The following is a 109,099-nucleotide window of genomic DNA, read 5'->3' as shown; positions in this document are numbered from 1 at the left end:
GGCGATGGAGACCAGCAGCCGCGACCCCGTGAGGACAGCCGAGATGACCGCTTGGAGATCCTCGGTGTCCATCCGGCCGGGGGAACGGTCTTTCATTCGACCAGTTCTACACGGTTCGGGTGTCGGGCAAAGGTTTGCAGTGTGCGTGGTGGTGCGGGCGGAAGGGCCGGCGATCCGCATCACAGCTTCATTGCAGTGTGCATGCGTTTCTTGGCTCGTCGGTCCGATCTGGGTGGAATGGACGCCTGCCGAGCTGCGACGACCGTGGGGACGGGCGAGCCGGGGGCCGCAGCGGGTGGCCGCGCCGGGGTGGGTGAGCAGCGGGCGGAAAGGGGGCTGGGACATGGGGCTTTCGCGGGCGGAACGCCGGGCGCTGGCGGAGCTGGAACGCCGCCTGATCCAGGAGGAGCCCGAGCTCGACGCCATGCTCTCCGGCTCGCCGCACGATGAGGACGCCATGCTCTCCGGCCCGCCGTACGACGAGGACACCATGCTCTCCGGCCCGCCGCACGATGAGGACTTCGTGCCGTCCGGCGAGACGGAGCCGCTTCCCGTCACGGCCGGGGGCCGGTCGCTGCTGCACGTCTGGTGCATGCTCGTGATGCTGACCTGCGCCGTGCTCATGATCGGCATCGTGCTGCTGATCGCGGGGGAGCGGAGCTGCACAGGTCTGCGGTCCACTTCCTGCCAGAGCCCCGCCGGCACGCAGGCGGGGTGAACTCCGGGCCGATGACCCACGAGGGCCGCGTCAGGATTCGCCGGTGGGCGTGCGCGGCTCGCGGTGGCGGCGGAACGCGCGGCGCGTACCGGCCGCCAGGAGCAGGATCGCGGCGAGCGCGACGGCGATCCCGGCCGGGCCGAGCAGCTCCAGCCAGCCGGTGAGGGCGCCCTGCATCCTGGTCACCGCGCCGATGACCGGGTCGTCGGCGGCGGCGCCGGCGAAGACGCGCAGCTCGTACCAGCCGTAATAGGCGACGTAGAGGCCGGCGAGGACGAGCAGCACGCCGCTGACGCGCGGCACGTACGGCAGGACGCGGCGCATCCGCAGCACGGCGGCGCCCCGCGCGAGCGCGACCGCCAGGGAGAGCAGGGTGATCACCATGCCCATGCCCAGCGCGTACGCGACGAAGACCGCCAGGCCGCCCAGGAGGCCGCCGCTGGTCAGGGAGGCGGAGGTGATGGCGAGGAACGGGCCGACGGTGCACGACAGCGACGCGATCGCGTACGACAGGCCGTACCCGTACCCGGACAGGGTGCCCGTGCGCAGGGCGGGCACGCGCAGCAGCACCTCGCGGCCGGCCAGCAGCCGGCCGCCCAGCACCAGCAACGCCCCGCCGATGACGATCGTCACCCACGGCAGGTAACGCCCCAGGGACAGCGCCAGCGGCGTGACGACCAGGCCGAACAGGCCGAAGACGGTGACGAAGCCCGCGGTCATCGCGGCCGAGAAGGCCAGCGAGCGCGGCACGCCGCCGCGGTCGCCGGCCAGGAGCATGCTCAGGTAGGCGGGCAGCAGGGCGAACCCGCACGGGTTGAACGCGGCCACGCTCCCCGCCGTCACGGCCAGCGCGAGCGGCAGGTCGTCCAGCGGGAGGGCATTCACGAGCAGGGCGTGCACCGGCAGAGCACTTACTGGCAGGGCGCTTACTGGCAGGGCGTTCATCGCCAGGCCGGTCATCCCGTGCGCAGCTTCTCGACTTGTGCGGTCAGTTCCTCGCCGCCCAGGGGGCCGGTGGCCTTGGTGGTGCTGCCGTCCGGTCTCATGAACAGGAACGTGGACTGCGAGGCGACACCGAACGCGGCCCACACCGCGCCCTTCTCGTCGGACAGGTGGGTGATGCCCCCGGTGCCGGTCTGCTGGACGAACTCCTTCATCGCCGCCTCGTCGTCCAGGCTCGCCACCCCGACGAAGGTCACGTCGCGGTAGGCCGCGGCGGCCGCCTTGACGTGCGGGGCCTCGGACCGGCACTTGGGGCACCACGGCGCCCAGAACCACAACACCACCGGCTTGCCCTTCAGGGTGTCGCTGGTGAACTCCTGGCCGTCCAGGGTCTTGGCGGTGAACCGCGACGCCGACGGAACGGCCGACGCCGGCGCTTGGCCGCCCGCCGTGGTGGCGGACGGTTGCGCCGGCGCGGTGCCGCAGGCGGTCAGGAGCACGGCCGAAGCGGCGATGGCGGCTGTCACTCGGGCTGTGAGAAGCATGGAGTGAGCCTAAAGATCGGAGGCGGGGACAATTCTTACGCGATGATGACGGCTTCGCCGCGCTGCGGGCGCCCCGCACTCACCGGGCCGGGTCGTGCGGGGCGATCGGCCGGCCGCCGTACAGGTCGGAGCAGGGCGGGTCGTGGCCGTTGAGGGGGACGTACAGGTTCCTGTCCGGGCCGAGCCGCCAGCCCATCAGGTGCAGCAGCCTGCTCGCCAGCGGCGTGAGCGGGTCGGCGATCAGCCTGCGCGGCGTGGGCAGCTCGGTGGCGGTACGGGCGATCAGCCGCACCGCGGCGACGTCGATGAAGGTCACCCCGCCGAGGTCGAGATGGATGTCCCCGCTGCCGCTCCGCACCGCCCACGCCAGCGCGCCGGCGAGCATGGGTGCGACCTCGCGGTCCAGCTCACCGCTGATGCTCAGGCCGTGCGGGTCCGCGACGGGGCGGATGGAGGCATGGCTGGCGCCGGTCTCGGCCGTCATCGGTCCTCCCACGTGCTCGGGAAACAATCGGTCAGCGCGCACGACCCGTGCCGGGCGCGGGCCGCGAGAGGTCGGTGCGGCGCCGCACGGCACTGCGGTGCGGGGACGCGCCGGGGCGGGGGACGCCCGGGTCGGTGAGACGGCGTCGATGTGCGCCGAGGTATGTCGATGTGCCTCGATGGAGGTCGAGGCACAGAGCCGACGAACAGTATGGCCGCCGCTTCCGCCTTCCTGCCCGGCGCCGACGACCCACCCATCCCAGGTCGGTCCGATGCGCCCGGCGCAACTCGCTGACGAGGGTCAGCCACTCTTGCTGCCCGCTGCGGCGGGATTTATGCCGCCGTCCCGCTTCCGCGCGCGGCCGATGCCTGCCCGCCTGCGGTTTCTCGGAGGCGGAGCCGCCCCGGACCCCGGCCGTCGAACGGGGCCCCGTTTAACGATCGCCCAGCCGGATAGCCGGTCGGAGGAAGCCCGCGCCCGCAACCTTCTGTCCCCGACCCGCGCGGGCCCGGTCATCATGAGTGCGGAGTTCGAGCTGCGCTGCCCCATCAGCCCCGATCTGGGCTACATCCGCGACCTGGTAGAGCTGCACGGCCGCCATCACGGGCTGTCGGGCGAGCGGCTCGAGGACCTGGTCGTGGCGGTCAACGAAGCGGTCACCAACGTACTCGACCACGGCGGACGCGCGGGCGTGGTCACCGCCCGCGTCCACGAGCACGGCATCACGGTGGAGATCTCCGACGTCGGCGGCCGGCTGACGCCCGAGCACCTGAAGGCGGCGCACGTCGATCCGACCGGCAGCCGCGGGTTCGGGCTGTGGATCATCCAGCACCTGTGCGACCAGGTCACCCTGGAGCAGACCGACCTGGGATCGGTGCTGGGCCTGCACTTCCACAGCACCCCCGCCCCGACCGACCGGCAGCGCCGCCGCGCCGCCCGCGAACCGGAGTCGCGGCACGCCACGCCCTGACCGCCGCCGCCGTCGAGGCCGGTGACGTCATCCCATGAACTCCTCGCGCGGCAGCCGGTGAAGGGCCCGCGCCGCGTTGAGGAAACCTTCGCGGTCGGCCGGCGGCAGGCGTTCGAGCAGCCGGTTCTCGTTGGCCTGGATCCGGTCTCTGATGGCCCTGCGCACCGTGCGGCCCTTGCCGGTGATCGCGAGGATCCGCGCGCGGCGGTCCCGCGGGTCCGGCTCGCGGGTGATCAGCCCGGCCGCCTGCAGCTTGTCGAGTGTGTCGATGATGCGGGTCTTGTCGGCGCCGACGGCCTCGGCGAGGGACGCCTGCGTGCGTACGGTGCCGTTGTCGAGCGCGCCGAGCACGACATATCCCCACATCGAGACGTCGTGCGCGGCCAGCACGGGCAGCTCGGCGGCGATCAGGGACTGCACGACGGGACGCAGCATCTCGGCGAGGTCGGGGCGCTCGGTCACCCGCCCCAAAATACCCGCTTGCCAAATGATAAGCGTGTGTAGATTATGTGCAGATGCTTATTAACTCGAACCTGGTCGCGCTGGACGCCGAGGCCGTCCGTACCAGCCTCGACGTGGCCGCCACGCTCAAGCCGGCCGACCTGTCCCTGCCGACGCCCTGCGCGGGATGGACCGTGCGCGACCTACTGGCGCACATGACGGCCCAGCATCACGGCTTCGCCGCGGCCTTCGAGGGCGACGGCGACCTCGCCCACTGGGAGGTGCGGCCGCTCGGCGACGACCCGGCCGCCGCCTACCGGGCCGCGGCCGAGCGGGTCCTGTCGGCCTTCGCCGCCGGCGGAGCGCTCGACCGGCTGGTCCCGCTGCCCGAGCTCGGCGGGTCGTTCCCGGCCGCGCGGGCGATCGGCTTCCACCTCGTCGACTACGTGGTGCATTCCTGGGACCTGGCCAAGCCCCTGGGCATCGAGGTGCGCTTCTCGCCCGAGGTGCAGGAGGCCGCTCTGGAGGTGGCGCGGGCCGTACCGGACGGGGAGGCGCGGCTGCGGCCGGGCGCGGCGTTCAAGCCCGCGCTGCCCAGCACGGGCGGCTCGCCTTTCGAGGACGTCCTCACCCTCCTCGGCCGCTCGCCCGATTGGGCGGTATGACCGCTTTAAGCCGGCGGCCTTCCTGGCCGGCGCCGCCCTGGTCACCACCACCACGCTGGCGGCCGCCGCCACCCCGGCCAGCGCGGCCGGGCCCTGCGGCAGCAGCTACAGCCGGGTCGGCGTCTACAGCATCGGCGTCGAGAAGTACGGCTACCGCACGGGCATCCTGGAGGTGTACTACAGCTCCAGCACCGGCAAGAACTGCGCCATCACCTACGGCGACGGCCCCTACGCCAACACCACGAGCTGGAAGGGCGTGGTGATCTCGCGCGGCGACGGCAGCGGCGAGGACAGCGACGCCGGCAACTACAAGTACTACGCCGGCCCCGTCTACGTCTCGGCGCCCGGCCAGTGCATCGACGTCGAGGGCATCTCGCCGTCGTGGACGAGCGTCAAGCTCAACAACGTCCACTGCGGCTGAGCTACTCACTGCCGGATTGAGTCGTTTCGCGCTCGTCCCGGCATGGTCGGCCACGACAATGTAGGGACATGCGCGATTTATCGACGAAGGTCATCCCGATGTGGCGCGCCGCCCTCATCGGGCTGATCACGGCCTTTCCCGCGGCCGTCATCAGCGCGGACCTCCAGGGGGAAGAGCGCGGCGGGCCCGCTCTGCCGGCGGTCACGCTCCTCGCGGCGATGAGCCTGGGCGCGTTGGGTGCGCGGCTGGCCCGGCTGCCCCGCTGGGGCGTGACCGGTCTCGTCGGCGGCGCGGTGGCCTGGCTGCTCATCGGCGCCCTCGCGGTGCTGGCGCCGGTGCCGGAGTCGGAGCTGATCGGCCGCCTGCCGGTCCTGGTCGTCCCCGTCTACGTGGCCGGGGGCGTGGCCGGCTTCGCGCTGGCGGTGTGGTCGCTCACCTCGCCCGTACGCTGGTGGGCGGTCGCCCTGGTCACCGTCGTGCCCCTCGTGTCCTGGGGCGCGGCGCAGCGCGAGCCGCAGATCCGGGCCTGGCTCGAAGTCCACGGCTTCGAGACGTCCGGGGTGCCGCTGATCGCTCCCCGCATCGAGGGCTACCGGCTGGTCCACGTGGATCTCAACGCCGCCGGCCCGCGGCCGTCCACGTGGCTGGAGTACTGGCGGGACGCCACGCCGGACCGGGGATTCTCCGAGATCCAGGTCACGGTCTGGCCCGCCACGGCCAGCAGCCCGCGCGACTCCTGCCTGGCCGTCACCGAGAACCTGGGCGCGACCCTGCACTGCACCCCTCTCCCGGGGGACCGCTGGGTTCGCACCGGCGCCGGCTCCGGCTGGGTCACCCTGTTCGCCCGGACGGGCGGCGCGCTGGTCATGCTCAACGGCTCCGGCGTCACCCAGGCCGACCTGGTGGCGGCGCTGCCCACCTTCCGCCCCGTTACGGCCCGGGACCTGGCGGCGATCTCATGACCGGCAAGGAGCACGGCGGCGTCAAGCCGCCGGCCGGATACCGGGATCCCAAGTCGGCGGGCCTGGCGTCGCGGTCCCGTGCCACGCTCGCCGCCGCGGCCCTGGTCGTGGCCGGTTGCGGCAGCGGCGCGGCGCTCAGCCAGGAGGCCATCGACCGGGCGCGGACGCAGGGGGTGGCGCCCGAGCTGATGTACGTCGTCGACCTGCCCGGCTTCGAGCTGGCCGAGCAGTCCGTGGGCGGGGTCGGCGAGGACGGCTTCGGCGCCGTCTACACCGGGCCCGGAGGCGAGCAGGTGGAGCTGCGGGTGGACCGCACGCCGTACGAGTGCGTGGGCACCTGCGAGCGGGACGACGGCGGAGGCTGGTACACCGTGCACGAGGGCCGGCAGGCGTACGTCGCCGTCCGTAAGGACCACTACGTCAAGCTCGTCTGCCCCGTCGGCCAGGTGGACCGGGCGGTGCTGAAGCGGGCGGCGGAAGCCGCCCGTCCGGTGGTCGGCGACGGCACCACTCCGGCGCCCCCGCCGAGCCCCGTGCGGCGCGGCGACCTGCCCCAGAACGGCGACGGCGCCCCCATCCAGCGAACCGGCCCCGGCGGCTGACCCTCGCAGGGGGACGAGCCTGACCTGGGTCATCTCGCGGCTCGTCACGCGCGGCGCGTCACCGCGATCTCCCGCTCCACCCGCGACAGCTTCTCGGGGTTGCGCACGTGGTAGGCGCCGGTGACGTAGCCGTTCTCCACGCGTACCGCCACCACGCCGTCGATCTCGCCGTCGACGCGCACGAGCAGGCCCGGGCCGCCGTTGATCTGCACCAGCTCGACCGACCTGTCCGCGTCGCGCTTCCACCAGCCGACGGCCAGCAGGCGCGCCACGTTCTCGATGCCCACGACGGGCCGCAGCAGGGCGTGCCGGACGCCGCCGCCGTCGCTCAGGGCGACGACGTCCGGCGCGAGGACGTCGAGCAGGCTCTGCAACTCGCCCGTCTCGACCGCCCGCTGGAACGCCTCCAGCGCGGCCCGGGTCTCGGCGGGGGAGGCGGTGCCGCGCGGCCGGCGCGCCGCCACGTGCGCCCGCGCCCGGTAGGCGAGCTGCCGGACGGCGCCCGGGCTCTTGCCGACGGCTTCGGCGATCTCGTCGTAGTCGAGGTCGAACACCTCGCGCAGCACGAACACCGCCCGCTCGGTCGGCTGCAACGTCTCCAGCACCAGCAGCATCGCCATCGACACGCTCTCGGCCAGCTCGACGTCCTCGGCCACGTCGGGCGCGGTCAGCAGCGGCTCCGGCAACCAGGGGCCCACGTAGGACTCCTTGCGCCGGCCGAGCGCGCGCAGCCGGTCGAGCGCCTGCCGGGTGACGATCCGCACCAGGTAGGCGCGCTCCTCCCGCACCGTGCCCGGATCGACGCCCACCCAGCGCAGCCACGTCTCCTGGAGGATGTCCTCGGCGTCGGCGGCCGAACCGAGCATCTCGTAGGCGACGGTGAACAGCAGGTTGCGGTGGGCGACGAACGCCTCGGTGGCGGAGTCGGGGTGACCGGCGCGCTCCGCACGTCGTCCGCTGTCCTGGTTCATGCCCGGCTCCTGCCTGTTCGTCCTCAGCTTTACCACACGCACAAGACGCCGGCCCGCGCCGCCGCGTAACACGCGCGGCCGGTGGCTTATGTCACATGCGGCCCGCTGTTACGCCGCCGCGGGCGCCGACGTCTCGTGGTCGTCAGAACGCCGCGCGAACGAGCCGCCGCGGCGCCACCACCACGAGACAGTGAGGCAGCACCATGTCCACACCCACCACGACCGGGACGCAGAGCCGGCGGTCGCGGATGCCCAACCCGCTTCCCTTCCTGCCCGAGATGGCGCAGGTCGGCGAAGGGCTGCACCGGGCCCTGCGCAACAGCGCGATCCCGCAGGCCACCATCCACCTGCTGCAACTGCGCGCCGGCCAGCTCCTCGGCAGCACGTACTTCACCGTCCGCGAGACCGGCAACCTGCGCCGGATCGAGGAGTCCGAGGAGCGCATCACCGCCGTGGCCACCTGGCGCGACGCCACCTGCTTCACCCCCGCCGAGCGCGCCGCGCTGGAACTGGTGGAGGCGGTCCTCACCCCGAACCCCTCCGGGGAGCGCGTGCCCGACGAGATGTACGCCAGAGCGTCGGCGCACTACGACCACCAGGCCATGTGGTCGCTCATCATGGCGATCGCCCACATCGGCTTCTTCACCCCCGCCGCGCTCATCGCCAAGCCCATCCCCGGCATGCCGCCCGGCCAGAACTACACCGACTGAGAAAGGAACCACCACCATGAGCACCACCACGTACACGGTCGCGGTCGCGGGCGCGACCGGGCGGCTGGGCCGCCACGTCGTCGACGTCCTGACCGAGCAGGGGCACCGCGCCGTGCCGATGTCGCGCGCCACCGGCGTGGACGTCATCACCGGCGAGGGCCTGGCCGAAGCGCTCGCCGGCGCCGACGTCATCATCGACGTCGCCTCCTGGCACGACTCCGACCAGGACGCGGCCACCGAGTTCTTCCGCACCTCCGCCCGCAACCTGCACGAATACGGGCAGCAAGCCCACGTCGCCCGGATCGCGATGGCGTCCATCATCGGCGCCGACAAGGCCACCGCCGGCTTCCTCGCCGCCAAGAAGGTGCACGAGGAGGTCCTGCTGCCCGGCCCGCTCCCGGTCCGCGTCCTGCGGGCGGCGCAGTTCCACGAGTTCGTCGGCCAGCTCCTCGACTGGCAGCAGGGGGACGTCGCCTACGTCCCGGCCCTGCCCACCCAGCTCGTGGCCTGCCGCGCCGTCGCCGAGGAGCTCGTCGCCCTGGCCCTGGCCCCTGAGGAGCCCGCTCCCGGCACGCCGATCCCCGAGATCGCCGGGCCCCGCCAGGAGATCATGGCCGAGGCGGCCAGGCTGCTCGGCGCCCGGCGCGGCGTCAAGGTGGTCGGCGTCGACGGCTCCGGCATGCCGGACGCCGAGCTCGCCGCCGCCGGCGCCTTCCTGCCCGGCCCGCACGCCAAGCTGGCCGGGCCCACCTTCCAGGACTGGCTCGACGCCCAGCCCTGACCCGCGCCCCGGCGGTCAGCTCCGGACCAGAGACCGCCCTGAGGCGCCGGGCGGTGGCCGGATCGAGCGCCCACGCCTTGACGCCGTGCGGGTGCCGCGCGAGGCCGGCGGTGACCCCCGGAGTGCGCGAACTCCGGGGGTCACCGCGTCGGCGACGATGCTGAAGGTGGCCGTCGATCTCCTGCTGCGGTGAAAGCCGCCCGCCGGTCAGGCGGCCGACCGGGGCACCTCGACGACGAAGCACATGAAGCTGATGCCGTTGAACGGTTCGGGGGCATCCGGGGCGGTCTTCGGCTCGCTGATGACGGAGAGGCGGAAGCCCGCGTCGGTGAAGGCGCCGGTCATCGCGTGCAGCGGCCGCCGCCAGAAGGTCAGCGGGTACTGCTTCCCGCCGAACGTCCACAGATCGGTGTAGCTGGTGGTGTCGCGATAGACGGGCCGGGGGTCCTCCGACAGCCACTCCACGAACGGGTGGTTCACCGACGCGATCAGCCGCCCGCCGGGCTTGATCAAGCGCCGCAGCTCGGCCAGCGTAGGCCCCCAGTCCTCCAGGTAGTGCAGCACGAGGGAGGCTATGACGTCGTCGAACTCGTCGTCGCCGAACGGCAGCGGCTCGCGCAGGTCGGCCACCCGCAGGTCCGCGTCGTCACCGAGCCGCCGCCGGGCCACCGCCAGCATCCCGGCGCTGGCGTCGATGCCGGTGACGATGGCGCCGCGCTCGCGCAGCCGCGCCGTGAGGGCGCCCGAGCCGCAGCCGGCGTCGAGGATCCGGCGGCCGGACACGTCTCCGGCGAGGTCCAGCATCGCCGGCCGCTCGATGTAGGCGTTGAGAAGGCTGTTCTCGTTCTCCGCCGCGTACTCCTCGGCGAAGCTGTCGTAGTCGTTCACCGCGACCGCCGGGTCGAGAGGCTCGGTGACGGGCGTGATCCAGTCAGGGCGCTGTACGTTGACGGGGCGCTCGGGCACACCGGTTCCGGGTTCCATTGCCGCAGCCTAGCGATCACCGGTCGCGATTCGCGGAAGTTTCGTGCCTTCTGCGCCGGAACGAGCGCGCTACTCTGTGATACTGTGTAGTGGTACTTGGTGCTACCGAGTACTGGAGAGATCGAAAAGGACCACGATGGACGACCTGACGGAGATGCTGAAAGGCACGCTCGAGGGCTGCGTGCTGCAGATCATCGGCCGCGAGGAAACCTACGGGTACGCCATCACCCGCCGGCTGAACGAACTCGGCTTCCACGGCGTCGTCGAAGGAACGGTTTACACCATTCTGCTGCGGCTGGAGAAGAACAAGCTCGTCCAGGTGACGAAACGACCGTCCGAGCAGGGCCCGCCCCGGAAGTTCTACGCGCTCAACGACGCGGGGCGCAAAGAGCTGGCGACCTTCTGGGCGAAATGGGAGTACGTCTCATCGCGGATCGACAAGCTCAAGGAGGGCGGAAGATGAGCTTCTGGGAAACCATCACCGGCAGCGATCTCACCCGCGAATGGAAGGCTTTCGAGGTGCGGGCCGCGGCCCTGCCGCCCGATCACCGGGCGGCCTGGGAACAGATCAAGAGCCACCTTTTCCTGTACGGCGACTTCACCGGCCGCAACCTGATGCCCATTTTCGACGGCGCTCTCGGGCTGCTCGAAGAAACGGCGGCCGACGGGCAGAGCATTCACGACGTGCTCGGCGACGACATCGAGGGCTTCTGCGCGGCACTGGCCGGCGGAGAAGGCGCCCGCACCTTTCGCGACCGGTGGCGCGCGCAACTGAACAGGAATGTCGCCAGGAAACTGGGCCGGCTGGGAGGCTGACGTGGGCATCCAGGACATCATCGAAGGCAAGAGGCAGTGGCGGGCGCACCTGGCCCGGGTCAAGGCACTGCCGCCGGACTACCAGATCGTCTACAAGGAGATCCAGCGGTACTACTTCAAGGTCGGGCCGCTCGAACTGACCGAAGGAGACCTGCTGTCGGGGCTCGTCGACTTCTTCGAGGAGGGCGCGGCGGCCGGCAAGGGCGTGCTGGAGCTCATCGGCGACGACGTCGCCGCCTTCGCCGACGGGCTCATCAAGGACTCGCGCACGTACGCGGACGTCTATCAGGAGTCCGTCAAGCAGAAGCCGCGAAAGTGACGCTCAAGGCTTGACGGCCAGACCCCCGTAGGCCCAGGCGTGGCCGCCGGGGATCTCCTCCTGGTACTCGTCGAGGTCCGGCCGCCACGTCACCACCTCGACGAGGCCCGGCTCCACCAGGTCCCAGCCCTCGAAGAAACGCAGCGTCTCGTCGTAGGTGCGCGGCACCATGGGGGCGGTGCTGTTGTCGTAGGGCTTGGTGAAGTCCTCGCGGCGCACCTGGTCGGCGAAGTCGAGCGTGATGTGCGACAGCAGCAGGTGGCTGCCGCTCGGCACCGCGACCTTCAGCTGCTCGACCAGCCCGTACGGGTCCTCCTCGTCGGTGATGAAGTGCATGACCCCGGCCAGGATGACGGCCACCGGCCGGGTGAAGTCGATCACCCGCCGGACCGCGGGATCGGCCAGGATCTTCTCCGGCTGCCGCAGATCGGCCTCGATCATGTCGGTCAGGCCCGCGGGGTCGCCGGTCAGCAGCGCACGGCCGTGCACCAGCACGATCGGATCGTTGTCCACGTAGGCCACCCGGGCCTCGGGCACGACCTTCTGGGCGATCGTGTGCGTGTTGTCCTGGGTCGGGATCCCGGTGCCGATGTCGAGGAACTGGGTGATCCCGGCCTCGGCCGCCAGATACCCCACCGCCCGGCCCAGGAACGCGCGATGCGCGCGCACGCCTTCACGCGTGCCCGGCGACACCTCGATGAGCGCTTCCGCGGCCTTGCGGTCGGAGGCGAAGTGGTCCTTGCCGCCCAAAAGGTAGTCGTAGATCCGAGCCGGATGGGGGATGTGCGGGTTGATCCTCGGGCTCGGAACCTCTTCGGGGGCCGGCGCGTCCGCCCCTCCGTCGCTGTGAGTCATGTTCTCTTCCGTGGCGAGATCACTTAGGGCCATCAGTGTGGGGATCGCGCCGAAAACTGTCAATATCGCGACCGCAACTTTCGGTCGTCATATGACGCCGTGGTCGGGAACTCCCTGCGCGGGATCATGAAACTTTCATGGGCGCGCAGGCACGGGCCGAAGACATCTCACCTCGGTAAGCCAAGGTGAGTGCGGGCCGCAGTACGCTCTCCGGGCCTCGCAAGCTACGCCACCCTTGACAGTACCTTTCGGACTCGGATTTGCTCCGTCCGCCACCACTTCCCTCAACCCGAAGTCGGGAGCTCGACCGCTCAGCGGTTTGTTAGCGCTAACAACGGAGGCGGACCCATGCGACCAAGCGAACCGCGGACCTGGAGACGATGGTGGGCCCTCGTGCTCACGGTGGTGGCGTTAGCCGCGACCGGCACGATGCTGGGGACCGGGGTCGCCGGCGCCGAGTCGAACGGGGGAGTGCGGGTCATGCCCCTCGGCGACTCGATCACCGAGGGCACCCAGGTGCCGGGCGGCTACCGCATCGGCCTGTGGCAGCGCCTCGCCGCCGGCCGCTACACCATCGACTTCGTCGGCTCCCAGTTCAACGGGCCGGGCAACCTCGGCGACCACGATCACGAAGGCCACCCCGGCTGGCGCATCGACCAGATCGACGCCAACATCGCCGGCTGGCTGCGCACGTACACGCCGCGCACCGTGCTGCTCCACATCGGCACCAACGACATCCTGCAGAACTACAACGTCTCCGGCGCCCCCCAACGGCTCTCCGCCCTGATCGACCACATCACCACCGCCGTGCCGAACGCGGACGTCTTCGTCGCCACCATCATCCCGCTGTCCAACTCCGGCCAGGAGGCCGCCGCCCGCACGTTCAACGCGGCCATCCCCGGCATCGTGCAGAGCAAGGTGAGCAGCGGCAAGCACGTCCACCTGGTCGACATGCACAGCAAGCTCACCACCTCCGACCTGATCGACGGCATCCACCCGACCGCCGGCGGCTACGACAAGATGGCCGCCGCCTGGTACGCGGCGCTCCAGTCCGTCTCCGGCAGCATCGGCCAGCCCGGGGACAACCCCTCCGGCGCGATGGCCATCAGAGGCGTCGGCTCGGGCCGCTGCCTCGACGTCACCGGCGCGTCCCAGACGAACGGCGCCCAAGCCCAGATCTGGGACTGCAACAGCCAGCCCAACCAGCAGTGGACCCCCACCGCGAGCGGCGAACTGCGCGTCTACGGCGGCAAATGCCTGGACGTGTCCAACCGCAGCACCGCCGACGGCGCCGGCGTCGCCATCTGGGACTGCAACGGCCAGAGCAACCAGCAGTGGCGCTTCAACACCGACGGCAGCATCACCGCCGTGGGCGCGAACAAGTGCCTGGACGTGCCCAACTACTCCACGGCGAACGGCGTCAAGCTCCAGATCTGGTCCTGCAGCGGCGCCACCAACCAACGCTGGACCCGCATCAGCCCGTGACCGCACTCCGGCCCGTCTAGAGGGACGGCGCGGGCGGATGGCCCGCGCTCCCGGGTCGGTCACCACCGCAGGCCGGCCCGATGGCGGCGCTCCGGTCTGGATGCCCGTCGCCCGGCCTGATGCCCGCGCTCATCCTCGCGGCCGGGCCCCATCCTCGCGGCCTCGCGCCGGCCTTTCGGGGCGCGACGGTGCGACGCGGGAGGCGGCCCGAGGATGCGACGCGGGGGTGTGACGCCGGAGGGTGACGCTGTGGGCTGTGCCGCTGTGCCGCTGTGAGCTGTGCCGCTGTGAGGTGTGGTGCTTTGGGGCGTGGTGCTCCGGGGCGTGAGGCTTTGGGGCGTGAGGCTTAAGGTCCTCACGCGAGCACGCGCCAGAGCGCCAGGACGGCCAGCAGGGACGCCGCGCCCGCCGCACCCACGACCAGGCCGGGCGCCGCCACCTCACCCAGCGCCCCGCCGCCCGCCGCGAACACCCCCTGCGCCGTCATGGTCCCGGTCAGCGCCAGCCCGAACGCCTGCCCGCGGTTCCCCTCCGGCACCGCCTCCAGGAACCGCCGGGCCAGCCCCAGCTGGTACGCGACCCCGAACCCGGACCCGGCGAGCAGCAACCCCGCGACAACCGGCCCGGGCGAGAGCACGAACCCGAGCAACGGCGCACCGAGCAACAACGCCAGCGGCCCGGCCAGCCGCTCCCTACGTCGTGGAGCGACCAGCCGCCCGATCACGAGATCACCGGCGAGCATGCCGAGCGCCACTGCGGTGAACAACATCCCGGCCGCGCCCGGCACGCCGATCCGGTCGGCGTACGGAACGAGCACCCCCTCGGCGCCGACCACGAGCGCGGCCGGCAGCCACTGAGCCAGCAACAACGAACGCACCGCGGGCCGGCGCAGCAGCGCACGATTGACCCGCCAGGTCTCACGCACCCCGCCCCCAGTTTTCGCAGCGCGGTGCGGTCTCTCGGACAGCCGCAGGCGCAGCAGCGCGGCCGACAGCAGGCAGCTCACCACGGTGATCCAGAGCGCGCCGTACGGGCCGAGCGCCACGATCAGCATCCCGCCCGTCGCGAACCCGAGCACCTGCGTACCGCCCGCGGCCATGGAGAACACGGCCCGGCCGAGCACGTACCGATCGCCGTCGAGCAACTCGGGCAGCAGCGCGCCGCGCGCTGCGGAGGCGACCGCGCCTGGCACGCCGGCGACGAACACCAGCACCAGCATCGCGACGGGAGAGAGCAGCCCGGCGGCGAGCACGGCAGCGACCACGGCCCGAACCAGGTCATAACCCACCATCACGGCCCGCGGCGGCCACCGATCGGCGTAGGCCAGCAGCAGCGTCCCACCGAGAGCGTGAGGCAGGAAACCGGCGACGTAGGCCAGCGCGCCCAGCAGCGTCGAGCCGGTGCCGGCGTAGACGGTCACCGAGAGCGCGAGCATCTTCACGGTCTCGCCGCCGAGGAAGAGCGCGTACCCGGCGAACAGCACCCGGAACTGCCTCACCGCGAACACCTCACGGTAGCGCGCGCCCTCCCGTACGACCTCGTGCGCGGGCTCCCGTGCGGACGCGTGAGCAGCGGCCGGCACGGGTCCCTGGGCGGGCTCGGGCGCGTTCTGGAGCGTCGTCATGCGGGCCAGTCTCGGGCAGGCCCGACGCGGGCGTTAGGGTTTCGTGTGGAGGCGAAAGATGCTCGTCATCGAAGTCGGGCCGGTCGACGTGGCCCACACCCGTTACGCGATCTCGCCGCTCGGTGAGGCGATGAACGCATTGCGGGTGGCGGCGGGCAAGCAGTCGGCCGGGCCGTTGCGGCCGTGGGCGGAGCGGGTCGCACCCCGGTACGCGCGGTTGCTGCGCGAGACGCCCGCGGTCGCGGCGTTGACGGCGCTGTTCCGCCGCGGCGCCTACAACGCCGACTTCATTCATCCGCCGCCGTCGGGCCACGGCGGCGACTTCGCGGCCGAGCTCGCCGTGGTGCGGGCGACCCCGCCGCACCAGGCCCGCGCGGAGATCGCCCGTAACCTGGCGGGCCTGCCCGCGCCGCCACGCCGCGTCCTGGAGATCCTGTCCGCCCCGGACGTGCTCACCCGGCTGGCGGACGCGATCGAGGCGACCTGGTACGCGCTGGTCGAGCCGGACTGGCCGCGGCTGCGTACGGTGCTGGAACGCGACCTGGTGCACCGCGCCGGGCACCTGGCGATGTACGGCTGGGCCGCGGCGCTGTCCGACCTGGATCCGCGGGTACGCTGGCGTTCCGAGGGCGCCGACGGCGTGATCGAGGTGCGCACCGGCCCCCGGAACGAGTGTCAGCGGCACCGGCTGGGCGGCAAGGGCCTGCTGCTGATGCCGACCGTCTTTGGCACCCTCATCAGCTACGTCGAGCCGCCCTGGCCGTACGCCCTGGTGTATCCGGCGCGCGGCGTCGCGAACCTGCTGGGACCGCCACTACCCCCTCAGGGCGGCGCGGCGGCGCTGGCACGGCTGGTCGGCCCGCACCGCGCGCAGGTGCTGCGGGCGCTGGAGGTGCCGGCGACGACCACGCAGCTGGTCCGGCAGCTGGGGCTCAGCCTGGGCGCCGTCGGCGGCCACCTGGCGGCGCTGCGCGAATCCGGCCTGGTCACGCGGACGCGCACGGGCCGCTCCGTCCGTTACGAACGCACCCCGCTGGGCGCGGCCCTGGCCGGCGACTGAGCGGGCGGTCGCCGCGGCAGGTCGATGACGAACGAGCCTGGAGCGCGTGTCGTGCGGGCTGGGTCGCCCATGGTCGCCCGCCTGACAAGGAGCGAAAACTGCCTGCTCCGCGCCAGTCTGGAAGGACATCCCGTTCGCCGGCGACGGCGACGAGGCGAGCGCCACGCCCGGCTCGCTCCCCGCCCCGCCGTGCCCAGCCGAAGCACCGCGGGCGGCCCGGCGACGCACCCGCCCCGAGAACGGCCTGCCGGCCGGCCCGTGGCTGCGCACCCACGTCCGCGCGGGTGGGACGATCACCGGCCTCGCGCCCGCGTCCATGACGGTCACCGGTTCTCTCGCCCACGGTCATGCCGTCTACGCCGAGCTTGACGTCTGGGTCCACCACTCCACCAGAATAACCAACTAAACAAGTAGGACTTGACGGTTATTGCGCATTGTGCTGAGCTGGGGCCGCTGACGGACGTGAGAAAGGCCCCGCCTCATGCATGTGGAATTCCGTCCCTTACCGGCCGCACCCATAGACGTGCTGGACGATCCCGTCCGGGCCGCGCTGCTCGGAGCGCACGCCCACCTCGCCGAACGGCGCGGCCGGGTGCTGCGTTACCCCGTGGACGTCGCCCCGTTCCTGTCGATGCCGGCCGACGCGGGCCCCGCCGACTGGCGGGACGTGGCGGCGCTGGCGGGCGAGGGCGGCGAGGTGCCGCTGACCGGCCCGGTGCTGCTGCCGCCGCCCGGCTGGCAGGAGGCGAGGAACGTTCCCGGCGTCCAGCTCACCGGCGAGCACATCGGGGGCAGGCACGATCCGGGCGTGGTGCGGCTGGGGCCGGCGGACGTGCCCGAGATGCTGGACCTCGTCGAGCGGACCAAGCCGGGCCCGTTCCGGCCGCGTACCGTCGAGCTGGGCGTCTATCTGGGGATCCGGCACGGCGGCGCGCTGGTGGCGATGGCGGGGGAGCGGCTGCGCCCGCCGGGCTGGACGGAGATCAGCGCCGTCTGCACCGATCCCGCGCACCGGGGGAGGGGCCTGGCGACCCGGCTGGTGCTGGCGGTCGCCGCGGGCATCAGGGAGCGCGGCGAGACGCCGTTCCTGCACGCCTCCGCCGCCAACACCCCCGCCATCCGCCTGTACGAACGGCTCGGCTTCCGCCTGCGCCGCACCACCGAGTTCCGCACGGTACGGGTTCCGGCGCCCGCCCGGATCGAGGGCCGGTCATGACGTTGCCCGAGGTGGAGGCCCCCGCCCGGCAGGAGGCGCGGCGGCCCCTGGAGGTGGTGACCGCCCGTCACCCGCTGCGCTGGCTGGCCGCGGCCGGCGTGCTCGTGGTGCTGGCGATGGCCGCCAGCGCCCTGATCACGAACCCGGCCTGGGAGTGGGAGGTGGTCGGGCAGTACCTGTTCGCGCCGTCGGTGGTGCGCTCGGTGCTGCTGACGCTGGAGCTGACCGCGCTCGGCATCGGTCTCGGCTTCGCCCTGGGCACGGTGCTGGCGCTCATGCGCCTGTCGCCGAACCGGCTGCTGTCGTCGGTGGCCTTCGGGTACGTGTGGCTGTTCCGGTCGGTGCCGCTCATCCTGCAACTGCTGTTCTGGTACAACCTGGCGCTGCTCTATCCGAGGCTGTCGGTCGGGGTGCCGTTCGGCCCCGAGTTCTTCGACTTCGGCACGATGGACCTGGTGGGGCCGCTCACGGCGGCGGTGCTCGGGCTGGCGTTGCACCAGGCCGCGTACGCCGCCGAGATCGTCCGCGGCGGCCTGCTGTCGGTGGACGCGGGGCAGCGGGAGGCCGCCGCCGCGCTGGGGCTGCCGCCGGGCCGGCGGCTGTTGCGGATCATCCTGCCGCAGGCCATGCGGACGATCGTGCCCAACGCCGGGAACGAGATCATCGGCCTGGTCAAGGGCACCTCGGTCGTCTACATCATGGCGCTGCCCGAGCTGTTCTACCAGGTGCAGGTGATCTACAACCGCAACGGCCGCGTCATGGCCCTGCTGCTGGTCGCGGCGCTCTGGTACCTCGCGCTGACCACCGTCCTGTCGATCGCGCAGCACTACGTCGAGCGCCACTACGGCAAGGGGCGGGCATGAGCGCGATGGTCGAGCTGCGCGGTGTCCACAAGAGCTTCGGCCCCCTGCACGTGCTGCGCGGCGTGGACCTCGACGTGCCCAGGGGCCAGGTGCTGGTGGTGCTCGGCCCGTCCGGGTCCGGCAAGTCGACGCTGCTGCGCACGATCAACCACCTGGAGAAGGTGGATCGCGGCTCGGTGCGGGTGGACGGGCGCCTGCTCGGCTACCGGCAGGTGGGCGAGCGCCTGCACGAGCTGCCCGAACGCGAGGTGCTGCGGCAGCGCACCCAGATCGGCTTCGTCTTCCAGTCCTTCAACCTCTTCCCGCACCTCACCGTCAGGCAGAACCTGATGGAGGCACCCCTGTCGGCGCAGCGCCGGCCGCGCGCCGAGGTCGAGCCGCTGGCCGAGCGGCTGCTGGCCCGCGTCGGCCTGGCCGACAAGGCCGACGCCTACCCCCGTACGCTCTCCGGCGGCCAGCAGCAGCGCGTCGCCATCGCCCGCGCGCTGGCCCTGGAGCCCAAGCTGCTGCTGTTCGACGAGCCCACCTCCGCGCTCGACCCCGAGCTGGTGGGCGAGGTGCTCGACGTCATCAAGGGCCTCGCCCGCGCCGGCACCACCATGATCGTCGTCACCCATGAGATCGGGTTCGCCCGCGAGGTGGCCGACGCGGTGGCGTTCATGGACGCCGGCCGCGTCGTCGAGCTCGGCCCGCCCGCCCAGATCCTCGACGCCCCCGCCCACGAGCGCACCCGCGCCTTCCTCGCCAAGGTCCTCTGACACCCCAAGGACGCCACCCATGCGTGTTTCGCCCCTCCTGCTCGCCGTCCTCACCGCCGCCGCCCTCACCGCCTGCGCAGCCGAACCGGTCACCACCGCCCCGCCCCCGGTCGTCGCCGGCAAGAAGATCAACCTGAGCCCGGAGCAGAACCGGATACGCACCCAGAAGGTCGCTGACATCGCGGCCAAGGTGCCCAAGGAGATCGCCGCCGACGGCAAGCTGACCGTCGGGTTCAGCGCCAGCGGCTCGCCGCCGCTGGTGTCCCCGGCCACCGACGACACCACCCTCATCGGCGTCGAGACCGACCTCGCTCAGCTCGTCTCCGACGTGCTCGGCCTGGAGTTCACCCCGCAGTCCAGCTCCTGGGAGAACCTGTTCCTGGCCGCCAAGTCCGGCAAGTACGAGGCCGTCTTCAGCAACGTCACCGTCACCGAGGAGCGCAAGGACACCTACGACTTCGCCACGTACCGCATCGACCAGCTCGCCTGGCAGGTGCCCGACAACAGCCCCATCAAGGCGATCAAGGGGCCCGCCGACATCGCCGGGCTGCGCGTGTCGGTCGGCTCCGGCACCAACCAGGAGAAGATCCTGCTCGACTGGGACCGGCAGAACCGCGCCGCCGGCCGCAAGCCGGCCGAGATCCTCTACTACGAGAAGTACGGCGACGTGCTGCTCGCCCTCAAGTCAGGCCGCGTCCAGGCGTACTTCGGCCCCAACCCGAACATCGCCTACAACATCGCCGTCAGCGGCGGCTCCCGCATCGCCGGCACGTTCTCCGGGGCCGGGCCGGACCTCCAGGGCCTCATCGCCGCCATGACGAAGAAGGGCAACGGCCTGGTCGAGCCGCTGCACGAGGCACTGAACACCATCATCAGGAACGGCACGTACCAGCAGGTGCTGGAGCGGTGGGGGCTGGCCAACGAGGCCATCCCCGAGTCGCGGGTCAACCCGCCCGGCCTGCCCCGCCAGCCGGCCTCGTGACCGGGCCGGCCGCGCGGGAGCCGGGGGTGGCGGCCGGCAGGCGGTGCCGGCGCCGGGGCAGGCCGTAGGTGGGGTGCGAGGTGGCCCACAGCGCCGTGGCGAGGATGCCCGCCTTGACCAGGGCGACCTTCCGGCCGCTCTGGTGGGCCGGCTTCGCCCGCCCCTCGCGGTCGATCGGCTGCAGGATGGCGTCCCGCCGTCCGAGACTGATGTGGTTGTACGTGTAGACCAGCCTGGTGCGCGGGACCGGGCGCCCGGTCAGCCGTGCCACGATCGCCTCGATGGCCTGCCGGCCGGTGTACCCGGCCGACGCGCAGGACATCGGCAGCGGCCGGCCGTGGTCGCCGATGGCGTACGCGCTGTCGCCGGCGGCGTACACGTCCGGGTGCGAGAGCGAGCGCATCGTGCGATCGACGACGATCCGGCCGTCCCCGGCGACCTCCAGGCCGGCGCCGGCGGCGACGGAGCCGACCGCGAACCCGGCTGTCCACACCGTCGCGTCGGACGCCAGCACGGTGCCGCCGGCGCACAGCACCCGCGTCGCCTCGACGGCTCCGACACCGGCGTGCTCCACGACGGTGACGCCCAGGCGGTCGCAGGCCCGCCGCAGGTGGTCGCGGGCTCCGGCGGAGAGCCGGACGCCCAGCTCGCCGCGCGCGACCAGCGTCACCGACAGGCCGGGCCTGGACTCGGCGATCTCGGTGGCGGTCTCGATGCCGGTCAGCCCGTCCCCGACGACCACGACGCTGCCGCCCCGCCCGGCGAGCCGGTCCAGGCGCTCGCGCAGGCGCAGCGCCGAGGGCCTGGCGGCCACGTCGAAGGCGTGCTCGGCCACGCCGGGGACCCGTTCGACGTCGCCGCGGCTGCCGAGCGCGTACACGAGCGTGTCGTAGCCGAGCTCGCCGTCACCCGTGGCGATGATCCGGCGCTCCGGGTCGAGGGCGGTGACCGGGGCCAGGCGCAGCCGGATCCCCGTGCCCGCGAAGACGTCGGCGAGCATCGGCGCCTCCAGGTCCCGTCCGGCCGCGAGCTGGTGCAGCCGCATGCGCTGGACGAAGTGCGGCGCGGCGTTGACCACGGTGATCGCGGTGTCCTTTGGGGACAGCCGGCGGGCCAGGTTCCCGGCCACGTAGGCCCCGGCGTAGCCGGCGCCCAGGACGACGATGCGGTGCTTCATCCCGTTCACTCCTGTCGTTGCGTGCGCGTCGTTGTGACGACCATGCGGCGTCGGCGCCCCCGGCTTTGTGACACGGCGTTCATGTGACGTGGGTCATCCGGCACGGCTGTCACACGGCGGCGGGCGCCGGCGCCTTGTGCATGAACCGGCAGTCACGGGCGAACAGGCGGGAGCCACGCATGAACGAGCGCAGCGCAGCGACGACGGACCCGGCGACCGAGGCGTTCCTCCGCCACCGCAACCTGCTGTTCACCGTCGCCTACGAGATGCTCGGCTCGGCCGCCGACGCCGAGGACGCCCTCCAGGAGACGTGGCTGCGGTGGACGAAGGTGGACCTCGACCAGGTGCAGGACCAGCGCGCTTACCTCGTCCGGATCACCACCCGGCGGGCCCTCGACCGGCTGCGCACGATGAAGCGCCGCAAGGAGGACTACGTCGGCCCGTGGCTGCCGGAGCCGCTGCTCACCGCGCCCGACGTGGCTGAGGACGCCGAGCTCGCCGAGAGCGTGTCGATGGCGCTGATGCTGGTGCTGGAGACGCTGGCGCCGACCGAGCGGGCCGTGTTCGTGCTGCGCGAGGTGTTCGGCGTCGGCTACGACGAGATCGCCGCCGCCGTCGGCAAGACCCCGGCGACCGTGCGGCAGATCGCGCACCGGGCCCGCCGGCACGTCGACGCCCGCCGGCCGCGCGAGGCGGTCTCCCCGGGCCAGGTGCGGGCGGTCGTGGAGTCGTTCCGGCGGGCGCTCGAAACCCGGGACCTCCAGGGCCTGCTGGACGTGCTCGCGCCCGAGGTCGTCCTGATGAGCGACGGCGGCGGCGTCAAGCAGGCCGCCACGCACCCGGTCGTCGGCGCAGGCAAGGTCGCCCACCTGATCGTCGGCGGCCTCGGCAGGGCCAGGATCGCGCTCACCAGCGAGCCCACCACGGTCAACGGCAACCCGGCGCTCCTCCTGCGGGTGGACGGCGAGCTCGACGGGGTCATCGCGGTCCGCGTCGAGGACGCCCGCATCACCGGCCTCTACTACGTCCGCAACCCGCGCAAGCTCACCCGCATCACCTCCGAGACCCCGCTCACCCTGCGGTGACCCGCCAACCAGTTTCCTTCCCGACAGAAAGGTCATCCATGACGAACCACACCACTGAAGAGCTCGCCGACCTGCGGCTGCCGGTCGAGCGGGACTGCCCGTTCGCCCCGCCCGCCGCGTACGAGCCCCTGCGCGAGCGGGCGCCGGTCAGCAAGGTCCGACTGGCCAGCGGCGGCGAGGCCTGGTGGGTGGCGCGGCACGAGGAGGCCCGGGCCGTGCTCGCCGACCCCCGCTTCTCCTCCGACCGGCGCCACGACGGCTTCCCGCTCTACAGCGTGGACGAGGCGACGCTGCGGCAGTTCCGCAGCCAGCCGCCGCTGATGCTCGGCATGGACGGCGCCGAACACGCCGGGGCCCGCCGGCCGGTGATCGGCGAGTTCACCGTGAAGCGGCTGGCCGCGCTGCGCCCGCGCGTGCAGGCCATCGTCGACCACTTCATCGACGCCCTGCTCGCCGCCGACGAGCGGCCGGTCGACCTGGTGCGGGCGCTGTCCCTGCCGGTGCCGTCCCTGGTGATCTGCGAGCTGCTCGGCGTCCCCTACGCCGACCACGACTTCTTCCAGAGCCGCACCGCCATGATGGTGAGCCGCACCTCGCTCGAGGAGCGCCGGCGAGGCATGACCGAGCTGCGCGCCTACCTCGACGACCTGGTCACCCGCAAGGAGTCGGAGCCCGGGGACGACCTGCTCAGCCGGCAGATCGCCCGGCAGCGCCAGGAGGGCGCCCTCGACCACGGCGCCCTGCTGAGCCTGGCGTTCCTGCTGCTGACCGCCGGGCACGAGACCACCGCGAACATGATCTCCCTCGGCGTGGCCGGGCTGCTCACCCACCCGGACCAGCTGGCCCTGATCACAGCCGACCCGACCAGGACGCCCATGGCCGTGGAGGAGCTGCTGCGCTACTTCACCATCGCCGATGGGGTCACCAACCGGGTGGCCGTCGAGGACGTGGAGTGCGGCGGGGCGAGCATCAAGGCCGGCGACGGCGTCATCGTCTCCACCCTGTCGGCCGACTGGGACCCGGCGGTGTTCGAGGACCCGGCCGAGCTGGACGTCGAGCGCGGCGCCCGCCACCATCTCGCCTTCGGCTTCGGCCCGCACCAGTGCCTCGGCCAGAACCTGGCCAGGATGGAGCTGCAGATCGTCTTCGACACGTTGTTCCGCCGGATCCCCACGCTGCGGCTCGCCGGGCCGGCCGAGGACCTGCCGTTCAAGACCGACGCCGTCATCTACGGGCTGCACGAGCTGCCGGTCACCTGGTGAGGCGAGGGTAGCGCGCGCCCTTTCGATGGACAGAGGCATCCCGGGCGGGTATCTTCTCCGAGTCCCGCCCGTCCCTGCCTGAATCGAGCGTGCCCCCGGCACGCGAGGAAGACGTTCCGTGACCGACCACGTCCCGCTGCGCAGGAACGCGCGCTTCCAGCTGCTGTGGGCCGGCAGCGCGATCTCCCAGCTCGGGTCGGAGCTGACCAGGCTCGCCATGCCGCTGCTGGTGCTGGCGCTCACCGGCTCACCCGGGGCGGCGGGCATCGTGGCCGGCGCCCGCACGGTCGCCTTCGTCGCCGTCCAGATGCCGGCCGGCGTGTGGGTGGACCGGTGGGACCGCCGCCGCACGCTCCTGGCGGCTCAAGGTCTCCAGGCGCTCGCCTCCGCGCTGCTGACGGCGCTGATCGTCACCGGTCAGGTGCGGCTCTGGCACTTCGTCACGCTGGCCGTCCTGGACGGGCTGTGCGCCGCGTTCATCGGCCCCGTCCAGGAAACGGCGATCCGCGGCATCGTCCCTCCAGGTCAGCTGCACGCCGCCTACGCGCAGGAGGAGGCCCGCACCCACGCGGCCGGGCTGATCGGCCCGCCGCTCGGCGGCCTGCTCTACGGCCTCGGGCGGGCGGTGCCCTTCGTCGTCGACACCCTCACCTTCCTCGCCGCCACCCTCCTCTACGCCTTCGCGAAGGTGCCGCGCCGCCCGGCGGCCTCCCCCCGGGAAGCGGAACGGCGGAGCATGCGCAAGGAGGCGGCCGAAGCCGTCGCCTGGTTGTGGCGCCGGCGCGGCCTGCGCGAGGTCACCGCGGCCGTGATGGTGCTCAACCTGCTGGGCGGAGCGTTCCTCATCCCGCTCATCGTGCTCGTCGGCGAGCGCGGCGGCGACGCGCGCGTCACCGGCGCGGTCCTGGCCGGCCTCGGCATCGGCGGGCTGGCCGGCGCGCTGCTGTCGGGCCGCGTCAGCCGGCTCCTGCCGCCCGGCAAGCTGCTGCCGGCTGTCGTGGCCGTCTTCGGCGCCGCGCTGGCGGCCACCGCGCTGCCCTGGGGCGCGTGGTGGCCGATGATCCCGCTGGTGTTCATCACGTTGTCGACGCCCTCCCTGAACGTCGTGATGAACGTGGTGATCGCCCGCATGGTGCCGGAGGCCATGCTCGGCCGGATGGGCGCCGTTCTGAGCATGGGCGGGATGGCGCTCAAGCCCCTCGGGCCCGTCATCGGCGGCGCGCTGGCCGCGGCGCTGGGCGGCGCCGGGGCACTCGTCGTGCTGGGCGCGCTGCTCGGCCTGACCGCCGCCGCGGCCGTCCTCAGCCGGGAGCTGCGCCACTTCACCGGCGAACCCCCTGAAGCCGCGGACGACGCGCCCGCCGGCGACGAGGCCCCGCACACGCCCGCCTAGGGCCCGCTCGTCCTCAGGAGGAGATCCGCTGCAGGGTCTCCCCGTTCGCGCCGGTGAAGACGAGTCGGCGCACGTCGGCTCCGCGCGGATACTCCACGGCCCACAAGCCGAGCCCCGCTGCGACCCGCCGGGTGAGGGTCCCGGGCAGCTTCCTGCCGTCCCTGGTCACCGCGGTCACCCCGTGCACGGCGTCCTTGGCCACGCCGAACCAGACGTCCCTGCCGCGCAGCTTGCCCTGCGTGCGGCCGTACTCGCGGGCGGCCAGCGGCGGGAAGCCGGAGCAGGAGCTGCCGTTCGGCCCGCTCTCGCACAGGAAGAGCTCACCCTTGCGGGGCGCGTCGCTCACCCACATGACCAGCGGCGGGACGGAGGCGATCCTTCCCTTGGGGGGATACCGCCTCTTCAGCTCCGCGAACCCCTTGTAGACCGGCCGCGGCGTCGGGGCCGGGGACGCGGAGGCCGTGGCGGGCACGGCGGCGGCGAGATCGCCCCGTTGCCACGGCTGAGCCGCCCAGGCCGAGAGGACGGCCGCGGCCGTCACCGCCGCCGCGACCCCCGCGACCGCCGCACGGCGGCGTCCCCGGACGGCGCGCCCCGCCGCGACGGCCCGCCCCACGTCCACCGTGGAAGGCGGCTGTTCCTCGCTCGTCAGCGTGTCGAACACCTGCTTGACGTCCATCAGCATTCCTCCGCACGTGCCAGACGGGATTCCGGCTCGCCGAGCATCGCGCGCAACGTGGCGAGGCCGCGGGCGGTCTGGCTCTTGACGGTCCCGGTGGAGCAGCCCAGCGCGTGGGCGGTCTGCTCCACGCTCAGATCGCAGTGGAAGCGCAGCACGAGGGTGGCGCGCTGGCGTGGAGGGACGGCGGCCAGGGCGCGGCGCAGGTCCATGGCCGTGTCCCGGTCGCCGCCCTCGAACGGCTCGTGCGCCATCGCGGGAGTGAGCCGTACCCGCGAGAACCAGCCTCTGCGCTGCTCGGCGAGGAAGACCCGGACCAGCATCACCCGCACGTAGGCGTCGAGGTCGTCGGCCGCCCGCGCCTTGCGCCACTTGACGTAGAGCCGGGTGATCGCCGTCTGGACCAGGTCGTCCGCGCGGTGCCAGTCCTGGCACAACGAGTAGGCGATCTTCCGCAACCACGACAACCGGCCACGCACATAGGCGGTGTACTCCTCATCCACGCTCATGGGACTCCCCGATCGATGACTTCACACAGAGGAGATGCCGCCGGCCCCGGCGCGGGTTGCATGGAGGCGTGGCGCTAGCGCGCGAAGGGGTTCCGGTCCGAGGCGACGGCCGGGAGCATCACCGACCCGAACGTGTCGTACAGGTGCCGCTGCAGCGCCGGTCCGAAGCTCACCCGCGCCACGCCGAGCTCCGCGAGCCGGGCCAGCGACAACCCGCCGTTCCCGTACGCGACGTTGACCGGCCCCGGCAGGCCCTCGGCCAGGGCACGGATCACCTCCGGGTCCGCGGCCCCGATCGGGTAGACGCAGTCGGCGCCGGCCTCCAGGTAGCGGGCGCCGCGGGCGAGCGTGCCCGCGACCTGCTCCCGCGCGGGCCCGGGCCGGCGCAGGAACAGGTCGGTACGGGCGTTGATCACCAGGTCCGCGCCCTGCGCGACCGCCGCCTCGCGGACCGCGGACAGGAAGTCCGCCTGCTCGGTGATGTCGATCATGTCGCCGCTCGCCGGGTGGGAATCCTCCAGATTCAACCCGGCGGCCCCGGTAGCGGCGAACCGCTCGACCAGCTCGGCCGGCGCGAGCCCGTACCCGCGCTCGAAGTCGACCGTCACCGGCACGCGCACCGCCCGCACGATCCGCGCGGCGGCGGCCAGCACCTCACCGACCGGCGCCCGCTCCCCGTCGTCATGACCGAGCACGGCGGCCATGGCCGCGCTGCTCGTCGCCACGGCGGGAAAGCCGGCCGCCTCGATCATCCGGGCCGAGGCGGCGTCCCACGCGTTCGGCACCACCAGCGGCGCGCCCGCCACGTGCAACCGGCGCAGGGCGGCACCCCCGCCGCGCCCGTCCGGATCGAGGCCTGTGGCTGCTGGTGTCGCACGCATGTCGGCTCCTGGTGCTCGCTTGTCGCTGTCTCATGGAGATGGACACCATCAGCGCCGCAAAAGGGTCGGCACGGTCAGTGGCTTGCGAGCCGACGGCGGACGTCCGCCTCGGCGGCCGGCGGGCGCAGCGCGTAGGTGTCGGTCGGCGACGGCGCCGCACCTTCGGGGGCCCGCCCCCGCTCCGGGAAGATGGCCGACCACGCGTAGGGGGTGCTCATGGTGAGTGAAGATATCCAGGACGACCGACGTTTTACGGCGCCGCACACCGTAGCGTGGTCGGTTGTGGCAGATGACCCGAAGACGCGCCCCGCCCAACGTGACCTCGGCCGGGTGTTCAACGAGGTGCCCGACCTTTATGACCGGGCCCGCCCCGGATACCCCGACGCGCTGTTCGCCGACCTCGCCGCCATCACCGGGGTGGGGGAGAGGTCGCCAGTGCTGGAGGTGGGCTGCGGCACCGGCCAGGCGACCCGCTCACTGGCGGCGCTCGGCTGCTCGGTGACCGCGATCGAGCCGGGCGAGAAGCTGGCCGCTCTCGCGTCCCGGCGGCTCTCCGGCGACGTCACCATCGAAAGGTCCACGTTCGAGGAGTGGGACGACCACGGCCGGCGCTTCGACCTTCTCCTGGCGGCGTCCTCATGGCACTGGGTCGACCCGGAGATCGGCTGGCGGCGGGCGCACGCCGTCCTCCGCCCCGGCGGCTGGATGGCGCTGCTCAGCCACGTCGTCGTCCGCCGGCCCGGCGAGCCCGAGATGTACGCCGAGACCGCCGACCTCCACGAGCGCTTCAGCCCCGGCAACCCCGGCTGGGGCCACCCGCCGCTGGAGGACGACGTCCGCACCACCGCCCAGGGCTGGGACGCGCCCGGCGACCTGTTCGGCCCGCCGCTCGTGCGCCGCTACCCGACCGTCCAGCGGCTCGACGGGGCCGGCTTGGCCGACCTCCTCGGCACGACGTCGCTGTACCGCGCCCTCGACCCCGGCGTGCGCGAGGCCCTGCTCGACGCCGTCGCCGAACGCGTCCGCACGCGCATGGGCGACCGGGTGGTCCGCCGCTACCTGAGCGTCCTGTGCGTCGCCCAGCGGGCCGGTTGATCGCGGACGGCGGCGCACCGCCGGGCACGGGGATCGTCTCGATAAGGTGTTCGGCCATGGGGGTCTTGGTCGACTATTTCACGGCGGAGTCGGATGAGGCGGCCGGGCGGGTCATGTCCGGCGGGCCCGCGGGCGCGAAGGTGCCCTACGTCGACTGCAAGGGATGGATCGACGAGCCCGGCGGCCTGGTGGCCGGGCTCACCGGGCGCGACGTCGGCGAGTTCCCCGACAGCGTGGAGGTCGCGGACGACGGTGAGGTGTCGGGCGTGGACCGGGTGATGCCGGAGACGGTCGCCGCGCTCGCCGCCGTGCCGGACGAGCGGGTGCGCGAGTACGCCGAGGACGAGCTGCTGCACCCGTACGAGGTGGAGCGCATCACCGCCTTGCGGGACCTGGCCCGCGAGGCGGTGCGGCTCGGCCGCGGGATGTATCGCTGGACGTGCGTCTGAACGCGGCGAACAGCTCCTCGCGCAGGGCGGGCGGCAGGTCGCGGCCCGGCGGCGGCGGGTCAGTCCTCGGTGAGCACGGCCGTTCCTTCCGAGCCCGTCCCGTGATCCGTGGCCGGCGGCCTGATCCGGTCGCGGGCCTCCTCGACCTGTCGCATGATGCGGCGGGCACCGCACGCCTCTGCGGTGGCGTACGCCTCTTCGGCCAGGGCCAGCGCGTCGTCCAGGCGGCCTTGGGCGGTGGCGATGTAGATCAGGCCCACCTGGTCGGCGGCGGCCCCGGCCAGGAGCCCGATCTCGCGGCGCAGGCGGGCCGAGGTCTCCAGGCGCTCGCGGGCGGCGTCCAGGCGGCCCGCCGCGTGGTCGGCGATTCCCAGGTGCCGCAGGGCCTCCGACCGGGTATGGGGGTCGCCGGCCGCCGTCGCCAGGTCGTACGACTGCCGCAGCAGGGGGACGGCGCGGCCGGGGTCGTCGCGTACGACCTGGTGGTAGCAGCCCTGCCAGAACAGCGACTCCGCCTCGCCCGCCGCGTCGCCGAGCGTCCGGTACAGATCGGTCGCCCGCTCGAACAGGGGCAGCTCGCGCGGGTCCTCGCGCCGGTCGTGGAGGAAGCGCGCGTGCAGGATGCGTCCGCGGGCCAGGGCGAGGCCGGCTTCGACCTGGTCGAGGTCCTGCTCCGCCGCCGCCAGCCCGCCGATGTCGCCGGCGAAGACGGCCCGCTCGTAGGACAGCCTGGCTTTTTCGAGGCGTCCGTCCATGTCCGGCCCGCTCATGTCGATGCTCCCTCGTCCGCGTCAGTCGCCGGTGACCCAGTCCATGTGCTCGATCCAGTGGACGAACAGGGCCCGATCTCCCTGCACGTCAAGGGTGGGCGTCGCGTCCAGCGGGCGGCGTCTGCTGATCACGAGCAGGAGGTCGGTGGCCGGGCCGCGTACCGCGACGTCCGCCTTGGTGTGCCCGTGCTCCAGCACGACCATGTCCGGCTCCCGGCGCGCCACCCACTCGCCCGGTGCGTCGGTGGCGTGGAAGTGCAGGGTCTGGCCGTTGCCGCGCATCGCGTCGGCGAAGCCGGGCCGGTTCTCCCAGTAGCCGCGGGACGTCAGGGTGCCCAGCCAGTCCTCGAGCGCCGCGACGGCGAGCTCGGGCGCCAGCTCGTACGGCAGGCCGAGCGCCGCCGCCGCGTCGGCGCGGTGCACGCAAACCTCGCCGAACAGGCGACGCGACCAGAACGGCACGCCCGCCGCGGCGCCCGACGGATCCCACACCGGGGTGTCGTCCGTGACCGAGGCGAACGCCTGTCTCGCCTCGGCCGCGCCGTCGGTCAGCCAGGCGCGCCACTGGCTCGAATCGGTCGGAGCCGGGACGTAGGCGGCGAACGCCTTGCTCGGCTCGGCCAGCTGCTCGCCCACGAGCATCGTCACCATGCGCTGTGTGCCGCCGACGTGGTCGACCAAGTCGGCCAGCGTCCACTCCGGGCAGGTCGGCACCGGGGCCGTCGCGTCCCTGTCGTGCAGCCAATCGGCGAGGATGTTCGTCTGCTCGACAACTGCTGATAAGTACGCGGATGTGTCCATCGCTGCACCTCCATGTGCTTCGTGGCCCCTGCGCCGGCGTGATTGACGGTGCGGGCGGCGCCGCCCATTCCGGTTCACCCTATTGCGTAAAGGGGCCGCGTGCTGATCTTCTTATGGAGGCGGAGTCGGCCGTGAAAAGGGAATCCCGAACGCTAAAGGAGGGCGCAAGACCCGCCATTGCGGGACCGGCCTCGGGCCTTTCGGCTCAGCAGAGCCCATTGATACTGCGGTGAAGGAGATTACTGTGCCTACTTTCAGACGCGCCTTGGGTGGATTGCTTCTTGCCGGCGGAATGCTCGCCGCGTCACTCACCCCTGCCACGGTCGCGACCGCGCAGACGTCAGGGGACGTCGGCGTCCTTTCGGCCCCCGTCGGTGCACGGTGCGGCGCTTACCTCACCGGTGAGGCGTGGGGCGCGGATCTGCGCTATTACCACTGCGGCGACACCAGAATCTTCATCGAGATAGACAACATCTCCGGGCCCAACCAATACACGTGCGTGGACCCGTGGGAGGACAAGTACATCGCGGAACGCCAGACCGCCGATAACGCCTGGTACATCGGTCTCTGCTGACGCGCATTTCCCGGCGGGGCGAAGGGCGCCCGTTCGGCGGGGCGCCCTTCCGTGAGTTGAAGCCGGTCAGACCACCTTGTAGGCCCAGAGCTCGTAGCCGGCGGGCGTGCTGTAGTCGACGTAGCTGCACCACCAGACGGTCCACCAGCCGGCGCGCTGGCCCAGCTCGCCGGTGATCCGGCAGCTCTCGTACTGGAGGTGCGAGCCGATCAGGGTGAGCTGGGTGTCGGCGGACGCGGGGGTGGAGACGAGGGCGCCGCCCAGTCCGGTGAGGCCGAGGGTGAGGGCTGCGATGAGTGAGAAGCGGGCGAGACGATGGCGCACGATTCCTCCGGGGGCTCGATCGGTGACGAGTCGTTCCTGGAGCATGGGAGCGCTCCCAAGCGCTTGCTCATCGATTGTCCTCAGCCGCGGTGATTTCAACAACCACCGTCTCACCCGCCGGATGGCGGCCGATGTCGCGAGCGCGGTGGGCAGGCGGCGGCCGCCCCCGCCGGCGCCGCATCACCACCAAACTCGTCTGCAACGGAACTATCTGCTAAGGTCCTTGTCCGAGAGATCGCACTCCGTCTCAGGATGATGAGGAAGAGGACATGGACGAGAACCAGTCAGGGCCCGCCCCTCGCGCACTCACCGACGAGGAGCTGGTGAAGCTGCTCGACGGCCAGCAGTTCGGCGTGCTGGCGACGGTCAAGCGCAGCGGCCACCCCGCCATGTCCACGGTCCTGTACCGCTGGGACCCGGCCGGCCGGATCATCAGGATCTCCACGACGGCCGGCCGGCTCAAGGCCCGCCAGGTGCGTAACGACCCGCACGTCTCCCTGCACGTGCAGGGCCCCGACGTCTGGTCCTTCGCCGTCGCCGAGGGCGAGGCCGAGGTGTCCGCCGACGCGGACGACCTGCTGGCCTTCGCGGGCGAACAGCCGGATCCGGCCGCCTTCCTGGAGCAGCAGGCCCGCGAGGAGCGCGTGATCATCAAGATCAAGGTGTCCCGCCTGTACGGCACGGCCCTCGACTTCTCGTGAAGGGTCGAGCCGCCGATCCGGCGTGCGCGCCGCGAAGCACGAAGTCCGCCACCCGGTCCAGGAAGGCGTCGTCGAGCGGGTGGCCGAGCATGAGCCAGTGGAAGTAGAGCGGGCCGGAGATCATCTCCAGCAGGAAGCCCGGGTCGGTGCCGGCGGGCAGCTCGCCGCGCGCGACGGCGCGCTCGAAGATGACCCCGGACGCCTTGAACCGGGCCGGCCAGAACCTGTCGAGCAACTCGTACAGATCCGCGTTCGCGGGCGGCGGCACCGCGTGTGCCTCGGGCCCGCTGATCGACATCCCTCACAACCTGTCTGCGCAAGCAACTATTCCGGCGCGCCGGCGTCGCGGTCCGGGTCGAGCCGCGACCAGATGCGGGCCAGGTCGCGCAGGTCGTCCTCGTCCAGCCGGTCGAGGAAGGTGCGGCGCAGGTCGTCGTACTGCCGCCGCCACGCCTTGCGCAGCAGGTTGCGGCCCTCGGCGGTGAGGACGGCGACGTATCCGCGCCCGTCCTCCTCCGCCCGGCGGCGCTCGATGAGCCCGCGGCGTTCGAGCCGGTCGGCCAGCCGGGTGAAGCCGCCGGTGGACATCACCCGCCGCTTGGCCAGCTCGGACATGCGCATGCCGGCGCGGCCGGCCTGGGCCAGCAGGGCCAGGACGCTGTACTCGGCCATGGTCACGTTCAGGGGGGCGAGGCCGGCCTCGATCTCCCGCCAGATGCGGTCGTGCACGTACAGGAAGCCCTGCCAGGCCTCGTCCTCGAGCGGGTTCAAACGCGGGGTCGCCATGCCGGCACACTATCGGGACGCCACCCCGGCACAACCTGACTGCGCAGGCAGCATCCGTGCCACGGATCGGACCGGCCGGCATGGAGACGACCTTCTCGACCTCGCGGACGCCGTCATGCCGGCCGGTACTCGCCCGGGTTTCAGGACAGGACGGCGGGCCTGAGGGTGCGGGCGCACCAGTGCTCGAAGGTGGTCGGGCCGGTGATGTCCGGGGTGCGGGTGACACCGGCGTCGAGACCTTCGTCCTTGGCCCGCTTCATGGCGACGATGCCCTCGGCGAACGCCTCGTCGAGGCCGTAGCGGAGGAGGTCGGCGCGCAACTCGCCGAGCGGCTGGCGTTCGTAGCGGACGGGGCGGCCGAGCTGCTCGGTCATGATGCGGGCGAGATCGTTGGGGGACAGGTCCTGCGGCCCGAGCACCGGGACGCTGCCGGCGCCGGTCCACGAGCGGTCGAGCAGCAGGCGGGCGGCGACGGCGGCGATGTCGGCGACGGCGACCAGGGGCGCCTTGCGGTCGGCGGCCACGGCGTCGGTGAAGACGCCCCGGTCGCGGATGGAGGCGGCCTCCTCCAGGAGGTTCTCGTAGAAGGACGGGCAGGCCAGGGCCCGGTACGCGGCGCCAGTGCCCGACAGGAGGTCGTCCATCGCCAAGGAGGCGGTGACGAGCCCGGCGCGGCCGGCCGGAGGGGTGCCGCGGCCGAGGGCGGAAACGCCGACGACGTGACCGACCCCGTGGGCGGCCAGCGCCTTCGCGGCGGGCCGGGTGAAGCCGACCCAGGCCTGCTCCGGGGTCAGGGACGCGTCCGGGGGAACGAGCCAGAAGACGGCGTCCGCACCCTCGAAGGCCCGCTCGACCACCGCGGCGTCGCCGTGCGAGCCGGTGACCACCTCGACGCGCCCGCGTGCCGCGTCCGGCAGCCGCGCGGGGTCGCGCACGATCACGCGCAGCTTCTCGCCGGAGCCGAGGAGCCGGGTGAGGAGGTGACGGCCGATGTTCCCGGTGGGGGCAGTGATGACGATCATGAAGAAACCTCAGGGATTGGTGTCGGGTGGATACGCGTCCATCCTGAGGAACGGCCCGGTGATGCCACAATGGGAACTTCAGCAAGGGATTGTTGCTCGAAATGGAATGATGTAGGTGGACAGCCCCCACGCGGCCCTCGACGCCAACCTCGCCGTCGCCCTCGACGCCCTGCTGACCGAGCAGAGCGTCACCCGCGCCGCGGCCCGGCTGCGCACCTCGCCGGCCGCCATGAGCCGCACCCTCGCCCGCCTCCGCCGCACCCTCCAGGACCCGCTCCTGGTGCGGGCCGGGCAGGCCATGGTCCCCACCCCGCGTGCCCTGGCGCTGCGCGACGAGGCCGCCGCGGTCGTCCGCCGCCTCGACGCGCTGCTCAGGCCCGCCGGCGACACCGACCCCGCCACCCTGCGCACCACCTTCACCCTCCAGGCCGCCGACCTGGTCGGCACGGCGCTCGCCCCCGGGCTGCTGCGCCTGGCCGGGCAGGAGGCGCCGGGCGTCTCCTTCCGGCTCCTGGCCGAGGAGTGGGAGGCCAGCCCCGCCCTCCGCGACGGCCGGATCGACCTGGAGGTCGGCTCCATCGACCACGTGGACCCGGAGACCCAGGTCGAAGAGCTGGTCACGCTCCGGATGACGGCCGCCGTCCGCCCCGGCCACCCCCTCGCCGGCCGGCCGCTGGACGCGGCGCGGCTCGCCGCCGCCGAACACGTCGTGGTCAGCCGGCGCGGCCGCTTCACCGGCCCCCTCGACGCCGCCCTGGCCGAGCGGAACCTCTACCGGCGCGTCACCGCCGTCCTGCCCAGCCACCTGGCGGCGATGGCGCTCGCGGCCCGCAGCGACGTCGTCTGCCTCGTGCCCGCCGCGCTCCCCGGCGAGCCCGAGTCGCCTCTCACCCACACCGCCACCGACCTCGGGCTGCGCCTCCTCGACATCCCCCTGCCGCTGCCGCCCCTGACCATCGGCATGGCCTGGCACCCCCGCCAGGCCGCCGACGGAGCGCACCGCTGGCTGCGCGACGCCGTCCGCCGCACGCTCCGCGCGCCGGCCCAGGGCCCGGGTCAGGCCGCCGGCGGGGCGTAGCCGAGCAGGCCCTCGTTGGTGACGCCCGTACCCTCGCAAGTGGACGCCGCCGACACGAAATGGTCGCCGAAGCCGGGGATGTGGCAGCGGTAGAGCGGCACGTACGCGCTCGACGGGCGGGTCTCGTGGATCCAGCCCTCCGTCTGCACGATCGTGGTCTGCTCGCCCTCGCAACCGGGGTCGACGGAGATGAAGTAGTCATCGGCGCCCGCCCGGCAGTTGTACAGGGCGCGGGTGCCGGGCTGCGGGGCCGACCACAGCGTCCAGTTCCCCTCCCGGGTGTAGCCGGCGGGCGGCGTGCCGGTGGTGACCAGGTGGCGGTGGTCCTTGACGTACCGGGTGAACGGCTTGCGCACCGGCGTCTCGCCGTCCGCGCAGGTCACCTTGCGGCGCATGACGCGGGCGTTGTCCCAGTTCGGCTGCAGGCTGGGCCACTGCAGGTAGTACAGGGAGAAGTCGGTGCCCAGGTCGGCCGGGTCCGGGCCGTTGCCGACGGGCGTCACGTACGCGTTGAAGTAGCCCGGGTCGCGCGCCACCGGGAAACGCTCCGACCAGCCGCCGAGGCCGTCGCCGGACGTGGACAGGACGATCTCGCGCTCCGAGACGCCGGCGGCCATGACGTACGCGTTCATCGCCTTGCTGCGAACCACCTGCGGGCCCCACGCCATGGGCCGGCCCGGATTGATGTCGGCAGACGAGCCGCCCCAGGCGGGCTCGTCCCACCTGCCGCCGCCGCTGTACTTGTGCCACGGCACCACCGTGCCCTGCTGCGCGGCCGCGATCACGTCCTTGAGCGGCGCGCGGGCCACCGACAGGCCGGCCGGCACCTGCTGCCCGTCGGCCAGGCGGTGGTCGGCGAAGTACAGGTGCAGGTACGCGACCCCGTCACCGCCCTCCACCACGGTCAGCTGCGGGATCCCCAGGTCGGCGTTCCAGGTGGCCCGGTCGATCGGGATGTCGGGCTGCACCACCTTGCCGAGGTACGTGGTCACGCCGGTGGCCGGATTCAGGCGGCCCAGGTGGAGCTCGGCGTAGAACTGGTCGCCGGCGACGCGCCGCTCCAGGTGGAGGGTCTGCAGGACGATCCCGGTGCCGGGATCACGGTAGACCGCGCCGCCACCGGCCCAGATGTAACCCGTGGGCACGCCCTGGAGCTGGGTGGAGAAGGCGACGCCGTCCCGTACCGGATCGGCCAGCGTGCCCTTGACGGTCACGTTGCGCTGCGGGCGCGAGGCGACGCTGCCGCCGAACGCCGCCGCGATGTGGAAGTAGTACGTGCCCCGCCCAGAGCGGTGACGCCGAACGGGCCGTCGGGCCAGCCGTCGAGGCCGAGCCGGTCGCGGGTGGCGTCGGACACCGCCACCTCCGGCCGGCCGACGACGAACGCGGCACACCCGGCCGCGGCGGCCCTCTGCGCTGTAACGGGCGCCGGTGCGCCGTGCAGGGTGAGGACGGCTCCGAGGGTCACGGCGAGCGCTCCATGCCAGGCGTGCAACATGTCTCCAGATGTACGGTCAGATCGTTTGCGCGGGGAGCCTACGGGCGCGCCTCCGGCCCTGCCGGACACATCAGCAAACGTGAAAACGTCGGCCTCCCGCGTGAGGGCCGCCGCCGGTCTCAGGCGGGCTCGTCGCGAGCGCTCCAGGCCATCGGCATGCCCGCCCGGCCATGACCCCGATCCGCACCGCGTCCGCGACCCCGATCCCGGCCGCGTCCCGCACCCGGACGCGGCCTCTACTCTGGTCACCCGGGCAACGACGACAGGCGGGTGGGGGAGTGGCGGAGCTGTGGAGGTCCGAGCGCCTCGTCCGGCTGGCTCCGGCCGGCGCGGTCGCCTGCAGCGCCCTGCTGCCGCTGGTCCAGGTCGGGCTGGCGTTCAGCTACGTGGGCAACGGCGTCGGCACCGGCTTGTGGAGCCTGGCTGCGACCGCGGCCTACCTGCCGCTGCATCTGCGCCACGTCCGGTACGCCGCCCGGGCGCACCGGCCACCCCTCGGCGGCTGGTCGCTGGCGGCGATGACCGTGGTCATCCTTGGCGCCACCCCGCTGGCCGGGAACATGTGGCCGCGGGCGTACACGGCCCTGGTGGTGTCGTTCCTGCTGGTCCTGCCCGCGCCATGGTCGTACCTGGGATACGTGGCGGTGGTGGGCGCGACGGCGCCGGTGGCCCACGCGCTCGGGCTGTCGTGGGCGGCCGCGCCGTGGCTGACGTTCTCGGTGCTGGGCGGCAGCGCGGCGTTGCTGCTGCTCACGTGGCTGGCCGCCGCACTGACCCGGTTGCAGGCGGCCAGGGAAGCGCTGGCCCAGCGGGCCGTCATGCAGGAGCGGCGCAGGATCGACGACGACCTGCGCCACAGTCTCGGCGGCGCGCTGGAGTCGATCGCGGCGCGCGGCGACCGGGCGGCGAGCAAGGTCGCCGAGCGTGAGCCGGCCGCCGCGGCGGAGGATCTGACCGGGCTCGCCGACGAGTCCCGGCGCACGCTGGCCGAGGCCAGGCGGCGGGTACGCGGCTACCGTCAGCCGTCGCTGCGCGCCGAACTGGAGACCGCCGCCAGCCTGCTGACCGCGGCCGGCATCGTCACCCGCCTGGACCTGCCGCGCGGCGGCATCCCCGACACCATCGCCCCGAGCTCACGAGGTGCCCTGCGCGCGACGCTCACCCGCCTCCTGCGCGCCGCACCCGCCGGCACCTGCACGATCACGGCGACCACCCTGAACGGCCGGGTGCGACTCGTCGTGCGTGCCGGCGACACCACCGAGACGATCGAGGTACGGCCATGACGGCCTCCATCGCGTCGCGTGAGGGGCGGGGTGTGCTCGCCTCGGTCGCGTCGCGTGAGGGGCGGGGTGTGCTCGCCTCGGTCGCGTCGCGTGAGGGGCGGGGTGTGCTCGCCTCGGTCGCGTCGCGTGAGGGGCGGGGTGTGCTCGCCTCGGTCGCGTCGCGTGAGGGGCGGGGTGTGCTCGCCTCGGTCGCGTCGGGAGAGGGGCGGTGCGTGATCGCCTCGATCACGTCGCGAGAGGGGCGGGCGTGACGGCCTCGATCCCGCCGCGATGGGTGCTGCGGCATCCGCGCCGGCTCCTGATCGCCTTGCACGTGCCGCTGGCCGCCCAGGCGCCCGTCTACACCAGCCTCGGCGCCGACGGCTCGCCGCCCACCGGCCCGCTGCCCGCGATCCTGCTCGCCGCCGTGATCCTCGCGCTCCAACTGCGGCACAGCCTGGCCGACGCCCGGGGCGAGCGGCCCGCGGGATGGCGTTGGAGCCTCACGGCGGTGCTGCTGCTCACCTATGCCCCGATCTGGGCGCTGGGCCTGAACTGGGTCAGCATCAGCACCCTCACCATGGCCTCGACGCTGATGCTCCTGCGCGGCCTGCCGCGGCTGGTGGCGGCCGCCGCCCAGCTGTCGGTCTTCGCGGCCCTCCAGCTCGTCGCGACGCTGCCGACACCGGGGTTCAGCGTCTGGCAGATCGTCATCCTGGAGCTGTACGCCGTGATCGTCCCCACCCTGTTCGCCGCGGCTCTGGCAGGCGGGGCCCGGCTGGTGCGGCTGGTGGACGAGCTGGAAGCGGCCCGTACGGAGCTGGCCGCGACGGCGGTCGGCGCGGAGCGGATCCGGGTCTCGCGCGACCTGCACGACCTGCTCGGCCAGAGCCTGTCGGCGATCTCCCTCAAGGGCGACCTGGCGCTGCGGTTGCTCGCCAAGGACAGCGCCGCCGCCCACGCCGAGATCGAGAGCCTGACGGGGGTGGCCCGCGACGCGCTGCACGGCGTACGGGCGATCACGCGCGACGAGCACACCGTGTCGCTGCGCGCGGAGATCGACGGGGCCGCGGCCCTGCTCGGCGCGGCGGGGGTGGACACCCGACTGGACGTGGCCGACCTGCCGCCGCTGCCCGCGCCCGCCCAGAACGCCCTGGCCTGGGCCGTCCGCGAGGGCACCACGAACCTGCTGCGCCACAGCGAGGCCGGCTCGTGCACCCTCACGCTCTCTCAGCAGGGCGGGAGAGTGCGGCTGGAGATCGTCAACGACGGTGTGCGCGGCGAGGTCGGCCACGGCTCGCAGCGGGGTTCCGGGCTCGCCGGGGTGGCCGAGCGGGCCGAGGCCGCCTCCGGCTCGTTCCAGGCCGGTGCCCGCGACGGCCGCTTCCGGCTGTCGGTGGAGGTGCCGGCCCAGGGCGGGTGATGCGCGCACCGGCGTACCCCGCCTGAACCGCGTACCTGCGTACACTGCGTGATCCGCGTACCTGCGTACGCCGCGTGACCTCGGCTCGCCGCACGTCACTGTCGCCATGACCGCCAGGACGCCGAGCGGCAGGACCACCGGGTGGCGAGGTGGGGGAGGCCGGGCAGAGAGGTGCGGGGCTCGGTGGCCGGCGAAAAGCTTGCCGCGCCTGGTTTCCTGGCGGTGCGTCGAAGGTCTTCAGGGCGAGGCGACGGAAGCCTTCGCCGCGGGTGCGGCCAGGAGGTCGCCGAGCCCGCCGCGGGCGTCGTCGATGACGAGCGCCTCCGCCGCCGCCGAGTCGCCCGCCCGCAACGCCCGCACCAGCGCACGATGGCTGGTGTAGCGGTGCAGGCCGAACTCGGCGTCGTGGCTGATGCGTTCGAGCAGCCGGGCCCGGCGCTCCGGCCAGGAGAACACGCGGGTCTGGTCGAGCAGCCGCACGAGGACGGGGTTGCCGGCGCAGGACTCGACGACCTCGTTGAAGCGCTGCATGGCGTCGAGCAGCCGGCCGAGGTGCCGCGACGGCTGCTGGCCGGCCTGGTGGCGCTGCTTGATGAGGATCAGCAGGTCGTCGGCCTCGTCGAGGATGGCGTCGAGCCGGTCGAGCTGCTCCGGGGTCGCGCGCCGGGCGGCGAAGCGGGCCACCATGCCGCGCAGGGCGACCTCGACCTCGGCGAGGTCCTGGACGGCGACGTCGCCGAAGGTTGCCACCTGCACGGTGCGCGGGCCCGTGCGTTCGAGCAGGCCGTCCTGCTCCAGGCGCCGGATGGCCTCGCGCACCGGCGTCGGGCTGACCGACAGCCGCTCGGCGAGCCCCCGCTCGGTGACCTTCTGGCCGGGACGCAGCTCTCCTGTGGTGATCGCGTCACGGATGGCGCGGTACGCGCGGTCGGCGAGTGTGCTGGTCGTCAGGCCCTGCAAGGTCGTGTCCGCCATACCGGCAGTCTATCTGCCATGGCAAAGCTAGATTGCAATGCTTGACGGTTTTGCTATAGCAAAACTAGTGTGGTGCGCGCCACACCGGCAGTCGGAAGGGCGTCCCATGGCGACGACGAGCGGCCCGCGCACGCGAACAGGGCGGATCACTTTCTTCATCTCCCTGGCGGTCTTCGCCCAGGAATCCACGTGGAACCTCTACGACTCGCAGGTGCCGCCCCTGCTGCGCGAGCACATCACCAGCGCCGCGCTCGTCGGCCTGCTCATGGGGATGGACAACCTGCTCGGCATCTTCATCCAGCCGTGGATGGGCAACCGGTCGGACAACACCCGGACCGCGTGGGGCAGGCGCATCCCGTACCTCGTCGTCGGGATGCCGCTGGCGGCGCTGCTGTTCCTCGCCATCCCGCACGCCGCGGCCGCGCTGCCGCCGCTCATCCTGGTGATGTTCGCCTACGCGCTGACCGCGAACTCCTTCAAGCCCATCGCCGAGTCCCTGCTACCTGACTTCATCCCGCCGCAGCGCCGGAGCCGGGCCAACGCGGTGGTCAAGATCGCGTCGAGCCTCACGGTGATGGTCGCGGCGCTCATCAGCATCTTCCTGATCGACGACTTCCCCGCGGCGTCGTTCGCGATCCCCGCGGCCCTGATGGTGGCCTCCGCGGCCGTGCTCGGCCTGAAGCTGCGCGACAGCCGCTCGCCGGGCTACCAGGCCGCGCTCGCGGAGGACCGCGAGCGGCCGGGCGCCGCCTCCCGGCAGGCCCGGGTGCGGGACGTCGTGCTCGACATCGTGCGCGACCCCGACCGCAGCCGGCTGTTGCTCATCGTGTCCATCCTCGTCTTCGGCGGCGCCTGGGCCGCCTCCCGGGCGCTCATCACCCCGTACGGCATGGAGGCGCTGGGCCTGTCGCGCGGCGACGCGGGCGGGCTGACCCTGCCCAGCGGGGTTGCCTTCATCGTGGCCGCCTACCCGGTGGCGGTGCTCGCCGAGCGCTTCGGCCGGCTGCGCGTGATGATGGCCGGGATGACGGTGTTCGCCGCCGGGCTGGTGCTCGGCACCGTGGTGCACACGCCCACCGGTGTCATGCTCGGCCTGTGCGTCGCGGCGGCGGGCGCGTCCGCGTTCCTCGTGAACGCCGTCGTCGTCCTGTGGAACCTCGCCCCGTCCGGCGGGGTCGTCGGCACCTACACCGGGCTCTACACCGTCGGCTGGGTCGGCGGCGGCTTCCTCGGCCCGGCCGTGGTCGGCGGCATGGTCGACCTGACGAGCTGGTCACTGATGCTCATCCACGTCTCGATCCTCGCGGCCGTCGCCGTGCTGGTGGTCGCGCGCGTCAGCGCCCTGCGGCGGCGCTCGGAAGCCGGGCACGGCTCCCCCTGAACCGATGACACAGAGAGACCGATGACACAGAGAGACCGATGACACAGAGAGAAAGAAGGACATGGGCAGCGAACCCGTCAAGCAGGTCCGGGTCCTGGCGCCGAGCGGCATGCTCGGCGCCGGCTGGGACCACGCGACGATCGAGCGCGGCATCGCGCTGGGCGCCGACGTCATCAGCATCGACGCCGGGTCCACCGACTCCGGCCCCTACTACCTCGGCTCCTCGACCCCCAAGACGACGGCCGAGGCGGTGGCCCGCGACCTGCGCAGCCTGCTGACGGCCGCCGCCGGCGCGGGCATACCGGTGATCGTGGGCTCCTGCGGCACGAGCGGCACCGACAGCGGCGTCGACTGGGTCGCCGGGATCGCCGCCGAGGTGATGGCGCGGGAGGGCCTGAGCCTGAAGGTCGCGCGCGTCTACAGCGAGCAGAGCGCGGCGGAGCTGAAGGAGCACCTGGACGCGGGCCGGATCCACCCGCTGCCCCCGATGGGGCCGCTGCGGGCCGAGACCCTCGAGAGCTGCACCCACATCGTCGGCGCGATGGGGCACGAGCCGATCGTCGCGGCACTGCGCGCCGGCGCCCAGGTCGTGCTCGCCGGCCGGGCCACCGACACGGCCGTGGCCGCCGCCTACCCGCTCATGAAGGGCATGCCCGCCGGGCCGGCGTGGCACGCCGCCAAGATCGTCGAGTGCGGCGGCCAGTGCACCACGGACCCGCGCGCGGGCGGCGTGCTCGCCACCATCGACGCCGGCGGCTTCACCATCGAGCCACTCGACCCGGCCGTGTCGTGCACGCCGATCACGGTGGCCGCCCACATGCTCTACGAGAGCGCGAACCCGTTCGAGATGCGCGAGCCCGCCGGCACCCTCGACGTCCGGGACGCGCGCTACGTCGCGCTCGACGACCGGATCGTCCGCGTCGAGGGGTCGCGCTTCCACCCCGCCGGCCAGTACACGATCAAGCTGGAGGGCGCCCGGATCACCGGCTACGAGACCCTGTCGTTCACCGCGATCCGCGACCCCCTCATCCTCGCCGACATCGACGCCTGGGCGGACCTGATGCGCACGATGATCCGGCGGCGCGTGCACCAGACCCTGGGGCTGGCGGACGACGAGTACGCCTTCGACCTGCGCCTCTACGGCCACAACGCGGTGCTGGGCGACCTGGAGCCCGAGACCGGGCCGCCCCGGGAGGTGGGCGTGATGCTGCTGGTCAACGCGCCCGACCAGGCGACGGCCACCGCGATCGCCAAGGTCGCCAACCCGCTGATGCTGCACCTGCCGACCCCCGCGATGGGTTACCTGCCGAGCCTGGCGTTCCCGTTCTCGCCGGCCGAGGTGGAGCGCGGCGCCGCGTACGAGTTCGCGCTCAACCACGTCGTGGACTGCGCCGACCCGGCGAGCCTGTTCCGCATCGAGATGGGGGAGAAGGCCGATGCCTGAGATCACCCTGGCCGACCTCGCGCACGAGGTGCGCTCCAAGAACGCGGGCCCGTTCTGGGTCACCATGGAGCTGTTCATGCGCGACGCCGCCGGCTACCGGATCGCCGCGGACGCGTCGTTCCTGAACGAGCGGGTGATCGCCGAGCTGTACCGGGTCGAGGAGGGCACGGTCCAGATCTTCCGGATCCCGTCGCTGAACGTCGTGAAGATCTCCTTCCCGCGGCCCCTCGCCCAGGGCTCGCTGCGCGACCGTGACATGCACGCGGGTCAGCACCACGTCCCGCTCGCCGGCCTGCCGATCAAGGGTTCCCAACAAAACCTATGGAAATAATCGGAAAACCCTGCAATGTCCCTGCGGATGTGCCAGAGTCTCGTCATGAGCTTGGACGAGATCCGCCCCATGAGCGCTCGTGCCCACTCTCCGATGACGGCCGCCATCTCGACCGCGCGCTGGATCAGATCCGCCGCCGTGGACGACGAGCACGGCACGCACTGGCGGGCCAATCCCGACCGGCATGGCAGGTCGGCGCTGCCGCCGCGGCCCCGGTCCCTGTACTCGGGAGCGGCCGGGATCGTGCTGTTCTTCCTGGAGCTGGCCGCCGCCACCGGGCAGGAGACGTACCTGGAGGACGCGCGGCGCGGCGCCCGCTGGCTGGCCGCCACCTGGCGGCGGGAGAGCGACCTGACGCTGCACCACGGGCTGACCGGCACCATGATCGCGCTGATGGAGGCCGGCTGGGCGCTCGGCGACGACCGGCTCGACGCGGAGGCGGCGGCGATCGCCGACCTGATCGTGGCGAGCGGGCACACCCGCGTGGACGGCTTCGGCTGGACGTTCGACCCCGCCCAGCGCGGCGACGGCGGCATCGTGCTGGGCCTGCTGCGCGCCGCCGCCCGCTTCGGCGAGCCCGCGTACGAGGCGGCGGCCGTCAGCGCCGGCCTGCGCATCGCCGGGCTGCCCGTGCCCGGCCACCGGCACGGCGGCCTCGACGGCCTGCCCTCCGACGCGATCACCCCCGGCTTCCTGACCGGCTCGGCCGGCATCGCCTTCCTCCAGGCCCGCCTGTACGGGGTGACCGCCGACGAGCGCTTCCTGCGCGCCGCCCGCAGCGGAGCCGCCTTCGTCCGCGAGGTGAGCGTGACGGGCGACGGCCGCGCCCTGGTCCCGCACCACGTGCCGCGCTCCGGGGAGCTGTACTACGCCGGGTTCTGCTCGGGCGCGGCCGGGGTGGCCAGGATGTTCTACGAGCTGCACCGGGTGAGCGGCGACCTCGAGGACCTGGACTGGGTGGAGCGGCTGGCGCACGGCGTGGTCGACAGCTCGGCCCCGCCCCGCCGCACGCCCGGTTACTGGAACTCGGCCTGCCAGTGCTGCGGCACGGCCGGCCTGGTGGAGCTGTTCGTGGGGCTGTGGGCGGTCACGGGGCGGGCCTCCTGCCTGGAGTTCGCCCGCACGCTCGCCGCCGACCTGGTGGCCAGGGCCGACGACCACGACGGGCGCGGCTACCGCTGGTATCAGGCCTATCGGCGGGTGCGGCCCGGCGAGGTGAGCGCGGACACCGGCTACATGGTCGGCGCGGCGGGCATCGGGTCGGCCCTGCTCCACCTGGACGCTGCCGGCCAGCCCGACCGGGCGCGCCGCGTCCTGCTCCTGCCCGACAACCCGTTCCCCGCCCTTCCGGTCCCGTGCGTCTCCGGCGGCTAGCCGCTGCCCGGCTAGATCGCTGATGTGAATTTGGTTAGTGGTCATAGGCGGTCAGTGACCGTTTCACCGGTGCGTCAGTGTTCCAGTTGTGCCAGATTGCGGCGTTGAGGGCGAGGACGCGTTGGCTGATGCGTGCCCAGAGGCCGTCTGGATGGCGGGCGTTGTGACGTTCGAGGCCGAGCTGGTTCTTCAGCGTCCAGATGATCGCCTCGATGCGCTGGCGCAGCCAGCCGGGAAACGGCAGGGTGCGTGCAGGCTCGTCTTCGCGGGCCGGCCGGATCAGGAGGTGGCCCAGATCGGCGGCGGCCTTCTCGATGCCGGCTCCGGCGAATCCCTTGTCGCACACGATCGGGCATGGACCGCCGGCTATCTGGTGGACGTGCAGCAGGTGCAGGGCCTGCTTGCGTTCGTCGAGCTCTTTGGGGTGGGCCAGGCTGAAGCCGGTCACCGCGCCGTCAGCGGTAGTGATCAGCATCAGCTTGGCACCCCAGTAGAAGGCGTGGTGGGACTTGTCCATGCCGTATCCGGCGATCTCACCCAGGTGCGATCTGTTGACCGTCACCCGCGAGGCGCCGCAGCGGATCGGGGTGCCGTCCATCAGTCGCAAAGGCTCGTGCCAGGTGGGGACCTGGCGTGCCAGCCACAACGCCGCCGCCGACATGGCCGGCCCCAGCGCACGCAGTTGCCGGTTGTACTGCGACTGGGACGGCAGTCTGGGGAACAGATGCCCGATCCGGCCGGCCGCCATCCGCATCCAGCGGCGTTCGTCGTCACACCGCAGCAGCACTTGCGCCACTGCCACGACCACCGCCTCGGCCGGGGTCAGCACCGGCGGCCGGCCCCGCCCGCGAGGCCGGCCCTGCGAAGGCATCACGTGATCGTCCAGATGCACGTAGAGTGCGGTTAGAAGGGCGTCCAAGTCAGTCTTCACACACCGACCATGGACGTCCTTCGTCATGCCTGCAGCCGATCACCAATTTTCACATCAGCGATCTAGCCGCTGCCCGGCTGGCCGCCGTCCGGGCCGGGTGTGCGGATGGTGTCAGGCGACCGCGCACAGCGGGACCGCGTTCACCTCGTCGGCCAGCGCCCGCAGCCGGGGCCGCAGCTCCTCCGCCAGCGGGGTGATCTGCGTGTCCAGCACGAACAGCTCTCGCGTCACGTGCCGCCTGTTGCGGCAGCCCGTCCAGGAACGCCTTGACCAGGCCGGTGTAGGTGGCCTTGTAGATGGGCGTGGCCAGGACGATCACGTCGGCGTCGGCCACCGAGCGCCGCGCGGCCACCAGGTCCGGATGGTCGGCGCGGCCGGGCAGGAGCGGCTCGGCGGGCAGGTCACGCAGGTGGAGCACGGTGAGCGCGCCGTCCATGAGCTCGGCCACGTGGCCAAGGAACCGTCCCGCAGCTCCACCAGCCTGCTCCCGGCCTCGGCGCCCCGCGGCGCGCCGCCCTGCGCCGGTGTGCTCTGCGAGTGCGTGCTCTGCGTGGGTGTGTTCTGCGAGGGTGTGCTCACTGGGCTCCTGCCGTGGCGAACGGGATCGAGGCCGGCGCGGCGGCGGCCGGCTCGGCCGGGTGCCGCCACAGGCCGCGCTCGCGCAGGATGGGCAGCACGCCCTCGCCGAACCAGTACGCCTCCTCCAGGTGCGGATATCCCGACAGCACGAACTCGCTGAGCCCGAGCCGGTGGTACTCCTCGATGCGGTCGGCGACCTCGGCGTGGCTGCCGACCAGCGCCGTGCCCGCGCCGCCGCGCACCAGCCCGACGCCCGCCCACAGGTTCGGGTAGATCTCCAGGTCGTCGCGCCGGCCGCCGTGCAGGGCGAGCATGCGCTTCTGCCCCTCCGACTCGCTGCGGTGCAGGCCGGCCTGCACCTTCTCCACGGTCGCCTGGTCGATGCCGTCGAGCAGCCGGCGCGCCTGCGCCCACGCCTGCTCGCTGGTGTCGCGGGTGATCACGTGCAGCCGGATGCCGTGCCGCAGCGTGCGGCCCTCGGCGGCGGCCAGCCCGTCGATCCAGCCGATCTTCTCCGCCACCGCGTCCGGCGGCTCGCCCCACGTGAGGTACGCGTCCACGTGCCGCGCCGCCACCCGGCCCGCGGCGGGGGAGGAGCCGCCGAAGTACACCTCGGGCACCGGGTCGGGCAGCCGGGCCAGCCGCGCCTCCTCCACCCGCACGTGCTCGCCGGTGAAGCTCACGCTCTGCCCCTGCCACAGCGACCGCACGACGTGCAGGAACTCGCCGGTACGGGCGTAGCGGGCGTCCTTGTCCAGGAAGTCGCCGTAGGCGCGCTGCTCGTGGGCCTCGCCGCCGGTCACCACGTTGAGCAGCAGCCGCCCGCGCGAGTGCCACTGGAAGGTGGCCGCCATCTGCGCGGCCAGCGTGGGGGAGACCAGCCCGGGACGGAAGGCCACCAGGAACTTCAGCCGCTCGGTGGTGCCGGCCAGCATCGCGGTGGTCAGCCAGGCGTCCTCGCACCAGGCGCCGGTGGGCGTCAGCGCGCCGGCGAAGCCGACCTACTCGGCCGCGTGCACGATCTGGCGCAGGTAGGGCAGCGTCGCGGGGCGCGCGCCGGACGCCGCGCCCGCCGGGAGCCCGTGGCCGCCGCCCACGACGTCGCGGCTGTCGCCGTAGGTGGGCAGGAACCAGTGGAACGTCAAACTCATCGTTCTCTCCTAGAGCAGGCCGTGCCGGGGCGGCAGCTTGCCGTCGAGCACGGAGCGGCCGATGTGCTGGATCTTCCAGCGGGCCGGGTCGTGCAGGGTGTGGGCGCGGGCGGCGTCCACGGCCTGCGCGGCCCGGTCGAGCAGCGCCCCGGCGGCCCGCACCTTGACGGCCGGCTCGCCGGCCCGCCGGGACGACGAGCGGGTCGCCGGCCGTCCTCGTGCCGGGCCGGCACCCCTGCTGCCGCAGGACGTTGACGTAGGCGAAGTGGCTGTGCGGGATCCGCGCGAGGTTCGGGTCGGCGGCGGCCGGAACACCTCGGCGAGAGTGCGCGCGCTCACGTGGGCGCCGCCGTACGCGCGGGGCACGGTCACGGCGAGCAGCCCGCCGGAGGACAGCCGGTCGAGCTCGGGCTCGGGCAGGCGGCGCCCGGCGGCGCGGGCCGCCGCGGCCCTCCGCGAACCCGGTGGCGAGCGCGCGCGCCGCCGCGAGCGCCTCGGCGATCACGTGGGTCATGTTGTTTCGTCCGTTCTGCGTGTTACGTTGTGGTTCACCGTAATCCCTGCAATGCAGGTAGGCAATACCTGTTTAGGGACCGGTGCCCACCCGCTACCGGACAGCCACCCCGGAGCAGCGTGCCGAAATTTCCGTCAATACAAGTAGGAAATATTGACTTAACGGATTTGTCGGCTTAAAGTCGGAAACATGAGGCAGGATCTTCTCCTGACCAGGCGCTCCCACGTGGACTTCGGCCACGTCGCCAGCGCCCAGTGTCGCTGATCACGAACCCCGGCCATCCCCGGCCCTGGAGACCTCGGGCCGTACTCCCGTGAGGACTTTGTGATCATGCCTTCCGCCCCGTCCCCGCACCTCGACACCCGCCCCGCCGTCACCGGCGACCTGTTCCGGCGCGCCCTCGCCGTGCACGCCAGCGGCGTCGTCATCATCACCGCCCAGAACGCCGGCATCCCGGTCGGGCTCACCGCCACCTCCTTCTCCTCCGTCAGTCTCGAACCCCCGCTCGTCTCCTTCTACGTCGACCGCTCCTCCACCACCTGGCCCGCCCTGCGCGGCGCCGACCACTTCGCCGTCAACGTGCTGGCCGGCGACCAGGCCGACCTGGCCGCCCGCTTCGCCCGCAAGAACATCGACCGCTTCGCCGAGCCCACCCGCTGGCGGCCCGGGCCGCTCGGCGCCCCCCTGCTCCAGGACGTCTCCGCCCACCTCATCTGCCTGCCGTACGAGACCACGGAGGTCGGCGACCACATCCTCGTCGTCGGGCTCGTCGCCGAGGCCGGCGTGCACCGCCCCGCCCGCCCCCTGCTCTACCACCAGGGCTGCTTCGGCCACTTCCTGCCCCATCCCGCCTCCTGAACCCCGGAGCAGCACCCGTGACCACCACGACGCGGACCCCGCTCTACGCCTCACCCGCCGACCACACCCGGTACGGCTACTACGGGCCCGGCCGCCTGCACCTGTCGCCCGGCTGGGACCGCCCCCTCTACCCCTTCCGCGGCCGGATCACCGCCGACGGCTCCAGCGGCTTTCGCGCCGAGCCGCACCGCTACCACCTGTACGCCGCCTGGGTCTGCCCGTACGCCCACCGCGCCGCGATCGTCCGCAAGCTCGCCGGCCTGGAGGAGGTGGTGTCGCTGTCGTACGTGGACGACGAGCGCGACGGCCGCGGCTGGGCGTTCCGGCAGCGCCGCGGCCACGACCCGGTCAACGGCTTCACCCTGCTGGAGCAGGCGTACGAGGCGACCGAGAAGGGGTACGGCGGGCACATCTCCGTCCCGGTCCTCTGGGACCGCCTGACCGGGGTGATCGTCAGCAACAACTTCCCCGACATCACCCTCGATTTGGCCACCCAGTTCGGCCGGTGGGCCACCAGCGACCTCGACCTGTACCCGGAGGCGCTCCGTCCCGAGATCAACAAGCTGAACGCCTGGATCTACCACGACATCAACACCGGCGTCACCCGGGTGGGCCGGGCCGCGACCGAGGACGAGCGCGAGCGTGAGCGGCACCGCGTGGTCGCCGCCCTCGAACGGCTCGACGAGCGCCTGGCCGAGCAGCGTTACCTCGCCGGCGACACGGTCACCGAGGCCGACGTGCGGCTGTGGGTGACGCTGGCCCGCTTCGACGCCACGTACAACCGCGGACATCTGATCAGCGAGCGGGAGCTGCGCGACTTCGAGCACCTGTGGCCCTACGCCCGCGACCTGTACCGGCTGCCCGCCTTCCGCGAGACGACCGAGGGCCTGCCCGCCGACTGGGACCTGCCGCACGGGCGTGACCGATGACCCCACGGGTGCTCCTGAGCGTGGCGGGCGTGCTCGCCCTCCTGCTCGGCGGCGTCGCCTGCGGCGGCGGGACGTCGCAGGCCGCCGGGAGCGGCCACGAGCTGCGGGTGGGCTACCAGCGGTTCGGCGCGCTCACGCTCGTCAAGGCGCGGGGCGCGACGCCCGGCGAGACGTGGTCGCTGTTCGAGAGCGGGCCGGCGGTCACCGAGGCGCTCAAGGCCGGGTCCATCGACGTCGGCTACACCGGTGAGGCGCCGCCGATCTTCGCCGCGGCGGGCAGGACCGACTTCAGGATCATCAGCACCTCCGCCGAGGTGCCGCAGGGCGAGGCCGTCCTGGTCAAGCAGGACAGCGGGATCACGAGCTTCGCGGACCTGAAGGGCCGCTCGATCGCGCTCAACAAGGGCTCCAACGTCAACTGGCTGCTCGTGCGGCTGCTCGACAAGCACGGCATGACCATGGACGACGTGCACGTCAAGTACCTCAAGCCGGCGGAGGGGCGGCCCGCGTTCGACAGCGGCCAGGTTGACGCGTGGATCATCTGGGACCCGTACTTCGCGCTCGCCGAGCGGCCCGGCGTCAAGGTGCTGGCCGACGCGACCGGGCTCGCGGGCAACCGGGAGTACCTGCTCGCCTCACCCGAGGCGCTGGAAACGAAGTCCCCGCAGATCAAGCAGCTCCTCCAGCGGTTGCGCGAGGCCACCGACTGGGGCATCGCCCACCCCGAGGAGCGGGCCCGGCTCCTCGCCCCCGAGCTGAAGATCCCCGAGGACGTCGCCAAGCGCGCCCTGGCCCGCAGCGCCAGGCCCGTCGCGCCGGTGACCCCCGCGATCGGCGCCGAGCTGCAACGCATCGCGGACGGCTTCACCGCGCTGAAGCTCATCCCCGGCAAGGTGGACATCGCGGGCCGGGTGGACGAGAGATTCAGCGAGGTCCTGCGATGACGGCGCCCCCCGCACGAGCGCGCGAGGTACTGCGATGACGGCGCCCGTGCGAGCACCCGAGGTATTGCGATGACGGCGACACCTGTGCGGGCCCCGCGGACCGGACGCGAGCGCACCCGCCCGCAGCAACGCTCCCGGCCGGCCCGAGCCACCCGCTGGCGGCGGATCATCACCCCGCTGCTCGTCGTCGTCCTCTGGGAAGGGGCCTCGCGGGCCGGGATCCTGCCGCCGGACAAGCTGTCGGCGCCCAGCGACGTGCTGGCCGCTGGCTGGCGGCTGGCCGCTGATGGGACACTCTGGCACAACCTGCTCGACTCGCTCGTCCGGGCCGTCATCGGCCTGGCGATCGGCGGCGGGCTCGGGCTCGCGCTCGGCTCGGTCGCCGGGCTGCTGCGGCTCGGCGACGACCTGGTGGACCCGCCGGTCCAGATGGCCCGCATGCTGCCCCACCTCGGCCTCGTCCCGCTGCTGCTCATCTGGGTCGGCATCGGCGAGCCGCTGAAGATCTCGCTGGTCGCGCTGGGCGCGTTCTTCCCGGTCTACCTCAACACCTACGGCGGCATCCGCGGCATCGACGAGCGGCTGGTGGAGGCCGCCCGCACGTGCGGGCTGTCGGCCGCGGCCCGGCTGCGGCACGTCGTGCTGCCCGGAGCGCTGCCGTCGCTGTTCCTGGGCCTGCGCCTGGCGTTCGGCGCGGGCTGGCTCAGCCTGGTGGTCGGCGAGCAGGTCAACGCCGACAGCGGGCTCGGCTTCATGATGATGGAGGCCCGCGAGTTCGCCCAGACCGACGTGGTGGTGCTCGGGCTGCTCATCTACGCGCTGCTCGGCCTGCTGTCGGACCTGGCCCTGCGTACGGCGGAAGGGAGGGCCCTGGCATGGCGGCGCGGCCTCGAAGCGAGCTGAACCCCGCCACGACCGCGCCGGACGTGGCGCCGGACCTGACAGCGGCGGACCTGGCGGTGGTCACCGCGCGGGGGATCACGCGCGCGTTCGGCGACACCACCGTGCTCGACGGCGTGGACCTGCGCATCCGCAGAGGCGAGGTGGTCGCGCTGCTCGGCGCCAGCGGCTCCGGCAAGAGCACGCTGCTGCGCGTCCTGGCCGGTCTCGACTCCGGCGCGGACGGCGAGGTGCGCACCAGCGGCCGCACCGCCGTGGTGTTCCAGGAGCACCGGCTGCTGCCGTGGAAACGCGTCGCCGACAACATCGCGCTCGGCCTGCGCGGCCCTGACCTGGCCCGCCGCACGTCCGCGGCGCTGGCCGGGGTGGGCCTCGCCGACCGGGGCCGGGCCTGGCCGGCGGAGCTGTCCGGCGGCCAGGCGCAGCGGGTCGCCCTGGCCCGCGCCCTCGTCCGCGAGCCCGACATCCTGCTGCTCGACGAGCCCTTCGCCGCCCTCGACGCGCTCAACCGGCTCAGGATGCAGGCGCTGTTCTTCCGTCTGCGCGGCGAGCACGACTTCGCCGCCCTGCTGGTCACGCACGACGTGAACGAGGCGCTGCTGCTCGCCGACCGCCTCCTCGTGCTGGAGGACGGCCGCATCGCCGAGGACACCCCCGTCCCGCTCCCGCACCCGCGCACGCAGGACGACCCCGGCTTCGGCGCCCTGCGCCGCCACCTGCTCACCCGCCTGCGCGTGCCCCTCGTTCCCGACCGGTCCTGAACGCGGGCCACGCGCCGCGACGCCGAGTCCTCGGGGACGGCACCACCTCCGCCGGCGCGGCCGAGCCGAAGTGTGGACGCCTGAAGGGCCGGGCGTCCACGCCCCCGAGCGCGGGCGCCCGGACCGTCAGATCCCGGCGGTGATCTTCTCCAGCAGGTGCGGACCGCGCTCGGCGCCCTCGCGGTCGCGCCTGGCCACCTCCTCCCGGACGATCGGGATGACGTGCCGGCCGAAGTCGACGGCGTCGCCGAGCAGGTCGTAGCCGCGGGCGGAGATGATGTCCACGCCCAGGTCGTAGTAGTCGAGCAGCGCCTTCGCCACCGTCTCCGGGGTGCCGACCAGGGCGTTGGAGTTGCCCTCGCCGCCCGTGGCGGCCGACGTGGGCGTCCACAGGGCCCGGTCGAAGCGCTCGCCCCTGGAGGCGATGGCGATCAGCCGCTGCGCGCCGGTGTTCTCCGGCCCGTCCGGCGCGTGGCCGCGCGGCGGCTGCCTGACCGCCCGCCGCACCCGGATGGCCTCGACCGTGCGGTGCGCCTTCTCCCAGGCCAGCTCCTCCGTCGGGGCGATGATCGGGCGGAAGGCCGCCTGGATGCGCGGCCGGTCGCTGCGCCCGGCGGCGCGTGCCGCCGCCCACACCGACTCGATCTGCTGGGCGGTGTCGGCCAGCGGCTCGCCCCACAGGCAGTAGATGTCCGCCTCCGCGCCGCCGGCGGCGTACGCGGCGGGCGAGGAGCCGCCGAAGGAGACGCCCGGGTGCGGGTCCTGCACGGGGAAGATGTCGCTGACGTAGTCGTGGAAGCGGTAGTGCTCGCCCTCGTGGTCGAACGGCTCCCTGCGCGTCCACACCTTCTTGACGATCTGGATGTACTCCCTGGTGCGGCTGTAACGCTGGTCCTTGGTCAGCGTGTCGCCCTCGCGCCGCTGCTCGTGGTCGTTGCCGCCGGTGATGAAGTGGATGGTCAGCCGCCCGTCGCTGATGTGGTCCAGCGTCGCGAACGAGCGGGCCGCGTACGTCGGGTAGGACACGTTCGGCCGGTGCGCGAGCAGGATCTGCAGCCGCTCCACCTTCGCCGCCAGCCAGCCCGCCGCCGGCGTCGGGACCGGCGTGTCCGAGCCGTAGGCGAACAGGACCCGGTCCCAGCCGTGGTCCTCGTGGGCGCGGGCGAGCCTGAGCGTGTAGTCCTTGTCGAAGGAGAGCCCGGAACGGGCCGTGGTCTCCGAGGCGTTGTTGGTGTAGGCGATGCCGAGAAACTCCACGGGCATGTCAGACGTCCTTATCGGAGAGCGGATCGGTGGCGGGCGTGCGCGGCGGCGAGCACGCCGCCGGTTTCTGCCGTGCTGACGAGAACCGCCATGTTGGCCCGCGAGGTCCGCCCGCCGGTGGCCTCGTCCACGGCCCGCATGAGGTACTTCGTGATCGCGTTGCCTGTGACGCCGTCCCGCTCGGCGGCGGCCAGCGCCGCGCGCACGGCGCTCTCGGCCACCTCGGGGTCCACGGCGTCCTCCGGGCGGGGCGGGCTGGTGACGACGACGCCGCGGCCGCCCGCCGCCCAGTGGTGCTCGACGACGCGGGCGACGACGTCCGGATCGTCGATCCGGTGCGGGCTGCGCAGGCCGCTGGAGGCGCAGTAGAAGGCGGGGAAGTCGTCCGACCGGTACGACACCAGCGGCACCCCCTGCGTCTCCAGGTACTCCAGGGTCAGCCCGAGATCGAGGATGTTCTTCGCCCCGGCGCAGACGACCGCCACCCTGGAGCGGGTGAACTGGATGAGGTCGGCGGAGACGTCCATCGTCGCCTGCGCGCCCCGGTGCACCCCGCCGATGCCCGCGGAGGCGAAGAACGGGATGCCCGCCAGCTCGGCCGCCACCAGCGAGGAGGCCACGGTGGTGGCGCCGAGCCCGCCGCGGGCCAGCACCACCGGCAGGTCCCGGTTGCCGGCCTTCGGGATGCCGGGGGTCGCGGCGAACCGCTCGATGTCCGCCTCGCCCATGCCGATCAGCAGCCGGCCGCCGTCCACCCCGATCGTCGCCGGCACCGCCCCGCCCTTCCGCACCGCCGACTCCACCTCGACGGCGGTGGCGGCGTTGTCCGGGTACGGCAGGCCGTGCGTGATCACGTTCGACTCCAGCGCGACCACCGCCCGGCCCTCGGCCAGCGCCTGCGCCACCTCCTCCGCGACCACCAGCGGGATGCCGCTCAACGGCGGTACTCCGGCGCCTTGATCAGCTGCTCGGGGCGGCCGGCGATGCGCGGCTCGTACACCGCCGCGGCCCAGTCGCCGGGGTCCACCGGTTCGAGCGCGATGGACACGGCTCCCTCGTAGGTGCCGAACTCCTCCACGACCAGCGCGGTCAGCGCGTCCGCCAGGCGCCGCCTCCGCTCCGGGGCCAGGTCGAGGGGGAAGTGCTGGATGGTGACGTGCGGCATCACGACTCCTCGGTGCTCGTGCGAATGACGTTTGTACTCGTGCGGATGGTGTGGGCGAGCTCCGCGACGCCGGGCTCCCTGAGCGCGCCGTAGTGGTCGGCGGCCAGCTCGAACACCTTCCCGTCGATGTGCGGCTGCTCGTCGCCGGCGGCCCTGATGACGGTCACGGGCGCGGCCAGCCCGTCGAACGGGTACGGGAAGGCGTAGGTTCTGGCCACCAGCCGGGCGATCCGGCGGATCAGCGGCCGGTCCAGTTCAGGCAGCAGGCCGTGCACGAACGCGACGAAGCTCTCCTCGTCCCTGGCCTGCTCCAGGCAGCGCTCCAGACCGGGGCCCGCGACCGTGCCGGTGAAGACGGAGTAGAGGATCGTCACATACGTCGGGTCGGTGTAGGACGCCGCCCGCTCCCGGCTCCCGGCCGCCACGCGCGGGTTGCCGGGGCAGATCAGCACGACCTCGTCCACGCGCTCGCCGGCCTGTTCGAGCTGCTTGGCCGCCTCGAAGGCGACGCGCGCGCCGAACGAGTACCCCCACAGCGTGTACGGCCCCCGAGGCCGCACGCGCCTGATCTCGGCCACGTCCGCCGCGGCCATCTCCTGGATCGACGGGTACGGCTCCTCGCCGGGGTTCAGCCCGTACGCCTGGACGCCGTGGAACGGGCGGCCGGGGGCGGCGTGGCGGGCCAGCGCGCGCAGGTTCATCGGATAACCACCGAGCCCGGGCCAGCAGAAGACCGGCGGCCCCTGCGCCGCCCGCCCGTGGGACACCGGCGAGCCGTCCGTGGCGTGACCGAGGGGCACCAGCCGGGAGGACGGCGCCGCCTGCCCGGCGTCCACGCGGGCCGCCAGCTCCGTCAGCCTGGGCGACTCGAACAGCGCCTGGAAGGGCAGCCGCGTGCCGAACTCGCGGTTGATCCGGTTGATCAGCGCCACCGCGGTCAGCGAGTTGCCGCCGCAGGCGAAGAAGTCGTCCGTCGCCGAGACGTCCTCGTACTTCAGCACCCGGCCCCACTCCGCGGCCAGCCACCGCTCGGTCGCGGTCGCGGGCGGCACGTGCGGGGCGGCCGGTCGCGGCGCGGCCAGGGCCCGCAGGGCGGCGGCGTCCACCTTGCCGTTCGCCGTCAGCGGCAGCGCGTCCACGATCAGGACCCGGTTGGGCAGCATGTAGTCCGGCAGCAGGCGGGCCAGCCCGTCCTTGATCAGCTCGGCCGGGCCCTTCATGTGGACGGCGTCCTCACGCATGTCCTCGCCGGCGATCTGCTCGGCGCTGACCCGCCCGCCGAGCACGAAGTACATCGCCTGCGTCCCCGCGCCCGTGCCCGCGAGGATCTCCGCCACGCGGCGGGCCGCGGGCATGGGGTGGCCGCTCTTCGAGCTGTAGCCCGACGACATCAGGCCGAGGCCCAGGGCGTTGCGCTGCAGGTGGTGCAGGCGGGCGCCGAGCACCACGTACGCCAGCCACGGCCGGCCGTCCCTGGCCAGCAGGGCGAGGCCGAAGGCGGCGCGGTCGTACACCTGCTGGTTGATCGCCACCACGTGCCGGCGCTGCACGACCTCGTCGGAGACGCGCTCCAGCGTGCCGTCGCGGTGCCGGTAAAAGCCCGCCGGCAGGCCCGGCACGCGGCCGGCATGCGCCTGGACGAAGACCTCGACGTCGCCGGCGCGCGGCGAGCCGTCGTGGGGGCCGATCTCGAACGTGCCGACGTAGTGGTCGTGCGGCTCGACGCCGAGCCGTTCCCGTACCGAGGCGATCCGGTCCAGCGGGCGGATGTCCAGCCCGTACGCGGGCAGCACGTCCTCGAAGACGCCCACCATGTGACCGGCCTCGAACTCCAGGACCTCGTGCAGGTTCTCCCGGTAGACCGGCTCGATCGCCGCCCGCCTGCCGGACAGGTGCACCCGCAGGCCGCCGTCCTTGGGCAGCCGGGCCGCGCCGATGTGGACCAGGGCGTGGTCCGCGGGGTGGTAGTAGTACAGGCCCGGCGCCAGGCCGGTCACGCCGGCGGCCTCCACGTAGAGCTGGGTCGCGTACAGGGCGCCGGGCGAGGCGTAGGCGTACTTGGGCAGCAGCCGCTGCTCGCTGCGGAACTGGCCGAACCAGCGCAGGATCCGCCCGAGCTCGTCGAGCCCGAGAGGGCCGGAGCGGCGGACGTCCGTTCCGCCGGGCGTGGGGCCGAGCAGGGCCAGGAGGTCCGCGCGGGTGACCGGTCCGCCCTCGTAGAACCGGTAGGTCTTGCGGGCGAAGACCGCGCGCCGCAGCTCGGCGGGCTCGTCGCGGTGCGGCAGCGGCACCGCCGGGCGGCCGGACAGGTCCGGTCTGAGGCCCGCGCCGGCGAGCTGGGCGCGCACCTGTAGGCGGTCGGCCTTGGAGCGGTGATGGGCCGCGTGGTGGCTCTGGTCCATGAGGGCGGCCTCGCGGGGGTCCAGCTCCGCGCACACGACGAGCTGCGGGGTGCGGGTCCGCTCGTCGGTGACGACGACCGCCGCGGCCCGCCGCACCCAGGCGTGCCGTTCGGCGGCCAGCGCCACCTCGCCCGGCTCGATCCGGTGGCCGCGTAACTTGACCTGGTCGTCGGCGCGGCCGGCGAACTGGAGGGTGCCGTCGGGGTTCCAGTACGCCAGGTCGCCGGTGCGGTAGAGCCGCTGCGTCGGGACGAACGGCGAGGGGACGAACCGCTCGCGGGTCTGCTCGGGCCGGTTCAGATAACCCCGGGCGAGCTGGGCGCCGCCGATGTACAGCTCGCCGGTCTCGCCGATGTCCACGGGGGCCAGGTTCGCGTCCAGGACGAAGCAGTGGGTGTTGTCCACCGGCACGCCGATCGGGAGCGTCCCGTCCCCGTCGGCGGCCTGACAGGGGTCGACGACGTGCGCGGTGGCGTTGATCGTGCACTCGGTGGGCCCGTACAGGTTGATCAGCGACGCGCCCGGCAGCGCCGCGAACACGGCCCTGGCCAGCCGCTTGGTCAGGGCCTCGCCGCCCGAGAAGACGCGGGTCAGCGCGGTGCAGCGGGCCAGCCGGCCCGTGTCCACGAGCGCTTCGAGGAGCGTGGGCACGCACTGCAGGGTGGTGACGTCGTGGGCGGCCATGGCGTCGATGAGGGCGTCCGGGTCGCGATGGCCGCCCGCCGGCGCCGTGACGACCCGGCTGCCGAACGCGGGCGCCAGGATCTCCCATTGGGCGGCGTCGAAGCTGGCGGGCGTCTTCTGCAGCACCGTGGTGTGCGGGCCGATGTGGCCGCAGGTGTGCATCCAGCGCAGCTGGGAGGCGATGCTGTGGTGCTCGATCAGCACCCCCTTGGGACGTCCTGTGCTGCCGGAGGTGTAGATGACGTAGGCGAGCGAGCCCGGCCCCCAGGCCGCCTCGCCGGGGCGCCGCTCTCCGTCCGCTTCGAGGCGCGGCTCCTCGGCCAGGGTGACGATCCGCGTGCCCGGTGGCGCCAGCTCCGACACCTCACGTACGAGATGGGGCTGGGTGACGACGACGGTGGCCCGGCTGTCCTCGATCATGAAGCGGATCCGGTCGGGCGGGTAGTCGGGGGACAGCGGCAGGTACGCGGCCCCCGCCATGAGGATCCCCCAGACGCCGGTGATCAGGTCGGCCGAGGGGTCGGCGTACAGGCCGACGCAGTCGTCCGGGCCGGCGGACAGCCGCTGGAGGCGGGCCGCCAGCCGGCCGGCGTCGTGGAGGAGCTCGCGGAAGGTGAGGCTGCCGCCGGCTCCGGTGACCGCCACCGCGTCAGGCCGGTTCTCGGCCTGCTGGAGCAGGAGGTCGGGCAGGCAGGCTCCGACGCCGACGCGTGTGCGGGTAGCGGCCGGCCGGGCGGAAGGAACGGTGATCATCATGCTCCTGGATCGGTGGTGCCGAAGGTGGTGCGGGTGTGATCAGTGGTGTCGCGAGAAGCGGAGGTGCCGGAAGGGTGAGTGGTGCCGAAGTAGCGGTCGCCGAAGTCCCCGATGCCCGGGATCATGAAGGCGTCGTCGTTCAGCCGCTCCTCGATCGAGGAGACGACGATCTTGACGTGCGGGTGCGCCTCGGTGACGGCGCGGATGCCCTCGGGCGCGGCGATGAAGTCGATCAGGACGATGTGCTCCTCCCGCACACCGGCCTTGATCAGCACGTCGATGGCCGCGTTGGCGGAGCCGCCGGTGGCCAGCATCGGCTCCAGGAGGAGGACATGACTGTCGGCGATGCCGGGCGGCAGGTGCGAGTAGTACAGGTGCGGCAGCTTGGTCTGCTTGTCCCGCTGGATGAGGATCTTGCCGATGCGGATGCCGGGATGGAGGTCGCGTAACTCGGCCTCCATGCTCTCCCCGGCCCTGACCACGGCCACGGCGCAGATGTCGGCGGCGTGCCGCAGCCCCCGGTAGGTGGCGCCCACCGGCGTGGTCACGTGGTGCTCGGTGAAGGGGAGCTGGTCGAGCCCGGCCTCCAGCAGGAGGCGGATGATGCGGCGCGAGTGCAGGACGAACGTGTCGAGCGCGGCGTGCCGGTCGCGGACGACCGTGTGCAGGGCGCGGAGCTGGCGGGTCTGGGGGAGCAGGTGGAGGTTGTGCTGGGCAGGCATGGTGGTCCCGTCAGGCGGTGGGCGGCTCGTCGAACGAGGGCGGCAGCTCGGGCGTGGCGGTGAACTGGCCGGCGGCGACCCGATAGATGGAGCGACGGCCGGCGCGCTCCCACACGCGGCGCAGCACGTACACGAGCTTGGGGTTGTGCTCCTCTTCCTCCAGGACGGCCCGGCCGACGATCGTGTCCCAGTCGCGGGCGTCCTCGTCCACGGCTTCGGAGAAGAGGCGGTGCAGGGCGGCGAGCTTGGCGCGGTGGGGGAAGTCGGCGCCGGAGAAGACGGTGCCGAGCAGCCCGATCCAGAAGCAGACGGCGGCCTGCCGCCACTGCTCGGCCGGCAGGTGCTCGGCGATCCGCTCCACCGCGTACAGCGAGGTGATCAGGTGCAGGAGCACGAAGTCGCCGGGACGCGCCAGGTAGAGCAGGGTGACGGCGTAGTACAGCGGCTCCCAGTGGTCGTCCCGCGTCCAGGCGGGCGTGTCGTAGAAGAGGGGGTGGCCCTCGCTGAGCGTGCGGGCGATGCGGAACTGCAGGCCGGAGCGGAGCAGCTCCGGGTGGATGCGGCCGTCCTCGACGGGGGAGGTGTCGGCGAGCAGGCCGGCCACCCAGTGGGTGAGCTCGTCGCGGTGCTCGTCCCACACGCCGGCCAGGCGCAGCAGCGAGTCGACGGGCGCGCCGTCCTCGCGCGGCGGCCGGGCCCGCTCCGGATGGCAGGTCGAGTACGAGAAGGCCAGGTAGGCCAGCCCCTCGATGGCCATCCACCGGTGGCCGGCGTCGAGCGCCCAGCCGAGGTGGATGGTGGCGTGCGTGAACGAGCCGGTCCAGCCGGGCAGCAGCTCGGGCACGTACCGGCGCAGGACCTCCGCCAGGCCGAGCTCCCGCTCGCGCCGGTCGAAGAAGTCGCAGTAGGACCAGAAGCTGGTGCGCTGCCCCAGGTGCTCGCGCCAGTTCCGCTCGGTGATGAGGTGCCGGTCCGGCTTGGGCGCTTCCAGGCCGAAGCCGTACGAGGTCAGCTTCGCGTACGCGTCGTAGTACGCCTTGATGTCGGCGGCCGGCACGCCCAGCCCGGCCAGGGCCACCACGGCGTGCTTGGCGTGGTTGGTGAGGTGGCCGTTGAACTCGATGTGGTAGGTACGGTCGTCGAGGAGGGCGTCGATCACTTCTTCTCGGTCGGGCACGGGTGGATCTCCCTTTGCCGGAGACGGGCGGACAGGCGGGGCAGGCCGAGCCCCAGGAGCACGAGCACCACGCCGGCCAGCCGGATCGGCGCCGGCAACGCGCGGTGCTGGACACAGTCGATGATCACGGCCGACAGCACCTGCCCGCTGATCACCAGCACGGAGGCGCTCATCGCCCCGAGCCTCGGGAAGACGTAGCTGTTGACCGCGACGAACAGGGCGCCGAACACCCCGCCCGCGTAGGCTGCGACGGGCGCGTCCGTGACGTCCGGCCAGGCGCGCAGGACGAGCAGCACCACGCTCAGGAAGACGAAACCCACCACGTGGTTCCACACCGACGCGCGGAACGCGCCCTTCCTGGTGCTGAGCCGGCCGTTGACCGTGCGGCTGGTGCCGATGAGGACGCCGTTGAGCAGCGCCAGGACGACGAAGAAGAGCACGGCTCACGCTCCGCCGAGGACGATGAGGAAGGGCACGGCTCACGCTCCGCCGACGACGATGAGGACGCTCCCCGCGAGCACGCAGCCGGCCACCGCCAGGTCCATGGGCGTGATCCGGCGCCTGGGGGTGTGGAGCAGGCCCAGGTGGTCGGAGAGCGTGCCGAACAGGATCTGGCCGGTGAGCATCAGCGCGATGGTGCCGGCCAGGGCGAGCTCGCTGTTGACGGCGATCGCCGACAGGACGACGACGAGGGCGCCGGGGATGCCGCCCAGGTAGTACCAGAGCGGCGCCCGGCCCTCGCCCTCCCCGGAGGCGGTGGCCGGTGCGCGGCGGGCGAGGGCCAGCACCAGCACGGACGCCACGACGGCGCCGAGCCCGTGCGCGGCCCAGGAGGCGTACAGGGGGCCGGTGTGGCCGGCGAGCACGGCGTTGGCCTGCGTCATCAGCGTGAGCAGCACGCCGCCGGCAATCGCGAGCGCCCAGTCGACCGCCCGCCCGCTCACCACACCGGCTCCGCACGGGATGCCGGCTCCGCGCGAGGCACCGGCTCCGCACGGGATGCCGGCTCGGCATCGCGCGCCGGCTCCGCACGAGGCGCCGGCTCCGCTCCGTGCGCGGGCTGCGCGTGGGATGCCGCTTCCCGGCTCAGCAGCAGGGCGACGACCTGGGGGAACGAGTCGGCGACCCAGGTGGGCCCGGCGAGGGCCAGCTCGTCGGCACCGTGCACCCCGTACGTGACGGCGATCGAGCGCATGCCCGCCGCCCCCGCCATGTGGATGTCGTGCGCGGTGTCGCCCACCATCACCGCGTGCCGCGCCGCCACGCCGAGCGTGCGCAGGACCAGCAGCCCCGACTCCGGATCGGGCTTGGGCCTGCTGACCTGGTCCGCGCCCACCACGAGAGCGAACCGGTCCCGCAGCCCGGCCGCCCGCAGCAGCGCGTCGGCGCTGGCGTGGAACTTGCTGGTCGCCACGGCGAGGAGGCCGCCCCGGGCGCGCAGCTCGTCCAGCCCCTCCACCACGCCGGGGAAGATCAGCTCGGGGGCGCGCGGCAGGATGATCTCCTTGAACAGCCGCTGGTAGTGCCGCACCCCTTGGCCGGCCAGCTCGGCGTCCGCGGCCAGGAGGTCGCGGAAGGCGCGTTCGAGCGGCAGCCCGATCGTGGCCCGGATGACCGCCGGCGGCGGCGCGGCCACGCTCAGCGCGCCGAACGCCGCGGTGAAGGTCTCGACGATCGCACGTGGCGTGTCGACGAGCGTCCCGTCGAGGTCGAACACGGTCAACTGCGTCATGGCATCCTCTCCGGCGGCTCAGCGGACCCCGGCTCCGGACCGCTCGTCGGGGTTCTCGTCGCGCGCCAAGGCTCAGCGGCTGCTCGCCGCCGACGGCGAACCCGGCGCCGCGGGCGGCCGATCGCGGACTTCAGCGTCCGGCGTTCGGTCCACGCCCGGAAGCATACCTATTTTTCCTACCTGATGTAAGGGGATTTATGGAGGGGAACGGCCGCGGGGCGCGGCGCTCAGGATAGGTAGGGAAGGCCCCACCCTGACAGGCATGCAGGCGTGACTGATCTTGACTCAGATTCCCGCGACCGTGGACGCATGCCGAAATCGCTCGCTGTCGTTGCACCTCTTGCCGCCGGTTGTCTGCTCCTCACCCTTGTGGTCCCCGCCCACGCCGCCACCGCGACCCCCTCGCCGCAGTCCAGCCTTGACCTGCTCACCACCACGGACGGCATGGCAGGCGCGTTGAGCCGGGTACGCGATCCGAGCGGCACGAGCGTGACCCGGCGCTCCGGCACCGCGCAGCGGGGGAGCGGGAAGCCGATGATCGGGCCCGAGGGCCGGTTCAGGATCGCCAGCGGGAGCAAGCCGATCATCGCCGCCACCGTGCTGCGGCTGGCCGATCAGAGGAAGGTCGACCTGGCCGCGCCGGTGGAGCGTTACCTGCCCGGGGTGCTGCGCGGCACCGGCGACGGCGCCGGGATCGACGGGCGGAAGATCACCGTCCGGATGTTGCTGCGGCAGACCAGCGGCCTGCCCGAGTTCCTTGATGCGATCGAGTGGAAGGAGCCCTTCCCGGACTTCCTGCGGGTGGCCTTGGGCCGCAAGCCCACGGCCCGGGGCTCGTTCGCCTACGCCAACACCAACTACCTGGTCCTCGGCATGATCGTGACCAAGGTGACCGGCAAGGACTTCCGCCAGGCGAGCCGGGAGCTGATCCTCAAGCCGTACGGGATGCGGGACACGTACTGGCCGGCCAAGGGCGACCACGGCATCCGCGGCCCGCACGCCCGCACCTACGGGGTGCACCCCGGCCATCCGCAGGACGGCGAGGTGGACCTGACCGACCGGCTTCCCACCTACGCGTTCGGCCCCAGCGGCGGCCTGGTCTCCACGCCCGAGGACCTCAACCGGTTCTGGCGCAACGCCCCGCTGAGCAGGATGATGGCCGGGCCGGTGAAGGTCGAGCAGGAAGGCTGGCCCGCAGGCGCCCGCTACGGTTTCGGCGTGATCCGGATGCGGACCGGCTGTGGCGACGCCTACTTCGTCGCCGGCGACATGCCGGGCGCCGCGATGATCAGCGGCCGGGACCGGGCCGGGCGCGCCGCCACCGTCTACACCACAGGCGTGCCCAAGAACCGGCAGCACCTGCTCGACGCCTTCGTCACCACGCTGTGCGACCGCTGAGCCCGGGCGGCCGCGCGACCGGCTTTACATCGGTGACTGATAACGAACGGGTGCCAGGCACAAGAGGCTGCTGGGGGGTATCGATCCGGGCAGCCCGACGCGAAACTCGCAGATCTGCACCGTCACCCCATCGATGGGCGTGCCTTGCGGGGCCGTCAGTTCCAGGGACACGTCGAGCCTGTCGGAGAGCAGCCAGAAGGCCTGCTCCGCGGTCTTCGTGCCGCCGTTGTAGGCGCGGAAGGCGACCGAGTGCAATCCCGATTGCCGCGTACACGACGGGAACGGCATGTACTTCGCCGCATTCCCCTCGACCTTCACGACCTCATCGCCAACCCACTCCAGCGTGCCTTCGGTGATCGCGCCCGGGCAGCCGCTCAGGGCGGCGTGGAACGGCACCGCGGTCCGCGCCTGCGCGGGCGACACCAGCACGGACACGGGCAGCAGGGCCGCGGCGAGGATGGAGAGCAGACGTCCGACCGACATGCTCCGACGATAGGAGCGGGCCCACGCCCCGCACAGGTGCGGTTTGTCACGCGGTTGTGTGCATTCCTCACATATAAGACCGCTCGCCGCCCGCTCATATCCGGAATGCCGGCACAGGTCGATCGTGACCATCGGCGCGAACATCGTCAAGCGGGAAGGTCATATTTCTGTCGCCGCATGCCACGTTACGATTCCGAATCGCACTGATTTGCCGCTCCTTTCGCCACCGAATATGCCACGAGACGTCACGAAAATTCATAGCAATATGGCGCTGATCGGCGTCCCGGCCGGAATTTTCAACTGCCGTTAATGTGTGCGCATCAACCCTCAACGAGAGGAATGCCCATGCAGCGCTACGAGAAGCCCCGGCTCACCCCCGCCGGCACCTTCCGCAAGGCCACCGGTCTCCTCAGCCGCCACGGCAACGACCGTCTGATCCTCAGCAAGAACTGAGGCAGACGACACGTGGCTCGGCACACGCCGAGCTGGCCCCGTCACGGCGCGTCCTGGTTCGTGGTGATTCCCGACCACGAGGCCGGGCCCGCCGTGGCGGCGGCGCTGCGCACCCCGGCGGCCCGCACCGTCGCCCACCCCTCCGGACGGCCCTGGCTCGTCGGGCACTGGTCCGACGAGGAGCTGACGGTCGCGGCGGCGGGCACCACCGGGCTGGCCGTGCTCGGCCGGTGCCCGATCGGCGCCGAGCGGCTGGCGGTGGAGGCGGCCCGGCTGCGGGAGGCGGCCCGGCTGCGGGAGGCGGCCCGGCTGCGGGAGCCGGCGGGGCTCGACCGCCTGGCCGCCGCCCAGCCGGGCAGCTTCCACCTGGCCGCCTCGATCGACGGCCGCACGCTCGTGCAGGGCACCGCGTCGGGGCTGCGGCTGGTGTTCCACGCGCGGGTCGGCGGCCTGGTCGTCGCCTGCGACCGCGCCGACGTCCTGGCCGCCGCCACCGGGGCCGGGCTCGACCCGCGAACGCTGGCCGCGCGGCTGCTCTGGCCGGTGCCGCACCCCCTGCTCCACCGGCCGCTCTGGCAGGGCGTGGGCGCCGTGCCGCCGGGCCACCGCCTGGTCGTCGAACGCGACGGGACGACCGCCCGGCACCGCCGCTGGTGGACTCCGCCCGAGCCGGTGCGGCCGCTCGCCGGCGCCGCCGACGACATCCGGCAGGCCCTCGACGCGGCCGTCGGCGTCCGCACCAGGGGCGGCGGCACGGTCAGCCTCGACCTGTCCGGCGGCCTCGACTCCACCTCGTTGTGCTTCCTCGCCGCCGCCCGCCAGGAGGCCCGCGTCGTCGCCGCCACGTGGCCCGGCCGTGACCCCGCCGACGACGACCTGGTCTGGGCCCGGCGCGCCGCCGCCCACCTGGAGGGCGCCGAGCACGTGGTCTGGCCCGCCGAGGAGTCGCCGCTCGTCTACGAGGACCTGCTGTCCGTCGACGACCCCCTCGACGAGCCCACCATCGGCGTCATGGACCGCGCCCGGGTGCTGGCCCACCTGCCGCGCCTGGCCGCCCGGGGCAGCCGGCTGCACCTGACCGGCATCGGCGGCGACCACGTCGCCTGGTGCTCGGAGGCGAGCTACCACCGGCTGCTGCGCACCAGACCGCTGCTCGCGATCGAGCGGCTGCGCGGGTTCCGCGCGCTGTTCCACTGGCCGTACGGGCCGATGGTGCGGGCACTCGCCGACCGCCGCCCGTACCGGGACTGGCTGGCCGGCTGCCTGGCCGACCTGCGCGCCCCCGCCGCGCCGGCGGTGACCGACGCGCTCGGCTGGGGCGCGCCGCCGCGGCTCGCCCCGTGGATCACGCCCGACGCCGCCCGCCTGGCCGCCGGCCTGATCGCCGAGAGCCTTCCGGACGCCGAGCCGCTCGCCCCCGATCGCGGCCGGCACGCCGACCTGCACGCCATCCACGACTCCTGCCGGATCATCCGCCAGTGGGACCACATGAGCGCCCGCGCCGGCCTGCCGCTGTCGCACCCCTTCCTCGACGACCGGGTGATCGAGGTCTGCCTGTCCGTCCGCCCGGAGGACCGGGTCACCCCCTGGCGCTACAAGCCCCTGCTCACCACGGCGATGCGCGGCGTCGTGCCGCAGGAGTGCCTGCGGCGCACCAGCAAGGCGGAGGCCTCGCTCGACGCCGCCGACGGGCTCCGCCGCCACGCCGCCGACCTGCGCGAGCTCTGGTCGGACTCCCGGCTGGCCGCGCTCGGGCTGGTGGATCCCGCGCTGCTGAAGGACCTCTGCGCGCATCCGGACGCGCCGGAGCTGCGGGGCGCGGTCCTGTACTCGACCATCGGCTGCGAGGTCTGGCTGCGCACCCTGGAGTCCCCCGGACGGCCCGTGCCCCTGGAGCCGCCACGCGAGACGGAGGACGGCTGATGACCCTGCAGTTCCACGGATCAGAGGACGGCTCATGACCCTGGAGTTCCACGGATCGGAGGACGGCTGATGACCCTGCGCCTGCACGCCGAGGTGTGCACCGCCGACACCGACTACGGCACCGTGCTGCTCGACCAGCGCACCGGCGCCTTCTGGCAGCTCAACCCCACCGCCGCGCTGGCCGTGCGGCGGCTGCTGGACGGCGACACCGCCGAGCAGGCCGCCACCGCCATGGCCACCGCGTTCGACGTGGGGCCGGACGACGCCCTGACCGACGTCCTGGAGCTGGTGGACCAGCTGCGCGCGGCCGGGCTGGTGTCGCCGTGAGCGTGCCCAGCGCGCTGGAGCGCCCGCAGGGCGTGCCGTGGCGGGCCAGGGCGGCGGCGCGGGTGGCGGTGGCGGCGGCGTTCGTGCTCGCCCTGCTGCCCCCGAACCGGCTGCGGGCCGTGCTCCGCCTGCTGCGGCACGGCGCGCGCCCCGCGACGTACGCGCAGGCCAAGGCCGCCAGGGACGCGGTGCTCGCGGTGAGCCTGACCTGCCTGGGCGTGCACGGCTGCCTGCCCCGCTCGCTGGCCACCACCGTGCTGTGCCGGCTGCGCGGGTCGTGGCCGACGTGGTGCTCGGGGGTGCGGATGCGGCCGCCGTTCGCCGCGCACGCCTGGGTGGAGGCTGAGGGCACGCCGGTGGAGGAGACGGTTCCTGACGGATATCTCACCCCGCTGATCACGGTCGGCCCCGGCACGAAGGCTGAGCTGTCCAGCTTTCGCGCCGAGCGCAGATGACAGGTCCGGCCGTGGGCGTCAGGGGTCGACGGGCCGTCCCGCGGCGCGGGCACGGTAGGTGTCCTCGATGGTGGCGCCGTCGTGCAGGCCCCAGCTGACGATCCGGGCCGGGCGCAGCAGGATCAGCGGCCGGTCGCCGTCGATCGCCTCGGCGGTGCCGCGGATCTCCACGCCGCGTGGCCGCCACGGCGGCAGCACGTCGTCGACGACCAGCGCGGCCCGGCCGTTCCGTGCGATGTCACGAAACTTCCTGGAGCGGACGAGGTTGCGCCCGCCGATCTCGATGAGCGTGCCGGTCCCGTCGAGGGACCAGCCGACGGGTACGACGTGCGGCAGGCCGTCGGCGCCCACGGTGGCCAAACGTCCCAGCAGCCGTTCGCCGCGCAGGTAGGCCAGCTCGCGCTCGCTGAAGACGCTCATGCGGCCGCCGTCCGGAGGGCGCGCACGGCGTACGGCGAGATCGCGACCCCGAGGACCGCCACGCCGCCCGCCAGCCAGAACAGGGCGGTGAAGGCGGAGTCCGGCACGGCGGCGGCGCCGCCGGAGGCGATCACGGCGGCGGCGAGCTGGCTGCCGACGACGCCGCCGACCGTGCGGGCGATGTTGTTGAGCCCGTTCGCGGTGCCGGTCCTGGCCGGGGGCACGATGTCGGCGATCAGCTTGGGCAGTGCGCCCATGACGAGCCCGGAGCCCGCGCCGACCAGCCCGTAGAACACGAGGTGGTGCCAGTACGCGCCGTGCATGACGGCGATCAGCGCCGATCCCGCCGCCATCGCCACGAACCCGGCCGCCAGCGGCCAGCGGGAGCCGAGCGCCTGCGAGATCCGGCCGACCGCCATGCCCGCCGGGATGATGGCCAGCATGCCCGGCAGCATCAGCAGCCCGGCGACTGTGACCGAGGCGCCGAACCCGGCTCCGTCCGGGCCCGGCCGCTGCTGGGCGAACAGCGGGATCGCCACGTAGAAGAAGTACGATCCGGCGCCGAACAGCAGCGCGGCCAGATGCGTGGCCAGCATCGGCCGGTCCGTCAGCTCGGCGACGTCGATGAGCGCGTCAGTTCTGCGCCGCTCCAGGGTGAGCAGCGCGGCGCCGAGCAGTGCCCCGAGCACGAACAGGCCGAGCACCGGCGCCGACCCCCACCCCCACGACGGGCCCTGGGTGAGGGCGAGCAGCACCGCGACCAGGCTGAGCGCGAGCAGCAACGAGCCCGGCACGTCGAGCCCGCCGGCGGCGGCGCGCGCCCCGCGCGGCGTCCACCGGGCGACCATGACCAGGCTGATCAGCGCCAGCAGCGCGCCGAGGACGAACAGGTAGCGCCACGACAACCGGTCGGCGAGCAGCCCGCCGACCACCAGCCCCGCCCCGGCCCCCGCGCCGACGATGCCGGACACCAGGCCCATCGCGGAGGCCAGCCGCTCCCTGGGCAGCGCCTCGCGCAGGACCGCCATCGACAGCGGCACCACCGCCAGTGCCGCGCCCTGCACGACGCGGGCCGCGATGAGCTGGGCGATGTCCTGGGCGAGCGCGGCCCCGGCCATGCCGGCGGCGTACGCGGCGAGGACGCCGATCATGACGCGGCGCTTGCCGTACAGGTCGCCGAGCCGCCCGAGCAGCGGGGTGAGCACCGCGCTGGACAGCAGGAACGCGCTGAGGATCCAGGCCGACCAGGCCGGGGTGGTGTGCAGCTCGCGGGTGAGCAGGCCGAGCGCGGGGACGACGACCGTCTGCATCAGGGAGTAGCCGAAGACGGTCGTGACGAGCGCCGTCACGACCTGCCGGGGGGAAGCGGGCATGGTGTTCACCTCACAGGAATACTTCGTATCGCGAACAGTTCGTAGTGCTAACAAGATAGTTTGTGCCACGAACTGTTCGCAACTAGACTCGATCGCGGGAGGTGCGGATGAAGAGCGAGACCGGCGCGCCGGCGGGGCTGGGCTTCGCGGCGACCCTGGTGCGGATGTCGCATCTGGTGCAGCACGTCTTCGCGGACGTCAGCCGCGAGCGCGACATCACCCCGCAGCAGGCGCAACTGCTGTGCGTGCTGACCAGCGGCGACGGCATCGGCATGACGGACCTGAGCAGGCTCCTGCACCTGGAGAAACCGAGCCTGACCGGGCTGGTCGACCGGGCCGAGCGGCGCGGGTTCGTGCGCCGCGTCCGCGACGACGCCGACCGGCGCGCGTGCCGGGTCGAGCTGACCCCCGAGGGCCTCGACCTCGCCGTGCGGGTGCACGCCGAGATCGTCGGCAGGCTGGACGCGCTGGCCGCGGACCTGCCCGGCGAGGACGTCCTCCGGGTCGCCGACACCCTGACCGCCCTGCTCGCCCGGACCCCCTAGCAGGTACAGCCTGCTGTACTTTTTCGCCACCCGCCCGCCGGCCCGCGAAGCCCTGGCCTAGGGTCTGAGACCGGAACGTACGACGGGCCAGGCCACAAGAGAGGTGAACCCCGCTTGCGGATCGTGATCGCCGAGGACGACCCCTTGCTGCGCGAGGGCCTGGCGCTGCTGCTGCGCGCCGAGGACCTGGACGTGGTGGCCACCGCCTCCGACGCGGCCGGCTTCCTCGACGCCGTCGACGAGCACGCGCCGGACGTCGCCATCGTCGACGTCCGCATGCCGCCCACCCACACCGACGAGGGCATCGTGGCCGCCGTCGAGGCCCGGCGGCGGCGCCCCGGCCTGGCCGTGCTCGTCCTGTCGGCCTACGTCGAGCAGGCGTTCGCCACCGACCTGCTCGCGCGCGGCAGCGCCCGCCTCGGCTACCTGCTCAAGGAGCGGGTCGGCCGGGTCGAGGAGTTCCTGACCGCGCTGCACCGGGTGGCCGATGGCGGCACCGCCATCGACCCCGAGGTGGTCGCGCAGCTCCTGACCAGGAGCCGCCCCGACAACCGGCTCGAACGGCTCAGCCCGCGCGAGCGCGACGTCCTGGCCCTCATGGCCGAAGGGCTCGGCAACTCCGCCATCGCCGAGCGGCTGTTCGTCACCGACGGCGCCGTGCACAAGCACATCCGCAACATCTTCGCCAAGCTCGACCTCGCACCCGCCGACGGCACCGACCGGCGGGTGGCCGCCGTGCTCCGCTACCTCGAAGGCACCTGACCCTTCAGGCGCCGGGCCCCTTCAGTTGTCGGGCCTCTTTAGGTGTCGGGCTTCTTGAGGCGTCGGGGTGGCCCGTCACGTGCCGCACGGCAACGTCACGTCCAGAGTGGTCGGCCCACCGGCGGGGCTGGTCAGCGTGAACGACCCGTCGTGCGCCTCGACCCGCCGGCGGATGCCGGCGAGCCCGGAACCGCTCTCCCGCGCCCCGCCCTGCCCGTCGTCCACGACCCGGAGGACCAGCTGGTCGTCGAGCCGCCGTACGGTGACGACCGCGCGCCGGGCCCGGCTGTGCCTGGCGATGTTGGTGAGTGCCTCGGCCACCACGAAGTAGGCGGTGGCCTCGACGGAGGCGGCGGCCCTGACCGGCAGGTCGGCGTCGATCCGGCACGGCACCGGGCAGTCCGCCGCCAGCCCGGTGAGCGCGTCGGCGAGGCTCTTGTCGGCCAGTACGGGCGGCAGGATCGTGCGTACCACACCACGAAGCTCACCCAGTGCCTGCTCGGCGGCGTCCTGCGCCCGTTCCAGCGTGGCCCTGGCGGTGGCGGGATCGCGGTCCAGGGCCCGCAGCGCCGCCCCGAGCAGCACGTTGACCGCGACGAGCCGGTTCTGCGTGCCGTCGTGCAGGGAGCGTTCGATGCGGCGCAGCTCGGCGGCGTGCGCGTCGAGGACGGCGGCGCGGGTCGCGGTGAGCTGCGCCACGCGCAGGCTCAGGTCGGCGTCGGGGCCGGGCCGCAGGAGACGCCGGCCCGCCCACGCCTGCAGCCGCGCCATGCGCGGCGCGACGACCATGGTGATCGCGATCTCCACCGGGGCCAGCGCGGCGACCGCGACCGCGCCCGCTGTGTCCCTGACCTCCCACATCCCGTACGCCGCGCTCGCCGCCTCCTCCGGGGGCAGCAGCCACCACCACAACGCGAACGTCACGTCCTGCACCGCGTGCAGAGGCAAGGTGAGGGCGGCCAGGCCCAGGACCAGCCCGGCGGAGGCGTGCACGACCACCCAGCCCAGCTCCCGCCGCACCGTCGTGTCGGCGAGGGCGGCGCGGACCCCCGACGGCGGCGGAGGCGGGGGGACGAACTCCTCCCCGTCCCAGCGCGCGATCCTGGCTCGCTCCCGGTCGGTGACCGCCCGCACCCCGCGCACCGCCGCCGGCACCACCGCCAGCCCCACCCCCACCAGGCAGGCCACGGCGGTGAGGGCCGCGGACACCAGCGCGACCAGGGCCAGCACACCCGTCCCCATGCCGGCGACCAGGTGCTCGAGCGCGTCGAGGGTCACCCGGCCACGGGCGAGCACGTCCGCCCGCCGCGGCCACCGCAGCCGCGACCGCCGCTGGGCCCGCCCCTCACCGGCCGTCATGAGCCCGCACCTCCTTGACCGCAGCGGCCGTCATGGGCACGCACCTCCTCGGCCGCGACGGCCGTTCGTCGATCATCGCCGCACAGGCTATAGGTCCTGCGGATCGGGCTCGGCCGGCGGCCGGTAACCCAGCCGGCCCCGCGTGGCGACCAGCACCACGACCGCCGCCGTGGTGCCCGCGAGCAGCGTGACCCGGGACGCCAGCGCGGGCGTGGCCAGCGTCGGGAACACGTCGGAGTAGGCGATGGACATGAAGTTGTTCACGCTGACGTGCAGGAGCATGACCAGCGGCAGGCTCTGGCCGGTCCGGTTGAAGACCCAGGTGACGACCACGCTGAAGGCGCAGCAGAAGGCGGCGAACTCGCCGACCCTCGTCCAGGTCACATCCGGCCACCCGCCCCACTCGGTCAGGAACAGCGGCAGGTGCCAGAGACTCCACAGCGGCCCGAGAACGACGGTGGCGCCCAGCCCCCCGAGCGTGCGCTGCATCCGGGCCAGCGCGAAGTCCCGCCACCCCGGCTCCTCCGCCAGCCCGGTGGTGACCATCTGCAGCAGCAGACCCGGCACGTACGCCACCAGCACCGCGACAGGCGGCACACTGACCTGCCCGTCGGTCATCGCGAGCCCGGTGACGACGATGACGGCAGGCACACCGAGCGCCGTCACCAGATACCAGACCCAGCTCACCCGCCACTTGGTCATCCGCCGGACCCACCGCCGCACCCCCTCCTTGCCCTCCGAGACCCGCGTCACGAGGTAGGCGGCGAAGATCGGGCCGAGATAGGCGCCGGGCAGCACGCCCAGAAACTGCGTGGTGCCGAGCAGCGAAGGAAAGCGGAAGCTCAGAATTCCCAGGCCGTTCTGCGACAGGATGTACGGCAACCACGCGACCCAGCTCATCAGATTGGCCAGGACGAAGAAAGAGATCAGGGGCCGGTGCTGAATGAACCCCCGGAGCCCGGTCCTGCTCCTGCCCTGCTCGGTGATCGGGGGGCTGTTGACGGCCATGTCGGTGTTCCTTTGGTCGGCGTTCGACTGACACTGATCAGCACACCAGCCGGGCCCCCTCCCCGTCGTTCCCGCACACGCCCCAAAGGCAGGTACAGCCAGGGGTACCGGTCGACCATCGGCTGCATCGCCGGCGTCCGGAGGTCCGTCCATCCGCCCGCGGACACCTCGGAGGTGCTGAGTGCTTGGTGTTCGCCATCCGGATGCATCGCCATGCCTTGCGCGGGGGTGAAGAACACGTCCAGATCGCACATGCCGCCTCGCGCCCTCCGCCCTACGCAACGCGTTCAACGACCGGAAGGATCAGCTACCCGACCTCTGGGGCGGCACGTGGGATCCGACAGCGACGACGCGCTCATCGGCGCGGCCCGCGCACACATGCCCACTTACCTGGCGTTGCGCTCCGCTCTCGCCTCACAATTGCGCACTGTGCTCATTGGTGCTGACCGGGCGTCCCGTCGCCGGTGTTCAGGACTGATCCGCCATGGAAGACGACGACTTCACCCGTGCCATGCGGGCCGAAGCCCGCGGAGTAGCGCCCGACACCCGAGCGGCACACGCTGCACGCCGGGGCTGCATGCGGAGGACCAATCGGCCGATGTCCAGGAACTCAGTGACGATGCTCAGGAAGAACAGCGACTCATCCGGGCGGGCGTCACCCGGGCCTTCAGCGCGTTGATCCAGTATGAGCGGAATCGTGCATGATGGCTTGCATGTTCGAGGGACTTCACGACATCGACTGGGCATCGATGGAGCATGCCTACGGCCCGGCGGATGAGGTTCCGGAGCTGTTACTGGCCTTGCGCTCTCCTGATCGGGAGGAGCGGCACAAGGCTCTCAGCAGGTTCTACAGTGCCGTTCATCATCAGGGGGTGGTGGCCCCGTGCACGACGGCGAGTCTGCCGTTTCTGTTCGAGCTGGCGGGTGATCCCACCGTTCCCGAGCGGGCCGCGATCGTCGAGCTCTTGGTCAGCATCGGGCGGGCGGCCGTCGAGGAGTGCGAAGAAGAGTACGCCGACCTGGTGGACTTCGCCGGCGCCGCGGCGGTGATGCGCGAGCGGGCGGAGGCGTTCGTCGCCTTCGCCGCAGATGCCGATCAGCATGTGTGCCGGGCGGCGATTCCGGGGCTGGGGCTGTTCCTCGATGACGCGGAACGGGCCGGGGTGGTGCTTCGCGATCGGCTGTCGGCAGAGCCGGGGATGGTCGAGCGACTGCTGATCGTGGAGGCGATGGGGACGCTGGCCCTGCGCCTGCCCGCGTCGGCGGATGAGGTGATGACGGGGTTGGCCGGGCTGGCTGCCGATGTCACGGTGGATCCGGGAGTCCGGCTGGCGGCCGTGGTGCAGCAGGCCCGCCGCGCTCCGGAACAGATCGGCGAGGACGTCGTCCCGGCGGTGATCGCTTTGTTGCGGCAGATGGTGCTCGGCGCGGCAGCGTATCCGGTGTGGCGGGAGTCCACCGGGCAAGTCTCTCCAGCGGACGGAGCGCCGCCGCAGGTCGCCACCGCCTTCGAAGACCTTGACCGGCTGGGGCGCGTGCACGCGCCGACCACGGAACTGCTGCGCACGTTGCACGAGGCGCTGGCGGCGCGGGTGCCCGAGCGTACGGCGTTGCTCACGGAGCAACTGGCCGGCCCTGATCCCGGTTCCCGTCTGGACGCGATCCGGATGAGCAAGGAGCTCATGACGTCCTGGCGGGGTGACCACACCGGGCTCATCACGCTGGTCGCCGGACAGCTCAGCACGCGCGAGCACGAGATCGCGGCCGAGGCGGCAGCCGTCCTTGAGAGCTGCCACCCGATCGCCGAGCCGGCCCGCGAGCCGCTGGCCGCGTACGTCGCCGCGTACGGCCCGGATACGTGGAGCGCGCCGCAGCAGCAACTGCGCCGGGCCTATCAGAGCGCGGTCCGGGCCCTTGCCCGCATCGGTGATGGGCGTGCGGTGCCCGGTGTGCTGGCGGGGCTGGACGGCGGCGTCGACGACTGGCGCGCGGTCGAGGTCGCCGGTGCCCTGCGGGAGGCGTCGCAGAAGCTGGTGCCTCGGCTGTGCGACCAATTGCGCCGCATCGACCATGCGCAGCAGCGGCTGGAGATGAGCGCCGGTTCGGTGTTGTCCGCGCTGACCGGGCTCGGCGATCAGGCAGCGCTGGCCGTGATCAACGACACTCTCCTCGCGGCCGTACGTCACGAGCGGAAGTCGACCATCTGCTCGGCTCTGAAGGCGCTGGCGGCGTTCGGCCCCGCGGCGGCGCCCGCACTTTCGGGGATCCGGTCACTGACCGCGGCCTCCGACGCTCACGTGCGGCACGCTGCGGTGGGCGCGCTGTGGGCGGTCAGCGGCGACCAGGAGGAGGTGCTGCCGCTCCTCCATGACCTGCTTGGCAGCAGTGTCTTCTTCTGGAAGACGCTGGCAGCGGATGTGCTCGGCGAGATCGGCCCACCTGCTACGGCCGCACTGCCGCGCCTGCGGGAGCTGTTGACCGACACCTATGAATGGGTCCGCGTCCATGGTGCGACGGCGCTGTGGGAGATCGGCGGTGAGGCTGAGACACGACCTGTTCTGGACACCCTGCTGCAGGCATGGGAGCAGAACCCGGCAACGGCCAACCATGTGGTGGCGTGCCTGGACCGGATGGGTCCCGCCGCCGCACCTGCCCTGCCGCGGCTCCGTTCGGAGCTGGTCCGTGCCCGGCGCGGAGGACGGTTCGCGAGCATCGACAACGACGAGGAACTGCAGCGGATCAGCCGTGTCATCGTCGAACGGCTTGCCTGAGCCGGATTGGGGTCAGGTTCCGCCGCGGCCCCGCGGTTGTCAGCACACCGGCTTCTGGTACCGGGAGAGGCGCAGCTCGAACCCTGTGTCTTGCCCGGAGGCCGTGAGCGCGTGACCGCCGCTGGTGGTGAGGCTCCACAGCCAAGGCCGTACGTGGCGAAGAGCGGTCTGCCCCGGACTCGCGCAGATGGCCTGTCGCAGGACCAGACGCAGACGTTGCAGTTCCTCCAGGTCCGCTCCCGGGTGGTCCACCGCTCGCTGTCGTCCGTCCTGCGCGGTCTCCTCGGCCAGGGCCATCGCCCGCACTTCGACTGCCGGCGGCTCGTCTCTCCTGACGCCGATCTGCCGCGCCCGCCAGTCGGACCAGTTCGACCCGATGCTGTCCAACGCCGCCAGCAGCGTGGTGAGGACATGCCGTCCCACGTCCGTGCCCTGGCCCCAAACGTCCTGCAGCAGAGGGAGGATCTGGGCCCACGTCACATGCGCGAACCGACCGCCGTCCCTCAGTGATCGCCGCGGTCAGGATGCGGCCGGCGGCCGCGTCGTCCCGTCCCCGGTCGTCGGCCCGCACGAGTCGATCCCTGTCGTGATCACCGGCGGGACCGGCGCGCCGGTCGGTCAGGCGTTGAAGACGGCGTCGGAGCGGTCGCGGTTCTCGTGCAGGTCCCAGTACAGGGGCGCGATCTGCTCGGGCGTGGCCGTCGGGCTGCCCTCCGGGCCGCCTCCGCCGATCCAGACGTTGATCGCCACGTGTGCGGCGTGCACGCCGCTGCCGGCCAGCTCCTTGTTCAGGTTGATCACCCAGTTGCGCAGAGCCGCCTGGGCGGCGTTGGCGTTGCCGAACATCGGTAGCGGGTCCACGGAGCCGCCGCCGCTGGTGAACAGCAGGGTTCCGGCGCCTGCCGCGCGCATCGCGGGCAGCACCGCCTGGGCCGCCGTGACCGCGCCGTAGAAGGCGTACTCGATCATCGGTTGCAGATTGCCGATCGTGACCTCCGAGGGGGCGACCATGGTGAGGCCGGGCACCGGGGAATGCGGGGCCGGCGAGTACTCCAGGACGTCGATGCCGCCGAAGCGGGCCTTGGCCGCGTCCAGGGCATCGGTCAGTGAGGCGGGGTCGAGGAGGTCGGCGGGGAAGGCGGCGGCCGTGATGCCTTCCTGGCCGAGCCGGCCGGCCAGCGTTTCCAGCTTCTCCTTGGTACGGGCGATCAGCGCGACGTCGAAGCCGCGGCTGCCGAAGGTGCGGGCGATGGCCAGGCCCATGCCGGGGCCGGCGCCGACGATGGCGAGAGTGGGCACAGGGGGATCCCTTCCGTGTGGTGGCCGCCGGGACATCCGCGGGCGGACGCCCGGCCGGCGTGTGGATCAGGTCTGCATCAGGTGTGGGCGGTGGGAACCGCGTAGCCGTCCTGGACGCGGATCGCCGCGTCGTTGCCGGCGACGGCACGATGGACGGCGTGCCGGCGGCCCAGGACGCTGCCCTGTTCCCACGGCCGCACCTCAATTCCTACTGTTTGTGCGTAACGCCATGATGGACCAGTATGGATGGCCGTACAAAAGGCACATCGATGTGCGTGCCGGAAGGGAATGTGCGCCATGGACGTCACAGCCGGGCCAGGTGCCGCAGCCGGCCGAGGGCCGTGCGCCGGCATCCCCGCCGAGCAGATGGGCTTCGTCCGCCAGATCCTGGACCGCGTCGGGGACAAGTGGAGCATGCTGGTGATCGCCGCGCTCGAGGCCGGGCCGCTGCGCTACACCGACCTGCAGCGCGACGTCCCCGGCATCTCCCAGCGGATGCTCACCCTGACCGTGCGCCAGCTCCAGCAGGACGGCCTGGTGACCCGGACGGCCTACGCGGAGGTGCCGCCGCGGGTGGAGTACGCGCTCACGCCGCTCGGCCGCAGCCTCCACCACATCGTCACGTCCCTGATCACCTGGGTCGCCGACCACCACGACCAGATCCGCGAACACCGGCACCAGACCCTGAAGTGACGTCTCAGGTCCCGTTCGCGAGCTCGCTCTTCGGGGCGAGGAGCGGGGGCCGCACCTCCGGGCAGCGCACCCCGTGGGCGGGGATCGACTGCGCGATCAGGTAGCGGTCGATCGCGCCGGTGGTGCAGTCGCTCCGGCCGTACACGCCGTGTCCCGAGCCCTCGTAGGTGAGCACGCGGGCCTCGGCGCCGATCTGCTCGGCCGTGCTGAGCGTCCACAGGTAGCCGGTGGCGGGGTCGTTGAGCGAGGAGGCCAGCAGGATGGGCGGGGTGGCGTCCACCCGCAGCCGGTGCTGCGGGTTGGGGATGGGCGTGGGCTGCCCCAGGCAACCGGCGATCCGGCCGAGCGCGGGCGGGCTGTACCTCATGTCCCTGGCCGGCGGCGCCTGCCGGCGCAGGAGCGAGGCGTACTGCGCGTAGCCGGCGACCGGCAGATGGAAGTCCTGGCAGAACACCGGCGTACTGACCGGCACCTCCTCGTCTTTCTGGGCGCTCGCCGCAGGGCCGGGGCCACCGGTGTCGATGGCCTGCAGCAACTGGGCGAGTTCCGCCCAGTTCGGGTTGTAGAGCCCGGCGAACGCGGTGTTCACCAGCTCGTAGGCGCCCATGGGCACATCCGGCAGGCCCGGCTCGTGCAGCTCCCCGCGGTCGGCCCGGTCGAGCAGCCTCTTCCAGAACGCCCGGATGTCGTGGCCGTGCAGCGCGCACGACGTCGTCGCCTCACACCACAGGACGAACTGGTCGAACGCCCCCGCCGCATGGGCGGCCGTGGTGTTCAGGTAGGTGGCGGTGTCCACGCTGTGGTCGAAGTTGGAGTCGAGCACGAGCGCCCTGACCTTGCCGGGGAAGCGCTCGGCGTACGCCTGGCCGATCAGGGTGCCGTGGGAGACGCCGTAGTAGGTGAGCTTGGCCTCGCCCAGTGCCGCCCGGAGCGCGTCCACGTCACGGGCGACGTCGAGGGAGCTGACGTGGTCGTACAGCGGCCCGGTGCGCGCCCGGCAGTCCTGCCGCAGCCGCTGGTTGAACGACACCCAGGCGTCCATGTCGGTCTGGTTCTCGATGAACGGGTGCGGACGTTCGCGCACCAGCGCCGCCGAGCAGACCACCGGGTGGCTGCGTCCCACGCCGCGCGGGTCGAACCCGACGACGTCGAAACGGCCGCGCAGCTCGGCGCTGAAGTAGCCGCTGCCGTGCACCACGAAGTCGACCCCCGAGGCGCCCGGCCCGCCGGGGTTGACGACCAAGGAGCCGACCCGGGCTGCCGGGCCGGCGGCCTTGCGCCGGGCCACCGCCAGGTCGATGGTGGCGCCGCCGGGGGCGTCCCAGTCGACGGGCACCTTCAGCGTCCCGCATTCGGCGGTCGTGTCCTCGGGGCACGGCGCCCACGTGATCGTTGGCGGGGGAGCGGCAGCACTGGCGACGCCTCCTGAGGTCAGGCTGATGCCCAGGGAGGCGACGGCGGCGAGCAGGACGTGCTTGTTCATATGATCCTTCGTGGTCGGCCATGAGGTGGGGCACGGCGCCCGAAAAGATCATTCAGTGACCCGCATAACCGGGCCATAACCGTCCGCACCAGCACCTGGCCGGAGAGGGGAGACCCCAGGCAAGGACGTCTTTCACGGCTGGGGCGGGCGGAGCCGCGCGCCGCAGCTTCGCGAGCGCAACGGCCGGAGGAACGCGAGGGGGCCACGGATCGGACACGTGGGCACACCACCCCGCCACTTTCACTGTATAGCAGATCCGGCGGCCTCATGAGGCGCGAAAAAGTGGTTCATACTTGCCCGTTGCGAACCGACCCGACGAAGGATGGGGGCAACGGCCTTGGGTTACGTGATGGGTTTCGAGCGGATCGACTCGGCGAACGTCGCGGACGTCGGCGGCAAGGGGGCGAACCTGGGTGAGCTGTCGCGGCTCGACGGCCTGCGCGTGCCGGACGGCTTCTGCGTCACGACGGACGCGTTCCGGCGGTTCATGGACGAGGTGCCCGCGATCGACTCCCAGCTCGACCTGCTGGCGGGCGTGCAGCCCGACGATCACGCGACGATCCGCACCCTCAGCGCCGGCATCCGCGACCTCGTCGAGGGCACCGAGATCCCGGGCGAGGTGGCGGCGGCGATCGGGGAGGCGCTCGACCGGCTCGGCGAGCAGGGCCCGTACGCGGTGCGCTCCAGCGCGACGGCCGAGGACCTGCCGACGGCGTCCTTCGCCGGCCAGCAGGACTCGTACCTGAACGTGGCGGGCCTGCCCGAGGTCCTGCGGCACGTCCGCCGGTGCTGGGCCTCGCTGTTCACCGAGCGGGCCGTGACGTACCGGTGCCGGCAGGGCTTCGACCACCGCAAGGTGCGGATGGCCGTGGTCGTGCAGCGGATGGTGTTCCCGGATGCGGCCGGGATCCTGTTCACCGCCGACCCCGTGACCTCGAACAGGAAGGTCGCCACGGTGGAGGCCGGCTGGGGGCTCGGTGAGGCGCTGGTCTCCGGCCTGGTGCCCGCCGACGTCTACACGGTGCGCGACGACCGGGTGCTCACCGCGACGGTCGCCACCAAGACGCGGCTGTTCCAGGCGTCCCCCGAGGGCGGCACCCAGGAGGCGCCGGTCGAGCCGGAGCGCCGCACCCGGCGCGTGCTGACCGACGAGCAGGCCGTGCGCCTGGTACGGCTGGGCCGCCGCGTCGAGGCGCACTTCGGCCGCCCCCAGGACATCGAATGGTGCCTGGCGGGCGACGACTTCTTCATCGTGCAGAGCCGGCCGATCACCACCCTGTTCCCCGTCCCGGAGACCGCCGACCAGGACGACCACATCTTCGTCTCCGTCGGCCACCAGCAGATGATGACGGACGCGATGAAGCCGCTGGGCCTGTCGGTGTGGCAGCTCACGACCCCGCGCCCGATGTACGAGGCGGGCGGGCGGCTGTGGGTGGACGTGGCCCCCATGCTGGCCACCCCGGCGGGCCGGGCGGGCATCTTCGGGATGCTCGGCAAGTCCGACCCGCTGGTCGGCGACGCGCTGCGGACCCTGCTCGACCGCGGCGACCTCGCCCTCGCCTCCCCCGCCGAGGGCGCCGGCACGCCGCCCGTCTTCGACCCGCCCGCCCCGATCGAGACGGACCCGGCCATCGTCACCGAGCTGATCAGGCAGCACGAGGAGTCCGTCGCCCGGCTGCGGCACGACATCCAGGGGGTGTCCGGGCCGGCCCTGTTCGACTTCATCCTGAACGACCTCACGGAGCTGAAGCGGGTCATGCGCGACCCGCGCAGCCTCCCGGTGATCATGGCGTCGATGAACGCGGCCTCCTGGCTCAACGAGCACCTGGAGGAGTGGCTGGGCGAGAAGAACGCGGCCGACGCGCTCACCCAGTCCGTCCCGCACAACGTCACCTCCGAGATGGGGCTGGCGCTGCTCGACGTGGCCGACGCCGTCCGCCCGCACCCGGAGGTGGTGGCGTTCCTGCAGCGGGTCGCGGACGAGGGCCGCGACGGCGACGGCTTCCTCGGCGAGCTGGCCGGGCTGCCCGGCGGCACGCAGGCGCGCGACGCCATCCGGGGCTTCCTCGACCGGTATGGCATGCGCTGCCCCGGCGAGATCGACATCACCCGGACGCGCTGGAGCGAGCGCCCCGCCATGCTCGTGCCCGTCATCCTGGCCAACGTCAGGAACTTCGAGCCGGGCGCCGGCAAGCGGCACTTCGAGCAGGGGCTCCAGGAGTCGCGGCGCCGGGAGCGGGAGCTGCTGGCGCGCCTGCGCGACCTGCCCGACGGGGAGAGCAAGGCGGAGGAGACCAAGCGGATGATCGACCGCGTCCGCACGTTCGCCGGATACCGCGAGTACCCGAAGTACAGCATGATCACCCGCTACTTCGTCTACAAGCAGGCGTTGCTGCGCGAGGCCGGCCGGCTCGTCCGCGACGGCGTCCTGAGCGCCGAGGACGACATCTTCTTCCTGCGCTTCGACGAGCTGCACGAGGTCGCGCGCACCGGCGCCGCCGACCCCGGCCTCGTCCGGGAGCGGCGGGCGGCGTTCCGCTCGTACGAGGCGCTCACCCCGCCCCGGGTCCTCACCTCCGACGGCGAGGCCATCAACGGCCTGCACCGGCGGGCCGGCATCCCGTCCGGCGCGCTGGCCGGCCTGCCGGTCTCGGCCGGCACCGTCGAGGGCCGCGCCCGGGTCGTCACCGACATGGCGCGCGCCGACCTCGAAGCCGGCGACATCCTGGTCACCGCCTTCACCGACCCGAGCTGGACCCCGCTGTTCGTCACCGTCGCCGGGCTGGTGACGGAGGTCGGCGGGCTCATGACGCACGGGGCGGTGATCGCGCGGGAGTACGGGCTGCCGGCCGTCGTCGGGGTGGAGCGGGCCACCCGGCGGATCAGGGACGGGCAGCGGATCCGCGTCCACGGCACCGACGGATACGTCGAGCTGCTGGACTAGAGCAGGTCCGCGGCCACGCGGGCGGCCGTCTCGCGCAGCCACACGTGGGCCGCGTCGTGGGTGTGCACCGGGTGCCACCACAGGGCCTCGCGCAGGCTGACGGCCTCGAACGGGCAGGGCAGCACGCGTACCGGGGCGAGGTCGCGCAGCAGGCCGGCCAGCCGGCGCTGGATCATCGCCACCCGCCGGGTGCCGGCCACGAGCGCCGGCAGGAGCTGGAAGCTCTGCACGGTCACGTCCACGTACGGGTCGAGGCCGAGCATGGTGAGCTGGCGGGTGACGGGCGCGTCGAACGGCCGCTGGTAGATCACCCAGGGCAGCCGGGCCAGGTCGTCCATGGTCAGCCGCTCGCCCACCTCCGGATGGTCGTCGGCGACCAGGCACACCCACTCGTCGCGGTACAGCTCCACGGCGGGCAGGTCGCTGACGACGCCGTGCGGCATGAGCATGCCGTCGACGCCGCTGAGCGCCGTGCCGGCGTGCTCGACGATCTCGGGCGTGACGTGCCGGAAGTGCAGCCGCACGCCCGGCGCCTCGCGGTGCAGGAGGCGGGCCAGCCGGACGCCGAAGACGGCGATGCCGTAGTCGGAGGACAGCAGGGTGAACTCGTGCTGCTCGGTGGCCGGATGGAAGTCGGCGCGGCTGGCGAACAGCCGCTCCAGCATCGCCGAGGCGGTCGCGGCCGGGGCGAGCAGGGCGGTGCCGAGCGGCGTCAGCTCGTAGCGGCTGCCCTGCCGCACGAGGAGCTGGTCGGAGAAGTGGTGGCGGAGCCGGGCCAGGGCGGCGCTCATCGCGGGCTGGCTCAGGCCGACGCGCAGGCCCGCCCTGGTGACGTTGCGCTCCTCCAGCAGCGCGCGTAGGGCGACGAGCAGGTTGAGGTCGAGGCTGGCGAGGTTCATGCGGCATCCATGCGATGGATGGTAGCGATCCAGAGAATCGATTTCCCAGATCCTTTCGGATGCTTCAAGGTTAGGGGCGACGCATTCGGAGGAAACCTCGTGGAAACATCCCCGTCCCTCGCCGGCCCGTTCGCGCTCGGCACGTTCTCGTCCGGCGCCGGCCCCGCCTTCCCCGGCCTCGTCGCCGGCGGCCGGGTCCTCGACCTGAGCGCCCACGCGCCCACGACGCGGGCGCTGCTGGAGCGCTGGGACGACGTCCTGCCGCTGCTGCGCGAGGCCGCCGCCGCGCCGGCGGGGGAGTGGCGGCCGGTGGCGGAGCTGCGGGTGCACGCGCCCGTCGAGCCCCGGCAGATCTTCCAGTCCGGCGCCAACTACCGCACCCACGTCATCGACCTGGCCGTGGCGCACGAGCCCGCCGGCGGCCGACCGGCCGAGCAGGTGCGGGCCGAGGTGGCGGCGATGATGGACCGGCGGGCGGCCGAGGACCAGCCGTACGTGTTCATCGGGCTGCCGTCGTCGGTCACCGGCCCGTACGACGACGTGGTGATCCCGTCGTGGTGCACGAAGCCGGACTGGGAGCTGGAGCTGGCGGCGGTGATCGGCCGCCCGGCGTTCCGGATAAATCCCGATAAAGCACTTGAACATGTCGCCGCCTACACCATCGCCAACGACGTCACCGCGCGCGAGGTGGTCTTCCGGCGGGACATGCCGGAGATCGGCACCGACTGGCTGCGCGCCAAGAACGCGCCGACGTTCACGCCGCTCGGCCCGTACCTGGTGCCGGCCGCCTTCCTCGACCCCGGCGAGCTGCGGGTTACGCTCAAGCTGAACGGCGAGGTCATGCAGGACGAGTCCACCAAGGACATGATCTTCGGGGTGGCCCGGCTGGTGTCGTACGTGTCGCAGACCGTCGAGCTGCTGCCCGGCGACCTCGTCCTGACCGGCAGCCCGGCCGGCAACGGCCTGCACCACGGGCGGCTGCTGCGCGACGGCGACGTCATGGAGGGCACGATCACCGGGCTCGGCACGCAGCGGAACCGGTGCCGCGATGAACGCTGAGCAGGCCATCGCCGAAGCCGCGGCGAAGTACTCCAACTGGGGCCGCTGGGGCGAGGACGACGTCCTCGGCACCGTGAACTTCATCGACGAGGCCACCAGAGCCGCCGCCGCCCGCCTGGTCCGGCGCGGCGCGTCGTTCTCGCTCTCCCAGAGGTTCGACACCGACGGCCCGCAGAAGGGCTGGCGGCGCCGTACCAACCCGGTGCACACCATGACCGACACCGGCCTGGACGCCGTGCACGGGAACCAGGGCTTCCCGCACGGGTTCGGCGGCGCGGACGACGTGATCGCGATGCCGCTGCAGTGCTCCACCCAGTGGGACGGTCTCGGCCACATCTTCGACCACGGCCGCGCCTGGAACGGCCGGCCCGCGGACCGGGTCGTCACCAGCGAGGGCGACCGGGTGACCGGCATCGAGCACCTGGCCGCCCCGGTGGCGGGCCGCGGCGTGCTGCTGGACGTGGCGGCGGTGTACGGGGAACTGCCCGACGGCTTCGCCATCACCGAGGAGCACCTGACCGCCACCGCCGAGGCGCACGGCGTCGAGGTCCGCCGCGGTGACCTCGTGTGCGTGCGCACCGGCCGGCTGGCCAGGGCCAAGCGGGACGGCTGGGGCGACTACGCCGGCGGCCCCTCGCCCGGCCTGTCGTTCTGGACGGCCGGCTGGCTGCACCGCACCGAGCTCGCCGCCATCGCCACCGACACGTGGGGCTTCGAGGTGCGCCCCAACGAGTTCGACAACGCGTTCCAGCCCCTGCACCAGGTCGTCATCCCGCACCTCGGCCTGCTCGTCGGCGAGATGTGGGACCTGGACGCCCTGGCCGCCGACTGCGCAGCCGACGGCGTGTACGAGTTCTTCCTCACCGCCGCTCCGCTGCCGGTCACCGGCGCGGTCGGATCCCCCGTCAACCCCCTCGCCATCAAGTGAGCCCCCCATGACAGCAGTCGGGAACGTCCTGATCGTCGGCGCCGGCACCGCCGGCTCCGCCCTGGCGATCCTGCTCGCCCGCGCCGGCGTCACCGTGACCGTCGCCGAGATCGAGCCCGCCCCCACCACCCTCGGCTCCGGCATCACGCTCCAGGGCAACGCGCTGCGGGTGCTGCGCGACCTCGGCGTGTGGGAGCAGGTCAGCTCCGCCGGGTTCGCGTTCGGCACGCTCGGGCTGCGCGCGCCCGACGGGAGCCTGCTCGCCGAGATCCCCGACGCCCGCACCGGCGGCCCCGACCTGCCCGCCACCGTCGGCATGAACCGCCCCGAGCTGGCCGCGATCCTGGCCGCCGCCGTGCGCGACGCCGGAGCGCGCGTCCGCTACGGCCTGACGGTGGACGCCGTGTCCGGCAGCGGCGCGGTCACCTTCTCCGACGGCACCACCGCAGATTTCGACCTGGTGGTGGGCGCCGACGGCATCCGCTCGCACGTCCGCCGCCTGATCGGCGTCGAGGCCGCGCCCAAGCCGGTCGGCATGGGCATCTGGCGCGTCCACACCCGCCGCCCCAAGGACGTCGAACGCACCGACCTGATCTACGGCGGCCCCTGCTTCATCGCCGGCTACTGCCCGACCGGCGCCGACACCATGTACGCCTACCTCGTCGAGAAGGCCCGCCCGCGCGAGGCCGTCGGCGACAAGGCCGCCCACATGCGCGCGCTGGCCGAAGGCTACGGCGGCGCCTGGGACGAGATCCGCGCCGACATCACCGACCCGGCCCGGATCAACTACACCTGGTTCGAGTCGCTGCTGGTGGAGCGGCCGTGGAACCGCGGCAACGCCGTCCTGATCGGCGACGCCGCGCACGCCTGCCCGCCCACCCTCGCGCAGGGCGCCGCCCAGTGCCTGGAGGACGCCGCCGTCCTGGCCGAGCTGCTGCTCGCCGCCGACCGCCTCGACCAGGACCTGTTCGAGACGTTCATGGACCGCCGCCACGACCGGGTCAAGGCCGTCGTGGAGGCGTCGGTGCAGCTCGCCCGGTGGCAGCTCGACGGGGTGCGCGACGCCGACCTTCCCGGGCTGATGGGCCGGATCGCCGCGATGGTGAGCGAGCGCCCATGATCACCGTTGATGTGCACGCGCACGTCCTGCTGCCCGAGATCGAGCAGGCGGTGGCCGGGCAGCCGGGGCTCGCGGCCCACCGGGAGCTGGACGCCCGCCGCAACGGCCCCGACGCGCTCGCCGTGTCCGGCGCGATGATCGGCGCGCGGATCGGCCTGCTCACCCGGGCCGCCGACCGGCTGGCGGCGATGGACGAGGCCGGGGTGGACGTGCAGATCGTCAGCCCGTCCCCCTCCCACTACCACTACTGGGCCGGCCCGGAACTCGCCGCGGACGTGTGCCGCCTGGCCGCCGAGGGCGTCGCCGCGCACGTCGCCCAGGCGCCCGACCGGCTGTACGGCCTGGGCCTGGCCCCGCTCCAGCACCCCTCGCTGCTGCCCGGCGCCCTCGACGACGCGCTCGCCCTCGGGCTGAAAGGCGTGGAGATCTCCTCGCACGCCCCCGGCCGCGAGCTGTCCGACCCCGCCTACGAGCCGTTCTGGGCGCACGCCGCCGCGACCGGCGCGGTCATCTTCCTGCACCCGTTCGGCTGCACGCTCGACGAGCGCCTCGACCGCTTCTACCTGTCCAACCTCGTCGGCCAGCCCGTCGAGAACGCGGTCGCGCTGTCCCACCTGATCTTCGCGGGCGTCCTCGACCGGCATCCGGGGCTGCGGCTGCTGGCCGCGCACGGCGGCGGCTACCTGCCGTACCACCTCGGACGGGCCGACCACGGCTGGCGGGTGCGGCCCGACGCCCGCACCTGCGCCCGCGAGCCGAGCAGTTACCTGCGCGAGCTGCACTTCGACTCCCTCACCCACGACCCGGCCGCCCTGCGCGAGCTGGTCCGCGTCGCCGGGCCCGAGCGGGTGCTGCTCGGCTCCGACTTCCCCTTCGACATGGGTGACCCCGACCCGCTCGCCGCCCTGCGCGCGGCCGGGCTCGCGGACACCTCCATCCGGGGCGGCAATGCCGTCCGGCTGTTCGACCTGAAGGATCCCTCATGAGACTCATCACCCACCTGCGGCACGTGGACCTGGCCGTGCCCGACTACGACAAGCAACGCGACTTCTACGCCGGCGTCTGGGGCCTGACCGAGGTCGCGAGCGACAGCGGCATCAGCTTCCTGGCCGCCGAGGGCTCACCCGAGCAGTACGTCGTCCGGCTGCGCAAGGCGGCCGAGAAGCGGCTCGACCTGATCTCCTTCGGCGCCGCCTCGGAGAGCGACGTGGACGCCCTGGCCGAGCGGCTGCGCGCCGCCGACGTCCGGCTGATCTCCGAGCCGGGCAAGCTCGACACGCCCGGCGGCGGGTACGGCTTCCGCTTCTTCGACCTCGACGGCCGCACCGTCGAGGTCTCCGCCGACGTCGCCGTCCGCAAGCACCGCAAGCTGGAGGCCAAGGAGTCCGTCCCGTGCGGCTGTCGCACGTCGTGCTCAACGCGCCCGACATCGACGCCACCCGCACCTGGTACGAGACCCACCTCGGCTTCGCCCTGTCCGACACCCTCGCCCACCCCCGCATGGGCCAGGTCATGCACTTCATGCGCTGCAACCCGCAGCACCACAGCATGGCCATCGCCCGCGGCCCGCACACCTCCCTGCACCACATCAGCTTCGAGCTGCGCGGCCTCGACGAGTACATGTACGGCACCGGCCGGCTGCTGCGCGCCGGCGTCCGCATGATCTGGGGACCCGGCCGCCACCTCGCCGGCGACAACACGTTCTCCTACTTCCTGGACCCGCACGGCAACACCGTCGAATACACCACCGAGCTGGAGGAGCTCGACGAGGACACCTGGCACCCCCACGTCCACGACTTCTCCCAGCCCGAGGTCACCGACCAGTGGGGCACCGCCAACCCCATGAACGAGCTGATCGCCAAGGAGTCGTTCAACGACGTCGACCGCGGCGTGTTCGTCGCCCCGCCGGTCTGATGGGGCCCGTCTGATGAAGATCGTGACCTACACCCACGACGGCCGCACCCGCTCCGGCCTCGTCGAGGACGGGGTGGTGCGGCCCCTGCCCGAGAACGCCGGTCCGCTCGGCATCCCCGGCGACGTGCGCACCGGCGAGCCGATCCCGCTGGCGGAGGTGCGGCTCCTCCCCGCGGTCCAGCCGGCCTCCGTGCGGGACTTCGTCGCCTTCGAGGAGCACGTTGAAGGGGTGCGCAGGAGCGTGGAGGGCCGCGGCGGCGTCCCCGACGCCTGGTACGACGCCCCCGCCTTCTACTTCACCAACCCGCACGCCATGATCGGCGCCCACGACGACGTGCCGATCCCGCCCGGCTGCCACACCTTCGACTTCGAGCTGGAGGTCGCCGCCGTCATCGGTAAGGAGGGCGCCGACCTCACCCCGGAGCAGGCCCGCGACCACATACTCGGCTACACCATCTTCAACGACTGGTCCGCCCGCGACCTGCAGTCCCGCGAGATGCGGGTCGGCCTCGGCCCCGCCAAGGGCAAGGACACCGCCACCACCCTCGGCCCGTGGCTGGTGACGGCCGACGAACTGGAGCCGTACCGGGACGCCGACGGCTTCCTGCGCCTGGCCCTGTCGGCGCGCGTCAACGGCACGGAGCTCGGCCGCGACCTGCTGTCCAACATGAGCTGGACGTTCGAGGAGCTGGTCGCCTACGCCTCGCGCGGCACCCGCGTCCGCCCCGGAGACGTGCTCGCCTCCGGCACCTGCGGCAACGGCGGTTGCCTGGCCGAGCTGTGGGGCCTGCACGGCGAGCAGGACCCGCCGCCGCTGCGGCCGGGGGACGTGGTGGAGCTCACCGTCGAGGGCATCGGCACCATCCGCAACACCGTCGTCGAAGGGACGGCCCCGCTGCCCCTCCCCAGAGCCCGCCGCCGCCCCGGCACCGGCCCTGACCCCGCCCGTCCTCGCGAGATCAGCCCAGGAGGCGGTGGCAGGCGACGTTGCGGACCCGGAACTCCTGCCGGGACGGCGGGAACATCTGGTCGCACTGCATGCCGAGCAGCGACGTGCCCTGCTGGCGGCCGGGCGGCGATGCGGGCGTGTGGGAGGAAGGAGTGTCCGGCCGGTGTTTCGGGCCTCGGGGACGGTGCCGCTCCTTCGCAATGTCGCTCACGTTCCCAGTGGCGGGGGCAGCGGCGGGGCGGTGCCGGGTGCGGGGCGGGGCCGGGCGGGTTCGCGGTGGGTGCGCGGCTCGACGACGCCGGCGTCCGCGCCCACCCGGGTCGCGCCGCTGCTCTGTCCTGCGGTCTTGCCGCCGGGAAGGGCCGCCGTGCCGAGTGAGGACGACGCTGCTGCGGTGTCCGGTTTGCCCCACAGCTGGGCGGCGGCCGGCGCGTCCTCCTGCTGAGCGGCGGCCGTGCCCTGCGGCGAGGCGTTCCGGCCGGCGGTGGACGGGCCCGGTCCGCCCCCGCTTCCCACGACCAGCGCGGTCGCCACGGCGGCGACGGCCGCGCCTGCCAGTAGCAGGGTCTTCGCGGACACTCGTCTGCGGCCCCGCCCAACCTTCTTGCGCATGTCCTGCCCCCTGATGCGCTCGATCCGTACGCGTGCGCGCAGCGTATCGGCGCCTTCCTGCGGGCCGGCCCGGCCTTGGGCGGCTCCTAGGCCGTTCGTGGACGGCTCGTTCCCATGCGGCCGGGTGGGCGGGGTCGCGGTTGGAGCGTTCGTGGGATGGGCAAGACCGGCGGGGTGAGATGGAACGTCTGGGTGGACGACTGGCAGCTGCAATGCTGCGGCGAGCCCTTCCGCGTCGGCGCCACGGTCTCCTGGACCCTCGTCCCGGCCGACCGCGACTGGCTGGCCAACGCCCTGGGGGAGAAGACCGCCGCCACGATCGAGTGGAGCGAGGAGCACCACAGCGACCCGTCCCCCGACCAGCTGAGCATCGAGGCGGAGGTCACGCACATCTCGGCGGCCCACGCCCGGATGGAGCCCCTGCCCGGCGGCGACGCCCGGCACCCGGTCGGAGGCGTGCTCTCCCCGCGCACCAGCGCCGACGGGTGGGAGAAGAACGACGGGGAGCTGGAGTTCATCGGGTACGTCGTGACCCTGGCCGCGCTCGACAAGTCAGCCGGCGACCCGTTGGGCGCCGCCAGGGAGCCGGGCCGGTAGCCGGTCCCGCCCCGCCGTTCATCCACCGCCGTTCATCCACGGCCGTTCACCCGCCGCCGTTCATCCGCCGCCGTCCCGTGTGCGAACCGTTCGTGACCTTCGAGCAACAGGTGAACGGAGCGGAGCATGCGCACGAAACGTACAAACCTCTGGTGGCTGGTGGTCGCCGTGATCGCGCTCGGCGCGGCGGTCGCGCCCGCCTCCGCGACCGCCGCCGGGCGGGCGGGCGAGCCGGGACCGGCCGCGGCGGCGCTGCGGTCCTTCGACGCGGTCACGACGGTGAACGAGCGCAAGGCGTGGAAGCACATGGCGCTGATCGGCGACCAGTACGCCATCTTCACCGACCGCGGCCTCGTCGAAGGGCCCGCGCCCATCAGGAAGAAGTGGCCGTTCCTGCCGAAGCGGTTCACCCGTGACGTCGACACGGCCGCGATCGCCTTCAGCGGCCCCGGCTTCCGCTGGCGGCACACCTGGACGAAGGGCACCCAGGCGATCACCTTCGAGGACGGCGGCCTCGTCAGCGGCCCCTTCCGGCTCCCGCTGCCGTACGACGGCCTGACCGACGTCAACGTCGGCGGCTCCGCGCAGATCCAGCACCTCGGGGTGCGCGGCGGGTCCGCCACGCCGCTGTTCGCCAAGGACTTCGAGATCCCGTCCCTGCCGCTGTACGGCTCGGCCTTCCTGCCCGCGCGGTTCCGCGCCGACGTGGACGACATCTCGCTGGAGTTCGAGAAGAACGCGCCGAAGTTCAGCTACTACAAGGGCAACGAGCGCGTCATCTTCGACGACCGCCGCGTCATCGAGCTGGTACGGCTCGACGTGAAATGGCCGTTCCTGAACGACTGGCGGCGCTCGCTCAGCCGGGCGGCACCAGGGCGGTGATCTGCGCCAGCTCCTCGGCGGTCGGCTCCCAGTCGCCGGCGGCCGCGTTGGCGAGCACCTGCTCCGGGCCGGTCGCGCCGGCGATCACCGACCCGCAGCCCGGCAGCGCGGCCAGCGCGCCGATGGCCACCTCCAGCAGGGAACGGCCGTGCTCGGCCGCCCACGTCGCCAGCGCCTCCACCCGGTCCAGCCGCTCCGGCGTGCGGAGGTGGGGCAGCCGCGCGATCCGCGACCCGGCGGGCGGCTCCTGCCCGCGCCGCGCCTTGCCGGTCAGCAGCCCGTGCGCCAGCGGGAAGTAGGGCAGGACGCCGACGCCGTGCCGCAGGGCCGCCGGCACCACCTCGCGCTCGGCGTCCCGCTCCAGCAGCGACCAGTGGGTCTGCGTCGAGACGAACGGCACGAGGCCGCCCGCCCTGGCCGCCTGCGCGGCCTCCCCGATCTGCTCCCCGGAGACGTTCGAGCTGCCGACGTAGCGCACCTTGCCCTCGCGGACCAGCTCGGTCAGGGCGGACAGCGTCTCCTCGATCGGGGTGACGCCGTCCGGCACGTGGTACTGGTACAGGTCGAGGTGGTCGGTGCGCAGCCGCCGCAGCGACCCCTCCACCGCCTGCCGGACGCCGGCCCGGCTGCCCGCCGCGTCCCTGACCGGGCCGCCGAACTTGGTGGCCAGCAGCACCCGGTCGCGGCGGCCGGCCAGCGCCTGGCCGAGCAGCTCCTCGGAGGCGCCGGCGGGCTCGCCGTACGACTCGGCGGTGTCGATGAGCGTGATGCCGGCGTCGATCGCCGCGTCCACCATCGCCCTGGTGCGGGCCAGGTCGACGCCCGCGCCGACGCGGTTGCAGCCCAGCCCGACGACCGACGTGCGCAGGTCCGAGTCACCCAGTGTCCTGTATCGCATGATCGGGAACCTCTCTCGGCTGATCGGCGGGGCCGGGGCCCCAGGTGACCGGCAGCCGGTCCACCCCGTACACCGCCATGCGGTCGCGGGTGGGCACCTCGGCTGCCGGAACGGCCAGACGCAGGTCGGGGAAGCGCTCGAACAGCGCGGTCAGGCCGATCCGCAGCTCCGCCCGGGCCAGGTGCTGCCCCAGGCAGTGGTGGACGCCGTGCCCGAAGGCCAGGTGGCCGGTCGCGGAGCGGGTGACGTCCAGGCGGTCGGGGTCGGGGAAGCGGCCGGGATCCCGGTTGGCCACCGGCAGCGACAGCACCACGGTCTCGCCGGCCGCGATGACGTGGCCGTCCAGCTCGACGTCCACCAGAGCGGTGCGCCGTACGTCGAACTGGAGGATCGACAGGTAGCGCAGCAGCTCCTCGACCGCCTCGTGCGGGTGCGCGGGCAGCAGGGCCCGCTGGGCGGGGTCGGTCAGCAGCACGAACGCCCCGAGCGCGAGCATGCTCGACGTGGGCAGGTGGCCGGTGGCCAGCAGCACCATGCCGAGGTTCGTGAGCTCCTCGCCGGTCAGGTCGCCGGTCGCGGCGGCGTGCGCCAGCAGCCCGCCCTCCGGCGGGTCCGCGAGGACGTCCCGGACCGTCGCCGTGATGGTCGTGACGGCCTCGAACACCTGCTCCGGGCGGGAGTCGAGGTCGTTCATGACGGCGGTGGCGGCCTGGATCCGGCCCCGTCCGTCCGCCGGGACGCCCAGCAGCTCGCAGATGACGAGCGCCGGGACCGGCATGGCGAACGCGGTGACGAGGTCGACCGGCCCGGTGCGGGCCGCCATGGCGTCGAGCGCCTGTGCCGTGTACCGCTCGATCGCCGGGATCAGCTCGGTGACGCGGCGCGGCCCGAAATGGTGGCTCAGCAGGCGGCGGAACCGCGTGTGCTCCGGCGGGTCCATGTGCGGGAAGATGCCGGGCTCGGCGGGCTCCAGAGGCTCGACGGCACGCTCGCCGCCGACCGGCTGGTGCAGCAGCTCGCGCCGGGTGCTGAAGCGCGGGTCCGCCAGGATCGCGCGGGTGACGGCGTAGCCGGTGGCCACCCATCCGCGGTGCCCGTCCGGGTAGGCCAGCCTGCTGAGCGCGGCCCGGCGCCGCAGCCCGGCGGGCGGGTCGAAGGGGGTGATCCGGTCGGTTTCCAAGGGCGGGTCGGTTGTCGATGGCTGGCCGTCGCTCATGGGTGGCCTCCCACCTGCGCGCCGTTGATCACAAACGAAGGGGATTATGCATGACAAATCAGGTAAATACCACCACTAGTAATTTTTGACCCACCCGATTTAGCATCGGCACCGCCGGCCCGCGGTCGGCGCTCCAGCGATTCCTCCAGCAGGCTCACGCCCCCAGCAGAGGTATGAATGGCACAGGTCGCGGTAGTCGGTGGCGGTCCGATCGGGCTCATGCTCGCGTGCGAGGTGGCCCTGCACGACGTGCCGGTGGTTGTGCTCGAACGGCTGCCGGACATCGAGCACCACCCCAAGGCCGAAGGCATCACCGGCCGGGCCATCGACATTCTCGACCGCCGCGGCCTCATGATCGGCGTCGACGGCGCCCCCGCCCGGCCGACGGACGAGGAGCGGGCCCGCATCGCCCTCGGGGAGCGGCGTCCCGACAGCCTGCAACCCAAGGCGTTCCCGGGCGCGCGGCACTTCGCCACGATGTTCGTGCTCCGCCCGGAATCCCCCGACCTGCTCGTGCCCCAGCAGGTACTGGAGCAGGACCTCGCCCGGCGGGCCGCGCAGCTCGGCGTCGAGGTACGGCGCGGCCACACGGTCACCGGCTTCACCCAGGACGCCGACGCGGTGCACCTGGACGTGGACGGCCCCGACGGGCCGTACCGGATGACGGCCGGCTGGCTGGCCGGCTGCGACGGCGGCCGCAGCACGATCCGCAAGCTGGCCGGCATCGCCTTCCCCGGCACCGACGGCATCACGACCGGCTACCGCGCCTTCGCCGAGATCGACGACCCCGGCTTCCACCTGCCCGGCTGGTTCCGCAAGGACAACGGGCTCCTGGTGTACGAGGAGGGGCCGCCCCGGTTCATCACCCTGGAGTTCATCGGCCCGCCGGCCAGCCGGGACGCGCCGATCACCCGGGAGGAGTTCCAAGCGGCGCTGCGCCGGCTCAGCGGCACCGACGTGACGGTCACCAAGATCCACAAGATCAACCGGTTCACCGACAACGAGCGCCAGGCCGAGACGTACCGCAGCGGGCGGGTCCTGCTGGCCGGCGACGCGGCCCACGTGCAGTCGCAGTGGAGCGGCCCCGGCCTGCGGCTCGGCCTGGGCGACGCCGTCAACCTCGGCTGGAAGCTGGCCGCCGTCGCGCGCGGCCAGTGCGAGGAGAGCCTGCTCGACACCTACACCTCCGAGCGGCACCCGGTCGGCGCGCAGACGCTGGAGATCCAGCGCGCCTCCATCGCGCTGATGCGCCCCGGCCCGCACGTGGACGCGCTGCGCCGGCTGTTCACCCACCTGCTGATGGACGAGCACACGAACCGCCGCCTGACCGCCGTGGTCGACGACCTGCACATCGAATACGACATGGGCGACCCGTCGCTGACCGGCCCGCTGGTCGGCCGCTACTGCCCCGACCTGCGGCTGAAGACCGCCGACGGCCCGGTACGGCTCGCCGAGCTGCAACGCACCGGGCGCCCGCTGCTGCTCGACCTCGCCGACGACCCCGGCCTGCGCGCCGTCGCCGAGCCCTGGTCCGGCCGCGTGGACGTGGTGAGCGCCGGCTGCGCCGACGCCCCGGCGGACGCGCTGCTCATCCGCCCGGACGGCTTCGTCGCCTGGAGCACGCCCGCCGGCGCGGCGTCCCTGACCGACGCCCTGGCGCGCTGGTTCGGCCCGCCCGCCCGCGCCGCGTGACCCCCATCACCAGACACAGCCTTTCCTGGAGGCCGGGATGACCGATGCCAAGCTGACCACCCTGCCCGCCTCGGCCCCGATCGACGCGGCGATCGAGGCGATCGAGGCCGCCGGAGCGGTGATCATCGAGGACTTCGTCGACGCCGACACGCTGAACGGCCTGTGGGAGGACCTGGGCCCGGCCCTGGAGAGCCAGGCCGACGGCGACGGCCGGCTCGTCGGCGAGAAGACCCGGATCCTGCCGGGCCTGGTCCGCCGCAGCGCCCACTCGGTCGCGATCATGCGGCAGCCGCACTTCCTCGGCAGCGCCCGGCACTTCCTGCAACGGCCCGTGCGCGCCTGGCTCGGCGAGCAACGCATCGAGTTCGTCCCCACGATCCAGCTCGGCATCTCGCGGGCGATCCAGATCCAGCCGGGCGTGCGACCACAGGGCCTGCACCGCGACGACACCGCCCACCTGCGCACCCATCCCGGGCCGGAGAGCCGCATGCAGGTCATGGTGGCCGCCAGCGCCTTCACCGAACGCAACGGCGCCACCCGCGTCGTCCCCGGCAGCCACCGCTGGGACGACGAGCGCGGGCCGCGCGACGACGAGGCGGTGCCCGCCGAGATGCGGCCCGGCTCCGCGCTGCTGTGGCTCGGCAGCACCTACCACGGCGCCGGCGCCAACCGCTCCGACGCGCCCCGCACCGGCCTGTCGTACGCCTACGACCTCGGCAACCTCCGCCAGGAGGAGAACCAGTACCTGTCCATACCCCTGGACGTGGTGCGCGGCTACCCCGAGGACATCCAGCGGCTGCTCGGCTACGAGGCCTGCCCGCCGATGTGCGGCCTGTACGAGCTGAGCGACCCGATGCTGCTGCTGCGCGACGGGTCGGGCGACCCCGTGGCCTCGGGGAAGGACTGAATGCGCACCTCCGGCACGTACCTGCGCAGCATCGGCGTCCACCTGCCGCCGGTCGTCACCATCGAGACGGCCGTCGCGCAGGGCCGCTACCCGGCGGACGAGGTGGAGCGGTTCGGCCTGATGGGCGCGGCCGTGGCCGGCGACGTGCCGGCACCCGAGCTGGGCCTGCGCGCCGCCCGGCAGGCGTTCGACCGCTCGGGCGGGCTGTCGCCGCGCGACCTCGACCTGCTGCTGTACTGCGACGTCTGGCACCAGGGCCCCGAGGGCTGGGCGCCGCAGTACTACCTGCAGCAGCATCTCACCGGCGGCCACGTCCCGGCCGTCGAGCTGCGGCAGGGCTGCTGCGGCCTGTTCAACGCCCTCCAGCTCGCCGCCGGCTACCTGCGGCCGGGCGGCTCCGCGCTGCTCGTCGGCGCCGACAACCACGGCACCCCGCTCGTCGACAGGTGGCGGATGATCGAGGGCACCGTGATGGGCGACGCCGGCTGCGCGCTGCTCCTCACCGCCGAAACCACCGGCACCGGCCTCGCGGAGCTGTGCTCCGTCAACGTGATCGTGCTGCCGGAGGCCGAGGCCGTCAACGACGGCGGCGTGCCCATGTGGCCGCCGGACGCGACCGTCGGCCGCCCCCTCGACTTCGCCGCCCGCAACCGCGAGTTCCGCAAGCGCCTGCTCGACGGCGACGGCGCCCGCGTCATGCTCGCCATCCAGACGACGATGATCGAGCTGGCCGACCGCACCCTCAAAGAGGCGGACATCACCCTCGACGACGTGGCCAAGGTCGCCTTCCCGCACGTACGCCGCGACGACGTCGAGCACCGCGGCGCCAACTGGTTCGGGCTCACCCTGGCCGACACCACCTGGGAGTACGGCGCCCGCGTCGGCCACCTCGGCGTCGGCGACCAGTTCGTCGCCCTGCACCACCTGCTCGCCACCGGCGCGCTGGCCCCCGGCGACCACGTGCTGCTCCTCGGGTTCGGCGCCGGCACCACCCTGGCCTGCGCCGTCCTGCGGATCCTGGACGTCCCGCCCGAGTACGCCAGCACGGCGCCGGACTGAAGGCGCCGGACCGAAGGGGCCGGACTGAACCTGTTCCAGCGAGCCAGGAGGCGACATGGAGACGGCGGACATGTACATCAGCGGCGTCGGCTCGTACCTGCCCGGCACCGTGGACGTGGCGCACGCGGTGGCGGCCGGCTGGTACCCGGCCGAGGAGGCCGAGCTGCACGGGATCGCCTCGGTCGCCGTCGCCGGTGACGTGCCGGCGCCGGAGATGGCGCTGCGGGCGTCCCGCACGGCGGTGGCCCGCAGCGGACGCTCCCCGACGGAGCTGGACCTGCTCCTCTACACCTCGACCTGGCACCAGGGGCCGGAAGGCTGGCCGCCGCAGGCGTACGTGCAGCGCCACCTCGTCGGCGACGGCGTCCTGTCCACCCAGCTCAAGCAGGGCTGCAACGGCATGTTCGCCGCCCTGGAGCTGGCCGCCAGCTACCTGCGGGCCGGGCCCGAACGGCAGGCGGCCCTGCTGGTCGCCGCCGACAACTACGGCACGCCCCTGGCCGACCGCTGGCGCATGCTGCCCGGAGCCATCGCCGGCGACGCGGCCGGCGCCCTCGTGCTCGACACCGAGCCCGGGTTCGCCCGGCTGGCGTCGGTGTGCACGATGTCGGTGTCGCAGGCCGAGGAGATGCACCGGTGCGCCGAGCCCCTCTTCCCGCCCGGCGTCACCGAAGGCCGCGAGCTGGACTTCGCCGCCCACAACGACACCTTCCGGCAGCGCGCCGTCGCCGGCGGCGAAGGCACCAAGGTGCTGGTGACGCTCGACGAGCGGATGGTCGAGGCGATCGACCGCGCCCTGTCCGAGGCAGGACTCAAAGCGGCCGACGTGACCCGCCTGACCTGCATGAACACCTCCCGCGAGATCGCCGAGCAGATCTGCGAGCACCGGCTGGGCATCCCGGCGGCCCGCTCGACCTGGGAGTTCGGCCGCACCATCGGCCACTGCGGGGCCAGCGACCAGGTGCTGGCCCTGGAGCACCTCGTCCGCGGTGGTGAGCTGCGGCCCGGCGACCACCTCCTGATGTTCGCCTACGGGCCCGGCGTCACCATCTCGGCCGCCGTCGTGGAAATACTCGAGTCGCCCGCGTGGTCGCGGGGAGGGGGCGCGTGATGGACCGACCGTCCGAAGCCATCGCCATCGTCGGGATCGGCTGCCGGCTGCCCGGCGGCGCGAACTCGGCGCAGGCGTACTGGAACCTGCTGGCCGAAGGGCGGGACACGAGCGGGCCGGCGCCCGCCGAACGCTGGCGCTCCTACGCCGACCGCGGCCCCTCCTACGCGGCGGCGGTGCGCCGCACGGTGCCGCGCGGCCACTTCCTCGACGACGTCGCCGGCTTCGACGCCGAGTTCTTCGGCCTCTCGCCGCGCGAGGTCGAGCTGATGGACCCGCAGCAGCGCCTGGTCATGGAGACCGCGTGGGAGGCGCTGGAGCACGCCGGGATCCCCGCCGGCGCGCTGGCCGGCACCGACGCCGGCGTGTACGTGGGCGTCTGCACCGGCGACTACGGGCACCGCATCCTGGAGGACCTGCCCGACATCGAGGCGTGGACCGGGATCGGCGCCGCCACGTGCGCGGTCGCCAACCGGGTCTCCTACGCGCTGGACCTGCGCGGCCCCAGCATGGCCGTCGACACCGCCTGCTCCGCCTCCCTCGTCGCCGTGCACCTGGCCGTGCAGGCGCTGCGCGCGGGGGAGACCGACCTCGCGCTGGCGGGCGGCGTCAACCTCATCCTGTCGCCCGGCGAGACCCTGACCCTGGACGCCGCCGGCACGCTCGCGCCCGACGGGCGCAGCAAGTCGTTCGACGCCGCCGCCGACGGCTACGGGCGCGGCGAGGGCGCCGCGGTCATCGTGCTCAAACGGCTGCGCGACGCCCAGCGCGACGGCGACCCGGTGCTCGCCACCATCCTCGGCAGCGCCGTCAACCAGGACGGCCACACCGCCGGCATCATGGCGCCGTGCGGGCAGGCGCAGGAGCACGTCATGCGCCGCGCGCTGCGCCAGGCCGGCGTCGACGCCCACTCCATCGGGTACGTCGAGGCGCACGGCACCGGCACCGCCGTCGGCGACCCCCTGGAGGCCGCCGCCCTCGGCGCCGTCTACGGTTCGGGCCGGCCGGCGGAGCGGCCGTGCCTGATCGGCTCGGCCAAGTCCAACATCGGCCACCTGGAGGGCGCCGCCGGCATCGCCGGCCTCATCAAGGCCGTCCTGGCGGTGCACCACGGCGAGATCCCGCCCAGCCGCCTCGACACCCCCAACCCGGCCATCGACTGGCCGGCCCTCGGCCTGCGCGTCACCACCGAGCCCACGGCCTGGCCCGACCCCGCGACGGAGCCCGAGCCCGCGACGGGGCGCGAGCGCGCTACGGGGCCTGAGCCCGCGATCGGGCGCGAGCCGACTGCCGCCTCCGCATCCACGCCCGGCCTCGCGTCCGCGACCAGCCCCGAGCCCGCGGCCGGCTCCGAGCCCGCAGCCGGCTCCGAGCCCGCGGCCGGCTCCGCGTCTGCGGATGGGCCCGCGACCGGAGCCGGGGCTGCGCAGCCGCGGCGGGCCGCCGTCTCGGCCTTCGGTTATGGGGGGACCGTCACGCACATCGTGATCGAGCAGGGGCCCGAGCCGGTGCCGCCGGTCGAAGGGCCCGCCGGGCGGTTGTTCCCGGTGTCGGGGGCGTCGCGGGCGGCGTTGCGTCAGAGCGCGGCCGACCTCGCCGGCGTCGTCGGCCAGGTGCCGGTGGCGAGCCTCGGGCACACCCTCGCGCTGCGCCGCACCCACCTGCCGCACCGCGCGGTGGTGGCCGCGGCCGACGAGGCCGCGCTCGCCCGGGGGCTGCGCAGGCTCGCGGCCGGCACCCCCGACGACGCCGTGACCACGGGACGCCTCCTCGCCGACCCCGGCCCCGGCCCGGTGTTCGTCTTCTCCGGGCACGGCTCGCAGTGGGCCGGCATGGGGCGGGAGCTGCTGGCGTCCGAGCCGGCGTTCGCCCGCGTCATCGACGAGCTGGAGCCGGTGTTCGCCGACGAGATCGGGTTCTCGCCCAGGGAGGCGCTCAGCGGGGGAGACCTGACCGAGGTGGGTCGCGTCCAGACCATGATCTTCGCGATGCAGCTCGGCCTGGTCGAGGTGTGGCGCGAGTACGGGGTGCGCCCGCACGCCGTGATCGGCCATTCGGTCGGCGAGATCGCCGCCGCCGTGACGGCCGGCGCGCTGAGCCGCCTCGACGGCGCCCGGCTGATCTGCCGGCGCTCCCGCCTGCTGCGCCGGGTCGCGGGGCGGGGCGCGATGGCGATGGCGCGGCTGCCGTTCGCCGAGGCGGAGCGCCGCCTGGCGGACCGGCCGGGCGTCGTCGCCGCGATCGCGTCCTCGCCCGGCTCCACCGTCGTCTCGGGCGATCCGGACGCCGTGGCCGAGGTGCTGGCGGCCTGGCTGGAGGAGGGCATTCCGACCCGCCGGGTCGCCTCGGACGTCGCCTTCCACGGCCCGCAGATGGACGCGCTCCTCGCGGACTTGAAGGAGGCCGCGGCGGACCTGACCCCCGCCGTCCCTGACCTCACCGTCTACTCGACCGCCCTGGACGACCCGCGCGCGAGGCCCGCCTACGACGGCGCCTACTGGGCGGTCAACCTGCGCCACCCGGTCCGGCTGGCCGGCGCGATCGCCGCCGCCGCGGCCGACGGCTACCGCGCGTTCATCGAGATCTCCGCGCACCCCGTCGTCACCCACTCCGTCCTGGAGACACTGAACGAGGCCGGCCACGAGGACGACGTGTTCGTGGGCGCGTCGCTGCGCCGCAACCGTCCCGGCCAGGCGTCCCTGCTGAACGCCGTCGCCGCCGCCCACTGCGCCGGCCTCGGCGTCGACTGGCGCCGGCTGCAGCCGTCCGGCGGCCCGGCCGCGCTTCCCGCCTACCCGTGGCAGCGCCGCCGGCACTGGCGCGAGCCGTCGCCGCCCGACGCGGGCGGGCGCGGCCACGACCCGGGCACGCACACGCTGCTCGGCGACCACGTCGATCTCGCCGGGACGGACGTGCGGCTGTGGCGCACCGTCCTGGACGACCACCTCCGGCCCTACCCGGGCAGCCACGCGATCGAGGGCGTGGAGATCGTGCCGGCCGCCGTCCTCGCGGTCACCTTCCTGGCCGCCGCCGGCACGGAGGCGCTGGCCGGCGTGACGATGTCGGCCCCGCTGCTGACCGCCGACCGCCGCGAGATCCAGGTCGTACGCCAGGGCGACGAGCTACGCCTGGCCGCCCGCACCACGGCCGAGCCCGACGCCGCCTGGCAGGTGATCACCACGGCCCGCATCCCCGCCGCGCAGGGCCGGCCCCCGGCACCTCCGACGCCCCCGTCGCAGCCGCTAGCCCCGGCGGATCCCGGGCTGGTCATGAGCCGGCTCGCCGCCGTCGGGGTGCCGGACACCGGGTTCGGCTGGACCGTCGAGGAGCTGTGGCGCGGGCACGGTGCCCTGCGCGCCCGCGTCCGCTGCGGCGCCGCCGCCACCTGGGCGCCCGTCCTGGACGCGGCCATGTCGGTGGCGCCCAGCGCGTTCCCCGGCGACCCGCTGCTGCGCATGGTGACGAACGTCGAGCACCTGGTCACCACCGGTGAGCCGCCGGAAACGGTCACCATCGAGGTGTGGCTCGACCAGGAGGAACCGGACACGGTGCAGGTGCGGATCACCGACGGCACCGGCGCCGCCGTCGCCTGGCTCACGGGGCTGCGGTACCCGGTGATCGACCGACCGGCCCCCTCGGCGAACGGCGACGGCGGCGGGGACCGGCTCGCCGAGTCCTTCGCCGACCTGGATCCGGCGCGGCTGCGCACGTTCCTGATCGAGGAGGTCGGCGCGCAGATCGCCAAGGAGATGCGGCTCGCCCCCGCCGACCTGTCGCCGCACCGGCCGCTGATCGAGCAGGGCCTGGACTCGGTGATGACGGTGGTCGTGCGGCGGCGGCTGGAGCAGCGGTTCCGGTGCTCGCTCCCGGCCACGCTGCTGTGGGCGAAGCCGACCGTCGCCGCGGTCGCCGACCACATCGCCGGGGTGGTGTCCGCCCCGAACGGAGCCACGCGATGACCCAGACTCCCATGCCCACCTTTCCCATGAAGCGGAGCTGCCCGCTCGCGCCGCCGGACGAGTACCGGCGGATGCGCGACACCGCGCCGGTCGTGCGGGCCGCCCTGCCCAACGGCGCTCCGGTCTGGGCCGTCACCCGTTACGCCGAGGCGCGCCGGATCCTCAGCGACCCGAGGATCAGCTCGAACACCGGCCGCCCCGAGCGCCCGCGCGGCCCCGACGACGACCGTCCCGACGACGGCTTCTTCGTCGACCTGGACCCGCCGGAGCACAGCCGGTTCCGGCGGCTGCTGATCCCGGAGCTGGGCGCCCGCCCGATGGCGGCCATGCGACCGGCCATCCAGTCCATCGCCAACAGGGCGATGGACGAGCTGCTGGAGGCGGGCCCGCCCGCCGACCTCGTCGCCCGGTACGCGCGCCTGGTCCCGGCGCGCGTGCTGTGCGCGCTGTTCGGCGTCCCGGAAGCCGACCACGGCTTCTTCGAGTCGCGGCTGCGCAGGTTGTCGGTGACGAGCATGGATCCGAGCGTGGCGGCGCAGGCGTCCAAGGACGTGCGCGGCTACCTGCGCGACCTCGTCGGCGACGCGGGCAACCGGCCGGACGACGGCATGATCCGGCGGCTGGCGGCCAGGCACCTGCCCACCGGCGAGCTGACCACGGACGAGCTGGTCAACATGGGCTTCCTCATGCTGCTCGCCGGCTACGACTCACCGGCGAACACGATCTCCCTCGGCGTGCTCACGCTGCTGCGGCACCCGGCGCAGCTCGCCGCGCTGCGCGCCGACCCCGGCCTGCTGCCCGGCGCGGTCGAGGAGCTGCTGCGCTTCCACTCGGTGCAGGACTGGGTCAGCTTCGACCGGGTCGCGGCCGCCGACATGGAGGTCGGCCCGGCCCGGATCCGCGCCGGTGACCGTCTGACGGTGCTGGCGGCGTCCGCCAACCGGGACGAGCGCGCGTTCGAGAACCCGGACGCGTTCGACATCCGCCGCCAAGCCCGCCATCACCTCGCCTTCGGCCACGGCGTGCACCAGTGCGTCGGCGCCAACCTGGCGCGCGCCGAGCTGGAGACGGCCGTCGGCACGCTGCTGGCCCGCCTGCCGGCGCTGCGCCTGGCGGTCCCGTTCGAGGAGCTGCCGTTCGCCCACGACGCCCCGTTCTTCGGCCCGCACGAGCTGCCCGTCACCTGGTGACCCGCCGCACGCGCCGCCGGTGACGCGCCTCACGCGCCGGCGACGTGGGCGTCCTCGGCGGCGTAGGGGAACCAGACGTCGGGGCCGTGGCGGGCGACCAGATCGGGGAAGACGTCCGGCCAGCCGCCGCCGCGCGCCCGCGCCCGCTCGACGGCGGGGACGGCCCACTCGATGGTCTGGCGCAGCGCGTCGTCGTAGGAGAGGGCGGGCCGGTAGCCGAGCTCGGCCCGTACCCGGTCGGTGCTGAACACGATCGGCTCCGGCACGTTCCACGGGTGGAAGCCCAGGCCGTCGGGCCGCGACGGGCCCGCGAACGTGACGATCTCCGCCTCGTGCCCCATCACGGCGAACACCCGGGCGGCGACCTCGGCGACGGTCAGCGGGTCGTCGGCGACGTTCAGCACCCGGGCCGCCGGTTTCAGCGCGCACAGGTGGACGATCTCGGCCACGTTCGCGACGGCCGAGGTGGGGAAGCGGCTCAGCCCGTCCTGGGCGAGCACGACGTACGGCCGCCGGTCGAGCGCCCGCTTGATGAACGACCAGTGGTCCAGCGACCTGCCGTGCGGCCCGTGCAGCACGCCCGTGCGCAGGATGCTGACCGGCAGGCCGGGCGTGGCCAGCAGGCAGCGCTCCAGCGCCGCCTTCCCCGACGGATAGTCGTGGGCCTCGCGCTCGACGGTCGGCCACGTCTCCGGGATCGGCACCGGCAGGCCCGGCGCCTGGTAGACCGCCCCGGTCGAGATGACGACGAGCGAGCCGACGCGGCCGGCCAGCCGGGCGAGCTGCGTGCCGTGGTAGGGGGTGAAGGCGACGGTGTCGACGACCAGGTCGTGGCCGTCGAGCGCGCCGAGCAGCGCCTCGGTGTCGTTCCGGTCCACCTGTAAGGACGTCGCCCCGTCGGGCAGCTCGCCCGCCGGGAGGGGACGGCGGTGACCGAGGGTCACCGCGTAGCCGGCGGCGACGAGCCGCGCGGCCGTGGCCCGGCCGATCTGCCCGGTGCCCCCGATGATGAACGCGCTGCGGTCGTGAACCGTCACCAGTTGATCTTAACCCGCGGCTTCCCGCCGGGCACCTGGTACGGTGCTCGGCGAGCACGGCGACAACGTTAAGGGGAGGCCATGCAGGCGTCGGAACTCAAGCGCGCGGCGGCCACGGCCCGCTCGATCGCCTCCTCGCTCGGTCTGGCGGCCGACGAGGCGATCGTCCTGCAGGATTCCAACAAGCTGACCCTGCGTCTGCTGCCGTGCGACACCCTGGCCCGGGTGGCGCCCGCGGCGGAGCAGGTCGCGCAGTTCGAGGTGGACGTGGCGGGCCGGCTGGCCGCTTCCGGCAGCCCCGTGGCCGCGCTCGACCCCCGGGTCGAGCCGCGCATCTACGAGCGCGACGGCTTCGTGGTGACGCTGTGGACCTACTACGAGCCCGTGACCCCGGCCGAGATCCCGCCGGACGAGTTCGCCAAGGCGCTGCGCCGGCTGCACGCCGGCCTGCGCGCGGTGGACGTCCCGATGCCGCACTTCACCGAACGCGTCGGGCAGGCCCGCGCCCTCCTGGCCGACCGCGACCGCACCCCGGCGCTCCCCGACGCGGACCGGGAGCTGCTCGCCGGCACGCTGCGCGACCTCGGCCGGTCCATCGCCGCGCGCGGCGCCCCCGAGCAGCCGCTGCACGGCGAGCCGCACCCGGGCAACCTGCTCGCGACCGCCGAGGGGCCGCTGTTCATCGACCTGGAGACGTGCTGCGTCGGGCCGGTCGAGTTCGACCTCGCGCACGCGCCGGAAGCGGTCGCCGGCCACTACCCGGGCCTCGACGAGGGCCTGCTGCGCGACTGCCGCTCGCTCATGCTGGCGATCATCACGACGTGGCGCTGGGACCGCGACGACCAGCTCCCCGACGGCCACCGCCTCGGCCGGGAGTGGCTCGCCCAGCTCCGGACGGCCCTCGCCCACGGTTGAGCACCCCGCGTCGCGGTGGTGTGGCGCACGTCACTGTCACAAGAACCGGCCCGTCGGCATCTCGTGGCTGTCAAGCGCACACACCACCGCACAGCGGAAGGACCGTCATGAGCACGACTTTGGACACCCTTCGCCACGACTTCTCGGGCGACGTCATCGAGCCGGGCACCCCGGAGTACGCGCAGGCCGCCCGCACGATGCTGACCTCCGGCAGCCCCGCCGTCGTGCTGCGCCCGGCCGGTGTCGAGGACGTGCGGGCCGCGGTCAGGTTCGCCGCCGGGTCGGGGCTGCCCCTGTCGGTACGCGGCGGCGGCCACGCCTTCGCCGGGTTCGGCACCAACGACGGCGGCATCGTGATCGACCTCGCCCGGCTGGCCGGCGTGGAGATCGTCGACAAGGACCGTCACCTGGTGCGGATCGGCGGCGGCGCCACCTGGGGCGCGGTCGCCGACGCCCTGGCCCCGCACGGCCTGGCCATCTCCTCCGGCGACACCAGGAGCGTCGGCGTCGGCGGCCTGACGTTGTCCGGCGGCATCGGCTGGAAGGTCAGGAAGCACGGCCTGGCCCTGGACAGCCTGGTCGCCGCCGAGGTCGTCACCGCCGACGGCCGGCTCGTGCGGGCCGACGCCGGGCACGACCCCGACCTGTGGTGGGCGCTGCGCGGCGGCGGCGGCAACTTCGGCGTCGTCACCGCATTCGAGTTCAGCGCGCACCCCACCACCGACGTGTTCCACGGCCGGATCACCTTCCCGGCCGCCGAGCTGCCCGGCGTGCTGCGCGGCTGGGCGGACCACCTGCGGACCGCCCCGGAGGAGCTCACCTCGATCGCCGCGTTCGCCAACCCGTTCGCCGGCGGCGCCGAGGCGCCGGTGGAGATCCAGCTCACCTTCGACGGCGACGACCCCCGCCTCGCCGCCCGGGCCATCGACCCGATCCGCGCCCTCGGCACGGTGCTGACCGACGACGTGACGCTCCGCCCGTACGGGGACGTCCTGGTGGAGGGCGTGGCCGCGCCGCCCGGCGTGCGGCTCGTGACCCGCAGCGCGTTCACCGGCGGGGAGCAGGTGCCGGCGGTCCTCCGCATCCTGGCCGAGACCGGGGCGGTGCAGGGGTCGCCGTTCGTCGCCGTGCGCAGCCTCGGCGGGCGGTGGCGCGCGTCCCCGAGCAGGCCACCGCCTTCGCCCACCGGCAGGCCGAGCTGATGGTCGTGACCACCACCGCGGGCCCGCCGCCCGTCGTCGAGGCCGCCCGCCCCGCGCTCGACGCGCTGTGGGCCAGGCTCGCGCCGCACGTCGGCGGCGCCTACGCCAACTTTCTCGCCACCGCAGGCGAGGACGACGTCGCCGCCGTCTACCCCGCCGCCACCCACCGGCGCCTGGCCGCGATCAAGCGCCGGTACGACCCGCGCAACCTGTTCGCCGGCAACCACAACGTCCGCCCTCAGTAGCCGCGGACGACGGTGCTGGACGGCCGCCTGCCCAGCCGCGCCCACCGGGCCAGCAGCAGGGCCAGGCCGGCCAGCCCGTCCAGGGCCAGCAGCCCCCAGCTCATCCCCGTGAACAGGTGCACCTGCGTCTGGGTGACGCCGCGCAGCTCGCCGAGGCGGACGATCGCCAGCCACTGGGACGGGGTGCCGGTCAGGATCAGGGTCAGCCACACGGCCACGGTCTGGGAGGCGTCCCACAGGGCGTGCAGCAGCACCACCACGGCGTACCAGCCGAGCAGCGCGCGGCTCGGCCGCAGGTGGGGGCGGCCAGTGCCGGGGTGGCCGGAGCTGAGGTAGTCAGTGCCGAGGTGGCCCGTGCCGAGGGAGCCCGTGCCGAGGTGGCCCGGGCGGGTGCGCGCGGCCGTCGCGAACAGCACGCCGCCGAGCAGCGCCGTCCACAGGCCGTGCCCGACCGGGGCGAGCACCGCCCGCAGCGCCTCCGTCTCGACGAGGTCGAGCAGCGACAGGCCGCTGGAGGTGAACAACGCGTTGAAGGCGTACCCGGCGCTCTCGAACGCGGCGAAGCCGAAGCCCACGGCCGCGCCGAGCACCATGCCGTCGCGGGCGCCGTACCAGGGCAGGCGTCGGGCCAGCAGCCACAGCACGGCCAGCTTGACGCCCTCCTCGATCGCGCCGATGGCCAGGTAGCCCCAGCTCGACATGTGCGTGAGCAGCGCCGACTCCAGCAGCGAGGCGCCGAGGACGCCCAGCACGCCGCCGTACACGAACGCGGTGAAGATCCGCTGCGCGGTGATCACCTCGTCGGCGCGGCGGAAGGCGAAGGTGACGAACGTGACCGGCACCAGGAAACTGCCGACCAGGATGATCGTCGGCACCAGGTTGGCGTTCCCGGTGACGAACGTGACCACCACGGTCGCCACCCACAACGCGAGCCCGCCGAAGAAGATCCGCACCCAGCTCGGGCCGGAGCGCGGCGGCGTCAGCTCGCGGGCGAACGGGAGGTCGGGGGAGACGGCAGGTCGGGAGTGCATCGCGGGCTCCTTCCGCAAGCGTTCAGTGCTTCCCGATCAGGATCCTGCGCGGCCGCCGCGGTGTCGTCCCGGCCAGCGGCCATCCCGGCTACCGGCTGGCTGGAATCTTCCGATCCCGGTCAGCCCCCGGTGACGGGCAGATCGGCGTCCAGGGTGGTGCCCTGACCGGGCGGGCTGTCCACGCGGACGGTGCCGCCCAGCGCCTCGACCCGGTCGGCCAGCCCGAGCAGCCCCGAGCCGGAGCCGGAGGCGGTGGCGCCGCCGGCGCCGTCGTCGCGCACCCGCAGCCGCAACCGCCCGTCCTCCAGGCGCGCCCGCACCGTCGCCACGCTCGCGCGGGCGTGCTTGGCGGTGTTGGTGAGCGCTTCGGAGACCACGTAGTACGCGGCCACCTCGACGGGCTCCGGCAGCCGGCCGGGCACCTCCACGTCCAGCTCGACCGGCACCGGGCTGCGGCGGGCCAGCGCCTTCAACGCGGGGCCCAGCCCGGCCTCGCTGAGGATGGCCGGGTGGATGCCGCGCGAGATCTCGCGCAGCTCGTCCACCGCCTCGCCGAGCGCGTCGGCCAGCCGGTCGAGCGGCTCGGCGAGCTCCGGACGGTCCGGCGGCGACGTCGCCTGGATGGCCCGCACCTCCAGGACGAGCGAGACCAGCCGCTGCTGGATGCCGTCGTGCAGGTCGCGCTCGATGCGGCGGCGGGCCTGGTCGGCGGAGGCGACGATCCGGGAGCGGGAGGCGGCCAGCTCCGACCGCTGCCGGGACAGGGTGGCCGCCATCGTGTTGAAACCGCGTTGCAGCACGCCGATCTCGCCGGCGCCGCGCTCGGGCACGCGGGCCTGGAGGTCGCCGTCCGCGAGCTGCCGGGTGGCGCCGGCCAGCCGCCGTACCGGGGCGACGACCGCGCGGGCCAGGTAGTGCGAGTAGGCGCCGATCAGGACCACCGACGCGATCAGGCCCGCCACCCCCACCGCGGTCGCGCGCTGGGCCGCGGCGTCCGAGCGCCGCTGCTCGGCCCGCGCCGACCCCAGCGCGGCCGTCACGAGCGCGTCGAAGTCCGCGCGCAGCGCGTCCACGCGGCGCTTGCCCTCCTCGGCGCGCGCCGTCCCCGTCGCGCCCGGATCGCGGCGCTCGCCCTCCTTCGCGCGCGGCGTCCCCGTCGCGTCCGGGTCGCGGCGCAGAGCCTCCACCAGGGGGACGGTGTAGTCGTCGATGTACGAGTCGCCCGCCGCCGTGATCTTCTCGGCCAGGGCGCGCTCGGCGGGGATGCCGGCCACCAGCCGCTCCATCGCGCTCGCCTGCCCGGGGAAGGTGTCGATGGCCGCCTGCCAGGGCTGCAGGAAGCTCCCCTCGCCGGTGAGGGCGAAGCCGCGCTGGCCCGTCTCCATGTCGATGATCAGCCGTTCCAGCCGGTTGGCCAGCGTCAGGACCTCCGCCGAGCGCTGCTCGCGCAGCCGGGCGTCACGCAGGTCGCCGATCGAGGCCAGCAGCACCGCGAACGCGCCGCCCACGATCAGCGCGAGCACGGCGCCCGCCATCACCGTGCGCAGGGTCAGGCCGCGGGCGGCCCGTTCCGCGCCGGCCGTGACCCGCCCAGCTTCATGCCCGGAGTGTACCGATCGTCGGCCGGGTCCGATAATGCGTGACATGACCGATACGCAGGTGGTTCTCGCCGACGACGACGTGCTGCTGCGCGAAGGGCTGGCCAGCTTACTGACGCGCTCCGGCCTGAACGTCGTCGGGCAGGCCGGCGACGCCACCCAGCTCCTCGACCTCGTCCGCGAGCGGCGGCCGGAGCTCGTCATCGTCGACATCCGGATGCCGCCCACCAACACCGTAGAAGGGCTGCGCGCCGCCGCCCAGATCCGCGAGCGCCACCCCGGCGTCGGCATCCTGGTCCTGTCGGCGCACGCCGAGACCGAGCACGCCATGCGCCTGCTCGCCGGTGGCGGCGGGATCGGCTACCTGCTCAAGAGCCGCGTCACCGACGTCGCCGACTTCGTCGACACGGCGCGCCGCATCGCCAGGGGCGGCTCCGTCGTGGACCCGGCGCTGGTGCAGGAGCTGG

114 protein-coding genes and 3 pseudogenes (1 of these 117 cut by a window edge) are annotated in these 109,099 nt (G+C 73.2%); 66 read left to right on the top strand and 51 right to left on the bottom strand.

Translation table 11 applies throughout. The features are described 5' to 3' along the window. On the bottom strand, nt 1–96 hold the start of the coding sequence (locus KIS93_RS61815; protein WP_080038080.1) for a MarR family winged helix-turn-helix transcriptional regulator. Its footprint begins 405 nt before the window's first position; 96 of the gene's 501 nt are visible here — the first part of the coding sequence; the start codon lies at nt 94–96; its stop codon lies off the left edge, out of view. A 247-nt stretch (nt 97–343) separates the two neighbouring features. Here KIS93_RS61815 and KIS93_RS61810 point away from each other — a divergent pair, with 247 nt between their 5' ends. After that, nucleotides 344–718 carry a DUF3040 domain-containing protein gene (locus KIS93_RS61810; RefSeq protein WP_080038081.1) on the top strand — a complete coding sequence of 125 codons (375 nt, stop codon included), beginning with the start codon at nt 344–346 and terminating at the stop codon, nt 716–718. Between the two features lie 30 nt (nt 719–748). On the opposite strand, the gene KIS93_RS61805 is transcribed toward KIS93_RS61810, so the two are convergent. From KIS93_RS61805 to KIS93_RS61795, 3 genes are all read right to left on the bottom strand, one after another. Continuing rightward, on the bottom strand, nt 749–1,603 hold the full coding sequence (locus tag KIS93_RS61805) for a cytochrome c biogenesis CcdA family protein (RefSeq protein ID WP_230466102.1): 855 nt from the start codon (nt 1,601–1,603) through the stop codon (nt 749–751). A gap of 71 nt (nt 1,604–1,674) precedes the next feature. Further along, a complete protein-coding gene (locus tag KIS93_RS61800) occupies nt 1,675–2,205 on the bottom strand; it encodes a TlpA family protein disulfide reductase (protein WP_080038082.1) in 531 nt (176 codons plus the stop codon). A 79-nt stretch (nt 2,206–2,284) separates the two neighbouring features. Next, nucleotides 2,285–2,689 carry an STAS domain-containing protein gene (locus tag KIS93_RS61795; RefSeq protein WP_080038083.1) on the bottom strand — a complete coding sequence of 135 codons (405 nt, stop codon included), beginning with the start codon at nt 2,687–2,689 and terminating at the stop codon, nt 2,285–2,287. 517 nt (nt 2,690–3,206) lie between these two features. On the opposite strand from KIS93_RS61795, the gene KIS93_RS61790 reads away from it, so the two are divergent. Then, a complete protein-coding gene (locus KIS93_RS61790) occupies nt 3,207–3,659 on the top strand; it encodes an ATP-binding protein (protein ID WP_186405172.1) in 453 nt (150 codons plus the stop codon). A 27-nt stretch (nt 3,660–3,686) separates the two neighbouring features. Here the strand turns inward: KIS93_RS61790 and KIS93_RS61785 are convergent, their stop codons facing one another. Next, the gene (locus KIS93_RS61785) at nt 3,687–4,121 is read right to left on the bottom strand and encodes a MarR family winged helix-turn-helix transcriptional regulator (protein ID WP_080038084.1); all 435 of its coding nucleotides are present in this window, start codon (nt 4,119–4,121) and stop codon (nt 3,687–3,689) included. Nucleotides 4,122–4,174: 53 nt separating this feature from the next. On the opposite strand from KIS93_RS61785, the gene KIS93_RS61780 reads away from it, so the two are divergent. The 4 genes from KIS93_RS61780 to KIS93_RS61765 all read left to right on the top strand — a co-directional run bounded on the left by KIS93_RS61780 (nt 4,175) and on the right by KIS93_RS61765 (nt 6,750). Next, nucleotides 4,175–4,765, top strand: a complete 591-nt coding sequence (locus tag KIS93_RS61780) for a TIGR03086 family metal-binding protein (protein WP_155126870.1) — start codon at nt 4,175–4,177, stop codon at nt 4,763–4,765. Nucleotides 4,766–4,937: 172 nt separating this feature from the next. Next, the gene (locus tag KIS93_RS61775) at nt 4,938–5,186 is read left to right on the top strand and encodes a hypothetical protein (RefSeq protein ID WP_080038086.1); all 249 of its coding nucleotides are present in this window, start codon (nt 4,938–4,940) and stop codon (nt 5,184–5,186) included. Between the two features lie 68 nt (nt 5,187–5,254). After that, nucleotides 5,255–6,148: a hypothetical protein gene (locus tag KIS93_RS61770; protein ID WP_155126873.1), complete on the top strand. Its 894-nt coding sequence runs from the start codon at nt 5,255–5,257 to the stop codon at nt 6,146–6,148. Next, nucleotides 6,145–6,750: a hypothetical protein gene (locus tag KIS93_RS61765; RefSeq protein ID WP_080038088.1), complete on the top strand. Its 606-nt coding sequence runs from the start codon at nt 6,145–6,147 to the stop codon at nt 6,748–6,750. The genes KIS93_RS61770 and KIS93_RS61765 overlap by 4 nt, the downstream gene beginning before the upstream one ends. 44 nt (nt 6,751–6,794) lie before the next feature. On the opposite strand, the gene KIS93_RS61760 is transcribed toward KIS93_RS61765, so the two are convergent. Beyond that, entirely contained in the window at nt 6,795–7,721 is a 927-nt protein-coding gene (locus tag KIS93_RS61760; protein ID WP_080038089.1) for an RNA polymerase sigma-70 factor, read from the bottom strand. 203 nt (nt 7,722–7,924) lie between these two features. Here KIS93_RS61760 and KIS93_RS61755 point away from each other — a divergent pair, with 203 nt between their 5' ends. Further along, the gene (locus KIS93_RS61755) at nt 7,925–8,431 is read left to right on the top strand and encodes a carboxymuconolactone decarboxylase family protein (protein WP_080038090.1); all 507 of its coding nucleotides are present in this window, start codon (nt 7,925–7,927) and stop codon (nt 8,429–8,431) included. 16 nt (nt 8,432–8,447) lie between these two features. Continuing rightward, a complete protein-coding gene (locus tag KIS93_RS61750) occupies nt 8,448–9,212 on the top strand; it encodes an SDR family oxidoreductase (protein WP_080038091.1) in 765 nt (254 codons plus the stop codon). A 207-nt stretch (nt 9,213–9,419) separates the two neighbouring features. Here the strand turns inward: KIS93_RS61750 and KIS93_RS61745 are convergent, their stop codons facing one another. Further along, complete coding sequence (locus KIS93_RS61745) at nt 9,420–10,196, bottom strand: class I SAM-dependent methyltransferase (protein ID WP_080038092.1); 777 nt, start codon at nt 10,194–10,196, stop codon at nt 9,420–9,422. A gap of 136 nt (nt 10,197–10,332) precedes the next feature. On the opposite strand from KIS93_RS61745, the gene KIS93_RS61740 reads away from it, so the two are divergent. The 3 genes from KIS93_RS61740 to KIS93_RS61730 are packed head-to-tail and all read left to right on the top strand — an operon-like array spanning nt 10,333 to nt 11,331. Continuing rightward, nucleotides 10,333–10,659: a PadR family transcriptional regulator gene (locus KIS93_RS61740; protein WP_080038093.1), complete on the top strand. Its 327-nt coding sequence runs from the start codon at nt 10,333–10,335 to the stop codon at nt 10,657–10,659. Beyond that, entirely contained in the window at nt 10,656–11,012 is a 357-nt protein-coding gene (locus KIS93_RS61735) for a DUF1048 domain-containing protein (protein WP_080038094.1), read from the top strand. The genes KIS93_RS61740 and KIS93_RS61735 overlap by 4 nt, the downstream gene beginning before the upstream one ends. 1 nt (nt 11,013) lies before the next feature. Beyond that, nucleotides 11,014–11,331, top strand: coding sequence for a DUF1048 domain-containing protein (locus tag KIS93_RS61730; protein ID WP_080038095.1), 318 nt, complete (start codon nt 11,014–11,016; stop codon nt 11,329–11,331). Nucleotides 11,332–11,334: 3 nt separating this feature from the next. On the opposite strand, the gene KIS93_RS61725 is transcribed toward KIS93_RS61730, so the two are convergent. Next, a complete protein-coding gene (locus KIS93_RS61725) occupies nt 11,335–12,186 on the bottom strand; it encodes an SAM-dependent methyltransferase (protein WP_080038096.1) in 852 nt (283 codons plus the stop codon). Nucleotides 12,187–12,579: 393 nt separating this feature from the next. Here KIS93_RS61725 and KIS93_RS61720 point away from each other — a divergent pair, with 393 nt between their 5' ends. Further along, entirely contained in the window at nt 12,580–13,671 is a 1,092-nt protein-coding gene (locus KIS93_RS61720) for an SGNH/GDSL hydrolase family protein (protein WP_230466103.1), read from the top strand. Nucleotides 13,672–14,026: 355 nt separating this feature from the next. Here KIS93_RS61720 and KIS93_RS61715 read toward each other — a convergent pair whose 3' ends face one another. Beyond that, entirely contained in the window at nt 14,027–15,295 is a 1,269-nt protein-coding gene (locus tag KIS93_RS61715) for an MFS transporter (protein WP_080038097.1), read from the bottom strand. Between the two features lie 58 nt (nt 15,296–15,353). On the opposite strand from KIS93_RS61715, the gene KIS93_RS61710 reads away from it, so the two are divergent. The 5 genes from KIS93_RS61710 to KIS93_RS61690 all read left to right on the top strand — a co-directional run bounded on the left by KIS93_RS61710 (nt 15,354) and on the right by KIS93_RS61690 (nt 20,174). Then, nucleotides 15,354–16,355: an ArsR/SmtB family transcription factor gene (locus tag KIS93_RS61710; protein WP_080038098.1), complete on the top strand. Its 1,002-nt coding sequence runs from the start codon at nt 15,354–15,356 to the stop codon at nt 16,353–16,355. Between the two features lie 481 nt (nt 16,356–16,836). Continuing rightward, nucleotides 16,837–17,571, top strand: coding sequence for a GNAT family N-acetyltransferase (locus tag KIS93_RS61705; protein ID WP_080038099.1), 735 nt, complete (start codon nt 16,837–16,839; stop codon nt 17,569–17,571). Continuing rightward, nucleotides 17,568–18,434 carry an amino acid ABC transporter permease gene (locus KIS93_RS61700; protein WP_080038100.1) on the top strand — a complete coding sequence of 289 codons (867 nt, stop codon included), beginning with the start codon at nt 17,568–17,570 and terminating at the stop codon, nt 18,432–18,434. Before KIS93_RS61705 ends, KIS93_RS61700 begins: the two co-directional genes overlap by 4 nt. Further along, entirely contained in the window at nt 18,431–19,192 is a 762-nt protein-coding gene (locus KIS93_RS61695; protein WP_080038101.1) for an amino acid ABC transporter ATP-binding protein, read from the top strand. The genes KIS93_RS61700 and KIS93_RS61695 overlap by 4 nt, the downstream gene beginning before the upstream one ends. A 19-nt stretch (nt 19,193–19,211) precedes the next feature. After that, the gene (locus KIS93_RS61690) at nt 19,212–20,174 is read left to right on the top strand and encodes an ABC transporter substrate-binding protein (RefSeq protein ID WP_080038102.1); all 963 of its coding nucleotides are present in this window, start codon (nt 19,212–19,214) and stop codon (nt 20,172–20,174) included. Here the strand turns inward: KIS93_RS61690 and KIS93_RS61685 are convergent. Further along, a complete protein-coding gene (locus tag KIS93_RS61685; RefSeq protein WP_080038103.1) occupies nt 20,137–21,351 on the bottom strand; it encodes an NAD(P)/FAD-dependent oxidoreductase in 1,215 nt (404 codons plus the stop codon). The genes KIS93_RS61690 and KIS93_RS61685 overlap by 38 nt on opposite strands. Nucleotides 21,352–21,530: 179 nt before the next feature. On the opposite strand from KIS93_RS61685, the gene KIS93_RS61680 reads away from it, so the two are divergent. The 3 genes from KIS93_RS61680 to KIS93_RS61670 all read left to right on the top strand — a co-directional run bounded on the left by KIS93_RS61680 (nt 21,531) and on the right by KIS93_RS61670 (nt 25,091). Next, nucleotides 21,531–22,436: an RNA polymerase sigma-70 factor gene (locus KIS93_RS61680; RefSeq protein WP_080038104.1), complete on the top strand. Its 906-nt coding sequence runs from the start codon at nt 21,531–21,533 to the stop codon at nt 22,434–22,436. A 38-nt stretch (nt 22,437–22,474) separates the two neighbouring features. Beyond that, nucleotides 22,475–23,698 carry a cytochrome P450 gene (locus tag KIS93_RS61675; RefSeq protein WP_080038105.1) on the top strand — a complete coding sequence of 408 codons (1,224 nt, stop codon included), beginning with the start codon at nt 22,475–22,477 and terminating at the stop codon, nt 23,696–23,698. A gap of 118 nt (nt 23,699–23,816) precedes the next feature. Then, nucleotides 23,817–25,091 carry an MFS transporter gene (locus KIS93_RS61670; RefSeq protein ID WP_230466104.1) on the top strand — a complete coding sequence of 425 codons (1,275 nt, stop codon included), beginning with the start codon at nt 23,817–23,819 and terminating at the stop codon, nt 25,089–25,091. A gap of 13 nt (nt 25,092–25,104) precedes the next feature. Here KIS93_RS61670 and KIS93_RS61665 read toward each other — a convergent pair whose 3' ends face one another. From KIS93_RS61665 to KIS93_RS61650, 4 genes are all read right to left on the bottom strand, one after another. Then, nucleotides 25,105–25,770, bottom strand: coding sequence for a hypothetical protein (locus KIS93_RS61665; protein WP_080038107.1), 666 nt, complete (start codon nt 25,768–25,770; stop codon nt 25,105–25,107). Next, nucleotides 25,770–26,279, bottom strand: coding sequence for a SigE family RNA polymerase sigma factor (locus KIS93_RS61660; protein ID WP_155126876.1), 510 nt, complete (start codon nt 26,277–26,279; stop codon nt 25,770–25,772). Before KIS93_RS61660 ends, KIS93_RS61665 begins: the two co-directional genes overlap by 1 nt. Before the next feature lie 74 nt (nt 26,280–26,353). Next, the gene (locus KIS93_RS61655; protein WP_080038108.1) at nt 26,354–27,160 is read right to left on the bottom strand and encodes an isocitrate lyase/PEP mutase family protein; all 807 of its coding nucleotides are present in this window, start codon (nt 27,158–27,160) and stop codon (nt 26,354–26,356) included. A gap of 74 nt (nt 27,161–27,234) precedes the next feature. Beyond that, nucleotides 27,235–27,378 (bottom strand): hypothetical protein, encoded by a 144-nt coding sequence (locus KIS93_RS61650; RefSeq protein WP_155126879.1) that lies wholly within the window; start codon nt 27,376–27,378, stop codon nt 27,235–27,237. 64 nt (nt 27,379–27,442) lie between these two features. On the opposite strand from KIS93_RS61650, the gene KIS93_RS61645 reads away from it, so the two are divergent. Together KIS93_RS61645 and KIS93_RS61640 are read left to right on the top strand one after the other, a co-directional pair. Then, complete coding sequence (locus KIS93_RS61645) at nt 27,443–28,255, top strand: class I SAM-dependent methyltransferase (protein WP_222108185.1); 813 nt, start codon at nt 27,443–27,445, stop codon at nt 28,253–28,255. A gap of 56 nt (nt 28,256–28,311) precedes the next feature. Continuing rightward, nucleotides 28,312–28,704: a hypothetical protein gene (locus KIS93_RS61640; protein WP_080038110.1), complete on the top strand. Its 393-nt coding sequence runs from the start codon at nt 28,312–28,314 to the stop codon at nt 28,702–28,704. 59 nt (nt 28,705–28,763) lie between these two features. On the opposite strand, the gene KIS93_RS61635 is transcribed toward KIS93_RS61640, so the two are convergent. Further along, complete coding sequence (locus KIS93_RS61635; protein ID WP_080038111.1) at nt 28,764–29,474, bottom strand: hypothetical protein; 711 nt, start codon at nt 29,472–29,474, stop codon at nt 28,764–28,766. Between the two features lie 21 nt (nt 29,475–29,495). Next, entirely contained in the window at nt 29,496–30,275 is a 780-nt protein-coding gene (locus KIS93_RS61630; RefSeq protein ID WP_080038112.1) for a maleylpyruvate isomerase family mycothiol-dependent enzyme, read from the bottom strand. 229 nt (nt 30,276–30,504) lie between these two features. Here KIS93_RS61630 and KIS93_RS61625 point away from each other — a divergent pair, with 229 nt between their 5' ends. Beyond that, complete coding sequence (locus KIS93_RS61625) at nt 30,505–30,849, top strand: DUF6355 family natural product biosynthesis protein (protein ID WP_155126882.1); 345 nt, start codon at nt 30,505–30,507, stop codon at nt 30,847–30,849. Between the two features lie 66 nt (nt 30,850–30,915). Here KIS93_RS61625 and KIS93_RS61620 read toward each other — a convergent pair whose 3' ends face one another. Continuing rightward, entirely contained in the window at nt 30,916–31,218 is a 303-nt protein-coding gene (locus KIS93_RS61620) for a hypothetical protein (RefSeq protein WP_186405171.1), read from the bottom strand. Nucleotides 31,219–31,442: 224 nt separating this feature from the next. Between KIS93_RS61620 and KIS93_RS61615 the strand changes: the two genes are divergently transcribed. Then, on the top strand, nt 31,443–31,874 hold the full coding sequence (locus KIS93_RS61615) for a pyridoxamine 5'-phosphate oxidase family protein (protein ID WP_080038115.1): 432 nt from the start codon (nt 31,443–31,445) through the stop codon (nt 31,872–31,874). Here the strand turns inward: KIS93_RS61615 and KIS93_RS61610 are convergent. The 3 genes from KIS93_RS61610 to KIS93_RS61600 all read right to left on the bottom strand — a co-directional run bounded on the left by KIS93_RS61610 (nt 31,831) and on the right by KIS93_RS61600 (nt 33,682). Further along, nucleotides 31,831–32,172, bottom strand: coding sequence for a TetR-like C-terminal domain-containing protein (locus KIS93_RS61610; RefSeq protein ID WP_080038116.1), 342 nt, complete (start codon nt 32,170–32,172; stop codon nt 31,831–31,833). The two genes, KIS93_RS61615 and KIS93_RS61610, sit on opposite strands and share 44 nt — an antisense overlap. 26 nt (nt 32,173–32,198) lie before the next feature. Next, on the bottom strand, nt 32,199–32,660 hold the full coding sequence (locus KIS93_RS61605; protein WP_222108184.1) for a MarR family winged helix-turn-helix transcriptional regulator: 462 nt from the start codon (nt 32,658–32,660) through the stop codon (nt 32,199–32,201). A gap of 140 nt (nt 32,661–32,800) precedes the next feature. Continuing rightward, nucleotides 32,801–33,682 carry an NAD(P)H-binding protein gene (locus tag KIS93_RS61600; RefSeq protein ID WP_080038117.1) on the bottom strand — a complete coding sequence of 294 codons (882 nt, stop codon included), beginning with the start codon at nt 33,680–33,682 and terminating at the stop codon, nt 32,801–32,803. Nucleotides 33,683–33,797: 115 nt separating this feature from the next. On the opposite strand from KIS93_RS61600, the gene KIS93_RS61595 reads away from it, so the two are divergent. After that, nucleotides 33,798–34,760 (top strand): LysR family transcriptional regulator, encoded by a 963-nt coding sequence (locus KIS93_RS61595; RefSeq protein ID WP_080038118.1) that lies wholly within the window; start codon nt 33,798–33,800, stop codon nt 34,758–34,760. Here KIS93_RS61595 and KIS93_RS61590 read toward each other — a convergent pair. Then, nucleotides 34,739–35,974 (bottom strand): hypothetical protein, encoded by a 1,236-nt coding sequence (locus tag KIS93_RS61590; RefSeq protein ID WP_186405170.1) that lies wholly within the window; start codon nt 35,972–35,974, stop codon nt 34,739–34,741. The two genes, KIS93_RS61595 and KIS93_RS61590, sit on opposite strands and share 22 nt — an antisense overlap. After that, on the bottom strand, nt 35,971–36,228 hold the full coding sequence (locus tag KIS93_RS61585; protein ID WP_186405169.1) for a hypothetical protein: 258 nt from the start codon (nt 36,226–36,228) through the stop codon (nt 35,971–35,973). The genes KIS93_RS61590 and KIS93_RS61585 overlap by 4 nt, the downstream gene beginning before the upstream one ends. A gap of 308 nt (nt 36,229–36,536) precedes the next feature. Here KIS93_RS61585 and KIS93_RS61580 point away from each other — a divergent pair, with 308 nt between their 5' ends. Genes KIS93_RS61580 through KIS93_RS61570 form a run of 3 tightly spaced genes read left to right on the top strand, consistent with a single transcriptional unit; the run spans nt 36,537 to nt 38,943 of the window. Next, nucleotides 36,537–37,541 carry a sensor histidine kinase gene (locus tag KIS93_RS61580; RefSeq protein ID WP_080038120.1) on the top strand — a complete coding sequence of 335 codons (1,005 nt, stop codon included), beginning with the start codon at nt 36,537–36,539 and terminating at the stop codon, nt 37,539–37,541. Further along, nucleotides 37,538–37,792, top strand: coding sequence for a hypothetical protein (locus tag KIS93_RS61575; RefSeq protein WP_155126885.1), 255 nt, complete (start codon nt 37,538–37,540; stop codon nt 37,790–37,792). Before KIS93_RS61580 ends, KIS93_RS61575 begins: the two co-directional genes overlap by 4 nt. Next, entirely contained in the window at nt 37,789–38,943 is a 1,155-nt protein-coding gene (locus tag KIS93_RS61570) for a sensor histidine kinase (protein ID WP_080038121.1), read from the top strand. Before KIS93_RS61575 ends, KIS93_RS61570 begins: the two co-directional genes overlap by 4 nt. A gap of 237 nt (nt 38,944–39,180) precedes the next feature. On the opposite strand, the gene KIS93_RS61565 is transcribed toward KIS93_RS61570, so the two are convergent. Beyond that, nucleotides 39,181–39,918, bottom strand: coding sequence for a GntR family transcriptional regulator (locus KIS93_RS61565; RefSeq protein ID WP_080038122.1), 738 nt, complete (start codon nt 39,916–39,918; stop codon nt 39,181–39,183). Nucleotides 39,919–40,024: 106 nt separating this feature from the next. Between KIS93_RS61565 and KIS93_RS61560 the strand changes: the two genes are divergently transcribed. The 4 genes from KIS93_RS61560 (at nt 40,025) to KIS93_RS61545 (ending at nt 44,448) form a co-directional block, all read left to right on the top strand. After that, on the top strand, nt 40,025–41,299 hold the full coding sequence (locus KIS93_RS61560) for an MFS transporter (RefSeq protein WP_080038123.1): 1,275 nt from the start codon (nt 40,025–40,027) through the stop codon (nt 41,297–41,299). A gap of 61 nt (nt 41,300–41,360) precedes the next feature. Then, complete coding sequence (locus KIS93_RS61555; RefSeq protein WP_186405168.1) at nt 41,361–42,743, top strand: acyclic terpene utilization AtuA family protein; 1,383 nt, start codon at nt 41,361–41,363, stop codon at nt 42,741–42,743. Further along, a complete protein-coding gene (locus KIS93_RS61550; protein ID WP_080038124.1) occupies nt 42,736–43,074 on the top strand; it encodes a DUF4387 domain-containing protein in 339 nt (112 codons plus the stop codon). Before KIS93_RS61555 ends, KIS93_RS61550 begins: the two co-directional genes overlap by 8 nt. A gap of 45 nt (nt 43,075–43,119) precedes the next feature. Next, entirely contained in the window at nt 43,120–44,448 is a 1,329-nt protein-coding gene (locus KIS93_RS61545; protein WP_080046650.1) for a lanthionine synthetase LanC family protein, read from the top strand. 34 nt (nt 44,449–44,482) lie between these two features. On the opposite strand, the gene KIS93_RS61540 is transcribed toward KIS93_RS61545, so the two are convergent. From KIS93_RS61540 to KIS93_RS61525, 4 genes and pseudogenes are all read right to left on the bottom strand, one after another. Continuing rightward, on the bottom strand, nt 44,483–45,379 hold the full coding sequence (locus KIS93_RS61540) for a transposase (protein WP_080038125.1): 897 nt from the start codon (nt 45,377–45,379) through the stop codon (nt 44,483–44,485). Between the two features lie 277 nt (nt 45,380–45,656). Then, nucleotides 45,657–45,815, bottom strand: a pseudogene (locus KIS93_RS68680) (NAD(P)H-dependent oxidoreductase); the annotation flags it as partial. A 139-nt stretch (nt 45,816–45,954) separates the two neighbouring features. Next, nucleotides 45,955–47,109, bottom strand: a pseudogene (locus KIS93_RS61530) (LLM class flavin-dependent oxidoreductase). Between the two features lie 9 nt (nt 47,110–47,118). Beyond that, nucleotides 47,119–47,481 carry a hypothetical protein gene (locus KIS93_RS61525; RefSeq protein WP_222108183.1) on the bottom strand — a complete coding sequence of 121 codons (363 nt, stop codon included), beginning with the start codon at nt 47,479–47,481 and terminating at the stop codon, nt 47,119–47,121. A gap of 472 nt (nt 47,482–47,953) precedes the next feature. On the opposite strand from KIS93_RS61525, the gene KIS93_RS61520 reads away from it, so the two are divergent. From KIS93_RS61520 to KIS93_RS61500, 5 genes are all read left to right on the top strand, one after another. Then, complete coding sequence (locus KIS93_RS61520; RefSeq protein ID WP_080046652.1) at nt 47,954–48,481, top strand: flavin reductase family protein; 528 nt, start codon at nt 47,954–47,956, stop codon at nt 48,479–48,481. Nucleotides 48,482–48,498: 17 nt separating this feature from the next. Further along, nucleotides 48,499–49,410 carry a glutathione S-transferase C-terminal domain-containing protein gene (locus KIS93_RS61515; RefSeq protein WP_080038126.1) on the top strand — a complete coding sequence of 304 codons (912 nt, stop codon included), beginning with the start codon at nt 48,499–48,501 and terminating at the stop codon, nt 49,408–49,410. Further along, nucleotides 49,407–50,354: an aliphatic sulfonate ABC transporter substrate-binding protein gene (locus tag KIS93_RS61510; RefSeq protein ID WP_080038127.1), complete on the top strand. Its 948-nt coding sequence runs from the start codon at nt 49,407–49,409 to the stop codon at nt 50,352–50,354. Before KIS93_RS61515 ends, KIS93_RS61510 begins: the two co-directional genes overlap by 4 nt. A 69-nt stretch (nt 50,355–50,423) precedes the next feature. After that, entirely contained in the window at nt 50,424–51,257 is an 834-nt protein-coding gene (locus KIS93_RS61505; RefSeq protein WP_080038128.1) for an ABC transporter permease, read from the top strand. Further along, nucleotides 51,230–52,015: an ABC transporter ATP-binding protein gene (locus KIS93_RS61500; RefSeq protein WP_080038129.1), complete on the top strand. Its 786-nt coding sequence runs from the start codon at nt 51,230–51,232 to the stop codon at nt 52,013–52,015. Before KIS93_RS61505 ends, KIS93_RS61500 begins: the two co-directional genes overlap by 28 nt. A 126-nt stretch (nt 52,016–52,141) precedes the next feature. On the opposite strand, the gene KIS93_RS61495 is transcribed toward KIS93_RS61500, so the two are convergent. From KIS93_RS61495 to KIS93_RS61455, 9 genes are read right to left on the bottom strand one after another with little or no spacing between them, the layout of a single operon-like run. Continuing rightward, a complete protein-coding gene (locus tag KIS93_RS61495) occupies nt 52,142–53,278 on the bottom strand; it encodes an LLM class flavin-dependent oxidoreductase (protein ID WP_080038130.1) in 1,137 nt (378 codons plus the stop codon). Between the two features lie 11 nt (nt 53,279–53,289). Next, nucleotides 53,290–54,216: a pseudouridine-5'-phosphate glycosidase gene (locus KIS93_RS61490; protein ID WP_080038131.1), complete on the bottom strand. Its 927-nt coding sequence runs from the start codon at nt 54,214–54,216 to the stop codon at nt 53,290–53,292. Further along, complete coding sequence (locus tag KIS93_RS61485) at nt 54,213–54,443, bottom strand: tautomerase family protein (protein WP_080038132.1); 231 nt, start codon at nt 54,441–54,443, stop codon at nt 54,213–54,215. Before KIS93_RS61485 ends, KIS93_RS61490 begins: the two co-directional genes overlap by 4 nt. Further along, complete coding sequence (locus tag KIS93_RS61480) at nt 54,443–58,285, bottom strand: amino acid adenylation domain-containing protein (RefSeq protein WP_222108182.1); 3,843 nt, start codon at nt 58,283–58,285, stop codon at nt 54,443–54,445. Before KIS93_RS61480 ends, KIS93_RS61485 begins: the two co-directional genes overlap by 1 nt. Next, nucleotides 58,282–59,007, bottom strand: a complete 726-nt coding sequence (gene upp, locus KIS93_RS61475) for a uracil phosphoribosyltransferase (protein WP_080038134.1) — start codon at nt 59,005–59,007, stop codon at nt 58,282–58,284. The genes KIS93_RS61480 and upp overlap by 4 nt, the downstream gene beginning before the upstream one ends. A gap of 10 nt (nt 59,008–59,017) precedes the next feature. Next, on the bottom strand, nt 59,018–60,184 hold the full coding sequence (locus tag KIS93_RS61470) for a questin oxidase family protein (protein ID WP_080038135.1): 1,167 nt from the start codon (nt 60,182–60,184) through the stop codon (nt 59,018–59,020). Then, nucleotides 60,163–60,624 carry a DMT family transporter gene (locus KIS93_RS61465; protein WP_080038136.1) on the bottom strand — a complete coding sequence of 154 codons (462 nt, stop codon included), beginning with the start codon at nt 60,622–60,624 and terminating at the stop codon, nt 60,163–60,165. The genes KIS93_RS61470 and KIS93_RS61465 overlap by 22 nt, the downstream gene beginning before the upstream one ends. A 39-nt stretch (nt 60,625–60,663) precedes the next feature. After that, nucleotides 60,664–61,128 carry a DMT family transporter gene (locus KIS93_RS61460; protein WP_222108181.1) on the bottom strand — a complete coding sequence of 155 codons (465 nt, stop codon included), beginning with the start codon at nt 61,126–61,128 and terminating at the stop codon, nt 60,664–60,666. Beyond that, a complete protein-coding gene (locus tag KIS93_RS61455) occupies nt 61,125–61,916 on the bottom strand; it encodes an HAD family hydrolase (protein WP_080038137.1) in 792 nt (263 codons plus the stop codon). Before KIS93_RS61455 ends, KIS93_RS61460 begins: the two co-directional genes overlap by 4 nt. A 369-nt stretch (nt 61,917–62,285) precedes the next feature. On the opposite strand from KIS93_RS61455, the gene KIS93_RS61450 reads away from it, so the two are divergent. Further along, on the top strand, nt 62,286–63,314 hold the full coding sequence (locus tag KIS93_RS61450; RefSeq protein WP_186405167.1) for a serine hydrolase domain-containing protein: 1,029 nt from the start codon (nt 62,286–62,288) through the stop codon (nt 63,312–63,314). A 24-nt stretch (nt 63,315–63,338) separates the two neighbouring features. Here KIS93_RS61450 and KIS93_RS61445 read toward each other — a convergent pair whose 3' ends face one another. Next, nucleotides 63,339–63,797, bottom strand: coding sequence for a hypothetical protein (locus KIS93_RS61445; protein WP_080038139.1), 459 nt, complete (start codon nt 63,795–63,797; stop codon nt 63,339–63,341). 345 nt (nt 63,798–64,142) lie between these two features. Between KIS93_RS61445 and KIS93_RS61440 the strand changes: the two genes are divergently transcribed. From KIS93_RS61440 to KIS93_RS61425, 4 genes are all read left to right on the top strand, one after another. Then, nucleotides 64,143–64,250, top strand: a complete 108-nt coding sequence (locus KIS93_RS61440) for a keywimysin-related RiPP (RefSeq protein WP_155126888.1) — start codon at nt 64,143–64,145, stop codon at nt 64,248–64,250. A gap of 12 nt (nt 64,251–64,262) precedes the next feature. Beyond that, nucleotides 64,263–66,173 carry a lasso peptide isopeptide bond-forming cyclase gene (locus KIS93_RS61435; protein WP_155126891.1) on the top strand — a complete coding sequence of 637 codons (1,911 nt, stop codon included), beginning with the start codon at nt 64,263–64,265 and terminating at the stop codon, nt 66,171–66,173. Nucleotides 66,174–66,242: 69 nt separating this feature from the next. Further along, nucleotides 66,243–66,500 carry a lasso peptide biosynthesis PqqD family chaperone gene (locus KIS93_RS61430; RefSeq protein WP_080038140.1) on the top strand — a complete coding sequence of 86 codons (258 nt, stop codon included), beginning with the start codon at nt 66,243–66,245 and terminating at the stop codon, nt 66,498–66,500. Continuing rightward, nucleotides 66,497–66,955: a lasso peptide biosynthesis B2 protein gene (locus tag KIS93_RS61425; RefSeq protein ID WP_186405166.1), complete on the top strand. Its 459-nt coding sequence runs from the start codon at nt 66,497–66,499 to the stop codon at nt 66,953–66,955. Before KIS93_RS61430 ends, KIS93_RS61425 begins: the two co-directional genes overlap by 4 nt. 18 nt (nt 66,956–66,973) lie before the next feature. Here KIS93_RS61425 and KIS93_RS61420 read toward each other — a convergent pair whose 3' ends face one another. Both KIS93_RS61420 and KIS93_RS61415 read right to left on the bottom strand, forming a co-directional pair. Further along, entirely contained in the window at nt 66,974–67,375 is a 402-nt protein-coding gene (locus KIS93_RS61420) for a PPOX class F420-dependent oxidoreductase (RefSeq protein ID WP_080038142.1), read from the bottom strand. Further along, the gene (locus KIS93_RS61415; RefSeq protein ID WP_155126894.1) at nt 67,372–68,748 is read right to left on the bottom strand and encodes an MFS transporter; all 1,377 of its coding nucleotides are present in this window, start codon (nt 68,746–68,748) and stop codon (nt 67,372–67,374) included. Before KIS93_RS61415 ends, KIS93_RS61420 begins: the two co-directional genes overlap by 4 nt. 107 nt (nt 68,749–68,855) lie before the next feature. On the opposite strand from KIS93_RS61415, the gene KIS93_RS61410 reads away from it, so the two are divergent. Together KIS93_RS61410 and KIS93_RS61405 are read left to right on the top strand one after the other, a co-directional pair. Continuing rightward, nucleotides 68,856–69,293, top strand: coding sequence for a MarR family winged helix-turn-helix transcriptional regulator (locus tag KIS93_RS61410; RefSeq protein ID WP_080038144.1), 438 nt, complete (start codon nt 68,856–68,858; stop codon nt 69,291–69,293). A 114-nt stretch (nt 69,294–69,407) separates the two neighbouring features. Continuing rightward, nucleotides 69,408–70,055 carry a response regulator gene (locus KIS93_RS61405; RefSeq protein ID WP_080038145.1) on the top strand — a complete coding sequence of 216 codons (648 nt, stop codon included), beginning with the start codon at nt 69,408–69,410 and terminating at the stop codon, nt 70,053–70,055. Nucleotides 70,056–70,130: 75 nt separating this feature from the next. Here the strand turns inward: KIS93_RS61405 and KIS93_RS61400 are convergent, their stop codons facing one another. Next, nucleotides 70,131–71,414 (bottom strand): sensor histidine kinase, encoded by a 1,284-nt coding sequence (locus KIS93_RS61400; protein ID WP_080038146.1) that lies wholly within the window; start codon nt 71,412–71,414, stop codon nt 70,131–70,133. A gap of 87 nt (nt 71,415–71,501) precedes the next feature. Continuing rightward, nucleotides 71,502–72,422: a type II CAAX endopeptidase family protein gene (locus tag KIS93_RS61395; protein ID WP_080038147.1), complete on the bottom strand. Its 921-nt coding sequence runs from the start codon at nt 72,420–72,422 to the stop codon at nt 71,502–71,504. 713 nt (nt 72,423–73,135) lie between these two features. Here KIS93_RS61395 and KIS93_RS61390 point away from each other — a divergent pair. Further along, nucleotides 73,136–75,193, top strand: coding sequence for a HEAT repeat domain-containing protein (locus tag KIS93_RS61390; protein ID WP_222108180.1), 2,058 nt, complete (start codon nt 73,136–73,138; stop codon nt 75,191–75,193). 39 nt (nt 75,194–75,232) lie between these two features. Here the strand turns inward: KIS93_RS61390 and KIS93_RS61385 are convergent, their stop codons facing one another. The 3 genes from KIS93_RS61385 to KIS93_RS68205 form a co-directional block, all read right to left on the bottom strand. After that, nucleotides 75,233–75,616: a hypothetical protein gene (locus tag KIS93_RS61385; RefSeq protein ID WP_186405165.1), complete on the bottom strand. Its 384-nt coding sequence runs from the start codon at nt 75,614–75,616 to the stop codon at nt 75,233–75,235. Nucleotides 75,617–75,811: 195 nt separating this feature from the next. Next, a complete protein-coding gene (locus KIS93_RS61380) occupies nt 75,812–76,492 on the bottom strand; it encodes an SDR family NAD(P)-dependent oxidoreductase (protein ID WP_080038150.1) in 681 nt (226 codons plus the stop codon). Nucleotides 76,493–76,569: 77 nt separating this feature from the next. Next, entirely contained in the window at nt 76,570–76,692 is a 123-nt protein-coding gene (locus KIS93_RS68205; protein WP_268966947.1) for a hypothetical protein, read from the bottom strand. A 97-nt stretch (nt 76,693–76,789) separates the two neighbouring features. On the opposite strand from KIS93_RS68205, the gene KIS93_RS61375 reads away from it, so the two are divergent. Beyond that, the gene (locus tag KIS93_RS61375) at nt 76,790–77,185 is read left to right on the top strand and encodes a winged helix-turn-helix transcriptional regulator (RefSeq protein WP_222108179.1); all 396 of its coding nucleotides are present in this window, start codon (nt 76,790–76,792) and stop codon (nt 77,183–77,185) included. A gap of 4 nt (nt 77,186–77,189) precedes the next feature. On the opposite strand, the gene KIS93_RS61370 is transcribed toward KIS93_RS61375, so the two are convergent. Continuing rightward, on the bottom strand, nt 77,190–78,668 hold the full coding sequence (locus KIS93_RS61370; RefSeq protein ID WP_155126897.1) for an alpha/beta hydrolase: 1,479 nt from the start codon (nt 78,666–78,668) through the stop codon (nt 77,190–77,192). 346 nt (nt 78,669–79,014) lie between these two features. On the opposite strand from KIS93_RS61370, the gene rph reads away from it, so the two are divergent. After that, nucleotides 79,015–81,612 carry a rifamycin-inactivating phosphotransferase gene (gene rph / locus KIS93_RS61365; protein WP_246005573.1) on the top strand — a complete coding sequence of 866 codons (2,598 nt, stop codon included), beginning with the start codon at nt 79,015–79,017 and terminating at the stop codon, nt 81,610–81,612. On the opposite strand, the gene KIS93_RS61360 is transcribed toward rph, so the two are convergent. Further along, the gene (locus KIS93_RS61360) at nt 81,609–82,511 is read right to left on the bottom strand and encodes a LysR family transcriptional regulator (protein WP_080038153.1); all 903 of its coding nucleotides are present in this window, start codon (nt 82,509–82,511) and stop codon (nt 81,609–81,611) included. The two genes, rph and KIS93_RS61360, sit on opposite strands and share 4 nt — an antisense overlap. A 99-nt stretch (nt 82,512–82,610) precedes the next feature. Here KIS93_RS61360 and KIS93_RS61355 point away from each other — a divergent pair, with 99 nt between their 5' ends. From KIS93_RS61355 to KIS93_RS61320, 9 genes and pseudogenes are all read left to right on the top strand, one after another. Further along, entirely contained in the window at nt 82,611–83,570 is a 960-nt protein-coding gene (locus KIS93_RS61355) for a fumarylacetoacetate hydrolase family protein (protein WP_222108178.1), read from the top strand. Then, nucleotides 83,560–84,498 carry a cyclase family protein gene (locus KIS93_RS61350; protein ID WP_080038154.1) on the top strand — a complete coding sequence of 313 codons (939 nt, stop codon included), beginning with the start codon at nt 83,560–83,562 and terminating at the stop codon, nt 84,496–84,498. Before KIS93_RS61355 ends, KIS93_RS61350 begins: the two co-directional genes overlap by 11 nt. A 7-nt stretch (nt 84,499–84,505) precedes the next feature. After that, nucleotides 84,506–85,618, top strand: a complete 1,113-nt coding sequence (locus KIS93_RS61345; protein WP_080038155.1) for an FAD-dependent monooxygenase — start codon at nt 84,506–84,508, stop codon at nt 85,616–85,618. Further along, on the top strand, nt 85,615–86,604 hold the full coding sequence (locus tag KIS93_RS61340) for an amidohydrolase family protein (protein WP_080038156.1): 990 nt from the start codon (nt 85,615–85,617) through the stop codon (nt 86,602–86,604). Before KIS93_RS61345 ends, KIS93_RS61340 begins: the two co-directional genes overlap by 4 nt. Beyond that, nucleotides 86,601–86,894, top strand: a pseudogene (locus KIS93_RS69485) (VOC family protein); the annotation flags it as partial. The gene KIS93_RS61340 and the pseudogene KIS93_RS69485, both read left to right, overlap by 4 nt. Before the next feature lie 116 nt (nt 86,895–87,010). Further along, nucleotides 87,011–87,532 carry a VOC family protein gene (locus tag KIS93_RS64220; RefSeq protein WP_222108176.1) on the top strand — a complete coding sequence of 174 codons (522 nt, stop codon included), beginning with the start codon at nt 87,011–87,013 and terminating at the stop codon, nt 87,530–87,532. 13 nt (nt 87,533–87,545) lie between these two features. Beyond that, complete coding sequence (locus tag KIS93_RS61330; RefSeq protein WP_186405163.1) at nt 87,546–88,859, top strand: fumarylacetoacetate hydrolase family protein; 1,314 nt, start codon at nt 87,546–87,548, stop codon at nt 88,857–88,859. 390 nt (nt 88,860–89,249) lie between these two features. After that, on the top strand, nt 89,250–89,690 hold the full coding sequence (locus tag KIS93_RS61325) for a DUF6578 domain-containing protein (RefSeq protein ID WP_080038160.1): 441 nt from the start codon (nt 89,250–89,252) through the stop codon (nt 89,688–89,690). A gap of 126 nt (nt 89,691–89,816) precedes the next feature. Further along, on the top strand, nt 89,817–90,572 hold the full coding sequence (locus KIS93_RS61320; RefSeq protein ID WP_155126903.1) for a hypothetical protein: 756 nt from the start codon (nt 89,817–89,819) through the stop codon (nt 90,570–90,572). On the opposite strand, the gene KIS93_RS61315 is transcribed toward KIS93_RS61320, so the two are convergent. Beyond that, nucleotides 90,547–91,470: an aldo/keto reductase gene (locus tag KIS93_RS61315; protein WP_080038162.1), complete on the bottom strand. Its 924-nt coding sequence runs from the start codon at nt 91,468–91,470 to the stop codon at nt 90,547–90,549. The genes KIS93_RS61320 and KIS93_RS61315 overlap by 26 nt on opposite strands. Continuing rightward, a complete protein-coding gene (locus tag KIS93_RS61310) occupies nt 91,448–92,686 on the bottom strand; it encodes a cytochrome P450 (protein WP_080038163.1) in 1,239 nt (412 codons plus the stop codon). The genes KIS93_RS61315 and KIS93_RS61310 overlap by 23 nt, the downstream gene beginning before the upstream one ends. Nucleotides 92,687–92,863: 177 nt before the next feature. Between KIS93_RS61310 and KIS93_RS61305 the strand changes: the two genes are divergently transcribed. From KIS93_RS61305 to KIS93_RS61275, 6 genes are read left to right on the top strand one after another with little or no spacing between them, the layout of a single operon-like run. Further along, nucleotides 92,864–94,378 carry an FAD-dependent monooxygenase gene (locus tag KIS93_RS61305; protein WP_080038164.1) on the top strand — a complete coding sequence of 505 codons (1,515 nt, stop codon included), beginning with the start codon at nt 92,864–92,866 and terminating at the stop codon, nt 94,376–94,378. A 37-nt stretch (nt 94,379–94,415) separates the two neighbouring features. Then, nucleotides 94,416–95,285, top strand: a complete 870-nt coding sequence (locus KIS93_RS61300) for a phytanoyl-CoA dioxygenase family protein (protein WP_080038165.1) — start codon at nt 94,416–94,418, stop codon at nt 95,283–95,285. Beyond that, entirely contained in the window at nt 95,286–96,344 is a 1,059-nt protein-coding gene (locus tag KIS93_RS61295; protein WP_080038166.1) for a ketoacyl-ACP synthase III family protein, read from the top strand. Nucleotides 96,345–96,399: 55 nt separating this feature from the next. Further along, the gene (locus KIS93_RS61290) at nt 96,400–97,455 is read left to right on the top strand and encodes a ketoacyl-ACP synthase III family protein (RefSeq protein ID WP_080038167.1); all 1,056 of its coding nucleotides are present in this window, start codon (nt 96,400–96,402) and stop codon (nt 97,453–97,455) included. Further along, complete coding sequence (locus KIS93_RS67105) at nt 97,455–101,414, top strand: type I polyketide synthase (RefSeq protein WP_230466109.1); 3,960 nt, start codon at nt 97,455–97,457, stop codon at nt 101,412–101,414. The genes KIS93_RS61290 and KIS93_RS67105 overlap by 1 nt, the downstream gene beginning before the upstream one ends. Further along, complete coding sequence (locus KIS93_RS61275) at nt 101,411–102,604, top strand: cytochrome P450 (protein WP_080038168.1); 1,194 nt, start codon at nt 101,411–101,413, stop codon at nt 102,602–102,604. Before KIS93_RS67105 ends, KIS93_RS61275 begins: the two co-directional genes overlap by 4 nt. 29 nt (nt 102,605–102,633) lie before the next feature. Here KIS93_RS61275 and KIS93_RS61270 read toward each other — a convergent pair whose 3' ends face one another. Further along, nucleotides 102,634–103,641: an NAD-dependent epimerase/dehydratase family protein gene (locus KIS93_RS61270; protein ID WP_080038169.1), complete on the bottom strand. Its 1,008-nt coding sequence runs from the start codon at nt 103,639–103,641 to the stop codon at nt 102,634–102,636. A gap of 81 nt (nt 103,642–103,722) precedes the next feature. Here KIS93_RS61270 and KIS93_RS61265 point away from each other — a divergent pair, with 81 nt between their 5' ends. From KIS93_RS61265 to KIS93_RS64215, 3 genes are all read left to right on the top strand, one after another. Then, complete coding sequence (locus KIS93_RS61265) at nt 103,723–104,556, top strand: phosphotransferase (RefSeq protein ID WP_080038170.1); 834 nt, start codon at nt 103,723–103,725, stop codon at nt 104,554–104,556. Between the two features lie 107 nt (nt 104,557–104,663). Beyond that, the gene (locus tag KIS93_RS61260) at nt 104,664–105,758 is read left to right on the top strand and encodes an FAD-binding oxidoreductase (RefSeq protein WP_222108175.1); all 1,095 of its coding nucleotides are present in this window, start codon (nt 104,664–104,666) and stop codon (nt 105,756–105,758) included. Then, nucleotides 105,704–106,003 (top strand): BBE domain-containing protein, encoded by a 300-nt coding sequence (locus KIS93_RS64215; protein ID WP_222108174.1) that lies wholly within the window; start codon nt 105,704–105,706, stop codon nt 106,001–106,003. The genes KIS93_RS61260 and KIS93_RS64215 overlap by 55 nt, the downstream gene beginning before the upstream one ends. On the opposite strand, the gene KIS93_RS61255 is transcribed toward KIS93_RS64215, so the two are convergent. Further along, nucleotides 105,997–107,034: a PrsW family intramembrane metalloprotease gene (locus KIS93_RS61255; RefSeq protein WP_080038172.1), complete on the bottom strand. Its 1,038-nt coding sequence runs from the start codon at nt 107,032–107,034 to the stop codon at nt 105,997–105,999. The genes KIS93_RS64215 and KIS93_RS61255 overlap by 7 nt on opposite strands. 119 nt (nt 107,035–107,153) lie before the next feature. After that, nucleotides 107,154–108,569 carry a CHASE3 domain-containing protein gene (locus tag KIS93_RS61250; protein ID WP_246005572.1) on the bottom strand — a complete coding sequence of 472 codons (1,416 nt, stop codon included), beginning with the start codon at nt 108,567–108,569 and terminating at the stop codon, nt 107,154–107,156. A 109-nt stretch (nt 108,570–108,678) separates the two neighbouring features. Here KIS93_RS61250 and KIS93_RS61245 point away from each other — a divergent pair. Next, nucleotides 108,679–109,099 (top strand): response regulator (locus tag KIS93_RS61245; RefSeq protein ID WP_186405161.1); only part of this gene is annotated, 421 nt, incomplete at its 3' end.

It is taken from the genome of [Actinomadura] parvosata subsp. kistnae (genome assembly GCF_900323885.1).
Classification (GTDB): domain Bacteria; phylum Actinomycetota; class Actinomycetes; order Streptosporangiales; family Streptosporangiaceae; genus Nonomuraea; species Nonomuraea composti.
This window is presented reverse-complemented; position numbering and strand designations above follow the sequence as displayed.

Excerpts from the sequence above, each read along its gene's own strand:
- KIS93_RS61810 (WP_080038081.1), top strand. The coding sequence starts at position 344 with ATGGGGCTTTCGCGGGCGGAACGCCGGGCGCTGGCGGAGCTGGAACGC.
- KIS93_RS61800 (WP_080038082.1), bottom strand. The coding sequence starts at position 2,205 with ATGCTTCTCACAGCCCGAGTGACAGCCGCCATCGCCGCTTCGGCCGTG.
- KIS93_RS61795 (WP_080038083.1), bottom strand. The coding sequence starts at position 2,689 with ATGACGGCCGAGACCGGCGCCAGCCATGCCTCCATCCGCCCCGTCGCG.
- KIS93_RS61790 (WP_186405172.1), top strand. The coding sequence starts at position 3,207 with ATGAGTGCGGAGTTCGAGCTGCGCTGCCCCATCAGCCCCGATCTGGGC.
- KIS93_RS61780 (WP_155126870.1), top strand. The coding sequence starts at position 4,175 with ATGCTTATTAACTCGAACCTGGTCGCGCTGGACGCCGAGGCCGTCCGT.
- KIS93_RS61770 (WP_155126873.1), top strand. The coding sequence starts at position 5,255 with ATGCGCGATTTATCGACGAAGGTCATCCCGATGTGGCGCGCCGCCCTC.
- KIS93_RS61765 (WP_080038088.1), top strand. The coding sequence starts at position 6,145 with ATGACCGGCAAGGAGCACGGCGGCGTCAAGCCGCCGGCCGGATACCGG.
- KIS93_RS61760 (WP_080038089.1), bottom strand. The coding sequence starts at position 7,721 with ATGAACCAGGACAGCGGACGACGTGCGGAGCGCGCCGGTCACCCCGAC.
- KIS93_RS61755 (WP_080038090.1), top strand. The coding sequence starts at position 7,925 with ATGTCCACACCCACCACGACCGGGACGCAGAGCCGGCGGTCGCGGATG.
- KIS93_RS61750 (WP_080038091.1), top strand. The coding sequence starts at position 8,448 with ATGAGCACCACCACGTACACGGTCGCGGTCGCGGGCGCGACCGGGCGG.
- KIS93_RS61745 (WP_080038092.1), bottom strand. The coding sequence starts at position 10,196 with ATGGAACCCGGAACCGGTGTGCCCGAGCGCCCCGTCAACGTACAGCGC.
- KIS93_RS61740 (WP_080038093.1), top strand. The coding sequence starts at position 10,333 with ATGGACGACCTGACGGAGATGCTGAAAGGCACGCTCGAGGGCTGCGTG.
- KIS93_RS61735 (WP_080038094.1), top strand. The coding sequence starts at position 10,656 with ATGAGCTTCTGGGAAACCATCACCGGCAGCGATCTCACCCGCGAATGG.
- KIS93_RS61725 (WP_080038096.1), bottom strand. The coding sequence starts at position 12,186 with ATGACTCACAGCGACGGAGGGGCGGACGCGCCGGCCCCCGAAGAGGTT.
- KIS93_RS61715 (WP_080038097.1), bottom strand. The coding sequence starts at position 15,295 with ATGACGACGCTCCAGAACGCGCCCGAGCCCGCCCAGGGACCCGTGCCG.
- KIS93_RS61710 (WP_080038098.1), top strand. The coding sequence starts at position 15,354 with ATGCTCGTCATCGAAGTCGGGCCGGTCGACGTGGCCCACACCCGTTAC.
- KIS93_RS61705 (WP_080038099.1), top strand. The coding sequence starts at position 16,837 with ATGCATGTGGAATTCCGTCCCTTACCGGCCGCACCCATAGACGTGCTG.
- KIS93_RS61700 (WP_080038100.1), top strand. The coding sequence starts at position 17,568 with ATGACGTTGCCCGAGGTGGAGGCCCCCGCCCGGCAGGAGGCGCGGCGG.
- KIS93_RS61695 (WP_080038101.1), top strand. The coding sequence starts at position 18,431 with ATGAGCGCGATGGTCGAGCTGCGCGGTGTCCACAAGAGCTTCGGCCCC.
- KIS93_RS61690 (WP_080038102.1), top strand. The coding sequence starts at position 19,212 with ATGCGTGTTTCGCCCCTCCTGCTCGCCGTCCTCACCGCCGCCGCCCTC.
- KIS93_RS61685 (WP_080038103.1), bottom strand. The coding sequence starts at position 21,351 with ATGAAGCACCGCATCGTCGTCCTGGGCGCCGGCTACGCCGGGGCCTAC.
- KIS93_RS61680 (WP_080038104.1), top strand. The coding sequence starts at position 21,531 with ATGAACGAGCGCAGCGCAGCGACGACGGACCCGGCGACCGAGGCGTTC.
- KIS93_RS61675 (WP_080038105.1), top strand. The coding sequence starts at position 22,475 with ATGACGAACCACACCACTGAAGAGCTCGCCGACCTGCGGCTGCCGGTC.
- KIS93_RS61665 (WP_080038107.1), bottom strand. The coding sequence starts at position 25,770 with ATGGACGTCAAGCAGGTGTTCGACACGCTGACGAGCGAGGAACAGCCG.
- KIS93_RS61660 (WP_155126876.1), bottom strand. The coding sequence starts at position 26,279 with ATGAGCGTGGATGAGGAGTACACCGCCTATGTGCGTGGCCGGTTGTCG.
- KIS93_RS61655 (WP_080038108.1), bottom strand. The coding sequence starts at position 27,160 with ATGCGTGCGACACCAGCAGCCACAGGCCTCGATCCGGACGGGCGCGGC.
- KIS93_RS61650 (WP_155126879.1), bottom strand. The coding sequence starts at position 27,378 with ATGAGCACCCCCTACGCGTGGTCGGCCATCTTCCCGGAGCGGGGGCGG.
- KIS93_RS61640 (WP_080038110.1), top strand. The coding sequence starts at position 28,312 with ATGGGGGTCTTGGTCGACTATTTCACGGCGGAGTCGGATGAGGCGGCC.
- KIS93_RS61635 (WP_080038111.1), bottom strand. The coding sequence starts at position 29,474 with ATGAGCGGGCCGGACATGGACGGACGCCTCGAAAAAGCCAGGCTGTCC.
- KIS93_RS61630 (WP_080038112.1), bottom strand. The coding sequence starts at position 30,275 with ATGGACACATCCGCGTACTTATCAGCAGTTGTCGAGCAGACGAACATC.
- KIS93_RS61620 (WP_186405171.1), bottom strand. The coding sequence starts at position 31,218 with ATGCTCCAGGAACGACTCGTCACCGATCGAGCCCCCGGAGGAATCGTG.
- KIS93_RS61615 (WP_080038115.1), top strand. The coding sequence starts at position 31,443 with ATGGACGAGAACCAGTCAGGGCCCGCCCCTCGCGCACTCACCGACGAG.
- KIS93_RS61610 (WP_080038116.1), bottom strand. The coding sequence starts at position 32,172 with ATGTCGATCAGCGGGCCCGAGGCACACGCGGTGCCGCCGCCCGCGAAC.
- KIS93_RS61605 (WP_222108184.1), bottom strand. The coding sequence starts at position 32,660 with ATGGCGACCCCGCGTTTGAACCCGCTCGAGGACGAGGCCTGGCAGGGC.
- KIS93_RS61600 (WP_080038117.1), bottom strand. The coding sequence starts at position 33,682 with ATGATCGTCATCACTGCCCCCACCGGGAACATCGGCCGTCACCTCCTC.
- KIS93_RS61575 (WP_155126885.1), top strand. The coding sequence starts at position 37,538 with ATGACGGCCTCCATCGCGTCGCGTGAGGGGCGGGGTGTGCTCGCCTCG.
- KIS93_RS61565 (WP_080038122.1), bottom strand. The coding sequence starts at position 39,918 with ATGGCGGACACGACCTTGCAGGGCCTGACGACCAGCACACTCGCCGAC.
- KIS93_RS61560 (WP_080038123.1), top strand. The coding sequence starts at position 40,025 with ATGGCGACGACGAGCGGCCCGCGCACGCGAACAGGGCGGATCACTTTC.
- KIS93_RS61555 (WP_186405168.1), top strand. The coding sequence starts at position 41,361 with ATGGGCAGCGAACCCGTCAAGCAGGTCCGGGTCCTGGCGCCGAGCGGC.
- KIS93_RS61550 (WP_080038124.1), top strand. The coding sequence starts at position 42,736 with ATGCCTGAGATCACCCTGGCCGACCTCGCGCACGAGGTGCGCTCCAAG.
- KIS93_RS61545 (WP_080046650.1), top strand. The coding sequence starts at position 43,120 with ATGAGCTTGGACGAGATCCGCCCCATGAGCGCTCGTGCCCACTCTCCG.
- KIS93_RS61520 (WP_080046652.1), top strand. The coding sequence starts at position 47,954 with ATGCCTTCCGCCCCGTCCCCGCACCTCGACACCCGCCCCGCCGTCACC.
- KIS93_RS61510 (WP_080038127.1), top strand. The coding sequence starts at position 49,407 with ATGACCCCACGGGTGCTCCTGAGCGTGGCGGGCGTGCTCGCCCTCCTG.
- KIS93_RS61505 (WP_080038128.1), top strand. The coding sequence starts at position 50,424 with ATGACGGCGACACCTGTGCGGGCCCCGCGGACCGGACGCGAGCGCACC.
- KIS93_RS61500 (WP_080038129.1), top strand. The coding sequence starts at position 51,230 with ATGGCGGCGCGGCCTCGAAGCGAGCTGAACCCCGCCACGACCGCGCCG.
- KIS93_RS61495 (WP_080038130.1), bottom strand. The coding sequence starts at position 53,278 with ATGCCCGTGGAGTTTCTCGGCATCGCCTACACCAACAACGCCTCGGAG.
- KIS93_RS61485 (WP_080038132.1), bottom strand. The coding sequence starts at position 54,443 with ATGCCGCACGTCACCATCCAGCACTTCCCCCTCGACCTGGCCCCGGAG.
- KIS93_RS61480 (WP_222108182.1), bottom strand. The coding sequence starts at position 58,285 with ATGATGATCACCGTTCCTTCCGCCCGGCCGGCCGCTACCCGCACACGC.
- upp (WP_080038134.1), bottom strand. The coding sequence starts at position 59,007 with ATGCCTGCCCAGCACAACCTCCACCTGCTCCCCCAGACCCGCCAGCTC.
- KIS93_RS61455 (WP_080038137.1), bottom strand. The coding sequence starts at position 61,916 with ATGACGCAGTTGACCGTGTTCGACCTCGACGGGACGCTCGTCGACACG.
- KIS93_RS61445 (WP_080038139.1), bottom strand. The coding sequence starts at position 63,797 with ATGTCGGTCGGACGTCTGCTCTCCATCCTCGCCGCGGCCCTGCTGCCC.
- KIS93_RS61440 (WP_155126888.1), top strand. The coding sequence starts at position 64,143 with ATGCAGCGCTACGAGAAGCCCCGGCTCACCCCCGCCGGCACCTTCCGC.
- KIS93_RS61430 (WP_080038140.1), top strand. The coding sequence starts at position 66,243 with ATGACCCTGCGCCTGCACGCCGAGGTGTGCACCGCCGACACCGACTAC.
- KIS93_RS61420 (WP_080038142.1), bottom strand. The coding sequence starts at position 67,375 with ATGAGCGTCTTCAGCGAGCGCGAGCTGGCCTACCTGCGCGGCGAACGG.
- KIS93_RS61415 (WP_155126894.1), bottom strand. The coding sequence starts at position 68,748 with ATGCCCGCTTCCCCCCGGCAGGTCGTGACGGCGCTCGTCACGACCGTC.
- KIS93_RS61410 (WP_080038144.1), top strand. The coding sequence starts at position 68,856 with ATGAAGAGCGAGACCGGCGCGCCGGCGGGGCTGGGCTTCGCGGCGACC.
- KIS93_RS61400 (WP_080038146.1), bottom strand. The coding sequence starts at position 71,414 with ATGACGGCCGGTGAGGGGCGGGCCCAGCGGCGGTCGCGGCTGCGGTGG.
- KIS93_RS61395 (WP_080038147.1), bottom strand. The coding sequence starts at position 72,422 with ATGGCCGTCAACAGCCCCCCGATCACCGAGCAGGGCAGGAGCAGGACC.
- KIS93_RS61390 (WP_222108180.1), top strand. The coding sequence starts at position 73,136 with ATGTTCGAGGGACTTCACGACATCGACTGGGCATCGATGGAGCATGCC.
- KIS93_RS61375 (WP_222108179.1), top strand. The coding sequence starts at position 76,790 with ATGGACGTCACAGCCGGGCCAGGTGCCGCAGCCGGCCGAGGGCCGTGC.
- KIS93_RS61370 (WP_155126897.1), bottom strand. The coding sequence starts at position 78,668 with ATGAACAAGCACGTCCTGCTCGCCGCCGTCGCCTCCCTGGGCATCAGC.
- KIS93_RS61360 (WP_080038153.1), bottom strand. The coding sequence starts at position 82,511 with ATGAACCTCGCCAGCCTCGACCTCAACCTGCTCGTCGCCCTACGCGCG.
- KIS93_RS61350 (WP_080038154.1), top strand. The coding sequence starts at position 83,560 with ATGAACGCTGAGCAGGCCATCGCCGAAGCCGCGGCGAAGTACTCCAAC.
- KIS93_RS61345 (WP_080038155.1), top strand. The coding sequence starts at position 84,506 with ATGACAGCAGTCGGGAACGTCCTGATCGTCGGCGCCGGCACCGCCGGC.
- KIS93_RS61340 (WP_080038156.1), top strand. The coding sequence starts at position 85,615 with ATGATCACCGTTGATGTGCACGCGCACGTCCTGCTGCCCGAGATCGAG.
- KIS93_RS61330 (WP_186405163.1), top strand. The coding sequence starts at position 87,546 with ATGAAGATCGTGACCTACACCCACGACGGCCGCACCCGCTCCGGCCTC.
- KIS93_RS61325 (WP_080038160.1), top strand. The coding sequence starts at position 89,250 with ATGGGCAAGACCGGCGGGGTGAGATGGAACGTCTGGGTGGACGACTGG.
- KIS93_RS61320 (WP_155126903.1), top strand. The coding sequence starts at position 89,817 with ATGCGCACGAAACGTACAAACCTCTGGTGGCTGGTGGTCGCCGTGATC.
- KIS93_RS61315 (WP_080038162.1), bottom strand. The coding sequence starts at position 91,470 with ATGCGATACAGGACACTGGGTGACTCGGACCTGCGCACGTCGGTCGTC.
- KIS93_RS61310 (WP_080038163.1), bottom strand. The coding sequence starts at position 92,686 with ATGAGCGACGGCCAGCCATCGACAACCGACCCGCCCTTGGAAACCGAC.
- KIS93_RS61305 (WP_080038164.1), top strand. The coding sequence starts at position 92,864 with ATGGCACAGGTCGCGGTAGTCGGTGGCGGTCCGATCGGGCTCATGCTC.
- KIS93_RS61300 (WP_080038165.1), top strand. The coding sequence starts at position 94,416 with ATGACCGATGCCAAGCTGACCACCCTGCCCGCCTCGGCCCCGATCGAC.
- KIS93_RS61295 (WP_080038166.1), top strand. The coding sequence starts at position 95,286 with ATGCGCACCTCCGGCACGTACCTGCGCAGCATCGGCGTCCACCTGCCG.
- KIS93_RS61290 (WP_080038167.1), top strand. The coding sequence starts at position 96,400 with ATGGAGACGGCGGACATGTACATCAGCGGCGTCGGCTCGTACCTGCCC.
- KIS93_RS67105 (WP_230466109.1), top strand. The coding sequence starts at position 97,455 with ATGGACCGACCGTCCGAAGCCATCGCCATCGTCGGGATCGGCTGCCGG.
- KIS93_RS61275 (WP_080038168.1), top strand. The coding sequence starts at position 101,411 with ATGACCCAGACTCCCATGCCCACCTTTCCCATGAAGCGGAGCTGCCCG.
- KIS93_RS61265 (WP_080038170.1), top strand. The coding sequence starts at position 103,723 with ATGCAGGCGTCGGAACTCAAGCGCGCGGCGGCCACGGCCCGCTCGATC.
- KIS93_RS61260 (WP_222108175.1), top strand. The coding sequence starts at position 104,664 with ATGAGCACGACTTTGGACACCCTTCGCCACGACTTCTCGGGCGACGTC.
- KIS93_RS61255 (WP_080038172.1), bottom strand. The coding sequence starts at position 107,034 with ATGCACTCCCGACCTGCCGTCTCCCCCGACCTCCCGTTCGCCCGCGAG.
- KIS93_RS61250 (WP_246005572.1), bottom strand. The coding sequence starts at position 108,569 with ATGGCGGGCGCCGTGCTCGCGCTGATCGTGGGCGGCGCGTTCGCGGTG.